Consider the following 113,662-nt stretch of genomic DNA (forward strand, 5'->3'; position numbering starts at 1 on the left):
GATGCCCGGCTGGATGCCGAGTACCGGCAGGCTGGTGCCGTCGCTGAGGTCGAGGAAGACCCAGGGGTCGCCGGCACGCAGATTCACCCGCAGGATCTCCGCCCACGCAAGTCGGCGCGTCCGGGTGAGGTTGACGACGGTGACACCGTCGTCGTCGGCGACCACCTTGGGCCGGCTCAGCAGAGCCGGCACGCCGAAGAAGAGCAGCGCCGTGAAGACGAAGCTGATCTTCTCGGGCGGGCTGAGCCGGTCCAGCAGCAGGGCGATGACGGTGACGACCGTGAACATGGCCACCCCCACGGTCAGCAGGACCAACCGGGTACGGGTCGGCCTGAACGTGACGGGGAGCGCGGGCGGCCGGTCCGCCGGAGCAGATGCGGGCATGGTGTGGCTTCGGGCCTTTCGTTCGATCAGGCCGGTTGCGGGAGCGGGGTCGTGCCGTGCACCCGGCATGATCCGAACGACGGCCCCACCCGGGTCCCTCAGAGGCGGCAGGCGTGGATGGCCGTGGTGAGGATGGCCCGCGCGCCGAGGGCGTACAGGTCGTCCATGATCCGCTGGGCCTCCTTGGCGGCGACCATGGAGCGGACGGCGACCCACCCCTCGTGGTGCAGCGGGGAGATCGTCGGGGACTCCAGGCCGGGGGTGAGGGCGACGGCCTGCTCCAGGTTCTCCACCCGGCAGTCGTAGTCCATCATCACGTAGCTGCGGGCGACGAGGACGCCCTGGAGGCGGCGCAGGAACTGCTGCACCTGGGCGTGCTCCGGATCGGCGCCGGTGCGCCGGATGACGACGGCCTCCGAGGTCATGATCGGCTCGCCGATGACCTCCAGGCCCGCGTTGCGCAGGCTGGTGCCGGTCTCGACGACGTCGGCGATGACCTGGGCGACACCCAGCTCGATCGCGGTCTCGACGGCGCCGTCGAGGTGGACCACGGAGGCGTCGATGCCGCTGTCGGCGAGGTGCTTGGCAACGATGCCCTCGTAGGAGGTCGCGACCGTCATGCCTCCGAAGTCCGCCACGCCGGTGGCGGTGCCGGGCTTGGTGGCGTAGCGGAAGGTGGAACGGGCGAAGCCGAGCTTGAGGATCTCCTCGGCGTTCGCCCCGGAGTCCAGCAGCAGGTCGCGGCCCGTGATGCCGATGTCGAGCTTGCCGGAGCTGACGTAGATCGCGATGTCGCGCGGACGCAGGTAGAAGAACTCGACCTCGTTCTCGGGGTCGACGAGGACGAGCTCCTTGGACTCCTTGCGCTGCTGGTACCCCGCCTCATGGAGCATCGCCGACGCAGGTCCGGACAGTGAACCCTTGTTGGGGACGGCGATGCGCAGCATGAGACGGGCTTCCTTTGTTCGTATGGCTGTTTGTGTGCAGAAACGGGATGGGCTCAGAGGTGGGCGTAGACGTCGTCGAGTGAGATCCCGCGGGCGACCATCATCACCTGGACGTGGTAAAGCAGCTGCGAGATCTCCTCGGCGGCGGCTTCCTTGCCCTCGTACTCGGCGGCCATCCACACCTCGGCGGCCTCCTCGACGACCTTCTTGCCGATGGCATGGACGCCCTTGCCGACCAGCTCGGCGGTGCGGGAGGTGGCGGGGTCGCCCTCGGCGGCCTTCTGCTGGAGCTCGGCGAAGAGCTCCTCGAACGTCTTATTCGGCATGGTGGTCCCAGACTACGCGGAAGCGGCCGCTGCTCAGCGCCAGGGTTCGGATACTGAACGCAGGATGGTCGCCGTGGCGACGGCGGCCGTGACCGCCTCATGGCCCTTGTCCTCGTTCGACCCCTCGAGCCCTGCCCGGTCGAGTGCCTGCTCCTCGGTGTCACAGGTCAGGACGCCGAAGCCGATGGGGACGCCGGTGTCGATGGACACCTGGGTGAGCCCCTGGGTGACGCCCTGGCACACGTACTCGAAGTGCGGAGTGCCGCCGCGGATGACGACGCCGAGGGCGACGATCGCGTCATAGCCGCGACCGGCGAGCACCTTGGCGACGACGGGCAGCTCGAAGCTGCCGGGGACGCGCAGCAGCGTCGGCTCGTCGATGCCGAGCTCGTGCAGTGCGCGCAGGGCGCCGTCGACGAGGCCGTCCATCACCTTCTCGTGCCACTGGGCCGCGATCACCGCCACCCGCAGGTCGCCGCAGTTGCGGACGGACAGTTCGGGCGCACCCTTGCCGCTCATGTTTCTCCCTAGCCGTTCTTCAGTGCTCTTTGCGCAGTACTACTGGTTGCCGCAGGTCGATGCGGGGACCGCGTCGAGCCAGGGCAGGTCGTGGCCCATCCGGTCGCGCTTGGTGCGCAGATAGGTCAGATTGTGCTCGCCGGCCTGGACGGCCATCGGTTCGCGTCCGAGGACGGAGATGCCGTACCTGACGAGGGCGGTGGACTTTTCCGGGTTGTTGGTCATCAGACGCACGCTGTGCACGCCGAGGTCGTCGAGGATCTGCGCGCCGGCGGCGTAGTCCCGCGCGTCGGCGGGCAGTCCGAGTTCGAGGTTGGCGTCGAGGGTGTCCCGGCCGCGTTCCTGCAGTTCGTACGCGCGCAGCTTGGACAGCAGTCCGATGCCGCGGCCCTCGTGCCCGCGCAGATAGACGACGACTCCCCGGCCGGCCTCGGTGATGCGCTCCATGGACGCCTGGAGCTGGGGGCCGCAGTCGCAGCGCAGCGAGTGGAAGATGTCGCCGGTGAGGCATTCGGAGTGGACACGCACCAGGACGTCCTCGCCGTCGCCGATGTCGCCGTGGACGAGGGCGACGTGCTCGACGCCGTCGACGGTCGAGCGGTAGCCGTACGCGGTGAACTCACCGGCGGCCGTGGGCAGATGGACCTCCGCCTCGCGCCTGACGGTCGGTTCCGCACTGCGGCGGTACGCGATCAGATCCTCGATGGAGATGATCGTCAGGCCGTGCTTGCGGGCGAACGGGATCAGCTCGGGCAGCCGCAGCATCACGCCGTCCTCGCCGGCGATCTCGACGATCGCGCCGGCGGGGCGCAGGCCCGCGAGGCGGGCGAGGTCGACGGCCGCCTCGGTGTGGCCGGGCCTCGTGAGGACACCGCCGGGCTTGGCGCGCAACGGGAAGATATGGCCGGGGCGCACGAAGTCGGCGGGGCCGGTCTTGCCCCCGGCCAGCAGCCGCAGGGTGGTGGCCCGGTCGGAAGCGGAGATGCCGGTGGTCACCCCGTAGGCGGGGCCGGCGTCCACGGAGACGGTGAAGGCGGTCTGCATCGACTCGGTGTTGCGCTGGACCATCTGGGGCAGTTCAAGCCGCTCCAGCTCGTCGCTCTCCATGGGGGCGCAGATCAGGCCGCGGCATTCGCTCATCATGAAGGCGACCACCTCCGGGGTGGCCTTCTCCGCGGCGATGACGAGGTCACCCTCGTTCTCGCGGTCCTCGTCGTCGACGACGACGACGGGGCGGCCGGCCGCGATGTCACGGATGGCCTGCTCGACGGGGTCGAGGGCGATGTTCTCGTCGTCCGGGTACCAGGCGGGCTGCGCGGTCATGCCGGAGCTCCTTCCAGAGAGGGCCGGCCGCTCCGGCGGGAGCGCAGCCACCAGTCGCGCATGCCCCACAGGACGAGCGCGCCGTAGATGACGTAGACGAAGCCGGAGAAGGCGAAGCCGTTGGCGAAGTTGAGCGGCACGCCGACGAGGTCGACGAGCAGCCAGGCGAACCAGAACTCGACCAAGCCGCGGGCCTGGGCGACCATCGCGACGAGGGTTCCGACGAAGATGTAGGCGTCGGGCCACGGGTCCCACGACAGCGACGGGTAGAGGGTGAAGAGCCCGCCGACGGCGAGGGTGCCGGCGACGGCGCCGCCGGCCAGGTAGCCGCGCTCGCGCCAGGTCGCGAACCTGACCGCGACGGAGCCGTCCTGCGCCTGCTGCCGGCCGCGGGTCCACTGCCAGTAGCCCCAGGCCGCCACGGCCATCACCACGACCTGCTTGCCGGCACTGCCGGTCAGATGGGACGTGGCGAAGGCGGCGAACAGGATGACGCCGGAGAGGAACTGGGCGGGCCACGTCCATATCGAGCGCCGCCAGCCGAAGGCGAGGGCGAGCAGACCGATGACGTTGCCGATCATGTCGGACCACTTGATGTGCTGCCCGAAGGCCGTGAAGGCCTCGCCGTTCAGCCAATCCAGGGCGCTCACTTGGCGCTCTCCTCTGCCTGCGCGCCGAGCAGCCGCTCGACGTACTTGGCGATGACGTCCACTTCGAGGTTGACCGGGTCGCCGGGCTGCTTGATGCCGAGCGTGGTCAGGGCCAGCGTGGTGGGGATGAGGCTGATCGTGAAGTGGTCCTTGCCCGCGTCGACCACCGTGAGGCTGACGCCGTCGACCGTGATCGAGCCCTTCTCGACGACGTAGCGGGCGAGATGGGCGGGCAGCGAGATCTTCACGATCTCCCAGTTCTCCGAGGGCGTGCGCTCGACGACGGTGCCCGTGCCGTCGACATGGCCCTGGACGATGTGGCCGCCGAGGCGTGCGCCGACCGCGGTGGGCCGCTCAAGGTTGACGCGGGAGCCCTTTTCGAGGGCGCCGAGGCCGGAGCGCTTCAGTGTCTCCGCCATGACGTCGGCGGTGAACTCGCCGTCACCGGTCTCGACGACGGTCAGGCAGACGCCGTTGACGGCGATGGAGTCGCCGTGCTTCGCGTCCTCGGTGACGATCGGGCCGCGCAGGCGGAAGCGGGACGCGTCGCCGAGGTTCTCGACGGCGGTGACCTCGCCCAGTTCTTCGACGATTCCGGTGAACACTTCAGGCTCCCTTGGGGACGGTCGCGGTGATGCGCAGGTCGGTGCCGATGCGCTCGGTCTCTGTGACGTCGAGCCGCAACGCTTCGGTGATGGTGGTGATTCCGGCGTCGGCGAGGGCGGCGGGGCCGGCGCCGAGGAGTACGGGGGCGAGGTAGCCGATGACGCGGTCGACGGCTTGGGCGGCGACGAAGGAGCCGGCGAGGGTCGGGCCGCCTTCGAGGAGTACGGAGCGGATGCCGGCCTGGTGGAGGGTGCTCAGCAGGTGTGGGATGTCGATGCCGCCGCCGGTCGCGCGCCGCAGGGTCCAGGTCTCCCCCGGCAGGAACTCCTCGACCGGGACGTCGTCGGCGACGACGACCACGGTGGGCGCCGCGTCGTCCAGGACCCTCGCGCCCGGGCGCACCGCGGCGGCGTTCGTGTCGATCACGACCCGCAGTGGCTGGGTCGCGCCCTCGAGGCCGCGTACGGCCAGGTGCGGGTCGTCGGCGCGCATGGTGCCGGAGCCGACCACGACCGCGTCGGACTCCGCGCGCAGCCGGTGGACGTCGGCGCGGGACTCCGGCGAGCTGATCCAGCGGCTGGTGCCGTCGGCTGCGGCGATGCGGCCGTCGAGGGTGGCGGCGTACTTCCAGGTCACGTACGGGCGCCCGAGGCGTACGGAGGTGAGCCAGGCGATGTTGCCCGCCTCGGCCTCCTCCTCCAGCAGTCCGTGCGCGACTTCGACGCCGGCGGCACGCAAGGTGTCGGCGCCTCCGGTGGCCTGCGGGTTCGGGTCGGCGACCGCATACACGACGCGGGCGATCCCGGCCTCGCTCAGGGCCTGGGCACAGGGGCCGGTTCGGCCGGTGTGGTTGCAGGGCTCGAGGGTGACGTACGCGGTGCCGCCGCGGGCGAGGACTCCGGCCGCGCGCAGGGCGTGGATCTCGGCGTGCGGTCCGCCGGCCCGCTGGTGGAAGCCCTCGCCGACCACGTGTCCCGAGGCGTCGGTGATGACGCACCCGACGACCGGGTTGGGGCTGGTGGAGCCGAGTCCGCGGGCGGCGAGCACGACGGCTCGGCGCATGGCGTCCATGTCGGCTGCGGTGGCCACCGGGTCCTCCTGCCTCTTCGGGCACGGACTCCGGGGCCTGTCGATGCGACAGAGAGCGGGAACGACACCAGGAGAACGCCGAGGCCGAGTCGCCGGTCGCCGGATCGTGAACGGCGATCGACAGACGGCCGACGCACCTGACGGTGACACCCGCCGCGCACTGCCTCCCATCCGGACTTTAACCGTCGGTCCAGGAATTTCACCTGGTCAACCGGCCGCTGGCTGCGGACGGGTCGCGGACTGTAACCGCCGGTTCGGAATTGCACCGACCCCGGAGTGCGCTGCTGCTGATACAGGGACAGTCTGCCACGCGCTGTACTGCGCCATGCGGGTGACGGCTGTGGACTGGCTCACACGCGCGCCCGTGAGGCGGTCGGCGCCATGCTCGATCAGCGTGGTCCAGACCTATTGACGCACTGGTCCGGTCCTCCTAGTGTCTGCGACACGTGCGCGGACCAGGCCCGCCGGTGCGCGCAGACCGGGCCGACCTCCTTTTTCCATCAGCCAGTTGCGCGCCGGCGAACACCCCTTTTCACGTCTGGCCGGTGAAACCGTGTGCCACAAATCGCGCCAATGGAAGTCCAAGTGGTGGACGAAGGGCGAGGGCCCGGGTACGACCGGTGAGTGGGGTGTCCGGCAGGGCCTCGGCGCCTGCTGACCCCCCGTCCCGTGACAGCCCGGCGGCGGTTCAACGGCCCTTGCCGTCGCCGGGCCCGGTCCTCCCGTCGCCCCTGCCCCCGTCCTCCCGGCGGACCGCCACTCCGGCAGGGTCGCCCGCCCCCTGTCCTGCGCCGTCATCCGCGGGTGGCACGGCTTTGCAGAAGGAGAAGGGCGATGTCGTCGGTGCGCGGTCGGCCGGTGGGCGCGTGGCGCACCAGGGAGTCGGCGAGCAGGTCGAGATCCTCGTCGTCGGACTGCTCGAGGTGCCGTGCGAGACGGTCGATGGACACGTCCAGGTCGACTCCGGGCTCCTCGACGAGGCCGTCGGTGTAGAACGCGAGCGTCAGGCCGTCCCTGAGAGGGATGTCGGTGACGGGATAGGTCGCGCCCGGCACGATGCCCAGCAGCGGCCCGGCAGGAACCGGAAGCGGCCGCGTGCGGCGACCCGGGTGGCGCAGCAGCGGCGGCGGGTGGCCGGCGTTGGCCAGTCGTACGCGAGCACGCCCCAGGTCGATGTGGGCGTAGAGGCAGCTGGTGAACAGCCCGGGGTCGAGGTCGGTGAGGAGCCGGTTGGTCCGGGACAGCACCTGGTCCGGGTGCGGACCGAGGCTGGCGTGTGCGTGGACGGCTGTACGGACCTGGCCCATGAGGGCGGCGGCCTCCACATTGTGGCCCTGGACGTCGCCGATGACGGCCGCGGCGGCCGTGTCACCGAGCGGGATCAGGTCGTAGAAGTCCCCGCCGATGTCCATGCCATGCGTGGCGGGCACATAGCGTGCTGCGACGTCCAGCCCGTCGATTCGGGGCATGCTGTGCGGCAGCAGGGCCTGTTGCAGACCGTGGGCGAGCTGTTGTTTGGCGTCGTACAGGCGGGCCCGGTCCAGAGCCTGCGCGATGAGCCCCGCGAGTGAGGTCATGACGGCGCGTTCCTCCGCGGAGAACGCATGGGGGCGGCCGTAGGTCAGCACACAGCAGCCGACGGGGCGGCCGGAAATGATCAACGGCAGGAAGGCCCAGGCCTGCTTTCCGCTGACGGGCGGGGCCTCGGGGTAGATCCGTGACATCTCGCTCGGCTCGGCGAAGAACGAGGGGATGCCGGTGGCGAGGGCCTGTCCGGCCGGGGTGAACGTGGTGTCGAGCGGCAGGCCGTCGAGCTGCTCGATGACCACGGCGGGGTAACCACGGTGGCCCATGATCTTCAGCCGGCCGGCCTCGGCGACGGACAGGACCAGGCTCTGGGCACCGAAGGCGGGCATGATCTGGTCGGCTATCAGGTCGACGACGTCCTGCACACCGACCGCTTCGGTCAGCGCGGCGGCGAGGTGCATCAGCTGATGGAGCTGCCCGGCCCGGGCCGGGGCGGCCGGTGCCGTCGGCCTACGGGGTGCCGGCGCGGGCGGCGGCTGCACCCCGGCGGGCACGATGCGCACACTGATGCCGCTCGCGTCCGGGTAGAGGTGGAACTCCATCCACCGGTTTGGCGGCCTGCAGGCCGTGAAGGAGACGGGCCGGCGGCTGATCACAGCGGCGCGGTAGCGGTCCTCGTACACAGGATCGTCGAGCCAGGGCAGCGACTGCCAGGGAAACGTGCCCAGCAGCCGGCCGGGGCTGCGGCCCAGCAGCTCGGCGCCGCCGGACGTGAGGAAGCTGAAGCGTCCCTCCAGGTCGAGGGCGCAGGAGCCGCCGGGCAGGCGCTCCGCGAAGTCCGCTGCGGCCAACGGCGGCCGGGTGTCCCGCTGCGCCGTCTCCAGCGCAAGCACGCGCGGCCGGTCCGCACACGCGCGTGGCGGGCCGGACTCCGCGGCGGCCAGGTCCAGCAGCCGGGCCAGGCGGCGGCAACTCATGGCGACATGGCCCTGCTCCCGCCGCGTCATGTGGGCCGGGTGGGTGGCCGGCCACATCAGCAGCAGCGCTCCCCAGCGCCGGTCACCGGTGACGGGGGCGGCGGCGAGCGCGAGCGGGTAGGGCAGTGCCATCGCGGTGCGCGGGTAGGCACGGGCCAGTTCCTCGTGGCTGGCCACCCACACCAGTCGCTCCTGGCGGACCGATTCGGCAATCGGGGCCGGGGCGGTGAGCGGGACCCTGCTCCACGGGGCGGCGATCCCGGCCGGAACACCGCACAGCACGTCCAGGCACAGCACCTGCTCGTCGGGCGCCAGCAGGTACAGGGCGCCGACTGCCGCGCCGGTCCGGCGCACCGTCTCCACCACCGCGGTGCCCACGGCGTCCGTGTCGGCGGGGTCACCCGGCCTCGTCACGCAACACCTCCGGCGTCAGAGGTTCTGGAAACCCTTCCGGGGCCGCTCTGCCGGGGCGATCGGAATCGCCCCGGGCCCGCTCCCCCGGGCCGCCCCTACAGGGACGTTACGCCCACCGGACGGCACCCGCCCGGCGCAGGCGGCGCCGGCCCGTGACCCTGAGTCCTGTGGCCGCCCGCGCCGGACGCCGCGGCCGCACCCGCCGGGCGGACGAAGCGGCCGGCGCGACACGCCCTCACGGGAAGATCTCCCGCTGGGCCCACTCGCGCGCCGTCAGCAGCGCCCCGCTCAGGACCGCAGCACCTCCCAGCTCCCCGGCCCTCACCTCCGTCCGCAGCGGGGAGAGTTCGGCGAGTCTCGCCTCCACCCGCGACGCCGGCGCGTCGCCGCCGGCATGCCCGACTTCGCCGCCGAGCACGACGCACCCGGGGTCCAGGACGGAGGCGACCGCCGCCGCGCCGAGGGCGAGGCGGCCGGCGAGGTCGTCCAGGAAGGCGCGTTCGTCCGCGGCCAGCGCGGCCGCGACGACCGCCGCGGCGGGCGGCGCGTGGCCCCCGGCCGCCGGGCCCCGCAGTCCGTACCGTTCGCCGAGCGCGCAGATCGCCGCGGACCCCGCGAGCGAGTGGAAGCCGCCCTCGCAGTCGACGGCGGAGGGCACTGCGGCCGTGCCCGGTACGGGCAGGAAGCCGATCTCGCCGGCGCCACCGGAGGCGCCGCGCCGCAGCCGGCCGTCGAGGACGATGCCGGCGCCGACACAGCGCGGCGACCAGCCTGCGGTGCCAGGCGGGCAGCCCAGTGGTCGCGCGCAGTTCGCCGCCGGCCGGATCGATGAGGCGGGCGCGCCGATGCAGACGCTGTGCAGGCGGGCGGCTCCGGCGTCTCGGGCCGTGCGCTCCACGAGGTTCGCGGCCCGCTCGACGGCGGGCCCAGTGCCTCCTTCACCGCCGGAGCGGATGAAGGAGGAGGAGCCGCTGCTGGACTCCGGCACCTCCTCGTACGACGTGGACGCGGACGCCGAGGCCCCGGGGACCGGCCGGAAACGCGCTGCGGAAACGTCCCTCTTTTCGGGGAAGCCGCGGCCCGTCACCGCGTCGGCGGCCCAGGGGCTGGGACCCTGCCCCCATGGCGCAGACGGAACACTTCGCGGTACGTGCGGTGCCCGGCCCGTACACGGTCGGCCCGTCCATGGACAAGCCGACCGCAGTCGGCGCGTCGACCCTCGGCTCGTCCACCGTCGGCTCTCCGGTCGACTCCGTGGTGGGGCGGATGCACGCCCTGCGCCATGCGCTGCCGGAGGCGGACGGGCTCGCGGTGTTCAACCGGATCTACCTCGCGGTCACGGAGGAGTTCGCCCGGCACCTCGACGGCGGTCACTTCCCCGACCGGCCGGCCGCCACGACGCTCGGCGTGCTCTTCGCCGACCGCTATCTGACGGCCGTGGACACCGCGGCAGCAGGCGGACGCCCACCCGCCTGCTGGCGTCCGCTGTTCCAGCACCGCCGCCATCCCGGCGTACGGCCCCTGCAATTCGCGCTCGCCGGGATCAACGCCCACATCGGGCACGACCTCGCGCTCGCGCTCGTGGACACCTGCCGTGCGCTCGGCTGCGAACCGGCCGACCTGGAGGGCGGGTTCGAACGCGTCGGCGACATCCTGGTGCTGCTGGAGGAACGCATCCGCGAGGATCTGATGCCCGGCCCCGACCTGCTCGAGATCGCCGACCCGCTGACCCATCTGGTGGGCTCCTGGAGCCTCGAGCGAGCCCGCGAAGGTGCCTGGTCGGCGGCGCGGCTGCTGTGGGGCCTGCGGGATCTGCCCGGCTTGGCACAGGAGTTCACCGAGCGTCTCGACGCGGGCGTCGGCCTGGTCGGGCGCTGTCTGCTCACGCCCTGCCGGTAAACCCCGGGCCCCGATCAGTCCTCGGGCAGCTCGACCGGCGCGATCTCGTCGTAGCGGTCGCCCGGCCCCGGGTTCGACGGGTCGGTCGCACCGCCGAAGTGGGTCATCACCCCCCACACGGCGTTGAGTGCGGTCTGCACCGCGCCCTCCGCCCAGCCGGCCGTCCAGGAGATGTCGTCGCCGGCGAGGAAGATGCCGCGCTTGTCCTCGGGCAGCCGGTCCTGCATGAAGTGGGTGAACAGCCGACGCTGGTAGCGGTAGTGGCCCGGCAGGTTGGCCTTGAACGCGCCCATGAAGTACGGCTCGTTCTCCCACGACACGGTGACCGGGTTGCCGATGATGTGGCTGCGGATGTCGACGTTCGGGTAGATCTCGCCGAGCGACTTCAGCATGACCTCCATCCGCTCGTTGGCGGACAGCGGCAGCCACTTCAGGCTGTCGTCGCACCAGGTGTACGACAGGCAGATCACGGCGGGCTTGTCCGGGCCGTTGTCCAGCAGATACGTGCCACGGGTCATCCGGTCGGTCAGCGTCATCGACATGACGTCCCGCCCGGTCGTCTCGTCCTTGTCCAGCCAGAAGGGCCGGTCCACCGGCACGAACAGCTTGGACGACTCCATGTAGTGGGTACGCTCCATCGCCGTCCAGTGGTCGATGGGGAACAGCGCGTCGTCGCAGGCGATCTTGGAGAGCAGCATCCACGACTGGGCCGTGAAGATCGCCGCCCGGTAGGTGCGGATGTCGCCGGACGCGTCGGTGACCGTGATCCGGTTGCCGGCCGTGCGGTCCAGGCGGGTCACCGCAGGGCGGGGGGTGCCGTCGTGCAGCGAGGACAGCGAGGTGCCGAGCGGCCAGTGGACGATCTTCTGCGGCTCCCGCTCCCACAGGCGCAGCGGCAGCTGCTGGCTGCCCTCGACGATGCCGCGGTGGTGGTCGTCGGCCTCCGAGTAGACGACCCGCAGGATCTCCAGGATGGAGTTGGGGAAGTCGGTGTCCCAGCCGCCGGTGCCGAAGCCGACCTGGCCGAAGATCTCCCGGTGCCGGAAGGACTTGAAGGCCTCGGAGTCGCAGAGGAAGCCGTAGAAGGTCTGATTGTCGAGCTTCTCCACCAGCCTGGCCCAGATCTCGCGGATACGGGGCACGTCCCGCTCGCGCATGGCCTGGTTCATGTCGGAGAAGTCGGCACCCTCCTCCAGGCAGGCGTTCCACGCGTCCATCACGTCGCGGTAGACCTGCGGCAGGTCGTCGATGGTCTCCGCGTAGTGCGACTCGCCCTTGAGGTCGACGACCGTCGACGGGGTGGAGGGGGCGAGCGGGTTGGGGAACGGCGCGGTGGTCAGGCCCACCAGATCGATGTAGTGCTGCAGCGCGGTCGACGAGGGCGGGAAGCGCATGGCGCCCATTTCCGCCGACAGCTCACCGTCACAGCCCTCGAAGCCGACCGTGCGCAGCCGGCCGCCGATCCGGTCGGCCTCGTAGACGACGGGCTTCAGACCCAGCTTCATCAGCTCGTACGCGGCGACGATGCCGGAGAGACCGCCGCCGATGACGGCGACCTCGGCACCGTGCTCGGTCGCCGGTATCTGGCCGAGGCCCGCAGGGTGGGCCAGGAAGTCGTCGTAGGCGTACGGGAAGTCCGGACCGAACATGGTGATCGGCGGCTGCGCGTCGCTGTGCTGGACGGCTGTGGTGGGCACCGTGGACGTCATGGGGTACGGACTCCTTGCACGGAACTGAGTGAAGCGGGAATGGCAGGGGCGGCGGCGTCAGCTCAGGGAGCCGTACAGCCCGGGGCGGCGGTCGCGCAGATACGGGTTGGTCTCACGGGAGGCAGCGAGCAGTACGGGGTCGACGTCACCGATCACCAGCTCCTCACCGCGCGCGGCACGGGTACGCACCGTGCCGTCGGGACTCGCGAGGCAGCTGAGGCCGGTGAACTCGAACTCGCCCTCGTGTCCGGTCCGGTTGGCGTATGCGATGTAGAGCTGGCTCTCGAACGCCCGGACCGGGACGAGGGACTCCGCCACGAAGGGGAAGGGGTGCATCAGCGCGGTGGGCACCAGCAGCAGGTCGGTGCCGGCCAGCGCGTGGGCCCGCACGTTCTCCGGGAATTCGACGTCGTAGCAGATCAGCATGCCGATGCGGATGCCGTCGAGCTCGGCCTGGACGACGGGCTCGTCGCCGGGGGTGAACCACTGCAGCTCGAAGCGGCCGAAGAGATGCGTCTTGCGGTAGTTGGCCAGGCGGGCGCCGGTGGGGTCGATCAACTGGGCGGAGTTGTGGATCGCCTCGCCTGCCCTCTCCGGGTAGCCGTAGTGCACGGCGATGCCGTGCCGTACGGCGATCTCGGCGACGGCGGCGGCGCCGGGGCCGTCCGCGGGCTCGGCAAGCGCCGGAACGTCGTCCCCGATCGCGTATCCGGTCAGGAACAGCTCGGGGCAGACCAGCAGCCGTGCTCCGGCCTCGGACGCCCGGCCCGCGGCGTCGTCCAGCACCTTCAGATTCTCGACGACCGAGCCCGGTCGGCCGGAACTCTGGAGCAGGGCGGTGCGCAGGGGCATGGGTGACCTCGGGCGGGGCGGTGGGGTCGATGGGAGACGTATATGACGGTACGGTCCGGGGATCGGCCGGGACAAGGCGCGAGTGTTGCGCGCGGATGGCGGATCCGTTGCGTCGTCGGGGTGAGGCCCGGCGATTCGTTGCGGGCCATTTTCCCCTCCGGCCCTTCTCCCACCCCGCCCCTCCCCGAACCGGGCTCCGCCGGGACCCGTTCACCGCACGCCAGACCTGTCCCGGGACTCCGCCCCCACTCGCTCCCGCCGGAAGGCCGGAAGGAGCGGGTTTCGCGAAGCGAAGGTTCTGCCGCACGGCGGCCCGGTTTGCGACTCGGCGGCGGATCACGCCCGCCCGGATGCCCTGTCGAGCGCGCAGAGCGCGGGCCGCGGCCGCCGCCGCCGTGGCAGCCCGCGTCCGCGCCACCGGGGTCCGGGGCGGAGCCCACGATGCCGCGCGAGACGCGGTACCCGGGGCCCGGGTTGATCCCGGAATCCCGATCGGGGCGCGGCACCAGGCCCGGGCGGAGTCCGGTACGGATCGGGCGGAGCAAGGCCGCGCACAGCGCGGACGGAGGAGAAAGGCCGGGCCGCGGGGAGCGCCGCGGCAGCAGGCCCGAGCAGAGCCCGTTACGGATCCGGCGGAGCAAGGCCGCGCACAGCGCACAACGCGCCCGGGGCGAAGCCCCTGGTGCCGCGCCCAGCGGCGCGGCACCAGGCCCGGGCGGAGCCCTGATTCGCACGCACCGCCCGGCGAGGCCCCTCGCGTTACGCCGGGGCCCCCGACGAGAACCGCCTCAGCAGCGGCGACAGCACGAGGACGGACTTCGTACGCTCCACGAACGGCTCCCCCGCGATCCGCTCGAGCACGCGCTCGAAGTGCCGCATGTCGGAGGCGAAGACCTGGACGATCGCGTCCGCCTCACCGGTGACCGTGGACGCTGACGCGATCTCCGGGTAGCGCTTGAGGCCTCGCTCGATCGCCTCCGGCGACGTGTTGCGGCTGCAGTAGATCTCGATGAAACCCTCGGTCGCCCAGCCGAGCGCCTTGGGATCGACACGTACGGTGAAACCGGTGATCGCGCCTTCCGCCCGCAGCCGGTCCACCCGCCGTTTCACCGCCGGGGCGGAGAGTCCCACGATCGCGCCGATGTCGGCGTAGGAGCGGCGGGCGTCCTCCGCCAGGGCGTGGACGATGCGCTCGTCGAGGTCGTTCAGCAACTTTCACACCATGCTCGGTCCGGGCCGGGGAGCAAGGGCTCCCCGGTCTGGACAGTATCCATCAGCGATACGGGGCACGTTGCCCTCACACGTCACCGCAGCGCGGACCTGCGCATGCCGTAGGCGAGGTAGACCGCGAGACCCACCGCCATCCACACCCCGAACACGATCCACGTGATGGTGTCGAGGCTGAACATCATCCACACGCAGAACCCGAAGCCGACCACCGGGAACAACGGCGACAGCGGCACCCGGAAGGTCCGCTTCATCTCCGGCCGTGTCCGGCGCAGCACGATGACGGCCACGTTGACCAGGGCGAACGCGAACAGCGTGCCGATGCTGGTGGCGTCGGCCAGCCGTCCGAGCGGAACGGCGGCGGCGAGTACACCGCAGAACAGCGAGACGATCACGGTGTTGGCCCGCGGCGCGCCCGTCTTCTTGTGCACTCGGGAGAAGACCTTGGGCACCAGGCCGTCGCGGGACATCGCGAACAGGATGCGGGTCTGCCCGTACAGCACGGTCAGCACGACACTGGCGATGGCGATGACGGCGCCCGCGGCGAGCAGCACGGCCCAGAAGCTCTGGCCGGTGACGTCCTCCATGATTCCGGCCAGCGCGGCCTCGGACTCGCCGAAGCCCTTCCAGGGGCGGGCCCCGACGGCGACGGCCGCGACCAGGACGTAGAGCGCGGTGACGATCAGCAGGGACAGCATGATGGCGCGCGGCAGGTCGCGCTGGGGGTTCTTCGCCTCCTCGCCGGCCGTGGAGGCGGCGTCGAAGCCGATGTACGAGAAGAACAGTGAGGCTCCGGCTGCGCTGACGCCGGCCATGCCGAGCGGCATGAAGTTCTCGTAGTTGCCGCTGCGGAAGCCCTGGACGCCGACGGCGCAGAAGAGGACCAGCGCGGCGATCTTGACCACGACCATCACGGTGTTCGCGCGGGCGCTCTCACGGGCCCCGCCGAGCAGGAAGACCATGGCGAGCAGCACCACGATCAGCGCGGGCAGATTGAAGAACCCGCCGTCGCCGGGCGGCGCGGACAGCGTGTCGGGGATGGTGACGCCGATGGTGCCGGCGAGCAGTTCGTTGAGGTACTCGCCCCAGCCCACCGCCACGGCGGCGACCGACACCCCGTACTCGAGGATCAGGCACCAGCCGCAGACCCAGGCGACGAGTTCGCCCATGGTGGCGTACGCGTACGAGTAGGAGGAGCCGGAGACCGGGATCGTGCCCGCCAGCTCCGCGTACGAGAGCGCCGAGAACAGCGCGGTCAGGCCCGCGATGACGAACGAGACGGTGACGGCGGGGCCCGCCTCGGGCACGGCTTCGCCGAGGACGACGAAGATGCCGGTGCCGAGTGTGGCGCCGATGCTGATCATCGTCAGTTGCCACATGGACAGCGAGCGGCGCAGCGCACCACCCTCGCCCTGTCCGCCCTCCGCGACGAGGCGTTCCACCGGCTTGCGCCGCATCAGGCGGGCAGCGGTTCCCTGGGGTTTCTCCGGCGACGGCTCGGTCGTGGGTGGCGCTGCGCCGTGGTCAAGCACGTCGGGGCTCCTTCATCGCTACGGGTCGACGGGGGGCGGCCCCGCGGCGGCCCGCGAGCAGGCAGAGGAAGCCCGCGCATGGGTGAGGGAACCGCCGAGCAGACGGTCACCGCCACTCCTGGTACGGGGGTCGAGCCTACGAGTCCGCTGCTCACAGCCGTAATGCATCGATGTTGCGCATCGGCGGACGATCGTTGCGCCCTGGCAGGAGCCACGGGGAAACATTGCGCCCCGGTGAACGGGAGCGGTCACAGCCGCTTCAGCCGGGCCGCGACCTCCCGCAGCAGTTCGGGATCCGCCGCGGCGCTCCGACGGGCCTGCGGGCGCACCTCGTAGGGCTGGTCAAGGTACGGGGTTTGGCATGTGCAGCGCAATGCTTCCACGGGTAAACAGATGCGGCCGGTTCGCGGGGTTGATACATCGGCGACTTCTGGGTAAGCGAGCCGTGATGAATGCACAGCCGCAGGTGGTGATCGAGGAATCGCCGCACGAGGAGAACAGGCACAGCGCGGGCGCCCGTACGGCCACCGCGGAGTTCCTGCTGCAGCACTGCCCCTGGGCCGACCCGGACGCGGTGCTACTCGTCGTCTCCGAACTCGTCACCAACGCCGTGCGCCACACTGCCGGCTGGTGGCGGCTGCGTCTGACGGCCGGACACGACACCCTGGTCGTACAGATGGACGACTCCAGCCCGCTGCCCCCGGTCGCCCGCGAGCCGGACTTCACGGGCGGCGGCGGATTCGGCTGGCACATGGTGCAGCGCCTCGCCGGCCGGGTCGAGGTCCGTCGGCTCCCCTACGGCAAGAGCATCCACGCCATCTGGGTGCGCCCGGTTCCGGCCCCCGCCGGCCGCTGAGAACGCACAACGGAGGGCTCCACGCGCTCCGGGGTCCGGCAGCCACAGGACCGCGGCTCCGCCGACGAAGCAGGTGACGCCCGCGCCCGGGACCGGGCCGGCCACCCGCCGAACCGCCCGGCGGACGCAGAAGCGGCGTCCTGACAAACGCAGGACGCCGCTTCTGCCCGTGGGGGCGTCGGTCCCTCGATGTGCTCGGGGCCTGGCGGGGCCGCCCCGTCACTCCACCGCGAGCAGCCCTTCACGCAGCCGCCCGGTGATCCGCGAGAGCAGCCGGGAGACATGCATCTGGGACACGCCGAGCTCCTCGCCGATCTCCGACTGCGTCATCTCCTCGCCGAACCGCATCTGCAGGATCCGCCGGTCGCGGTCGTCGAGCTCCTCAATCAGCGGCTTGAGTGCCTGCACGTTCTCGGCCGTCTCCAGTTCGGCATCCGGTGCGCCCAGGCGGTCGGACAGCGGTACTGCCGCATGGTCGGACGCGTCGTCCATGGGCATGTCGATGGAACCGGCCGTGTAGCCGTTGCTCGCGACCACGCCCTCGATGACCTCTTCCTCGTCCAAGCCGAGGTGCTCCGCGAGTTCCGCGGTGGTGGGTGTGTGGTCCAGCTTCTGGGACAGCTCGTCGACGGCCTTGGCGAGGTCGATCCGCAGCTCCTGGAGCCGACGCGGCACATGCACCGCCCAGCTGGTGTCACGGAAGAACCGCTTGATCTCACCGACGATGTACGGGACGGCGAACGTGGCGAACTCCACCTCGCGACTCAGCTCGAACCGGTCGATCGCCTTGATCAGGCCGATGGTGCCGACCTGGACGATGTCCTCCATCTGCTCCGCGCGGTTGCGGAAGCGGCCCGCGGCGTACTTCACCAGGGCCAGGTTGAGCTCGATCAGAGTGTTGCGCACGTACTGGTACTCGTGAGTGCCCTCCTCGAGGGAGGCCAGCCTCACGAAGAAGACCTTCGATATCTCACGTGCGTCCTTGGGTGCAACCTCCCCCGGGTTCTGCACGTCCGGAAGATCCAGCGCCACCACGTCCGGGCGCTGCACTCCGGGCTGCGTGAGTTCGGTCGGGACCGTGCTCGCCGTGGACACTTCGTCCTCCCCTTCTCCGATGTCAGTGCGAAGGGGCGCTTACCCCCGTTCCCCAGAGGCATGCGTACGAAGTGCAGTTGAACGAAAACGAGAAGGTCCGGCCCTCCACGTCCGTGGAGGGCCGGACGACATGACTGCGGGTCAGTTCCAGCTGGCGTGCAGCGGCTTGCCCTCCGCGTAACCGGCGGCGCTCTGGATGCCGACGATCGCGTTCTCGGCGAACTCCTCGAGCGAACCCGCTCCGGAGTACGTGCACGAGGAACGGACGCCCGCGATGATCGAGTCGATCAGGTCCTCCACGCCCGGCCGGGCCGGGTCGAGGAACATCCGCGAGTGCGAGATGCCTTCCTCGAACAGGCCCTTGCGGGCCCGGTCGTACGCGGACTCCTCGCTGGTGCGGTTGCGCACGGCTCGCGCGGAGGCCATGCCGAAGGACTCCTTGTACAGCCGGCCGTCGGCGGCCTGCTGGAGGTCGCCGGGGGACTCGTACGTCCCGGCGAACCACGATCCGATCATGACGTTGGACGCGCCGGCGGCCAACGCCATCGCCACGTCGCGCGGGTGGCGGACACCGCCGTCCGCCCAGACGTGTTTGCCGAACTTCCTGGCCTCCGCGGAGCATTCCAGGACGGCCGAGAACTGCGGGCGGCCGACGCCCGTCATCATGCGCGTGGTGCACATGGCGCCGGGACCGACCCCGACCTTCACGATGTCGGCGCCGGCCTCGATCAGGTCCCGCACACCCTCGGCGGCGACGATGTTCCCCGCGACGATCGGCACCTGGGGGTCGAGCGCCCGCACGGCCTTGACCGCGTTGATCATCGACTCCTGGTGGCCGTGGGCGGTGTCGACGACGAGCGTGTCGACACCGGCGTCGAGGAGCTGCTTGGCCTTGCCCGCCACATCGCCGTTGATGCCGACGGCGGCGGCGATGCGCAGCCTGCCCTTGGCGTCGACCGCGGGCGTGTAGAGGGTCGCGCGCAGCGCGCCCTTGCGGGTGAGCACACCGGCGAGCCTGCCCTCGCCGTCGACGGCGGGCGCATAGCGCCGGTTGGCACCGTCGAGGGTGTTGAACGCCTCGCGCGGGTCGATGTCCGCGTCGAGCAGCAGCAGGTCCTTCGACATGACCTCGGACAGCTGCGTGAAGCGGTCGACCCCGGCCAGGTCGTGGTCGGTGACGATGCCGACGGGACGCCGGTCCTCGTCCACGACCACACCGGCGCCGTGCGCCCGCTTGGGCAGCAGGGACAGCGCGTCGGCGACGGTCTGGTGGGGGACCAGGACGATCGGGGTGTCCAGCACGTGGTGGCGGGTCTTCACCCAGGAGATGACGTCGGTGACGACCTCGATCGGGATGTCCTGGGGAATGACGACGAGGCCGCCGCGCCGGGCGACGGTCTCGGCCATCCGGCGGCCGGCGATGGCCGTCATGTTGGCCACGACCAGCGGCACGGTGGTGCCGGTCCCGTCCGGGGAGGAGAGGTCCACGCCCTGCCGCGAGCCGACCGCCGAGCGGCTCGGCACCATGAACACATCGTCGTAGGTGAGGTCGTACGGCGGCTTGATGTCATTGAGGAAACGCACGTGCTTAACATCCCAGTCGATCGGAGTCGGCCCCCCGACGATGCGGCCGGAGGAAAACGCACGTACTTCATTCTCCCATGCCGACACCCCTGACCCGCGCGGGACAATCGTCCAGGTCAGAAGGGGTGGCTTGGTAGGATCACACGAGAGCGTCGGGCCAGGAGGGCCGGTCCGTCCCCTAACGGCCGGAGGCGATGCCCTGGTCGTCAGGGTCCGCCCGTTCCAGCGCCGGGCGCGGGTTGGGAGCCGCGTTGAGCAGCAGGTCGGCCGCCGCGGTGTCCGTCACCAGGCTGGTGACCAGGCCGGAGCGGAGCACCGCACCGATCGCCTCCGCCTTGCGGGGGCCGCCCGCGATGGCGACGACCTCGGGGATACGGCGCAGTCGGTCGGCCTCGACGGTGATGCACCGCTCGCCGAGGTCGCGGCCGACGCGGCGGCCCTGGGTGTCGAAGAGGTGCGCGGACATCTCGGCGGCCACGCCGAGCGAGGCGTAGTGGGCGCGTTCCTCGTCGGAGAGCATGTCGTGGACGGTGGAGATGCCGGGCTCCCACGAGCCGATCGACACACAGGCGACGGTGACCTTGTCGAAGTACTCGAAGGCCCGCGCGATGCCCGTCTGGTGGCGCAGCGCCGCAGCGGTCGCGGGGTCGGGCAGCAGCATCGGGGCGTAGATGGGGTGGGCCTCGCCGCCCGACACCTGGGCCGCTCTTCGTACCGCCTCGACCGAGCCGCGCTCGGCGGTGCCCGCGTCGTAGACGCCGGTGAGCTGGACGACGGTACATGGCGGCAGCCGGTCGAGGGCGGCGGCCATGTGGATGGTGGAGCGGCCCCAGGCCAGGCCCAGCACGTCGCCCTCGGCCACGAGCTCACCGAGCAGGTCCGCGGCGACCTCGCCCAGGTTCTCCGGGTCGGGCGACTCGTCCCCGCCCTCGGCAGGGGACTCGACGACGACAGCGTGCCGCAGGCCGTAGTGTGCGCGCAGCGCGTCGGAGCGCTCCGCGTCCAGTTCAGCGGGGACGCGGATCTCGATGCGGACGAGATCACGCTCGAGCGCGGTCTCCAGGACCCTCGCGACCTTGAAACGGCTGACGCCGAACTCCTCCGCGATCTGGATCTTGGACTTGCCCTCGAGGTAGAAGCGGCGGGCCATGGCCGCCGCCTGCACAAGCTCAGCGGGCCCCATCCGCAGGGCAGACCGTCCCGCCGACCTAGCAGACACCGCGATCTCCTCACTGCTGTTCATGCCGTACACACTTACCGCTGTACACACTCCGGATCCGCCATCCTGTCAGATCCGTCCCTTCTTGATCAGCCCCGCTGGGCCAACATCGGTTGAACAGGCACCGCCGTGCCTCAGTGGGCGCACGCCCAGGGCGCCGAGGCGGTCACCGCCGCCGCCCGGTCACGCAGCATCCGCACCGCCGCCGCCGGATCATCCGCGCCGTAGACCGCGGAACCCGCCACGAACACGTCGGCGCCCGCCTCCGCACACCGCTCGATGGTCGACGCCGACACCCCGCCGTCCACCTGCAGCCACAGCTGGAGGCCGTGCTTGGAGATGAGCTCACGGGTGCGGCGGATCTTCGGCAGCATGATGTCGAGGAACGCCTGGCCGCCGAAGCCCGGTTCCACGGTCATGACCAGAAGCATGTCGAGCTCGGGAAGCAGGTCCTCGTACGGCTCGATCGGGGTGGCCGGCTTGAGCGCCATGGAGGCCCGTGCGCCCTTCGCCCGGATCTCGCGCGCCAGGCGCACGGGCGCCGCGGCGGCCTCGACATGGAAGGTGACGGACCCCGCGCCCGCCTCGACGTACTGAGGGGCCCAGCGGTCGGGGTCCTCGATCATCAGATGGCAGTCCAGCGGGGTCTCCGTCGCCTTGGCGAGCGACTCCACGATCGGCACGCCCAGGGTGAGATTGGGCACGAAGTGGTTGTCCATGACGTCGACGTGGAGCCAGTCGGCGCCCTCGACGGCCTTGGCCTCTTCCGCCAGGCGGGAGAAGTCCGCGGAGAGAATGCTGGGATTGATCTGAACGGCCATGCGCCAAGACTGCCACGTCCTCGGCCACTTCCCCTCCCCGGGACGGCACTCGGTACGGACGAGGGAGCACCGGACCTACCCAGTCCGCCACAATCCCGGCGATTCGGTCCTCCCTGGGAGGCCGGCGCCTACGCGGTGCGGCGCAGCAGCGCCAGATACATCGCGTCCGTGCCGTGCAGATGCGGCCACAGCTGTACGTCGGGACCGTCTCCGAGCGCCGGAACGCCGGGCATCAGCGGACGCGCGTCCACCCACTCGGCCCGGGCGGCCGGGCCGCCGCGGCCACGGAGCACGTCGTCCACGACGATCCGAGTCTCGGCGAGGTGCGGCGAGCAGGTCGCGTAGCCGACCACGCCGCCGACCCGGACGGCCTTCAACGCCTCGCGCAGCAGCCCGCGTTGGAGTGGCGCGAAGCCCTCCAGGTCCTCGGGGCGGCGGCGCCAGCGGGCCTCGGGCCGGCGTCGGAGCGCGCCGAGGCCCGAGCACGGGACGTCGACGAGGACCCGGTCGAAGGCGCCCTCGCGCCATGGCGGGCGCGTGCCGTCGGCCGCGATCACCTGGTACGGGCCGGGGTTGCCGGCCAGCGCCCGCTCGACCAGCCGGGCGCGGTGCGGCTGCTTCTCCGAGGCCAGCAGGGAAGCGCCCCGCTCGGCCGCCAGGGCGCCGAGCAGTGCCGCCTTGCCGCCCGGTCCGGCGCAGCCGTCGAGCCACCGCTCGTCGCTGCCTGCCAGCGGCGCGTTCGCGAGGGCCACCGCCACGAGCTGGCTGCCCTCGTCCTGCACGCCGGCCCGCCCCTCCCGTACGGCCTCGATGGCCCCGGGCTCGCCGCCCTCGATGAGCCGGACCGCGTACGGGGACCAGCGGCCGGGCAGCGCGGAGTCCTCGCCGAGCACATCCAGCAGCTCGGCGGTGGTCGAACGTCCCGGCCGCGCGACGAGCGTCACCTCCGGGCGTTCGTTGTCGGCCTCCAGCAGGTCCTCCACGTCGGCGCGGCCTCCGCCGAGCGAGTCCCACAGCGCGGAGACGACCCACCGGGGATGCGAATGGACGACCGCGAGGTGGTCCTCCGCGTCCTCCTCGTAGGGCGGCGCGACCCGCTCCAGCCAGGCGTCCAGGTCGTGCTGCGAGATCTTGCGGAGCACGGCGTTCACGAATTTCGCGCGCCCGTCGCCGAGCACCACCCGCGCCAGCTCCACGCTCGCGGAGACCGCCGCGTGGGTCGGGATGCGCGTGCCCAGCAACTGGTGCGCACCGAGCGCGAGGACGTCCAGCACGGGCGGGTCGACCTCGCGCAGCGGGCGGTCGATGCAGGCCGCGATGATCGCGTCGTAGGTGCCCTGGCGGCGCAGCGTCCCGTACACCAGCTCCGTCGCCAGCGCCGCGTCCCGCCCGTCGAAGTCGTCCTTCTCGCGCGCCTTCTTCAGCAGCGGCGGCAGGACGAGGTTGGCGTACGCGTCCCTCTCGTCGACGGCCCGCAGCGCTTCGAAGGCGAGGATCCGCACGGGGTCCTTCTTGGGGCGGCGGTAAGGCTTGGCGGGACGGTGACGGGACTGCTCACTCAAAAGGTGCTCCGCGTTCTCAGAGTGCTGATCCCTCTCAGCCTACGGCCGGTGCGCCGACGTGCTCGCCATGGGCGATCCGCACGCCGCGCGCCCAGTCCGCCGCCCGCATCGGCTTCTTGCCCTGCGGCTGCACCCACAGCAGCTCGACGGCGTGGGAGCCGGTGCCGACGTGCACATAGTTCTTGCCCGAGTCGAGCTCACCGGCCTCCAGGTCCTTGCGGTCCGGCAGCAGCCCGACCTGGATGAGCTTGAGCCGCTCGCCACGGAAGGCCGTCCACGCGCCCGGAGCGGGCGTGCAGCCCCGGACGACCCGGTCGACCCGGAGCGCGGGCGCGGACCAGTCGACATGGGCGTCCTCGACGGTGATCTTCGGCGCGAGGGTGACGCCGTCCGCCGGCTGCGGCACGGCCTGCAGCGTGCCGTCCTCGATACCGTCCATCGTGGCCACCAGCAGCCCGGACCCGGCGAACGCCAGCCGGGTCAGCAGATCGCCGCTGGTGTCCGTCGGGCGAACAGGCTCGGTGATCACCCCGTACACCGGTCCGGAGTCGAGCCCCTCCTCGATCCGGAACGTCGACGCGCCGGTCATCTCGTCCCCGGCCAGGATCGAGTGCTGCACGGGAGCGGCGCCCCGCCAGGCCGGCAGCAGCGAGAAGTGCAGATTCACCCAGCCCCGCGCCGGCACGTCGAGAGCGACCTTGGGCAGCAGCGCCCCGTAGGCGACGACCGGGCAGCAGTCCGGCCCGATCTCGCGCAGCCGCGCCAGGAACTCCTCGTCCCGCGGCTTCGCCGGCTTCAGCACCTCGATCCCGGCGTCGGCGGCGCGCTGCGCGACGGGGCTGGCGACCAGCCTCCGGCCGCGGCCCGCGGGCGCGTCGGGCCGGGTGACGACAGCGGCGACCTCGTGCCGGTCGGAGGCGATCAGGGCGTCCAGGGCGGGGACGGCGACCTCGGGTGTACCTGCGAAGACGAGCTTCATCGGCGGCTGACTGCCTCTCAGACTGGTACGTGCGGTGACGAGCAGCACACCAGTCTATGAGCCCTGGCCACAGGGGGCGTACGGGAGGCCGTGCGCCCCGCGCATATACGCATACGCCCCGAAGCGTGACCAGACCGGCCGCCGACGCGTTGGTCAAGAGAGATTGACCCTTTTAATCGCCGGTTCGAGAGGCTTGTCCATGGCCGACAACGCAACCCACGACGCCCAAGCCCGGGCCAGTCTGCACCTGTTGGTGCGGGACATCGAGCGGGTCCGCCGGCAGGTGGACGCGTTGCGCACGCTCACCGCCCAGCTGGGGAACGTCTACCGCCCGCGCCGCTCCGGCCCCTCCACGGGCTTCGTCGTCTACGGCAGGGCGCCCGCCCCGACCGTCCGCCTCGCCCAGGAGCTGCGGGACAGCGTCGAGACACTCGTGACCGCGGCCGTGGACTTCGACCGCTCCCTGGGCTTCTCCTGGGACGCGGTCGGATCGGCGCTCGGGGTCACCAAGCAGGCGGTGCACCGCCGGTACGGGTCGCGTCGGCAGGCGTCCGCGGCTGCCACCCCGCCGGCCGAGGCCGAAGCCCCAGCGCCGACCCGCACACTCCCCGCGCCGGGTCTGGCCGCGGTCCCGATGGCCCGCTCGATGCCGCCCCAGTCGACGGACACGCGCCCCGGGGCGTTCCCTGGTCCGCGCAACGGCTGACGCGCCCTCGGGCGGGCGGCGGACCGGGTCACGTCTGCGGGCGTGGCCCGGCTTTCCCGGCCGTACCGACCATGGCTGACGCGCCGTCGCGGCTGGCGGACCGGGTCACGTCTGCGAGCGTGCCCCCGCTGCGGCGATGTGCGGCTCCGTCGCAGGGCAAGCCCCGGGACACGCCCGGGCCCTGGTGCCGGGCCGGGGTGTTTCGGGGGCTCCGCGCCGGACCCCGCGCCTGGAACCGTCGCCGCGCTGGGTGTGGGAGGCACCCCGACGGTGCTGGAGTCGGGGTGCGAAGGGGCTTGGGTCGTCCGCGCGGCGGCAGCTCAGCCTGTCCGCGGACGTACCGCCTCGGGGAGGTCGAGGCCCCCGCCCAAGGCGGTACCGGGACTGGGCGCAGCCCCGGTTCCGGTATGGGGGTACACCCACGCCGCCAGGCGCAGGGTTGGGGCGGCGTCGGGGAACAAGCCCGCGCAGCGGACCGGCACGGCGCGCACCGCCCTCCCGGAGCACCCCGGGACGCATCCGTCAGCCGATGTCAGGCGGGTCGACACGGAGGCGGATCTGCGCCGGGCCGCCCCGGGCCAGGCGGGTCGCCTGGATGGACTTCAGCGCGGCGGCCAGCGCCGCGCCTCTCCCCGGCGGCACCCGGACCAGTGCCCGCTCCCACTGCTCCCCCACCGGCGGCTCCCCCGGCCTGCGCGCCCGTCCGGGCCCCGCCGACGGCAGGGGCACCGGGCCCAGTACCTCCGCCTCTTCCGGAAGCTCGGCCCCCGCGAGGAACGCGGTCACGGTGGAGACGCGCCCCGCCACCTCCGCCATACGCGAGACCGGCGGGAACCCGAGCTCGGCCCTCTCCGCGAGTTCCCGCAGCGCGTGCCCGACCGGATCCCAGCGCACCAGTGCCTGGACGGGACGCAGCGTCGGTTCCGCGACGACGACCACCACGCCGCCTTCCGTCTGCGGCCGTACCAGCGCGCCCGCCGCTATCCAGCGGCGCAGCGCCTCCTCGCCGGCCCGCAGGTCGGGGCGGCCGAGCATGGCCCAGCCGTCGAGGAGGAGTGCGGCCGCGTATCCGCCGTCGGCGACGGGTTCGGCGCCGGGCGTGGAGACGACGAGCGCGGGCCGCGACGGCACCGAGTCGAGGATGTGGTCTCGCCCCGAGGTCCGTACCGGTACGGCCGGGAACGCACGGCCGAGTTCCTCGGCCGTGCGCCGGGCGCCCACGATCCGGGCCCTCAGCCGTACCGACCCGCAGGCGGCGCAGTGCCATGCGGCTTCGTCGCGTCCGCACCAGCCGCACCGCAGATCGCGTTCGTCGGGCGCTTCGAGGGGGCCGGCGCAGTGGCGGCAGCGGGCGGGCGTGCGGCAGCGCTCGCAGGCGAGCCTGGGTGCGTAGCCGCGCCGCGGCACCTGGACGAGCACCGGCCCGTGCGCCAGCCCCTCCCGGACGGCCTGCCAGGCGATGCTCGGCAGGCGGGCCGCTCTGGCGGCCTCGTCGCGGGCCAGGTCGTGGTCGCCGACGGTCCGCACCAGGGGTGCCAGGGCCCGGACCTGTGACCGGTCGGCGACGAGGGGCGCCGCCCAGCCGCTCTCCACGAGTTGGGCGGCCTCGACGGTGCAGCTCGTGCTGCCCAGCAGGAAGGCGCACGTGTCGTGGGTGGCCCGCAGCTCGAGGACTTCGCGGACGTGCGGGAAGGGGGCGTTGTCGTCGCTGTGGCTGGAGTCCCCGTCGTCCCAGACGGCAACGAGCCCAAGGTCCTGCACGGGCGCGAACATCGCCGCCCTGGTCCCCACGACCGCGCGGACGGACCCACGCCGCACGGCGAGCCACTGACGGTACCGCTTCTCCGGCCCGGACTCGGCGGTCAGCAGGGCGTGGTGTCCCTCGCCGAGCAGCGCGGTGAGCGCGGTGTCGACCCGGGCGGCGCGCCTCCCGTCGGGAACGACCACGAGCGCGCCCCGACCGGAGGCGAGGGTGGCTGCAACGGCGCGGGCCAGTTCGTCGGGCCAGTGCGGCCCGGGCAACGCGGTCCACACGGCACGTGGGGCACCGCCGGCCGCGAGGGACTCGATGAAGGCAGGGCCGCGTCCGTACCGCTCCCAGGTGCCGGCGGCGGGCGCGGGGGGCGGTGGCAGGGGCTCGGGCGAGGGTTTGGCCTCGGCGCGGCCGTTCCTGGGCGGTACGGCGAGCTGCAGCACGTCGGCGAGGCTTCCCGCGTAGCGGTCGGCGACCGCGCGGGCAAGGGCAAGGATCTCCGGGCTGAGCACCGGCTCGGGCGAGACGACGTAGGCGAGTGCGGCGAGCGCGCCCGAGTAGTCGGACTCGGCACGGCGCTCGACGAGGAAGCCGTCGATGAGTCCGCCGCCCTCGCGGCGCCCTTCGCGGACCCGGTGCGCTCCGGCGCCGAAGCGCACCCGCACCCGCACTCCCGGCCGGGCGTCGGCGTCGAGCTCCTCGGGGACGGCGTAGTCGAAGAACTGGTCGAGGTGGAGCACGCCCTTGTTGACCACGACCCGGGCGACGGGCAGCTCCTTTGCGAGAGCGGCCCCGCGCCAGGTGCGCGGCTTGGCCTTGGGCACCTTCGCCCTGCGGACGCTCTCCCGGATGAGCGCAAGCTGCTCGGGCCCGTCACCGGCGGGCTCCGAGGGCTGCTTGTCTTCGCTGCTCACAGAAAGATCCTGCCAGAGGCCACTGACAGCACGGCCTGCCGGACATCCGTACCGCCCGGCACACGCCGGGACCCCGGACCGATACCGGTCCGGGGCCCTGAGCGACGCGTGTGCGGTGAGTGGCTACAGGCCGGCCGCCGCGCGCAGTGCGTCCACGCGGTCCGTGCGCTCCCAGGTGAAGTCGGGCAGTTCGCGGCCGAAGTGTCCGTACGCCGCGGTCTGGCCGTAGATCGGGCGCAGCAGGTCGAGGTCGCGGATGATCGCGGCCGGGCGAAGGTCGAAGACCTGGGGGATGGCCTGCTCGATCTTCTCGACGTCGACGGTCGCGGTACCGAAGGTCTCGACGAACAGACCGACCGGCTCGGCCTTGCCGATGGCGTAGGCGACCTGGACCTCGCAGCGCGCGGCGAGGCCGGCGGCCACGACGTTCTTGGCGACCCAGCGCATGGCGTAGGCGGCGGAACGGTCGACCTTGGAGGGGTCCTTGCCGGAGAAGGCGCCGCCGCCGTGGCGGGCCATGCCGCCGTACGTGTCGATGATGATCTTGCGGCCGGTCAGGCCGGCGTCGCCCATCGGGCCGCCGATCTCGAAGCGGCCGGTCGGGTTGACCAGGAGGCGGTAGCCGTCGGTGTCCAGCTTGATGCCGTCCTCGACCAGCTGCTTCAGCACGTGCTCGACGACGAACTCACGGATGTCGGGCGCGAGCAGCGAGTCGAGGTCGATGTCAGAGGCGTGCTGCGAGGAGACCACCACGGTGTCGAGGCGGACGGCCTTGTCGCCGTCGTACTCGATGGTGACCTGCGTCTTGCCGTCGGGGCGCAGGTAGGGGATGGTCCCGTTCTTGCGGACCTCGGACAGGCGGCGCGAGAGCCGGTGCGCCAGGTTGATCGGCAGCGGCATCAGCTCGGGCGTCTCGTCGGACGCGTAGCCGAACATCAGGCCCTGGTCGCCGGCGCCCTGCTTGTCGAGCTCGTCCTCGTCACCCTCGACGCGCTTCTCGTAGGCGGTGTCGACGCCCTGCGCGATGTCCGGCGACTGGGCGCCGATGGAGACGGAGACGCCGCAGGAGGCGCCGTCGAAACCCTTCTTCGAGGAGTCGTAGCCGATCTCGAGGATCTTGTTCCGCACCAGCGTGGGGATGTCGGCGTACGCCTTGGTGGTCACTTCACCGGCGACGTGCACAAGGCCGGTGGTGATCAATGTCTCCACGGCTACCCGGGAAGTCGGGTCCTCCCGCAGGAGGGCGTCGAGAATGGTGTCGCTGATCTGATCGGCGATCTTGTCGGGGTGACCCTCGGTCACGGACTCCGAGGTGAAGAGACGGCGGGACACATCGCTCCCTGGGGTTGCAGCGGCTGCTGGCTGATCATTGGCGGATCGGCAGGGGACTGCGCCCCGCGACGTTCCGCGACCAGTTTATCGGTCGCGCTCCGGCACCGGACAACCCGTCTCGCAAGCTGGGAGTCCGCTGACCTGGAGCCACGGCCTGGTCGGTAAGACGATAGCGCCTAGGACTGAGCGATTTGCCACATTTCGCGGGTTTCCACGGTCGGCCCGTCGCCCGGCTGTCGCTTCCTGTTCACGGGAGCTTCTCAGAACAGCCGCGGCGTGACCAGGTCCCAGACCGTGTCGGCGAGGGCTTCCTTCGGGCCGTGCGGCACCGTGGTCTCGCCGCCGTCGGCGGACAGCACGACGGCTTCGTTCTCCTCGGAGCCGAAGGTCTTGCGCTCCCCCACCTCGTTGACGACCAGGAGGTCGCACCCCTTGCGGCGCAGCTTGTCGCGGCCGTTGGCGAGCACGTCGTCGGTCTCCGCGGCGAAGCCGACGATCACCTGGCCGGGGCGGGCCCGCTCCGCGGAGATCTCGGCGAGGATGTCGGGGTTGCGGACCAGGGTCAGCGCGGGGGCTTCCACACCGTCCTTCTTCTTGATCTTTCCCTCGGCGTACGTGGCGGGGCGGAAGTCGGCGACGGCGGCCGCCATGACCACGGCGTCGGCGTCCGCGGCTGCCTTCAGCACGGCTTCGCGCAGCTGCACCGCCGTACCGACGTGGACGACGTCGACGCCGGCGGGGTCCGGCAGGCCGGTGTTGGCCTCGAGGAGGGTGACCCGGGCGCCGCGGGCGGCCGCCGTGCGTGCCAGCGCGTAACCCTGCTTGCCGGAGGAGCGGTTGCCCAGGTAGCGGACCGGGTCGAGGGGTTCGCGCGTGCCGCCCGCACTGACGACCACATGGCGTCCGGCAAGGTCGGGGGCTCGGACCCCGCGGGCGAGGACCCTCCGGCAGATCTCGAAGATCTCGTCCGGGTCCGGCAGCCGGCCCTTGCCCGTGTCGACGCCGGTGAGCCGGCCGACGGCGGGCTCGATCACGACGGCCCCGCGGCGGCGCAGCGTGGCCACGTTCTCCTGTGTGGCGGGGTGCTCCCACATCTCGGTGTGCATCGCCGGAGCGAAGACGACCGGACAGCGGGCCGTGAGCAGTGTGTTGGTCAGCAGGTCGTCGGCGAGGCCGTGGGCGGCCTTGGCCAGCATGTCGGCGGTGGCCGGGGCGACCACGACGAGGTCGGCGTGCTGCCCGATCCGTACGTGCGGGACCTCGTGGACCTCGGACCAGACCTCCGCGGAGACGGGGTGGCCGGAGAGCGCCGACCAGGTCGCCGCACCGACGAAGTGGAGGGCCGACGCGGTCGGCACGACGCGGACGTCGTGGCCGGACTCGGTCAGCCTGCGCAGCAGTTCGCACGCCTTGTATGCGGCGATGCCACCGCTGACCCCGAGGACGACCTTCGGCCTGCCCGCTGCCCGGTCCACTGCCTGATCCACTGCGTCTCCCCGCACTCGGCTACCCCTCCATGACACACCACAGGCCCGGCAGCTGCTGCGCCGGGCCTGTGGTGAAGGATTCCTCGCGACTACTGGGCCGGGCCCTCGATGGCCTCGGACGTCAGCAGACCCGCGTTGATCTCGCGCAGGGCGATCGAGAGCGGCTTCTCGTGGACGTGGGTGTCCACCAGCGGCCCGACGTACTCGAGCAGGCCCTCACCGAGCTGCGAGTAGTACGCGTTGATCTGACGGGCGCGCTTGGCCGCGTAGATCACGAGGCTGTACTTCGAGTCGGTGGCCTCGAGCAGCTCGTCGATCGGAGGGTTGATGATGCCCTCGGGCGCGGTGATGGAAGAGGACACGCTATGCCTTCCGAAGAACTTGCAGAAAGATCGGACAAAAGATCAAACAACTGCCATCAAGGCTAGCAGCTCACGCGCCACGTCCTCGACGGAGGTGTTGACCAGGGTGGTGTCGAACTCCGGCTCGGCCGCCAGCTCCACCTTGGCGACCGCCAGACGGCGCTGGATGACCTCCGGGGACTCCGTGCCGCGGCCGGTGAGCCGGCGGACCAGTTCCTCCCAGCTCGGCGGCGCCAGGAAGACGAGCTGGGACTCCGGCATGGATTCCTTGACCTGCCGGGCGCCCTGGAGATCGATCTCGAGCAGCACGGGCTCGCCCGCCTCGATGCGGTCGAGGACCGCACGGCGGGGCGTGCCGTAGCGGTTGCCCGCGAACTCGGCCCACTCCAGCAGCTCGCCGTTGGCGACCAGCTTGTCGAACTCCTCGTCGGTGACGAAGAAGTACTGGACGCCGTGCTTCTCGCCGGGCCGCGGCTTCCTGGTGGTCGCCGACACCGAGAGCCAGACGTCGGGGTGGACCTTGCGCATATGGGCGACGACCGTGCTCTTGCCGACCCCGGAGGGGCCGGAGAGCACGGTCAGCCGCGGACGTACCTCTGCTGCCATGCAGCGATTATCCAGGTTCTCGGGAGTGCCCGGGAACGTCAGGCGGGGCCGCCGCCGAACTCGCGCTCCAGGGAGGCGATCTGGTTGGAGCCGAGACCACGCACCCGGCGGCTCTCGGAGATGCCGAGCCTCTCCATGATCTGCTTGGCGCGGACCTTGCCCACGCCCGGCAGGGACTCGAGGAGGGCGGAGACCTTCATCTTTCCGATGACGTCGTTCTCCTGACCCTGCTTGATGACCTCGTGGAGCGAGGCGCCGGAGTGCTTGAGTCGATTCTTGACCTCGGCCCGCTCCCGGCGAGCCGCGGCGGCCTTTTCGAGCGCGGCTGCGCGCTGTTCAGGGGTAAGGGGCGGAAGAGCCACGCCTACGTCACCTCGGATGTCGAACTGTCGGATACGGACCGGTGAGGAACCTAGTCGCCCCACACCAGGCGAGCAACGAGCAACGCAGTGCGTCTGCCCTGCACGTTCTCTCTTCGACGGAGACTAGCGGCCATGACCGCTCCAGTCAGCGAGAACAGACGAAAAGTCCTGGTCAGCATCGACCGAGCGGGACATTTCCGGCAAATCGACCTAGTTTTGCGTGAAGAAAATGTCAAGGCACCCTCCGCTCGGGCCCCTCCACCGGTCCGTCACCGGCCCCCGGCCGCTTCTACGCGTCCGCGACCGCCGCGCGCACCTCGTCGGCGAACCGCTCCGCCGCCGCCCGCAGCCCTGCCGCGTCCGGCCCCTCCTTGAGAACGCCACGGCTGACGCTCGGCACCACGTTGCGGACCGCTGCGCCGAAGACCCGCGGAAGGTCGGCCGGCGTCGCGCCCTGGGCGCCGATGCCGGGGGCGAGCAGGGGTCCGTTGATGTCGAGGTCCGCGCCGGCATCGCCCAGCGTCGCGCCCACGACCGCGCCGACCGACCCGAGGGGCTGGGCGCCGGCGTTCTCCGCGGCCATGTGGTCGAGCATCACCTGGGCCAGCGACCTGCCGCCGGCCGCGGTGGAGCGCTGGACCTCGGCGCCCTCCGGGTTGGAGGTGAGGGCCAGCACGAAGACACCGCAGCCGCTCAGCACGGCCTGGTCCAGCGCGGGCCGCAGCGAGCCGAAGCCCAGGTACGGGGAAACGGTGACCGCGTCGGAGAAGAGCGGGGAGTCCTTGCGCAGATACGTCTCCGCGTAGGCGCCCATGGTCGAGCCGATGTCACCCCGCTTGGCGTCCATCAGCACCAGGGCACCGGCCGCGCGCGCCTCCGCGACGGCCTTCTCCAGGACGGCGATGCCGCGCGAGCCGAAGCGCTCGAAGAACGCCGACTGCGGCTTGAGCACGGCGACCCGGTCGGCCAGCGCCTCGACGGTCGTGCGGGTGAACCGTTCCAGGCCGGCGACGTCGTCGTTCAGGCCCCAGGCGGTGAGCAGCGAGGCGTGCGGGTCGATGCCGACGCAGAGCGGGCCACGGGTGTCCATGGCGTGGCGCAGCCGTGCGCCGAAGGTCTCCTGAAGGGTCATGCGTGGGTGGCCTTTCGCGTCTCGGCGCCGACGGCCTCTGCGAGGGTGGCGTACGGGCTCCCGGCGAGGCGCGCGGCGAGGCCCTTGTGGATGGCGCGGGTGTAGAAGGGGCCCTCGTAGATGAAGGCGCTGTAGCCCTGGACGAGGGTGGCGCCGGCAAGGATGCGCTGCCAGGCGTCCTCGGCGTTCTCGATGCCTCCGACACCGATCAGGGTGATGCGGTCGCCGACGCGGGCGTACAGCCGGCGCAGCACCTCCAGCGAGCGCTCCTTGACCGGGGCGCCCGACAGTCCGCCCGTCTCGTTGACGAGCGAGGGCGCCGACCGCAGGCCGAGCCCCTCGCGGGCGATGGTGGTGTTGGTGGCGATGATGCCGTCAAGGCCCAGCTCGAGGGCCAGGTCGGCGACGGCGTCGACGTCCTCGTCCGCGAGGTCGGGCGCGATCTTGACGAGCAGCGGCACACGCCGGTCGGTGACCGTGCGGTCGGCGGCCTCGCGTACGGCGCTGAGCAGCGGGCGCAGCGACTCCGTGGCCTGGAGATTGCGCAGGCCGGGGGTGTTGGGCGAGGAGACGTTGACGACGAGGTAGTCGGCGTGGGCGGCGAGCCGCTCGGTGGACGTCACGTAGTCGGCGGCGGCCTCGGCCTCCGGAACGACCTTGGTCTTGCCGATGTTGACGCCGACGACCGTCCGGAAGATCTCCCGGCGGGCGGCGAGGCGGGCGGCGACGACGGCCGAGCCCTCGTTGTTGAAGCCCATGCGGTTGATCAGAGCGCGGTCCGGAACGAGCCGGAAGAGACGCTTCTTGGGGTTGCCCGGCTGCGGCTGGGCGGTGACCGTGCCGATCTCGACATGGTCGAAGCCCAGCATCGCCATGCCGTCGACGGCGACGGCGTTCTTGTCGAAGCCGGCCGCGAGCCCGAACGGGCCGTGCATGCGCAGCCCCAGTGCCTCGGTGCGCAGTTGCTTGTACCGGGGCGCGAGCGCGGCGGCGACGAAGGTGCGCAGCACGGGGACACGGACCGCAAGCCGGATCCAGCGGAAGGCGAGGTGATGCGCCTGCTCCGCGTCCATCCGCTTGAAGACCAGGTTGAAGAAGAGCTTGTACATGGGAAGTGGTGTCCTCATGAGGAGGGGGACACCGTTTCCGGTGTCCCCCTCATGGTTGCTAGTCGCGGGCCGCGGTCAGGTGTTCCGCGTGTTCCTGCAGTGAACGGACGCCGACGTCACCGCGGTTGAGCGCGTCGATGCCCTGGACGGCCGCGGCGAGCGCCTGGACCGTGGTCAGGCACGGGACGCCGCGGGCTACGGCCGCCGTGCGGATGTCGTAGCCGTCGAGGCGGCCGCCGGTGCCGTAGGGGGTGTTGACGATGAGGTCGACCTCACCGTCGTGGATCAGCTGCACCACGGTCTTCTCGCCGTTCGGGCCCTCGCCCTCGGACTGCTTGCGCACGACGGTCGCGTTGATGCCGTTGCGCTTGAGGACCTCGGCGGTGCCGGAGGTGGCCAGCAGCTCGAAGCCGTGGGCGACCAGCTCGCGGGCCGGGAAGATCATCGAGCGCTTGTCGCGGTTGGCGACGGAGACGAAGGCGCGGCCCTTCGTGGGCAGCGGGCCGTACGCGCCGGCCTGCGACTTGGCGTACGCCGTTCCGAAGACGGAGTCGATGCCCATGACCTCGCCGGTGGAGCGCATCTCCGGGCCGAGGATGGTGTCCACGCCGCGCCCGTGCACGTCGCGGAAGCGCGACCAGGGCATGACGGCCTCCTTGACGGAGATCGGCGCGTCCAGCGGCAGGGTGCCGCCGTCGCCGTTCCTGGGCAGCAGGCCCTCCTCGCGCAGGTCGGCGATGGTGGCGCCCAGCGAGATGCGGGCGGCGGCCTTCGCCAGCGGCACCGCGGTCGCCTTCGAGGTGAAGGGGACGGTGCGGGAGGCACGCGGGTTGGCCTCGAGGACGTAGAGGATGTCGCCGGCCATCGCGAACTGGATGTTGATCAGTCCGCGGACGCCGACACCCTTGGCGATGGCCTCGGTGGAGGCGCGCAGCCGCTTGATGTCGAAGCCGCCGAGCGTGATCGGGGGCAGGGCGCAGGCCGAGTCGCCGGAGTGGATGCCGGCCTCCTCGATGTGCTCCATGACGCCGCCGAGGTAGAGCTCGTGGCCGTCGTAGAGCGCGTCGACGTCGATCTCGATCGCGTCGTCGAGGAAGCGGTCGACGAGGACCGGGCGGGTCGGGGAGATCTCGGTGGACTCGGCGATGTACGCCTCCAGCCTCGCCTCGTCGTAGACGATCTCCATTCCCCGGCCGCCGAGCACGTACGACGGGCGGACCAGGACCGGGTAGCCGATCTCGTCGGCGATGGCCTTGGCGCCGGCGAAGGTGGTCGCGGTGCCGTGCTTGGGCGCGGGCAGCCCGGCCTCGGCGAGGACCTGACCGAAGGCGCCGCGGTCCTCGGCGGCGTGGATGGCCTCCGGGGGGGTGCCGACGACCGGGACGCCGTTGTCCTTGAGCGCCTGTGCGAGGCCGAGCGGGGTCTGGCCGCCGAGCTGGACGACGACACCGGCGATCGGTCCGGCCAGCGACTCGGCGTGCACGATCTCCAGAACGTCCTCGAGCGTCAGCGGCTCGAAGTACAGACGGTCGGAGGTGTCGTAGTCCGTGGAGACGGTCTCCGGGTTGCAGTTGACCATCACGGTCTCGTACCCGGCGTCGTGCAGCGCGAAGGAGGCGTGGACGCAGGAGTAGTCGAACTCGATGCCCTGGCCGATGCGGTTGGGGCCGGAGCCGAGGATGATCACGGCGGGCCGGGTGCGCGGCGCGACCTCGGACTCCTCGTCGTAGGACGAGTAGAAGTACGGGGTGCGGGCGGCGAACTCTGCGGCGCAGGTGTCGACCGTCTTGAAGACCGGGCGGATGCCGAGCGCGTGCCGGACCTCGCGGACGACGTCTTCGCGCAGGCCGCGGATCTCGGCGATCTGGACGTCGGAGAAGCCGTGGCGCTTGGCCGCGGCGAGCAGCTCGGGCTCCAGCTTCTCGGCGGCGGCCAGCTCGTCCGCGTACTCCTTGATCAGGAACAGCTGGTCGGTGAACCACGGGTCGATCTTGGTGGCCTCGAAGACCTCCTCGGGGCTCGCGCCCGCGCGGATGGCCTGCATGACCGTGTTGATCCGGCCGTCGGTGGGCCGCACGGCCTCCCGCAGCAGCTCCTCCTTGTCGCCCGGCTCGCCGGTGAAGGAGAACTGGCTGCCCTTCTTCTCCAGGGAGCGCAGGGCCTTCTGCAGCGCCTCGGTGAAGTTGCGGCCGATGGCCATGGCCTCGCCGACCGACTTCATGGTGGTGGTGAGGGTGGCGTCGGCGGACGGGAACTTCTCGAAGGCGAACCGGGGGGCCTTGACCACGACGTAGTCGAGGGTCGGCTCGAAGGAGGCCGGGGTCTTCTCGGTGATGTCGTTCGGGATCTCGTCCAGCGTGTAGCCGACGGCGAGCTTCGCGGCGATCTTGGCGATCGGGAAGCCGGTGGCCTTGGACGCGAGCGCGGAGGACCGGGAGACGCGCGGGTTCATCTCGATGACGATGATCCGGCCGTCGTCGGGGTTGACGGCGAACTGGATGTTGCAGCCGCCGGTGTCGACGCCGACCTCGCGGATGATCGCGATGCCGATGTCGCGCAGCCGCTGGTACTCGCGGTCGGTGAGCGTCATCGCCGGGGCGACGGTGATGGAGTCGCCGGTGTGGACGCCCATCGGGTCGAAGTTCTCGATGGAGCAGACGACCACGACGTTGTCGTGCTTGTCGCGCATCAGCTCCAGCTCGTACTCCTTCCAGCCGAGGATGGACTCCTCGAGCAGCACCTCGGTGGTCGGGGAGAGCGTGAGGCCCTGACCGGCGATGCGGCGCAGCTCGTCCTCGTCGTGGGCGAAGCCGGAGCCGGCGCCGCCCATGGTGAAGGACGGGCGGACGACGACGGGGTAGCCGCCGAGGGTCTCGACGCCCTTGATGACGTCGTCCATCGAGTGGCAGATGACCGAGCGGGCGGACTCGCCGTGGCCGATCTTGGCGCGGACGGCCTCCACGACGTCCTTGAACAGGTCGCGGTCCTCGCCCTTGTTGATCGCCTCGACGTTGGCGCCGATCAGCTCGACGCCGTACTTCTCCAGCACACCCTGCTCGTGCATGGAGATGGCGGTGTTGAGCGCGGTCTGGCCGCCGAGCGTCGGCAGCAGCGCGTCGGGGCGCTCCTTGGCGATGATCTTCTCGACGAATTCCGGGGTGATCGGCTCGACGTACGTGGCGTCGGCGATCTCCGGGTCGGTCATGATCGTGGCCGGGTTGGAGTTGACCAGGATGACACGCAGGCCCTCGGACTTGAGGACGCGGCAGGCCTGGGTGCCCGAGTAGTCGAACTCGGCGGCCTGGCCGATGACGATCGGGCCGGAGCCGATGACCAGGACGGACTGGATATCGGTGCGCTTAGGCACGATCGGCCTCCATCAGGGATACGAAGCGGTCGAACAGGTACGCGGCGTCGTGCGGGCCGGCGGCCGCCTCGGGGTGGTACTGGACGCTGAAGGCCGGCTGGTCGAGCAGCTGGAGGCCCTCCACCACGTTGTCGTTGAGGCAGACGTGGGAGACCTCTGCGCGGCCGTAGGGGGTGTCGGAGACCTTGTCGAGGGGCGCCTCGACGGCGAATCCGTGGTTGTGCGCGGTGACCTCGACCTTGCCGGTCGTACGGTCCTGCACGGGCTGGTTGATGCCGCGGTGGCCGTACTTCAGCTTGTACGTGCCGAAGCCGAGCGCGCGGCCGAGCAACTGGTTGCCGAAGCAGATGCCGAACAGCGGCGTCCTGCGCTCCAGCACCGCCTTGATGACGGTCAGATCGGCGGTGGCGGGGTCACCGGGGCCGTTGGAGAGGAACACACCGTCGGGGCTCACCGCGTAGACGTCGTCGGCAGTCGCGGTCGCGGGCAGGACGTGGACCTCTATGCCGCGCTCGGCCATCCGGTGCGGGGTCATGCCCTTGATGCCGAGGTCGAGCGCGGCGACGGTGAACTTCTTCTCACCGATCGCCGGGACGACGTACGCCTCGCCGGTCGCGACCTGGGCGGACAGGTCGGCGCCCTTCATCTCGGGGGCCTGCTGGACGCGGGCGAGCAGCGTGGCGTCGTCGGCGAGCGCGTCACCGGAGAAGATGCCGACGCGCATGGCGCCGCGCTCGCGCAGGTGGCGGGTGAGGGCGCGGGTGTCGATGCCGCTGATACCGACGACGCCCTGGGACTCCAGTTCGTCGTCGAGGGTGCGGCGGGAGCGCCAGTTCGAGGGGATACGGGCGGGGTCGCGGACGACGTAGCCGGCGACCCAGATCCTCTTCGACTCGTCGTCCTCGTCGTTGACGCCGGTGTTGCCGACGTGCGGCGCGGTCATCACGACCACCTGGCGGTGGTACGAGGGGTCGGTCAGGGTCTCCTGGTAGCCGGTCATGCCGGTGTTGAACACCGCCTCACCGAAGGTCTCCCCCACGGCCCCGTAGGCACGGCCGCGGAAGGTGCGGCCGTCCTCCAGGACGAGTACGGCGGGAGCTTGAGCCGCTCCCCGGGTGGAGATCGTCATCGTGCGGTGCCTTCCGTCGTCTTGATCATGTCGTTCAGGGTGTCGACCCAGGTGCTCTGCTCGGCGGCGTGGTCCGAGCGGAAGCCGGAGTCGATCAGCTTGTCGCCGTGCGCCCAAGTGACGATCAGCAGACCGCCCTCGGCGAGGACCTTGCCCGCGATGCCCTTGTCGAGCCGGGCCTCGCGCAGCGCCGCCATCGGTACGAAGAAGTCCTGCGCACCGGGCCGTACGACCGCGAGCCCCGCGTCGGTGAGAGTGAGTTCGACCCGGCTGCGGATGCCGAGCCCGTGGGCGACGATCCGGTCGAGCCACTGCCCGGCGGTGGTGGAGCCGTGGTACCGGCCGGTCGACGTCAGTTTCGCCTCGCCCAGCTCATCGGGCGCGGTGGGCAGCTCTTGCAGGTCGGACTGCAGGGAGCCCCGCCACTTCCAGCCCTGGCGCATCAGCCAGTAGACGAGGGCGATGAAGAGCAGCAGACCGACGACCCATCCGAGGCGGGCGGCCCAGTCGGTCACCTCCGCCGACTTCTGTTCCGCGGCCCCGGCTGCCACAGCGGCCTCGACGGCCGGATTCATCACTGCAGGTGTCACGCCAGCTTCCCGTCCACGAGCGTCGCCCGGCCCCGCAGGAACGTATGGGTGACGCGTCCCGGCAGCTCACGGCCCTCGTAGGGGGTGTTGCGGCTGCGGGAGGCGAAGCCCGCGGGGTCCACCTCACCACGGTATGCCGGATCGACGAGAGTGAGGTTCGCGGGCTCACCAGCCGAGACGGGGCGGCCGTGGCCCTTGGCCTGTCCGATCTGCGCGGGCTTGAACGACATCCGGTCGGCGACGCCCGCCCAGTCGAGCAGTCCCGTCTCGACCATCGTCTGCTGGACGACGGAGAGCGCGGTCTCCAGGCCCACCATTCCCATGGCGGCCGCGGCCCACTCGCAGTCCTTGTCCTCGTGGGGGTGCGGGGCGTGGTCGGTGGCGACGATGTCGATCGTGCCGTCGGCGAGCGCCTCGCGCAGGGCCATGACGTCGCGCTCGGTGCGCAGCGGCGGGTTGACCTTGTAGACCGGGTTGTAGGAGCGGACCAGCTCGTCGGTGAGCAGCAGGTGGTGCGGGGTGACCTCGGCGGTGACGTCGATACCGCGGGACTTAGCCCAGCGGACGATCTCGACGGAGCCGGCGGTGGAGAGGTGGCAGATGTGGACGCGGGAGCCGACGTGCTCGGCGAGGAGCACGTCGCGGGCGATGATCGACTCCTCGGCAACGGCCGGCCAGCCGCCGAGACCGAGTTCCGCGGAGACGACGCCCTCGTTCATCTGGGCGCCCTCGGTGAGGCGCGGCTCCTGGGCGTGCTGGGCCACGACGCCGCCGAAGGCCTTCACGTACTCCAGCGCCCGGCGCATCATCACCGCGTCGTCGACGCACTTGCCGTCGTCGGAGAAGACGGTCACGCCGGCCGCGGACTCGTGCATGGCGCCGAGCTCGGCGAGCTTCTTGCCCTCGAGGCCGACGGTGACGGCGCCGATGGGCTGCACGTCGCAGTAGCCGGACTCCTTGCCGAGCCGGTAGACCTGCTCGACGACGCCGGCGGTGTCGGCGACGGGGAAGGTGTTGGCCATGGCGAACACGGCCGTGTAGCCGCCGCTCGCGGCGGCCCGGGTGCCGGTGAGGACGGTCTCCGAGTCCTCGCGGCCGGGCTCGCGCAGGTGGGTGTGCAGATCGACGAGGCCCGGCAGCAGGATCTGCCCCTCGGCCTCGATCACCTGGGCGCCCTCGTCGGACAGCCCGGTGCCCGTCTGCGCGATGGTGTCGCCGTCGATCAGTACGTCCTGGGCCTCGCCGCCGAGTACCTTCGCACCGCGGATCAGGGTCTTGCTCATGGTCTTACTTCTCCTCGGTACGGGTGGTGGGGGCGTCGGACTCGTTGCCGCCGAGCAGCAGGTAGAGGACGGCCATGCGGATGGAGACGCCGTTGGCGACCTGCTCGATCACCGTGCAGCGGTCGGAGTCGGCGACCTCGGCGGTGATCTCCATGCCGCGGACCATCGGGCCGGGGTGCATGACGATCGCGTGCTCCGGCATCTTGGCCATCCGCTCGCCGTCCAGGCCGTAGCGCCGCGAGTACTCGCGCTCGGTCGGGAAGAACGCGGCGTTCATCCGCTCGCGCTGGACGCGCAGCATCATCACTGCGTCGGACTTGGTCAGGGTGGAGTCGAGGTCGTACGAGACCTCGCACGGCCAGGTCTCCACGCCGACCGGCACCAGGGTCGGCGGGGCGACGAGGGTGACCTCGGCGCCGAGGGTGTGCAGCAGGTCGACGTTGGAGCGCGCGACCCGGCTGTGCAGCACGTCTCCGACGATCGTGATGCGTCGGCCGGCCAGGTCCTGGCCGATCCCGGCGTCCCTGCCGACGAGGCGGCGGCGCATGGTGAAGGCGTCGAGAAGGGCCTGGGTGGGGTGCTGGTGGGTGCCGTCGCCGGCGTTGATGACGGGAGCGTCGATCCAGCCGGAGTTGGCGAGACGGTAGGGGGCGCCGGACGCACCGTGCCGGATGACGACGGCGTCGACACCCATCGCCTCGAGGGTCTGCGCGGTGTCCTTCAGCGACTCGCCCTTCGAGACGCTCGAGCCCTTGGCCGCGAAGTTGATGACGTCCGCGGAAAGCCGCTTCTCCGCGGCTTCGAAGGAGATGCGGGTACGGGTGGAGTCCTCGAAGAAGAGGTTGCAGACCGTGCGGCCGCGCAGGGCCGGAAGCTTCTTGATCGGCCGGTCGGCGACCCGGGCCATCTCCTCCGCGGTGTCGAGGATGAGGACGGCTTCGTCGCGGGTGAGGTCTGCGGCCGAGATGAGGTGGCGCATCATCGGGGGGTTTTTCTCCAGGTCTGTGGAGGTTTTCGAGGCATGCGGGCGCGCGGTCGGGCACGCCGTACGAAGGGGCGGGCCGTACGGGGGTGCTACCGCTCGCCGGCCGGAGCGGTCTCTCTCACGCCGAGCAGCACGGTGTCGCGACCGTCCTCCTCGTCGAGCAGGACCTTGACCGTCTCGCGAAGCGACGTGGGGAGGTTCTTGCCGACGTAGTCGGCGCGGATGGGCAGCTCGCGGTGGCCGCGGTCGACCAGGACGGCGAGCTGCACGGCCCGTGGGCGGCCGAGGTCGCCGAGGGCGTCGAGGGCGGCGCGGATGGTGCGGCCGGAGAAGAGCACGTCGTCGACGAGGACGACGAGACGGCCGTCGATGCCGTCGCCGGGGATGTCGGTGCGGGCCAGCGCCCGGGCGGGCTTGAGCCGCAGGTCGTCCCGGTACATCGTGATGTCGAGGGAGCCGACCGGGATCTTCCGGCCGGTGATGCCCTGGAGTTTTTCGGCCAGCCGGCGGGCGAGGCAGACACCGCGGGTCGGGATGCCGAGGAGAACCACGTCGTCGGCGCCCTTGGCGCGCTCGACGATCTCGTGGGCGATGCGGGTCAGTACCCGCGCGATGTCGGGGCCTTCGAGAACGGGCCTGGCGGCATCGGAACTGCTGGAAGCGTCCATACGAAACGGACCTCCTTCTCCGCCTCACGGGACGGACCTTAAAGGACGTCGGAATTGCGCCGTCCACGTTACCAGGGCTTGATGGATGTACTGATCCGCGTCCACCGGCCGATGGCCGAAACCGGTCCGGATCATTCGGCTTGACTCATCCAAGTCACGCTGCGTAACCTCACAGTGAGTTACCAGTCGCGCGGCGGAGCCGCACGTTGTCACAGCGTCCGGGGAGCTATATGTCCAGCGAATACGCAAAGCAGCTCGGGGCCAAGCTCCGCGCCATCCGCACCCAGCAGGGGCTGTCCCTCCATGGCGTGGAAGAGAAGTCCCAGGGCCGCTGGAAGGCCGTCGTCGTCGGCTCGTACGAGCGCGGCGACCGTGCCGTCACCGTGCAGCGCCTCGCAGAGCTTGCGGACTTCTACGGCGTCCCGGTTCAGGAGCTGCTCCCGGGCACGACGCCGGGCGGGGCCGCCGAGCCGCCGCCGAAGCTCGTCCTCGACCTGGAGCGCCTGGCCCACGTCCCGCAGGAGAAGGCCGGCCCGCTCCAGCGGTACGCGGCGACGATCCAGTCGCAGCGCGGTGACTACAACGGCAAGGTGCTGTCGATCCGCCAGGACGACCTGCGCACGCTGGCCGTCATTTACGACCAGTCGCCTTCGGTCCTGACAGAGCAGCTGATCAGCTGGGGCGTGCTGGACGCGGACGCCCGTCGTGCGGTGGCCCACGAGGACAGCTGACCCCTGTCCCGCAGCTGAAAAAACGTCACGTCGCGGAGGGCGGGACCGGTCCGGACCGGTCCCGCCCTCCGCCGTCACCGTTGCCGTCGCCGTCGCAGCGCCGTCGAACCCGCTGACGGGCAGGACAGACATCAGGCCCGGGGCGCAAGACTCATGTCTTGCGCCCCGGGCCTGATGCAACCGGTACCCACTCGCGTCAGTCGCGGCGCAGGCTCGGCTTGAGGTCCTTGAAACGGCCCAGCAGGCCGTTCACGAACGCCGGCGATTCCTCGGTGGAGAACTCCTTGGCGAGCTGCACCGCCTCGTCGATCACCACCGCGTCCGGGGTCTCGTCCTTCCAGACCAGCTCGTAGGTGCCGAGCCGGAGGATGTTGCGGTCGACGACCGGCATCCGGTCGATCGTCCAGCCCACGGCGTACGTGGCGATGAGCTCGTCGATCCGGTCCGCGTGCTCCGCGTACCCTTCGACGAGGTCCATCGTGTACTCGGCGACCGGCGGCTGCCGCTCGTCGGTACGGGCGTGCCGGACCCAGTCCGCGAGGACGCTCTGCACGGACGCCCCGCGCTGGTCGGCCTCGAAGAGGATCTGGAAGGCTCGCTTGCGGGCCTTGTTACGGGCAGCCACGGTTAGCTGTTCACCCGGCCGAGGTAGTCGCCGGAACGCGTGTCGACCTTGATCTTCTCGCCCGTGGTGATGAAGAGCGGGACCTGGATCTCGTAACCGGTCTCCAGGGTGGCGGGCTTGGAGCCACCGGTGGAACGGTCGCCCTGCACGCCCGGCTCGGTGTGCTGGATGGTCAGCTCGACGGTGGCCGGCAGCTCGACATAGAGCACCTCGCCCTCGTGCTGCGCCACGCTGGCCTCGAAGCCCTCGATGAGGAAGTTGGCGGCGTCTCCGACCGTCTTGCGGTCGATCATCAGCTGGTCGTACGTCTGCATGTCCATGAAGACGAAGTACTCGCCGTCCATGTACGAGAACTGCATGTCGCGCCGGTCGACGGTGGCCGTTTCGACCTTCACGCCTGCGTTGAAGGTCTTGTCGACGACCTTGCCGGAGAGCACGTTCTTGAGCTTGGTGCGCACGAAGGCCGGGCCCTTGCCGGGCTTGACGTGCTGGAACTCGACGACGGACCAGAGCTGGCCTCCGTCGAGCTTGAGCACCATGCCGTTCTTGAGGTCGTTCGTGGAAGCCACGGTTGCGGAATCTCCTGGACTGACGCTGGGTGGACGACCAAGGCTTTCGCACCGCACCGCAGCTCGGCTACAGCGCGAGCAGCTCCTTGGTCGTGATGGTGAGTAGCTCGGGTCCGCCGTCCGCCTCCTGGCGCACGACGAGCGTGTCATCGATCCGGACCCCGCCCCGGCCCGGGAGGTGGACCCCCGGTTCGACGGTGACCGGCACACAAGCGTCCAGTTTACCCATGGCCGCAGGGGCGAGCTGCGGGTCCTCGTCGATTTCGAGTCCGACGCCGTGCCCCGTCCGGGGCGCGAGCTCCTCCGTGTGGCCCGCCACGTCCAGGATGTGGCGGGCCGCGTGATCGACCTCGCGGTACGCGGTCCCGGGCACCAGGGCCTCGCGGCCGGCCCGCTGAGCGGCGAAGACGAGCTCGTACAGCTCGATCTGCCAGTCGGCCGGGGACGTACCGATCACAAAGGTGCGGCCGATCTCGCAGCGGTAGCCGCGGTAGTTCGCGCCGAGGCAGACGGAAAGGAAATCCCCCTCCTCGACCCGGCGGTCACCCGGGCGGTGACCGGCGCGGCCCGAATTGGGGCCGGTGGCCACAGAGGTCGGGAACGCCGGGCCGTCGGCGCCGTGGTCGACGAGCCGGCGCTCCAGCTCGAGGGCGAGGTGCCGCTCGGTGCGGCCCACCAGGATGGACTCGAGCAGCTCGCCGAGGGCCTGGTCGGTGATCTCGGCCGCGATACGCAGACAGGCGATCTCGTCCTCGTCCTTGACGATCCGCTGCTGCTCGACGGCGAGCCCGAGATCCGCGAGGCGCAGCCGGGGGGCGACGGAGCCGAGCGCGCGGTGCCTGGTGACCGTCAGATGGTGTTCCTCGACCGCGAGCGATTCGACGCCGTCCGTACGGGCCAGCTCGGCGGCCGCGACCGCCGCGTCGCCGGCGGACGTCGGCAGCACGACCAGCCGCAGCCCGTCGTCCGGGCGTCCGTCGGCGGGGTCGCCGGCGGCCGGCGTGCGCGGACAGAGAAGCACGTCGTCCGTGGGACCGAGGAGCAGTACGGCGCCGGGCGGGGCACCTCCCGCGAGATAGCGGACGTTGGCAGGCCGGGAGATCAGGGCCGCCGCGCTGCCGGTCGCGGCGCACCGGTCCCGGAGTCGGCCGCGGCGGACGCCATACACCTCAGACATTCTCCGAGCCTACGAGGGCCAGGGGCCGGGGGCCCGGTGACGCGGCCGAGCGGGGTGGGCCGGTGGCGCATGCGGGTGCGGGTGGCGCCTGCGGCGGGCCCTGCCCCCCGTCTCCGGCCCTTCCCGGAACCGGACTCCGGGCTCCTCCCCCTACGCCCGGCGGCGTGGGAACACCAGGACCCGTATCCGCGCGGTGTCCTCGGTCTGCCGAACGGGCTCCTCCGAACCCCGCAGGCCATCGAGGCATGGGTCCGGTCTGCCGGTTCGGGATCTGGCAGGGGGAAATGACCCCGCGCAGCGGAGCGGGGCTACCAGCTCGGGGGGCTCGCGATGGCGCGCGCGAGCACGTCGTCCAGCACCCGCGCCGTCGTCTCCACGTCGTACTTCGAGTTGTCGATGATCGGCAGGCCCGACCCGTACCACCCGGCCATCCGCCCGTGGATCCCGGCGACCTCCTCGTCCGACAGGCGCCGGTTCCCGCTGCGCTCCGCGTTGCGCTCGAGGACGATCTCGAGGCCCGGCAGGAGCACCACGGGCAGCAGGCCGGGGCCGACGTGGCGCTTCCAGCCGCCGAGGCCGACGACGGGGCGGTCGGGGAAGACGGCGTCGTCGAGGATGCAGGAGATCCCGTTCGCCAGGAAGTTGCGGGCGGCGAAGCCGCAGGTGCGCCGCGCGAGGCGGTACTGGGCCTCGGAGTTGTCGTTCCAGCCCGACTGGGGGTCGGCGAAACCGGAGCACACCCATTCGCGGACGTCGTCGAGGCTGATGTGTGCCGTGGGCACCCGGCGGTTGTTGGCCCAGTGGCGTGCCACCGTGGTCTTGCCGGCGCCGGCGGGACCTATGAGCAGCACGGCCAGCATGGCCGCGCCGGTGCCGCTGTCCGCCGGGGGCGGCGCCGGTATGGGAACGGGCCCGCCGGGCGGGAGCTGGATGTGACCCGTCGTCTCACGCGCGGGCTGCGACGGCGCCGGACCTGCCCAGCCGTGCGGCGGCGGTGGGGGCCCCGCGGGCAGCCCCGGGCCGGGGCCCGGGTGCTGTGCGCTGTTTGTCCATCCGGCCGGTCCCTGCCCCGGTCCGTGGGGCGGCGGCAGCGGAGCCCCCACTGCGTGCTGCATCCGGTGCCACTCCGTCTCGTGCGACTGACGCTTGGTGGGACGGCCGGTGGCCGTCGTGCTACCGAACGGTACCTTCCTGGCACGGCTCGGATGTGCCGCCCGGCCCGGCCGCCTTGGCGTCAACGGCCGGGAACGGCTCGAAGTGCCCGTCTCGAAGTGCCCGGCACGGCTGCTCAGCCACCGAGTTCCTCCGCCAGCGCACGCAGCGCGAGCCGGTAGGAGCCGATGCCGAAGCCGGCGATCGTACCGCTGGCCACGGCCGCGACGACCGACGTGTGGCGGAATGCCTCGCGGGTGTACGGGTTGGAGATGTGCACCTCGATGAGCGGTGCCGTGCGCTGGGCGGCGGCGTCGCGCATCCCGTACGAATAGTGCGTGAAGGCACCGGGGTTGAGAACGACCGGGATCGAACCGTCAGCGGCCTCGTGCAGCCAGCGGATCATCTCCCCCTCGTCGTTCGTCTCCCGTACGTCCACGTCGAGGCCGAGCTCCTTGCCCAGGGCCTGGCAGGTGTCCACCAGACCCGCGTAGGAGGTCGCGCCGTAGACGTCGGGCTCGCGGGAGCCGAGGCGGCCGAGGTTCGGCCCGTTGAGCACCAGCACCCGGCGGCTCACGCGGAGACCTCGCCGTATGCCGCGAGCAGCACCGCGGGGTCGGGGCCCTCCAGAACGGTCGGCTTGCCGAGGCCGTCGAGAACGATGAAGCGCAGCAGGTTGCCGCGGGACTTCTTGTCGACCTTCATGGTTTCCAGCAGCTTGGGCCACTGGTCCCCGCGGTAGGTCAGCGGCAGTCCGACGGATTCCAGGACGGTGCGGTGGCGGTCGGCGGTGGCGTCGTCCAACCGCCCGGCCAGGCGGCCGAGCTCGGCGGCGAAGACCATGCCGACGGAGACGGCCGCGCCGTGCCGCCACTTGTAGCGCTCGTTCTTCTCGATGGCGTGCGCGAGGGTGTGCCCGTAGTTGAGGATCTCGCGGAGGCCGGCCTCCTTGAGGTCGCTGGAGACGACGTCGGCCTTGACCTGGATGGAACGCACGATCAGCTCGGCGGTGTGCGGTCCGGCGGGCGTGCGGGCACCCTGCGGGTCGGCCTCGACGAGGTCGAGGATGACCGGGTCGGCGATGAAGCCGGCCTTGATGATCTCCGCCATGCCGCTGACGTAGTCGTTGACGGGCAGCGAGTCCAGCGCGGCCAGGTCGCAGAGCACACCGGCCGGCGGGTGGAACGCGCCGACGAGGTTCTTGCCCTCCGCGGTGTTGATGCCGGTCTTGCCGCCGACGGCCGCGTCGACCATGGCGAGCACTGTGGTGGGCACGGCGATCCACCGCACGCCGCGCAGCCAGCTCGCCGCGACGAACCCGGCGAGGTCGGTCGTGGCGCCGCCGCCGACGCCGACGATGACGTCGGTGCGGGTGAAGCCGGTCTGGCCGAGCGCCTTCCAGCAGTAGGCCGCGACCTCGGCGGTCTTGGCCTCCTCCGCGTTCGGCACCTGGATGGCGACGGCCTCGTATCCCTGCCCCGCGAGGTCGGCGCGCAGCGCCTCACCGGTCTCGGCGAGCGCCTCGGGGTGGACGACGGCCACTCGCTGGGCCTTCTCCCCGATCAGTCCCGGCAGCTCGCCGAGGAGTTGCCGGCCGACCAGCACCTCGTACGGGTCGGAGCCGGCCGTGCCGCCGACCTGGATACGGGTCACTGCCTGGTCAGTCATACGTCTTTCAGCTCCAGTGCGTCGAGGACCGCCTGCGCGACCTCTTCGGGCGTGCGGTCGTCGGTGGCCACGACGACGCGGGCCACTTCCGTGTAGAGATGGCGGCGGGCCTCCATCAGCTCGCGCCACTGACGGCGCGGGTTGACGGCGAGCAGCGGCCTGGCCGTGTTGAGGCCGACGCGCTTCACCGCCTCCTCCACGTCCATCGAGAGGTAGGCGACGGGCAGGCCCGCGAGCAGCTCGCGGGTCCCGTCGTCGAGAATGGCGCCGCCGCCGAGGGCGAGCACGCCCGTGTGCTCGGCGACGGCCGTCCGCACCGCCGCGCGCTCGAGGGCGCGGAAGTGCTCCTCGCCGTCCTCGACGAAGATGTCGGAGATCTCGCGGCCCTCCGTGGCGACGATGTCGGCGTCGGTGTCCCGGAAGGCCACGCCCAGCTGCGCGGCGAGCAGCTCGCCCACCGTGGACTTGCCCGAGCCCATCGGCCCGACCAGGACGATCTGCGGCGCGCTCACCGGATGTGGAGGTTGTCGAGGTACGCACGGACGTTGCGGCGGGTCTCTGTGACGCTGTCGCCGCCGAACTTCTCCGCGACGGCGTCCGCGACGACCAGCGCCACCATCGCCTCCGCCACGATCCCGGCGGCGGGCACGGCGCACACGTCGGAACGCTGGTGGTGGGCGGCCGCGGGCTCACCGGTCTCGACGTCGATGGTCCTCAGGGCCCGCGGCACGGTCGCGATCGGCTTCATCGCGGCGCGCACGCGCAGCAGCTCACCGGTGGAAATGCCGCCCTCCGTGCCACCGGAGCGGCCCGACGTGCGGCGGATGCCGTCGTCCGTGGCCACGATCTCGTCGTGTGCCTTGGAGCCGGGCACGCGGGCCAGCTCGAAGCCGTCACCGACCTCGACGCCCTTGATGGCCTGGATGCCCATCAGAGCGGCCGCGAGCCGCGCGTCGAGCCGGCGGTCCCAGTGGACGTGCGACCCGAGGCCGACCGGCACGTTGTACGCCAGGACCTCGACCACGCCGCCGAGGGTGTCGCCGTCCTTGTGGGCCTGGTCGATCTCCGCCACCATCGCCTTGCTCGCGTCGGCGTCGAGGCAGCGCACCGGGTCGGCGTCGAGGCGTTCCTCGTCGGCGGGGACCGGGACCACTCCGTACGGGGCCTTGGCCGAGGCCAGCTCCACCACGTGGGAGACGATCTCGATACCCGTCGTCTCCTTCAGGTACGACCGGGCCACCGCGCCGAGCGCGACCCGGGCCGCGGTCTCCCGGGCGCTCGCGCGCTCCAGGATGGGGCGCGCCTCGTCGAGCGCGTACTTCTGCATGCCGGCGAGATCCGCGTGGCCGGGCCGGGGCCGGGTCAGCGGCGCGTTACGGGCCAGCTGGGCGAGCTCGTCGGGGTCCACGGGATCGGCCGCCATGACCTTCTCCCACTTCGGCCACTCGGTGTTGCCGACCATCACGGCGACCGGCGAACCCATGGTCAGACCGTGCCGTACGCCGCCGATGAACGTGACCTCGTCGCGCTCGAACTTCATCCGGGCCCCGCGGCCGTAACCGAGGCGCCGCCGGGCGAGGTGGTCCGCCACCATGTCGGTGGTGATGGGCACACCGGCGGGAAGACCCTCCAGCGTCGCCACCAGTGCCGGTCCGTGCGACTCGCCCGCGGTCAGCCAACGCAACCTGCTCAACGGTGCTCCTCATACTCGCGCCTCGAACTGCGACGGCGCGACCGGGTGCGCGGCCCTGGCCCGCCTACCCCGATCCTCCCACGTCCGGATCCCCCGACCGTCGCCGGTCCAGCAGGCGGACGGTCCGCGGACGATCCTCAGTCGCCGTCCCGGCGCTGCTGCGGGGCGTACGCGCCGAGGAAGTCCGCACCGCTCGGCGTGTGCGGCGCGGGCCGGTGGGCGGCGGGGGCGTACTGCCCGAGGTGGTCGGCGCCCCGGCCCTGGCTGCCCGCAGGCGGGAGCATGGGCTGCGGGGCCCTGGCGGCACGCCGCCGGGTGATCTTCCCCCTGATCGACTGCACCCACCCGAACAGGATGAACGCGATCAGCAGGCACAGGAGCGGAATCTCCAGCCAGTCCGGCAGGAACTGGATCAGTCCCTCGAAGACGCTCTTCAGGATCGATGCCTGCGGCTGACCGGTGTCCATGACTGCTCTCCCCGCTGCTCTGTCGGAACGGGGAGATCTTAGCGAGAACCGAGCGCGCGTTCGCCTGCTTCACGCATGTCCTGGAGCGGCGCGGGCGAGCGCCCCGTCATCTGCTCGACCTGGAACACCGCCTGGTGGACGAGTAGGTCCAGTCCGCCCACCACCGCGCCGCCGTTCCTCGACCAGGCCTCGGCCACAGCCGTCGGCCACGGCTCGTACAGCACGTCGAAGAGGGTGCCGGGAGTGGCCGGCACCTCGGCGGCGAGGGCGTCCGTCGTGCCGGCCGGTGTGGTGGCGATCACCAGGGGGGCACTCAGCGCCCCGGCCGCGTCCGACCAGTCGGCGGCGCGTACGTCCACTCCGAGGCGCTCGCCCCAGCCGCGCATCTCGACGGCCCGGGCCTCGCTGCGTACGTACGCGGTGACGGGACCGGTGCAGACGCGGGCGAGGGCTGCCAGCGCGGAGGAGGCGGTGGCGCCGGCGCCGAGGACGGCGGCGGAGTCCACCTTGTCGACGCCCCGTTCCCGCAGCGCGGCGATCATGCCGGGGATGTCGGTGTTGTCGCCGAGGCGGCGGCCGTCCTCGGTGAACACCACCGTGTTGACGGCCTCGACGGAGGCCGCGGTGTCGCTGACCCCGTCGAGCAGCGGGATGATCGCCCGCTTCAGCGGCATGGTCAGCGACAGCCCTGCCCAGGAGGCGTCGAGCCCCGCGACGAACCCGGGCAGCGCCGCCTCGTCGACCTCGAACCGGTCGTAGGACCAGTCGGTCAGGCCGAGCGCGGCATAGGCGGCGCGGTGCAGCACCGGGGAGAGTGAGTGCGCGATGGGCGAGCCGAGCACCGCGGCGCGGTTACGGGCCGGGGACGGCGACGGGGACATCAGTTGCCCCTCGAGTCGTTGAACTTGTCCACCAACCTCTGGTGCTCGGCGAACGTCTTGGCGAACTCGGTCTTCTTCATGCCGTCGGTTGCCACGAAGTACAGCCAGCCGTCGTCCGTCGGGTTGAGGGCGGCGGCCAGAGCCTCGTTGCCCGGGTTGCTGATCGGCCCCGGCGTCAGCCCCTTCTGGGTGTACGTGTTGTACGGGTCCTGGTTGCTGTTGATCTCGTCCTCGGAGATGTCGATCTTGCTCTGGCCCTTGAGGTAGTTGAACGCCGAGTCGAACTGGAGCAACTGGTTCGTCTCCGTGTTGGTGGGCTCGAGACGGTTGTAGACGACCTCGGACATCTTGCGGAAGTCGTCGTGCGTCTTGCCCTCGACCTGTACCAGGCTGGCGAGCGTGAGCAGTTCCCAGGGGCCTTCAAGACCGAGAGCCTCCGCCTTCGACTCCAGGCCGGCCTTCTCGTACTCCGCGTTGGCTCGGGCGACCATCTTCTTGAGTATCGCCTCGGGCTTGTCGCCCTTGGAGACCGGATAGGCGGCCGGGAAGAGGAAGCCCTCCAACGGGTCCTTGACGTCCTCGTGGTTCTTCGCCCAGCCGGGCAGACCGAGACTGTCCGCCTTCTGCTCCGCCACCTTCTCGGTGGTGCCGGCCTTCAGGTCGAGCCGCTTGTCGATCTGCTCGTACACGAGGACGTTTCGCCTGCCCTCGGCGATGACCAGGTTGTTGTGGCTCGCCGGGTCGAGCATCGACTCGACGGCGCTCTCGGCCGACTGCTCCTTCTTCAGGATGTAGACGCCGTCCTGGATCAAGCCCCCCTCGGGGTTCTTGCTCTGGGCGGCGATGAACGCGTCGACGCTCTTGACGACGCCGTTGCTCTTGAGGATGTTGCCGATCTCGCTGCCGGTGGCATTCTTCGGGATCGTCACCTCGACGGTCGTGGCGATGCCGGTGCCCTCGAAGTCCTCGGGCTCGCCGAACTGGTCCTGCCAGAACTGGTACCCGAAGTATCCGACGGCGCCGAGGCCGCCCGTGAGAACCGCGGCGACCAGCAGGCAGGCCAGGCCGTTGCGGCCGCCCTTCTTCTTCGTCTTCCCCTTGCCACGGCGGTCCCGGCCGTCGCCGCCCCGGCGCGGGTCGCGCGGATCGTCGTCACGACCGTCGTCATCGTCGTCGCGGCCCGTGAAGAAGGGGTGGGTCTCCTCCTGCTGGGCCTCGGCATCCCAGTCGGTGGCCGATTCCCGCTCCGCGGCCTGGCGCCGATCCGGGGGCTGCGGCGGCGGGTAGGAGGCCTCGGCCGTGCCGTAGTAGTCCCCCTGCTGATCGGCGGTACCGCCCGGGCGACCGCCGTAGGTGGCCGACGGGTCGGCGCCGTGCGGCACCGCGGCCTGCCGGCCCGTCTCCCAGCCACCGTCGTGGTGCTGCTGCTGGTACGGGTCCTGGTACTGCTGCCCGCCCTGCTGCTGGTACGGGTCCTGGTACGCGCCCTGCTGGGCGCCGTACCGCTGGTCCCCGTACTGCTGGTCTCCGTACTGCTGACTGCCGTACTGCTGACTGCCGTACTGCTGACTGCCGTACTGCTCCTGGGCGTAAGGCTCCTGCTGCGGGTACTGCTGCTGCGCCTGGTTCCCGTACTGAGCGTGACCGGCCGCGGCCTGCTCCCCTCCCCACCGCTGGTCCTCGTGCAGGGGGTCCTCGGGATGCCACGGTTCGGAGCCGGGGCCCCGGCCATACTCAGTCATCGATCCCCTAGGGCCGCGAGACGGCGCGGAACGATCCGCCTCTTTTCTGTGCGGCGGCTGTTCGAACACCGCCGCATCGCGCGGAACGTTACCGTATCGCGATCAGACAATCAGTTCGATGCCCTCCCCTGGAGCAACGCCTGACGCCCGTTCGGACTCCAGAGCGTTCTGAAGGATCACCACAGCGGCAGCCTGGTCGATGACGGACCTGCCCTTTTTGGACTTCACGCCCGAAGCCCGCAGCCCCTGAGTGGCTGTCACTGTGGTCATCCTCTCGTCGACGAGGCGGACCGGCACCGGTTTGACGCCCTGGGCAAGCGTCCGGGCGAAGCCACGGATCTTCTTCGCCGCCGGGCCTTCCCGCCCGCTGAGCGAACGGGGCAGGCCGACCACGATCTCGATCGGCTCGTACTCGTCGACAAGTTGACGCAGCCGCCGGTGGGCGGCCGGGACGTCGCGTCCCGGTACGGTCTCCACCGGCGTGGCGAGGAGCCCGTCGGGGTCGCACGAGGCGACCCCGATCCGGGCGTCCCCGACGTCGATCGCCAGCCGACGTCCTCTGCGCATGGCCATCACGCGGTCTCGGCGACGAGACGCTCGACGGCGGCGACGGCGTCGCCGATGGCGTCCGGGTTCTGGCCGCCGCCCTGGGCGACGTCCGGCTTGCCGCCTCCGCCGCCGCCGAGCGTCTTGGCCGCGGTACGGACCAGGTCACCGGCCTTGAGGCCGCGCTCGCGGGCGGCCTCGTTGGTGGCGATGACGGTGAGCGGACGCCCGCCCGCGGTGGTGAACACGGCGACGACGGCCGGGCGGTCACCGGGGATGCGGCCGCGGACGTCGAGGACCAGCTTGCGCAGGTCGTCGGCGGACGTGCCGTCCGGAACCGTGCCGGTCACCAGGGCGACGCCACGGACGTCCTTGGCGCCCTCGGCGAGCCCGGCGGCGGCGCCCAGCACCTTCTCCGCCCGGAACTTCTCGATCTCCTTCTCGGCGTCCTTCAGCTTGCCGAGCATGGCGGCGATCTTCTCCGGCAGCTCCTCGGAGCGGCCCTTGAGAAGTTCCTGGAGCTGGGCGACGACCGTGTGCTCCTTGGCGAGGAAGTTGTACGCGTCCACGCCGACGAGGGCCTCGACACGGCGGACACCCGAGCCGATGGAGGACTCGCCGAGCAGTTTCACCAGACCGAGCTGGGCGGTGTTGTGGACGTGCGTGCCGCCACACAGCTCCTTGGAGAAGTCGCCGATGGTCACGACGCGCACCCGCTCGCCGTACTTCTCGCCGAACTCGGCGATGGCGCCCTGCTTCTTGGCGTCGTCGATGCTCATGACCTCGGCGTGCACATCCAGTTCACGGGCGAGGACCTCGTTGATCTTCTGCTCGACGTCGGTGAGGACCGTGCCGGGTACGGCGTTCGGCGAGCCGAAGTCGAAGCGGAAGCGGCCCGGCGAGTTCTCCGAGCCGGCCTGGGCGGCCGTCGGGCCGAGGGCGTCGCGCAGGGCCTGGTGGGTCAGGTGGGTGGCGCTGTGGGCGCGGGCGATGGCGCGGCGGCGGCGTACGTCGATGGCGGCGTAGGCCGAGGCGCCGACGGTGACCTCGCCGACCTGGACGACACCCTTGTGAACGCTGATGCCCGGCACGGGCTGCTGGACGTCGCGGACCTGGATCACGGCGCCCGAGTGCAGCTTGATCCGGCCCTGGTCGGCGAGCTGGCCACCGCCCTCGGCGTAGAAGGGCGTCCGGTCGAGGACGACCTCGACCTCGTCCCCCTCGGAGGCGGCCGGGGAGGAGACACCGTCGACCAGCAGGCCGACGACGGTCGACTCGCCCTCGGTGGAGCCGTAGCCGGTGAACTCGGTGCTGCCCGAGGTGTCGGCGACCTCGCGATAGACGGAGAGGTTGGCGTGACCGGTCTTCTTGGCCTTGGCATCGGCCTTGGCCTTGTCCCGCTGCTGCTTCATCAGGCGGCGGAAGCCGTCCTCGTCCACGCTCAGGCCCTGTTCGGCGGCCATCTCGAGGGTGAGGTCGATCGGGAAGCCCCACGTGTCGTGGAGCAGGAAGGCCTTGTCACCCGGGAGGACGGTGCCGCCGGCGGCCTTGGTCTCCGTGACGGCGGTGTCGAGGATGTTGGTGCCGCTCTTGAGGGCCTTGAGGAAGGCGGCCTCCTCGGCGACGGCGACGGACTCGATGCGCTTGCGGTCGGTGATCAGCTCCGGGTACTGCTGCCCCATGGTGTCGATCACGACGTCGACCAGGTCCTTGACGACCGGACCGGTGGCGCCCATCAGCCGCATGTTGCGGATGGCGCGGCGCATGATGCGGCGCAGCACATAACCGCGGCCCTCGTTGCCGGGGGTGACGCCGTCGCCGATGAGCATCGTGGAGGTGCGGATGTGATCCGCGACGACGCGCAGGGAGACGTCGGAGCCGTGGTCGGCGCCGTAGCGCACGCCGGTCAGCTCGGTGGCCCTGTCCATGACGACGCGCAGGGTGTCGGTCTCGTACATGTTCTGCACGCCCTGAAGGATCATCGCGAGGCGTTCGAGTCCGAGACCGGTGTCGATGTTCTTGCTCGGCAGGTCACCGAGGATCGGGAAGTCCTCCTTGCCCTCGCCGGCGCCGCGCTCGTACTGCATGAAGACCAGGTTCCAGATCTCCACGTAGCGCTCGTCGTTGACGGCCGGGCCGCCCTCCTCCCCGAACTCCGGACCGCGGTCGTAGTTGATCTCGGAGCACGGTCCGCAGGGGCCGGGGACGCCCATGGACCAGAAGTTGTCCTTCTTGCCAAGGCGCTGGATGCGTTCGGCCGGCACACCGACGACGTCGCGCCAGATCTGCTCGGCCTCGTCGTCGTCGAGGTAGACGGTGATCCACAGGCGCTCGGGGTCGAGGCCGTAACCGCCCTTGTCCTGGGGGCTGGTGAGCAGCTCCCAGGCGAGCTTGATGGCGCCTTCCTTGAAGTAGTCGCCGAAGGAGAAGTTGCCGCACATCTGGAAGAAGGTGCCGTGCCGGGTGGTCTTGCCGACCTCTTCGATGTCCGGCGTACGCACACACTTCTGCACGCTGGTCACACGTGGGGCGGGCGGCTTGACCTCACCCAGGAAGTAGGGCTTGAAGGGGACCATTCCGGCGGGGACCAGGAGCAGAGTCGGGTCGTCCGCGATGAGCGACGCCGAAGGGACGACGGTGTGCCCGCGCTCCTCGAAGAAGCTCAGCCAGCGGCGGCGGATTTCAGCCGACTCCATCAGTGGTCCTCATTCCGGTTGGACGAGTGCTCGCCGTACGGCTCTTCGCCGTGCGAGGGCTCGGTGTTCGAACGCCTGTCGTGCTTCGCAGGCTTGTGGTGTGACGTCTTGCCGTGCAGGTAGGTGATCTGCGCGGGCTCACCCCTCACGACCGCCGCCCTCCCCCGCTGCGCGGGGAGTTCGGGGTCCGCCGAGGCTCGCAGCCCCAGCACCTCGGCGAGTTCGCCTTCGCGCTGGACCATTCCCGACCTGACGTCGAGCGCGAAATCCTTGAGCCGGTGGCCGGCGTCGACCGCCTTGTTCGCCGCCTGCGCGGCAAGGCTCTCAGGAGTGAGCTGCTTGAGCTTGCGGTTGACCTTGGTGGTGGCCCACACGCCGGCTGCTGCGCCGGCGGTGAACCAGAACGTGCGGCGGAACATGCTGCCTCAGCCCTTCCGGTCCTTGCGCCGGGCACCCGGCACGGTGCGGCCCACGACGACGGCGCGACGCGACGGTGCGGCCGGCTTGTCGTCGCCCTTGCGGCTCATGGCACGGCGGACGCCGTAGCCGAACGCCGCGACCTTGACGAGCGGGCCGCCGAAGGTGGAGGCGACCGTCGTGGAGAGCGCGGAGGCGTTGGAGGTGACCTCCTGGACGTCCGTCGCGATGGCGTCGACCCGGTCGAGCTGGGTCTGTGCGGAGCGCACCGTCGCGGAGGCGTCGGCCAGCAGGGGCACCGCCTGTTCGGTCACGTCCGCCACGAGTTTGGTGGTCGCCCTGAGCGTCTGGGCCAGCCTCACCAGTACCACGGCGAGGAAGGAGACCAAGATCGCCCAGAAGACGGCCACCAGAATCCCGGCAACCTCTCCACCGGTCACTGCGCACCGCTCTCTGCTCGTCTTCGGGTACTCGAGAAATGGTCCTCCGAGCCTATCGCGCCCCAGACGGCGGGCCGTACCGCATTACCCGCGCGCAGCGGGCCGTTGCCGCGGGCCGATTGTACGCGGTGCTCATGCATGATTCCGCTGTGTGTTCCCATGCGAAAGGCCTGGTCGCCCGGTCCGGGGTCCGTCGCGAGGAGTCCGGGCCGGCCGAGCCGCCGGGCTGCGGACGCGGTCCGCGCCTACGGGGCCGAGTGGCTCGAGGCGATCGGCGGCGCCGAGCGGCTGCGCAGACTCCCCGCGACGGGCACCTGGAACTCGCCACCTGGTGCCAGCTCGAAGGTTCGGCCCGCGCCAGGCCGAGGAGGCAGCACGCTCACCGGTCTGCGGGCGCCGCTGGAGCTGTGCCAGTGCGACCTTCGGCAAGCGCACCTGGGACGGCATCCGGCGGGTGCCCTGTCGCTCCACCGGGTCGCCTGTGCGGCCGACTTGGCGGAAGGCCGGCCAGCCGGCTGGAACGGTGCCCGACCGGGCCGCACGGGCCGGTCACGAGAACTCGACCGGTGGGGCCGCGGCGTGTGCGACCCACAAAAGCGGCAGCCCGCCGGCTCCCCCACCGGGAATGGCGGGCAAGCGGCGGGCTGAAGCGCTCTGAGCGGCTATTCCCCCGGCGCTATCGCCGGGAGGTGCCCCAGATCAGCGGGCGTAGTACTCGACGACCAGCTGCTCGTCGCAGATGACCGGAACTTCCTTGCGCTGCGGGTCGCGGTCCAGGCGGAACGCCAGGGCCTTGAGGTTGACCTGCAGGTAGCGCGGCGTCTCACCGTCGGCGGCGAAGCCACCCTCACGAGCGACGTGGAACAGGGCCTTCTCGCGGGAGCGCTCGCGGACCATCACGACGTCGTCGGGACGGACGCGGAACGACGGCTTGTCGACCTTGCCACCGTTGACCTCGATGTGGCCGTGGACGACCATCTGACGGGCCTGGTAGATGGTGCGGGCGATACCCGAACGCAGGACCAGGGCGTCGAGACGACGCTCGAGCTCGATGACCAGGGCCTCGCCCGTCTTGCCCTCGGCCTTGCGGGCGCGGTCGTAGGCGCGGGCCATCTGCTTCTCGCTGATGTCGTACTGCGCGCGCAGACGCTGCTTCTCGAGCAGACGGACCTTGTAGTCCGAGTTCTGCTTGCGGCCACGGCCGTGCTCGCCCGGCGGGTAGGGGCGGGCTTCGAAGTACTTGACAGCCTTCGGCGTCAGGGCGATACCGAGGGCACGCGACTTCTTGACCTTGGGACGCGACTGGTTAGGCACGTTCTCCAGACCTCCGTTGTAGGTTAGGTTAGGCTCACCTTACTCAAGGAGATCGCATGTCTCGCCCTGGGAACACCAAGCGCATCACGGACAGCACAAAGAACGCCGATGCTTCTGCGAGCATCGAGGTGACGGAGGTCCGATCAGCTCATGGTCAGCCGCGTCCCAGCGGGCTTGAAATCACTCGGATGCCGTCAGCAGCCGAGCGCACACGAACTCTCGTACAGAGTACATGCTCAGCCATGGTGCTCGTGCCCGGGCTGGAAGGCGCCCGCCCGGAGCAGCTGAGCCCGCAGGCCAGGGCCGTCGGGGCCGACGGCGAGGTCTTCCTGCTGTTCCCGGCCGACTCGCCCGCCGTCCGGGCCGCAACCCACGCGCAGGACGACGAACTGTCCGCCGTGCTCGAGCTCACCGACGTCGCGCCGGTCGCCGTCCCGAACCGTATCCGGGGGCGCGCCTGGATCTCCGGCTGGCTGACCCGCATGCCCGGCCTGGCGGCCGAGCCCGGGTACATGATGCTGCGCCTGGAGGTCGGCGAGGCGAGCGTGGACGACCTGTGGGGCGCCTCGCACGTGGAGCCGGAGGCGTTCGCGAGCGCGTCCGCCGATCCCATCGTGGCCCACGAGACCGAACTCCTGCAGCATCTGGCCTCGGCGCACAGCGATCAGGTGCAGGCGCTCGGCTCGCTGCTCGGCGACAGGGCAGGCAGCCGGTCCACGACCGGCCGGCGTGCGGTACCGCTCGCGCTGGACCGGTTCGGGCTGCGAGTGCGGTTCACCGGCGAGCGCTGCTTCGACGCGCGCTTCGACTTCCCCGTCCCGGTGGCTGACGTCCCGGAACTGCGTCGCGCCATGCGCACCCTCTTCGAGGCGGCGTCCGGCTGACCCCCGGTCAGCCCTCCTCGCCGCGCAGGCGCTCGCGCACCCTCTCCACCACGTCCGCGTACCGAGCCTCCGCGCCGTAGCGCGTCGGCTCGTAGTACCGCCGGCCGTGGACCGCGTCCGGAGCGTACTGCTGGGCGGCGATGGCGCCCGGGACGTCGTGCGGATACACATAGCCCTGGGCGTGGCCGAGCTTGGCCGCGCCCTTGTAGTGGCCGTCGCGCAGATGCGGCGGGACCGGACCGGCCAGGCCGTTGCGCACGTCCTGCTGGGCGGCCGAGATCGCCGTCGTCGCCGCGTTCGACTTGGGGGCGAGCGCGAGGGCGATGGTGGCATGGCTGAGGGTCAGCGCGGCCTCGGGGAAGCCGATCATGGCGACCGCCTGGGCTGCCGCCACGGCGGTCGGAAGGGCGGTCGGGTCGGCCAGCCCGATGTCCTCGCTCGCCGAGATCATCAGCCGCCGGGCGATGAACCGCGGGTCCTCCCCCGCCTCGATCATCCGCGCAAGATAGTGCAGCGCCGCGTCCACGTCGGAGCCGCGGATCGACTTGATGAGCGCGCTGGCGACGTCGTAGTGCTGATCGCCGTCCCGGTCGTACTTCACGGCCGCCCGGTCGACGGTCTCCTCCACGGTCAGCAGACTTATGGCGTCCTCGCCCTTGTCGAGGGCCGCACCGGCCGCGGCCTCCAGCGCGGTCAGCGCCCGGCGGGCGTCACCGCCCGCGATGCGCAGCAGATGCGCCTCCGCGTCCTCGGGCAGCGACACGGCGCCGCCGAGCCCCCGGTCCTCGGCGAGCGCACGGCGCAGCAGACCGCGGACGTCGTCGTCGGTCAGGGACTCCAGCGTCAGCAGCAGCGAACGGGAGAGCAGCGGCGAGATCACCGAGAAGTAGGGGTTCTCCGTGGTGGCGGCGATCAGGGTGACCCAGCGGTTCTCCACGGCGGGCAGCAGCGAGTCCTGCTGCGCCTTGGAGAAGCGGTGGATCTCGTCCAGGAAGAGGACCGTCTCCTTGCCGAAGCCGCCGGCGGCGCGCTTCGCGCCCTCGATGACCGCCCGGACCTCCTTGACGCCCGCCGTGATCGCGGAGAGCTCGACGAAGCGCTTGTTGGTCGCCCTGGAGACGACATGGGCGAGCGTGGTCTTGCCGGTGCCGGGCGGGCCCCAAAGGATCACCGACGAGACCCCGGCCGGCCCTCCACCGCCCTCGCCGACCAGACGGCGCAGCGGTGATCCGGGCTTGAGCAGATGCTGCTGGCCGACGACCTCGTCCAGGGTGCGCGGACGCATCCGGACCGCCAGCGGGCTGCTGGTCGGATCCTTCTCCTGGCGTTCTTCGGCTGCGGCGGTAAAGAGGTCGGGCTCCACGCTGTGAAGCCTATGTCAGCCCACTGACAGCGCCGGCTCCCGTCGGCCGGACCCGGTCAGCCGGTCCAGAAGTCCCACCAGCGGGTCAGGATCAGCATCCCGATCACACCGATGTGCAGGACCGGGAGAACCCAGGTGAACTCGTCGAGGAAGCCCCGCACCCAGGTGGGGGCGGGCAGCAGCCCTTGGCGGACGTTGTGCGAGGTCACGTACCAGAACATGAAGATCGTGGCGACCCAGGCCAGGCAGCACCACAGGCACAGCGCGTTGATCTCGTACAGCGACTGCTGCGTCAGCCAGGCGCAGAAGCCGACACCGAAGAGCGTGCCCGCGTTGAAGGTCAGCCAGTACCAGCGGGAGAACCGGGCACCGGCCAGCAGGCTCACACCGACGCAGACCACGATGCCGTAGGTGACGAGCCCGAGCATCGGGTTGGGGAAACCGAAGACCGCGGCCTGGTCGCTCTCCATGACGCTCCCGCAGGAGACCACCGGGTTGAGGCTGCAGCCGGGCGTGAAGGTGGTCCCGGCGATCTTCGCCTCGAGGATCTTGAACTTGTCGATGGTGATGACCCACGCGGCCAGTACACCGGCCGCGCCCGTGACGACCAGCAGCCAGGCGAGGGCACGACTGCCGCCGACGTGACGGGCACCGGACACGCCGTGGTCGGAAGACACCCCGTCAACTGCTGCAGTCGTCATATCGCCGTTCCGTCGCTCGCTGGTCTGCCGGGCAGGGTCATTGTGCCGTACCGGACCGGGTTCGCTCCGTTCGATCCGGATAAGGAACACCCGAAGGAGGCCGCCGCTCTCAGGCACAACGCGCCGAGAGCCCGGGGCAGTTGTCCGCCCCGGGCCCCCGCACCGCACTTCGTCAGCCGAGCCTGGCCCGCACCTGTGCGACCAGATCGGCGAGCGCCACCGGCTCCTGCTCGCCGGACTCCATGTCCTTGAGCTGGACCACGCCCTCGGCGAGATCGCGCTCACCGCCGATGATCGCGTACCGGGCGCCGCTGCGGTTGGCGTTCTTCATCGCGCTCTTGAGGCCCCTCCCGCCGTACGAGAAGTCGGCGGCGACGCCCGCCTTGCGCAGCTCGGTCACGACGCCGAACAGGAGGCGCCGCGCCTCCTCGCCGAGCGGGACCGCATACACGCTGGTGGCGGCCGGGATCTCCAGCTCGACACCCTCCGCCTCCAGCGCCAGCACGGTGCGGTCCACGCCCAGCGCCCAGCCGACGGACGGCAGCGCGGGGCCGCCGATCATCTCGGACAGACCGTCGTAGCGGCCGCCGCCGCCCACCGCGGACTGCGAGCCGAGACCGTCGTGGACGAACTCGAACGTGGTGCGCGTGTAGTAGTCGAGGCCGCGCACCAGCTTCTCGTCGTCCTCGAAGGAGACGCCGGCCGCCTGCAGCAGCGCCCGCACCTCCTCGTGGTACGCCTTGCACGCGTCACACAGGTAGTCGCGCAGCATCGGCGCGCCCACCAGCTGCTTCTGCACGGCGTCCCGCTTGTCGTCGAGGACCCGCAGCGGGTTGATCTCGATACGGCGGCGGGTGTCCTCGTCGAGGTCGAGGTCGCGCAGGAAGGTCTGCAGCGCCTCGCGGTAGACGGGGCGGCACTCCTTGTCGCCGAGCGAGTTGAGCAGGATGCGGAAGTTGCGCAGCCCCAGCGATCGGTACGCCTGGTCGGCCAGGATGATCAGCTCTGCGTCCAGCGCCGGGTCCTCCGCGCCGATCGCCTCGGCGCCGACCTGGGAGAAGTGCCTGTACCGGCCCTTCTGCGGGCGCTCGTAGCGGTAGTACGAGCCCGAGTACCAGAGCTTCACCGGAAGATTCCCGGCCTTGTGCAGGTTGCCCTCCAGCGCCGCGCGCAGCACGGACGCCGTGCCCTCCGGGCGCAGCGCGAGCTCGGTGCCGCCCCTGGTGGTGAGCGTGTACATCTCCTTGGTGACGATGTCGGTGGACTCGCCGACGCCGCGCGAGAAGAGGGAGACGTCCTCGAAGCCGGGCGTCTCGATGTATCCGTAACCGGAGGTCTTCAGCGGCGCGGCGATGGCCTCGCGCACCGCCAGATACGTCGCGGACGACGGCGGAAGCAGGTCGAAGGTGCCCTTGGGGGCCTTGAAGGTGCTCACGGAATCTCTCGTCACATTCCTCGTCGGGGAGCTTCCAGGCTCCCGTGGCCGGCGGCCACCTCACGCAGGTACGGATTGGTGGCGCGCTCACGGCCGATGGTCGTCTGGGGGCCGTGGCCGGACAGCACCACGGTCGAGTCGTCGAGCGGCAGGCACACCCGGGCCAGCGACTCGAGCATCTCGTCCATGTCGCCGCCGGGCAGGTCCGTGCGTCCGATGGAGCCGGCGAACAGCAGGTCGCCCGAGAAGAACACGGACGGAACGTCCGCGGACTCGGGCATCCGGAAGGTCACCGACCCCTTGGTATGACCGGGCGCATGGGCGACGGAGAAATCGAGGCCGGCGAGGCTGAGCGCGGCACCGTGCGTGAGCTCCTTGACGTCGTCGGGCTCGCCCACGGTGAGCTCGCCCATCAGTGGCATCCCGATGGAGCGCCCCAGAGCCTTCTCCGGGTCACTCATCATGTAGCGGTCCTCGGGGTGGATCCAGGCCGGTACGTCGTGGGCACCGCACACCGGGACGACGGAGGCGACGTGGTCGATGTGACCGTGGGTGAGGACGACGGCGACGGGCTTGAGCCGATGCTTCTTCAGCGCTTCCTCGACACCCTCGGTGGCCTGGTGGCCCGGGTCGATGATCACGCACTCCTCGCCTGCGGCGGGGGCGACCAGGTAGCAGTTGGTCCCCCAGGCCCCGGCGGGGAACCCGGCAATAAGCACGATCGTCCTCAGTTCGGTTGTCGTCGGACAGCTGATGCGATGGATTGCAGCAGATCAGAGCCTACCGGCGCTGCTCATCCCACAGCCAACCCGTATACGGTACGGGGCAGGCTCGGCGGTTATCACTACGCGACGTACCAGACCTACAAGGAGAAGACCCGGTGGTCAGCAGCGATCAGCGGCGGCGGCAGCTCGCCAGGGAGAAGTTCGAGCGCCAGCAGCAGCGTCGGGAGCAGGCGCGGAGGAAGGCCAAGATGCGCAACTCGGCCATCGCGGCGGCGGTCGCCGTTGTGCTCTGCGCGGGCGGTGCCGTCTACGCCATGGGCCTCACCGGCGACAAGAAGGACGACGCCGCGCCGCTCGACCTTCCGCCGAGTTCCTCACCCTCGAAGAGCAGCAATCCCGAGCCGGCGATGGCGATCGACAAGAAGGCCAAGTACTCGTTCGCGATCAAGACGAACCAGGGCGACATCGCGATCGCCATGGACGCCGCGAAGACGCCGCACACGGTGAACTCGTTCAAGTCGCTGGCGGACAAGGGCTACTTCGACGGTACGAAGTGTCACCGTCTGACCACGCAGAACATCTTCGTCCTGCAGTGCGGAGACCCGAAGGGCGACGGCACCGGCGGTCCCGGCTACACGATCCCCGACGAGAACCTGGGGGGCCTCGGCAAGCCGGCGGCCGACGGCACGGTGACGTTCCCGGCGGGGACGGTCGCGATGGCGAACACCAGCCAGCCGAACTCGGGCGGCAGCCAGTTCTTCCTCGTCTACAAGGACACCAAACTGCCCCCCGCCTACACCCCGTTCGGGACGATCGACGACAAGGGTCTGAAAGTCGTGAACGACGTGGCGAAGGCCGGAGTCGAGGGCGGCGGCACGGACGGCCCCCCGAAGAAGGCGGTCGCCGTCGAGAAGGCCACGGTCACGAAGGTGTGAGCGGCACAATTTCGGTCGCGCTGAGTGCGGACAGCCGGGCGGCCGGTCGCCTAGATTGGGCGTTGTGCAGCGTGTGCTGACGCGCGCTGTGGAGGGCGGGCGAGGCCCGTCCGGGAAACTGTGGACGATGCCCGGGGGGACGACCCCTCGTCGGCATCAGGTTGAGGAGGCGCTGTGAGCAGCGACCCGTGGGGCCGCGTCGACGAGACGGGCACCGTGTACGTGCGTACTGCCGAGGGCGAGCAGGTCGTCGGATCGTGGCAGGCCGGGACTCCAGAGGAGGCTCTGGCCTACTTCGAGCGCAAGTACGAGGGCCTGGTGGTCGAGATCGGCCTCCTCGAACGGCGGGTGAAGACGACCGACCTGTCGGCCAAGGACGCGCAGACCGCCATCGACCATCTGCGTCAGCAGGTGGACGAGCACCACGCGGTGGGCGACCTCCAGGCACTTCGGGTGCGCCTCGACGCGCTGGTGGAGACGGTCGACAAGCGCCGCGAGGAGCGCAAGGCCCAGAGGGCGAAGCAGACCGACGAGGCGCGCCGGGCCAAGGAGGCACTGGTCACCGAGGCCGAGGAGCTGGCGCAGAGCGAGCAGTGGCGGTCGGCCGGTGAGCGGCTGCGTGCGCTGGTGGACACCTGGAAGGGCCTGCCCAGGCTCGACCGGAAGTCCGACGACGAGCTGTGGCACCGCTTCTCGCACGCCCGTTCCGCGTTCTCCAAGCGCCGCAAGGCGCACTTCGCGTCACTGGACGCGCAGCGCGAGGAGGCGCGCCGGACCAAGGAGCGGCTGGTCGCGGAGGCCGAGGCGCTCTCCGGTTCCACCGACTGGGGCGTCACCGCGGCCCGTTACCGGGACCTGATGGCGCAGTGGAAAGCCGCGGGCCGTGCACAGCGCGAGGCGGAGGATGACCTGTGGAACCGTTTCCGCGGTGCCCAGGACGTCTTCTTCGCGGCGCGCAGCGGTGTTTTCGCAGAGCGTGACGCGGAGCAGGCGGAGAACCTCAAGCTGAAGGAGGAGCTCGCTGCCGAGGCGGAGAAGCTGGTGCCGGTGACCGATCTGAAGGCCGCCCGTGCCGCCTTCCGTTCGATCAACGAGCGCTGGGAGGCCATCGGCCATGTGCCGCGTGACGCCCGTCCCAAGGTCGAGGGCCGGATGCACGCGGTGGAGCGGGCCCTGCAGGAGTCCGAGGAGAACGAGTGGCGCCGGACGAACCCGGAGGCGCGTGCGCGTGCCGAGGGTCTGACCGGCCAGCTGCAGGCGGCCGTCGACAAGCTGCGTGGACAGATCGACGCGGCCCGCGCCTCCGGCAACAACGCCAGGGCGGACAAGCTCGCCAAGGAACTCGAGGGCCGGCAGGCGCTGCTGGACCAGGCGCTGAAGGGCCTGCAGGAGTTCGGGGGCTGAGCAAGCACGTGGAAGGGGCCCGTACGGATGCGTACCGGGCCCCTTCCCGCGTGCCGCTAGGGCCGCCGGGCCGACGTCACGCGGTAGACGTCGTACACGCCCTCCACGCCCCTGACGGCCTTGAGGACGTGGCCGAGGTGCTTGGGGTCGCCCATCTCGAAGGTGAAGCGTGAGGTGGCCACCCGGTCGCGGGAGGTCTGCACGGCCGCCGAGAGGATGTTGACGTGCTGATCGGACAGGACCCGGGTCACGTCGGACAGCAGCCGGGAGCGGTCCAGCGCCTCGACCTGGATGGCGACGAGGAAGACCGACGACTGCGTCGGGGCCCATTCGACGTCGAGGATCCGTTCGGGCTGTTGCGAGAGCGAGTCGACGTTGACGCAGTCCGCGCGGTGCACTGAGACGCCGCTGCCACGCGTGACGAAGCCGATGATCGGGTCGCCCGGTACCGGCGTACAGCAGCGGGCGAGCTTGACCCACACGTCCTCGACACCCTTGACCACGACACCGGGGTCGGCGCTCTTGCGGCGCTTGCCGCGGCCGTGGGACGGCGGAGTGGACTCGGCGATGTCCTCGTTGGCGGCCTCTTCACCGCCGAGGGCCTGCACCAGTTTCTGCACGACGCCCTGGGCGGCCACGTGGCCTTCGCCGATGGCCGCGTACAGCGAGGAGATGTCCGGGTAGCGCATCTCGTGCGCGAGGGTGACCAGGGAGTCGCCGGTGAGGATCCGCTGGATCGGCAGGTTCTGCTTGCGCATGGCCCGCGCGATGGCGTCCTTGCCCTGCTCGATGGCCTCGTCCCGGCGCTCCTTGGAGAACCAGGCGCGGATCTTGTTGCGGGCGCGTGGCGACTTGACGAAGCCGAGCCAGTCGCGGGAGGGTCCGGCGCCCTCGGCCTTGGAGGTGAAGACCTCCACCAGGTCGCCGTTGTCGAGGGTCGACTCGAGCGGTACGAGCCGCCCGTTGACGCGGGCGCCTATGGTCCGGTGGCCCACTTCTGTGTGCACTGCGTAGGCGAAGTCGACGGGGGTGGCGCCCGCGGGGAGCGCTATGACGTCGCCCTTGGGCGTGAAGACGAAGACCTCGTTGCGGGAGAGGTCGAAGCGCAGCGACTCCAGGAACTCGCCGGGGTCCTCGGTCTCCTTCTGCCAGTCCAGCAGCTGCCGCAGCCAGGCCATGTCGTTGACGGTGTCCTGGCCGGCGGTTCCCTTGCCGGCCTTGGGGACGTCGGTGCGGATCTTGGATGCGCCGGCGACGGTCTCCTGCTTGTACTTCCAGTGCGCGGCGATGCCGTACTCGGCGCGGCGGTGCATGTCGAAGGTGCGGATCTGCAGCTCGACGGGCTTGCCGTTGGGGCCGATGACCGTGGTGTGCAGCGACTGATACATGTTGAACTTGGGCATCGCGATGTAGTCCTTGAACCGGCCGGGGACCGGGTTCCATCGCGCGTGCACGGTGCCGAGGGCCGCGTAGCAGTCGCGGACCGTGTCGACGAGGACACGGATGCCCACCAGGTCGTAGATCTCCGCGAAGTCACGGCCGCGGACGATCATCTTCTGGTAGACGCTGTAGTAGTGCTTGGGCCTGCCGGTGACGGTCGCCTTGATGCGAGCGGCGCGCAGGTCCGACTGGACCTCGTCGGTCACTATGGCGAGGTACTCGTCGCGCTTGGGCGCGCGCTCGGCGACGAGGCGCACGATCTCGTCGTACATCTTGGGGTAGAGGATCGCGAAGGCGAGGTCCTCGAGCTCCCACTTGATGGTGTTCATGCCCAGCCGGTGGGCCAGGGGCGCGTAGATCTCAAGGGTCTCGCGGGCCTTCTTCTCCTGCTTCTCCCGCTTGAGATAGCGCATGGTGCGCATGTTGTGGAGCCGGTCGGCGAGCTTGATGACCAGGACGCGCGGGTCCTTGGCCATGGCGACGACCATCTTGCGCACGGTCTCGGCCTGGGCGGCCTCACCGAACTTCACCTTGTCGAGCTTGGTGACACCGTCGACGAGGAGCGCGACCGAGTCGCCGAAGTCACGGCGCAGCTGGTCGAGCCCGTACTCGGTGTCCTCGACCGTGTCGTGCAGCAGCCCGGCCATCAGGGTCGCCGGATCCATGCCGAGCTCGGCGAGGATGGTGGTCACGGCGAGCGGATGAGTGATGTACGGGTCGCCGCTCTTGCGCTTCTGGCCGCGGTGCCAGCGCTCCGCGACCTGGTACGCCTTCTCCACCTGGCGCAGGGTGGACGTCTCGATCTTGGGGTCGTTGCTGCGCACGATCCGCAGCAGCGGCTCGAGAACCGGGTTGTACGGCGAGGAGCGCTGCACGCCCAGGCGTGCGAGACGGGCGCGCACGCGGTTCGAGGAACCGCCGGTGCGGGCGGGGCCGGCCGGGAGCGGCTTCGGGGCGGTGACGGGGACCTGGCTCACTCGCTCGGGCGCGGCCGGGCCCGGCCTCTCCGTCCGCTTCGGCTCGGGCGTGACAGGGGATGCCGCGGCCTTGTCGGCCTTCTGGTCGGGCTGCGCGGCGGCGGGCTGGGCCTCGTCTGGCAAGAGCGCTCCTCGTGCGGTTCCGGGTCCCCCGGACAGGCCCGGAAAGCCCATGGTATCGACCTCGGCGGTCCCGATCGCGCGGGGACAGGAGCCTCTCACAACGCGAGACGGGCACCCGGGTGTTTCCCAGGTGCCCGTCTCGGCGGATCGATGTGCGAGCCCAACGGTGAATCCGCAGCTCACACGCGCGTCACAAGGTGATCAGGGCCTCCAGCGGCGCACCGGCCAGCGATGGCTCGAGCCGGGGCCGGCCGCCCAGGAATCCCAGTTCCATCAGTACGACGACGCCGGCGACGTCCGCTCCCGCGCGGCGGACCAGTTCCAGGGACGCCTCCGCGGTGCCGCCGGTGGCGAGGACGTCGTCGATGACCACGACGCGGTCGCCCGCTCTGAGGTCCTCGGCGTGCACCTCGATCTCGGCGGTGCCGTACTCCAGCTCGTACGCCTGGGAGAGCGTCGCCCCGGGGAGCTTGCCCGCCTTGCGCACCGGGATGAACCCGAGGCCGGCACGGACGGCGACCGGGGCGGCGAGGATGAAGCCGCGGGCCTCGAGGCCCACGATCTTCGTCGCCCCGTTGCGCACGCAGAACTCGCTCAGTGCGTCGGTCAGCGCCGTGAACGCGGCCGGGTCGGCGAGCAGCGGCGTGATGTCCTTGAACATCACGCCCGGCTTCGGATAGTCCGCGACGTCCCGGATGCGGCTGAGCAGCAGCTCCTGGGTGTTCACCGTCATCGACGCCTGCCCGAGGGGCGGTTGCGGCCGCGGCCGCGCGGTCCGACGACCGCTCCGGCGGTCGCGGCCTCGCCGGGTGCGTCGTCCACCGGCACGGCCTGCTCGTCCGCCCGGTCCCCGGACTCGCCCTTCGACTCGGCGGCCGCCCGCTTGGCGAGCACCCGCTTTCTCAGGGCCTTCATCTGCGGGTCGCGTTCCTTGAGGTCGGCGACGAGCGGGGTGGCAATGAAGATCGAGGAGTAGGCACCGGCCGCGAGACCGACGAACAGCGACAGCGAGATGTCGTTGAGCATGCCCGCGCCGAGGACGCCGCCACCGATGAAGAGGAGGCCGGCGACCGGCAGCAGCGCGACGACCGTGGTGTTGATGGAGCGCACCAGGGTGCCGTTGATGCTGCGGTTGGCGATCTCGCTGTAGGTGAAGCGGGTCTGCTTGGTGATGTCCTTCGAGCTCTCCTTGAGGCTGTCGAAGACGACCACCGTGTCGTACAGCGAGTAACCGAGGATCGTCAGCAGACCGATGACCGTACCGACGGTGACCTCGAACCCGACGAGGGCGTAGATGCCGACCGTGATGGTGATGTCGTGGATCAGTGCGACCAGGGCCGCGACGGCCATGCGCCACTCGAAGGCAATGGCCAGGTAGACCACGACGAGGAGCATGAAGACGCCGAGGCCGGTCCAGGCCTTGTTGGCGATCTGCTCGCCCCAGCTGGGGCCGACGAGGTCGGCATTGATCTTGTCCGCCGGGATGCCCAGCTCCTGGCCGAGCGCCTTCTGGACACGGTCGGCCTCGGCCGTGTCCACACCGCTGATCTGGATGCGCAGACCGCCGGTGCCGAGCTCCTGGACGATCGGGATGTGGTCGGAGATCTCCTCCGCCGCCTCCGTGGCCTGGGTGACGCTGACGTCCGCCTTCGGCGTGGTGAAGACGGCGCCGCCCTTGAACTCGATGCCCATGTTCAGGCCCTGCACGGCCAGCGCGACGATCGCGGTGATCGTGATCAGGATGGAGACGCCGTACCAGACCTTGCGCTTGCCGACGAAGTCGTAGCCGACCTCGCCCTGGTAGAGCCTGGCGCCGAGATTGCCGAGTCGGGACATCTCACGCCTCCTTCGGTTCGGTCGACGGGGCGGTGGTACGGCGCGAACGGCGCAGCGGCGGCTTTGCGCCGAGCCGCTTCGGGTCGAGTCCGGACCACGGGTGGCCGCTGGCGAAGAACTTCCGGCGGGCCATGAGCGTCATCACCGGCTTGGTGAAGAAGAACACCACGACCACGTCGAGCAGCGTGGTCAGGCCCAGCGTGAACGCGAAGCCCTGGACCTTTCCGACGGTGACCACGAACAGCACCGCGGCGGCGAGGAACGACACGAAGTCGGAGACCAGGACGGTGCGGCGGGCACGCGGCCAGGCGCGCTCGACCGCGGGGCGCAGGGTGCGGCCTTCGCGGATCTCGTCGCGGATGCGTTCGAAGTAGACGATGAACGAGTCGGCGGTGATACCGATGGCGACGATGGCGCCGCACACGGCCGGCAGGTTGAGCGCGAAGCCGATGGCCGGGCCGAGCAGGGTCATGAGCGTGTACGTCAGGATCGCGGAGACGCCGAGGCTCAGCAGGGCGATCAGCGACAGACCCCGGTAGTACAGGACCAGGTAGATGACGACGAGGGCGAGACCGATCGCACCGGCGACCAGACCTGCCTGGAGCTGTTCGCCACCGAGGGCGGCCGTGACGGTCGTGACGCTGTCCTCCTCGAACGACAGCGGCAGCGCGCCGTAGGAGAGGATGTTGCCCAGGTTCTGTGCGGAATCCTGGTCGAAGTCACCGGTGATCTCGGCGCTGGCGCTCAGGGTCTGGTTCACCTGCGGGGCCGAGACCACTTCACCGTCGAGGACGATGGCGAACTGGTTCATCGGGGGCTGCTGCTGGGACAGCCGGCTGGTGATCTTCTGGAACTTCTTGGCACCGGCTTCGGTGAAGTCCATGGTGACGATCCACATACCGCGCTGCTGGTCGAGCTGGCCCTTGGCGTCGTCGACGTCCCTGCCGTCCACCTCGGCGGGACCGAGGATGTACTTCTCCCACTGGTCGGCGCCGTTCTTGCCGCAGGCGAGGGCCGTGTCCGACGGCTTGACGTTGTCGCCGAGCTTGCCGCGGGCCTTGGGGTCGGTGCAGTCCAGAGCGGTGAACTGCTTCTCGAGCGCACCGGCGGCGGGATCGGCGGACGGCGTCGGCGCGGGGCTCTCGCCGGGCTTCGGGCTCTCGGAGGCCTTCGGCTCGTCGGAGCCGGAGGGGCTCGGGCTCGCCGCGGGCGCCTTGAGGCCGTCGGTGACCGCGCGGCCCTGGGTGGTCGCACCGGCCGAGGGGGTGGAGGACGGGGAGCCCGACGGCGGGGTGGCCGTCTCCTTCTCCTTGTCCTCCTTCGCCTTGTCGCCGGACGAGGCGCTCGGCTTGACCTCGGGGGCCGCGGGGCCGCCCGGGGCGACCGTCAGAACGGGCCGGAAGAACAGCTGGGCGGTGGTGCCGACCTGCTCACGCGCCTGCTCGGAGTTGGTGCCCCTGGGGATGTTCACAATGATGTGACTCTCGCCCTGGGTCTGAACCTCGGCTTCGGAGACACCGAGACCGTTGACACGGCGCTCGATGATGCCGACCGCCGTGTTCATGTTGGTCTCGTTGACCGCGTTCTTCTGGCCGGGCAGGCTCTTGGCCTGGAGCGTGATGGACGTACCGCCCGCCAGGTCGATGCCCAGACGGGGCGTGAACTGCCCCGCCACGAACATCCCGCCCGTGAGCGCGACCATGGCGATCAGGATCAGAGCCAGGGCGCGCCCCGGCTTGCCCTGAGCCCCCGCGGGCCTTCGGCCCCTGTTCGGTGCTGCCACCTTCTCGTTTCTCCCTGTCCAACCGCCCACGGCGCCGCGTGTGCGCCCGTGGCGGCCACGAAGTGTTGTGGGGACCTGCCCCCGCGATCAGTCGGCACGCCCCGGGGACCGCCCGGGGCGCCTGCCCGGCGCCACCGCGGTCCCCGATCGTGGCTACTTCGCGTCGGCCTCGCCGTCGGCCTTGCCGTCCTTGGGCTCGGCACCGTCCTCGGCCGCGTCCGCCTTCTCGACCGTGTCGCTCTCGTCGGCCTTCTCGGTCTTCTTGCCGAGGTCGAGCTTGGCGTCGGCGTCGTCGGCGTCATCGGCGCCGGTCAACGAGGAGGCGTCGTCCGGGACGACGTGGGTGTCCGATGCGTCGTCGCCGTGAACGATGCGGTTGTACTCGTCGTCGGTCAGCACGGCACCGATGGCGTTCTTCGCGAACACCAGGTGGACGCCGGGAGCGGCCTCGAGGAGGACCGTGTCGTCGTTGACCTCCTTGACAGTGGCGTACAGGCCACCGATGGTCCGCACGCCGGTGCCGGGCTGCATCTGGTCGCGCATCTGCGCGGCCGCCTGCTGCTTCTTCTTGGCGGAGCGGGTCATCAGGAACATGGCCCCGATGAGCACGATGAAGGGGAGGAGGGTCAAGATATCCACGGGGGAATTCCTTCGCATGACCGCGCTGAGCGAGCGGCCGATCTACGGGGATGGGCACGCCGACCTGTAAGGGCGGCATCGGCGGAGTCTAAGCGAGTCCGCATCGATGGAACAACGCTCAGCATCCCACCGTGGTTCCTGGTCGGGCGAGTCTCCTCGCCGTCACGTCCCGAACAGACCCTGTTGTCCGCTTGCGCCCTGCGCCTGCTGGGGCGGCGTGAGGCCCAGGTGCGCCCAGGCGGCGGGGGTGGCGACCCGGCCGCGAGGCGTACGGGCGAGCAGGCCCTCCCGTACCAGGAACGGCTCCGCGACCTCCTCGACGGTCTCCCGCTCCTCCCCCACGGCGACGGCCAGCGTCGACAGGCCGACGGGCCCGCCGCCGAACAGTTTGAGCAGCGCCCGGAGCACGGCACGGTCGAGCCGGTCAAGGCCGCGCGTGTCGACCTCGTACACCTGCAACGCCGCGGCGGCCACCTCGCGGTCGATCCGCCCGTCGGCCTCCACCTGCGCGTAGTCGCGGACCCGGCGCAGCAGACGGTTGGCGATACGGGGCGTGCCGCGGGAGCGGCCGGCGATCTCGGCGGCACCGTCGGCGTCGATCACAACGTCGAGCAGCTGGGCGGAACGGTGCACGACGCGCTCGAGCTCGGCCGGCTCGTAGAACTCCATGTGCGCGGTGAAGCCGAAGCGGTCGCGCAGCGGTGGCGGCAGCAGGCCTGCCCTGGTGGTGGCGCCGACCAGGGTGAAGGGCGGCAGCTCCAACGGAATGGCGGTGGCGCCGGGCCCCTTGCCGACGATGACATCGACGCGGAAGTCCTCCATCGCCATGTACAACATCTCCTCGGCGGGCCGGGACATCCGGTGGATCTCGTCGAGGAAGAGGACCTCTCCCTCCTGGAGCGAGGAGAGGATCGCCGCGAGATCGCCGGCGTGCTGGATGGCCGGGCCGGAGGTGATCCGGATCGGCGCGTTCATCTCCGAGGCGATGATCATGGACAGGGTCGTCTTGCCGAGACCCGGTGCCCCTGACAGCAGGACGTGATCGGCCGTGGCGCCGCGCTGACGGGCCGCCCTGAGGACGAGGTCGAGCTGCTGGCGGACCCTTTCCTGACCGACGAACTCGTCGAGACTCTTGGGGCGCAGGGCCGCCTCGACAGCGCTGTCCTCACCGTCGGCGGCGGGCGCGACCAGGCGCGCGTCAGCGGCGGTGGAGGTCGTCGTCTCGTCGTCCCAGTTCACGTGGTGTCTGCCTTTGTGGTGGTGGTCTGTGCGGTTGTCCTGCGGGCGGGACGGGGGCCTACGGCCTGGCGGCCGTGGGCGATTCGCCCGGACGGGCCGCCTTCGCGGCCGCCGTGAAGCGGGGTCCGGGGCGGAGCTCCGGTTTCGGGGAGTGGCGGGGGGCAAGCGACCTCCCCAGCGGGAACGTCACCGGGCGCGGTTCAGCGACTGGAGCGCCGCCCGTAGCAGCGGGCCCACCTCCGGGGTCGCCCCCATCATCTCCGCCTGTGGAGCCACCGCCGTGACCGCCTCCTCGGCCTCCCGCGTCGCATAGCCGAGGCCGATCAGCGCCGCATGGAGCTGGTCGCGCCACGACTGGCTGACCGGGAAGCCGACGGCGGGGGCGGAGCGCAGCGGTTCCCCGAGCCGGTCCTTCAACTCGAGCAGCAGCTTCTGCGCGCCCTTCTTCCCGATGCCGGGCACCGCGGTCAGCGCCTTCTCGTCGCCGCCGGCGACGGCGACCCGCAGCGCGTCGGGGCTGTGCACGGCGAGCATCGCCTGCGCGAGCCTCGGTCCGACGCCGCTCGCCGTCTGGAGCAGCTCGAACACCTGACGCTCGTCGTCGTCGGCGAAGCCGTACAGAGTGAGCGAGTCCTCGCGGACGACGAGCGACGTCGCGAGCTTCGCGGTCTGGCCGATCCGCAGCGTGGACAGCGTGTCGGGGGTGCACTGGACGGCCATGCCGATGCCGCCGACCTCGATCACGGCGGTGGTCGGTGCGAGCGCGGCGACAGGGCCGTTCACGAAGGCGATCATGCGGTACGGCCTTTCGATGCGTACGCCGTGCGGTGTGCGGCGACGGCTTGCTGGAGGCGGTTCTGGGCGGGCGCGCGCCAGATGTGGCAGATGGCGAGGGCGAGTGCGTCCGCGGCGTCGGCCGGCTTCGGCGGTGCGTCGAGCCGCAGCAGCCTCGTCACCATCGCACCGATCTGCGCCTTGTCGGCGCGCCCGCTGCCGGTGACGGCTGCTTTGACCTCGCTGGGGGTGTGCAGGGCAACGGGGATGCCGCGCCTGGCCGCGCAGAGCATGGCGACGGCGCTGGCCTGGGCGGTGCCCATCACCGTCCGCACATTGTGCTGGCTGAAGACCCGCTCCACGGCGACGAATTCGGGCCGGTGCTCGTCGAGCCACTGCTCGATGCCCTGCTCGATGGCGACCAGCCGGCTGCCCAAGTCGGCATCGGCCGGCGTCCGGACGACTCCGACGCCGCGCATCGTCAGCGGACGGCCGGCGACACCCTCCACGACGCCGACACCGCACCGGGTGAGCCCCGGGTCCACCCCCAGCACGCGCACGCCCCCACCTCCTTCGCTCAACTGTTTGTGCAGGCTATCGGTCGGCACCGACAAAGCACGGACGGGCCGACGGGAGCGTGTCCCGTCGGCCCGTCCGCGTACGCGGCCATGAGGGTGCGTCAGGCGTCGACCTTCTCCATGACATCGTCGGACACGTCGAAGTTGGCGAAGACGTTCTGCACGTCGTCGCTGTCCTCGAGCGCGTCGATGAGCTTGAAGATCTTGCGCGCGCCCTCCTCGTCCAGTTCGACCTGCATGGTCGGGACGAAGTTGGCCTCGGCCGAGTCGTAGTCGATGCCGCTGTCCTGCAGTGCCGTGCGGACCGCGACGAGGTCGGTGGCCTCGCTCAGCACCTCGAAGGACTCACCGAGGTCGTTGACCTCCTCGGCACCCGCGTCGAGCACCGCACCCAGGACGTCGTCCTCGGTCAACTCGCCCTTGGGGACGATCACGACGCCCTTGCGGTTGAAGAGGTACGACACGGAGCCCGGGTCGGCCATGGAACCGCCGTTGCGGGTCATGGCGACGCGGACGTCGGAGGCGGCGCGGTTGCGGTTGTCGGTCAGGCACTCGATGAGCACCGCGACACCGTTCGGGCCGTAGCCCTCGTACATGATCGTCTCGTAATCGACGCCGCCGGCCTCGAGGCCACCGCCGCGCTTGATCGCCGAGTCGATGTTCTTGTTCGGGACCGAGCTCTTCTTGGCCTTCTGCACGGCGTCGAAGAGGGTGGGGTTACCGTCCAGGTCGGCGCCGCCGGTACGGGCTGCGACCTCGATGTTCTTGATCAGCTTCGCGAAGAGCTTGCCGCGCTTGGCGTCGATCACGGCCTTCTTGTGCTTCGTCGTAGCCCATTTAGAGTGGCCGGACATCTGCCTGTCTCCTTCGCGTAACCCTTTACTGAACGAACCCGAGAGATCCTACCGGGATCGCGTCACATGCCCGCGCGCACCATGTCCACGAACAGGCCGTGAACCCGGTGGTCGCCCGTCAGTTCCGGGTGGAACGAGGTGGCCAGGGCGTTGCCCTGACGGACGGCGACGATGTGGCCGTCGTGCTCCGCGAGCACCTCCACCTCCGCGCCGACGGACTCCACCCACGGCGCACGGATGAAGACGCCCTCGACCGGATCGCCGTCGACGCCCTTGATGTCGACCGCCGCCTCGAACGACTCGTTCTGCCGCCCGAAGGCGTTACGACGGACGATCATGTCGATGCCGCCGAACGTCTCCTGTCCCGACCTCGGGTCGAGGATCTTGTCGGCGAGCATGATCAGACCGGCGCAGGTGCCGTAGACCGGCATGCCTGCGCGCAGCCGCTCGCGCAGGGGTTCCATCAGGCCGAACAGGACGGCCAGCTTGGAGATGGTCGTGGACTCGCCGCCCGGGATCACCAGGGCGTCGACCTCCGCCAGTTCCTCGGGGCGCCGGACCGGCCTGGCCACGGCATCGGCCGCGGCCAGGGCGATCAGGTGCTCCCGTACGTCGCCCTGCAGCGCCAGAACCCCGATGACAGGGACGTCGGGAGTGGTCATTACCAGCCTCGGTTCGCGTAGCGCTCGGCCTCGGGCAGGGTGTCGCAGTTGATGCCGACCATGGCCTCGCCCAGGTTGCGGGACGCGTCCGCGATGATCTTCGGGTCGTCGTAGAAGGTGGTGGCCTTCACGATGGCCGCGGCACGCTTGGCGGGGTCGCCCGACTTGAAGATGCCCGAGCCGACGAACACGCCCTCGGCACCGAGCTGGCGCATCAGCGCGGCGTCGGCGGGAGTGGCCACACCACCGGCGGAGAACAGCACGACCGGCAGCTTGCCGAGCTCGGAGACCTCCTTGACCAGGTCGTACGGGGCGCGGAGCTCCTTGGCGGCGGCGTACAGCTCGTTGTTGTCGAAGCCGCGCAGCTTGGCGATCTCGTTCTTGATCTGGCGCAGGTGACGGACGGCCTCGACGACGTTGCCGGTGCCGGCCTCGCCCTTCGAGCGGATCATGGCCGCGCCCTCGGCGATACGGCGCAGCGCCTCGCCCAGGTTGGTGGCGCCACAGACGAAGGGGGTCGTGAAGGCCCACTTGTCGGAGTGGTTGACCTCGTCGGCCGGGGTGAGGACCTCGGACTCGTCGATGTAGTCGACGCCGAGGGACTGCAGCACCTGGGCCTCGACGAAGTGGCCGATGCGCGACTTGGCCATCACCGGGATGGAGACCGCGTCGATGATCTCCTCGATCATGTTCGGGTCGGACATCCGGGCCACGCCGCCGTCCTTGCGGATGTCGGCGGGCACGCGCTCCAGCGCCATGACGGCGACTGCGCCGGCGTCCTCCGCGATCTTTGCCTGCTCGGCGTTGACCACGTCCATGATCACGCCGCCCTTGAGCTGCTCGGCCATGCCGCGCTTCACGCGGGCGGTGCCGGTCTCGGGGGTCTGCGGGATGGGGGTGATGGACACGGGTACCTCACTCGATGACGACGTTGTGATGCGTCACCGATGGAACATGCGCCGTCCAGTCCACTGCAAGTGCCAATGAACAGCCGGTGGATCGTTTTCGGCGGTCAGGCGACGATCATGTGGGCCTGTCCGCGAGTGCAGCGGGCGGCTCGTCGTCCATTTCGAAGGCCAACGGGAACGGGGCGTGGCCCGCGAGCCGGAACCAGCGGACCTTGCGGTGCCGCCGCAGCGCGCGTGCCGCGCGCACGGCGTCGTTGTGGAACCGGCGCGCCATGGGCACCCTGCGCACCGCCTGCGCGAGCTCGCCCGCCGTGTCATCGCCGCCCGGCACCTCACGCACCGCCTCGACCTGCTCGGCCGCCCCGAACACGGCCCGCAGCGCCGCGCTCAGCTCGCTCTCCGCGACCTCGCGGTGCTCCTCCTCCGCCTGACGGGCCGCATGCGCGGCCTCGTAGAGAACGATCGACGCGGCGGGATCGAGCACGCCGGAGGTCGCCAGCTCCTGCGCGACGGAGGCGCGCCGCAGCAACTGCGCGTCGAGCGCGGCACGGGCCGCGTCGATCCGGGCGTGCAGCCGGTCGAGACGTCCGGCGGTCCAGCTGAGGTACATGCCGATGGCGACGAGCGCGACGACGATCCAGATCAGGGTGCTCACGGGCGGCAAGGCTACCGGTGAGCACTACGCGCTCGTCTCGTCCGGGGGTCCGTAGGGCCCCGCTGCGCGAGGCTCGCAGCCCGTCGCAGGCGCGACCGACGTGGGGCCCTCAGTCCCGCCCGGCCAACCCGAACCGCGCCCGCAACCCCACACGCTCGTCCGCCGCCACCGACGCCGCCCCGTCCGTCACGGTCTCGTAGACGGCCAGGATGTCCGCCCCCACCGTGGACCAGTCGAAGCGCCGCACATGCGCGCTGCCCCGCGCCCGCAGTTCGGTCCGCCGCTCCGGGTCCCGCAGCAGCCGTACCGCCGCAGTCGCCAGCGCGTCCGCGTCCTCGACCGCGAACAGTTCGCCCGCCGCCCCCTGGTCCAGGACCTGGGCGAACGCGTCCAGGTCGGAGGCGAGCACCGGCGCCCCCGCCGACATCGCCTCGACGAGGATGATGCCGAAGCTCTCGCCGCCCGTGTTGGGCGCCACATACACGTCGACGCTGCGCAGCAGCCGCGCCTTGTCCTCGTCGCTGATCATGCCGAGGAATTCGACCTGCGAACGCATCTCCCGAGGCAGGGAGGCGACGGCCTCCTCCTCGTCGCCGCGGCCGGCGATGAGCAGCCGGGTGGCGGGGCACGCGGCGAGGATCGCCGGGAGTGCCTTCATCAGGACGGGCAGTCCCTTGCGGGGTTCGTCGATCCGGCCGATGAAGCCGATCGTGTTCCCCTGCCATTCCTTCTTCGGCTCGGCCTTCTCGAAGAAGCCGACGTCGACGCCGTTGGGGATGACGACGGCGTCACCGCCGAGGTGCTCCACAAGCGTCCGCCGCGCGTACTCGCTCACCGCGATCCGCGCGCTGATCTTCTCCAGCGCCGGCTGCAGGATCGGGTACGCGGCGATCATCGCCCGCGAGCGCGGGTTCGACGTGTGGAAGGTGGCCACGATCGGCCCCTGCGCCGCCCAGCACGACAGGAGCCCGAGGGACGGCGAGGCCGGCTCATGGATGTGGATCACGTCGAAGGTGCCCTCGTGCAGCCACCGCCGCACCCGGGCCGCCGACAGGAAGCCGAAGTTGAGCCGGGCGACCGAGCCGTTGTACGGCACGGGCACGGCCCGTCCGGCGGAGACGACGTACGGCGGCAGCGGGGTCTCGTCGTCCGCCGGGGCGAGCACCGAGACGTGGTGACCGAGACGGATCAGATGGTCGGCGAGGTCCCGGATGTGGAACTGCACACCGCCGGGCACGTCCCACGAGTACGGGCACACGATGCCGATCTTCACGTCCGGCGCTCCTCGAGGTCCGCGAGCCACAGCCGCTGCAACATGTGCCAGTCCTCCGGGTGTTCGGCGATCCCTGTGGCGAAGGCATCGGCCAGCGCCTGTGTCATGGAGGACGTCTTCTCGGCCCGTGTACCTGTCTCCGGCACCTCGACGGGCGGATGGACGCGCCCCTTCATCACGGACGTCTCGTCGTACCAGAGGGTCACCGGCAGCAGCAGAGCACCCGTCTGCTGGGCAAGGAGCGCGGGCCCGGCGGGCATCCGTGCCGTGTCTCCGAAGAACGCGACCTCCACACCGGCCTCCGACAGATCACGGTCCGCCACCAGGCAGACCAGCCCGCCGTCACGCAGCCGCCTGGCCAGCGTGGCGAAGGCCGCACCGCCGGTGTGCGGAAGGACCTCCATACCGAGGCTCTCCCGGTAGGCGACGAACCGGTCGTACAAGGACTCCGGCTTGAGCCGCTCGGCGACCGTGGTGAACGGCACGCCCAGCGCCCGCGTCACCCACACCCCCGCCACGTCCCAGTTGGCGAGGTGCGGCAGCGCCAGCACGACGCCCCGGCCGGAGGCGAGCGCGTCCGTCAGGAGGTGGATGTCCTTGGCTTCGAAGCTGCGCCTGGCCCGGTCCTGGCTCCACGTGGGCAGCCGGAACGACTCCATCCAGTAGCGCATGTACGAGCGCATGCCGGCCTTGGACAGCTCCGCGAGCCGCTCTGCACTCGCGTCGGGCACCACCCGGGCGAGGTTCGCCTCGAGCCGCAGCACACCCTTGCCGCGCCGCTTCCACGCCGTGTCCGCGATCGTGCGGCCCAGCCGTGCCGCCGCCGGCTCCGGCAACTTCTTGACGACGCCCCAGCCCAGTCCGTACAGCGCGTCGGTCAGCCTGTCCCGCATCACGACGCCTCCGCCCCGCGCTCGTCTGCCGCGGCCGCATCGGCCTCCGCCGACTCGCGCCGCACAGTCACCACTCGCTGCCCCAGCGTCACCGTGCTGCCCACGGCGACGATCCACAGCGCGATCGGCAGCAGGACGTCGACGCCCGGGACACCGAACCGGTGCAGTCCTGCCAAGCCCGCGGCCACCAGCGAGATCACCAGGCGTTCCGCGCGCTCCACGAGGCCGTTGACCGCCACCGGCAGGCCGATCGATTCGCCGCGCGCCTTGGTGTACGACACCACCTGCCCGCTGGCCAGGCAGAAGATGGCCACCGCGCACAGCACGTTGTCGTCCCCCCTGCCCGCGTACCACAGCGCGAAGCCGCCGAAGATCGCCCCGTCGGCGACCCGGTCCAGCGTCGAGTCCAGGAAGGCGCCCCATCGGCTCGAAATACCCGCCTGGCGCGCCATGTTGCCGTCCACCAGGTCGGAGAAGACGAACAGGGTGATGACGATCGTGCCCCAGAAGAACTCCCCGCGCGGGAAGAAGACCAGCGCCCCCGCCATCACCCCGACCGTGCCGATGAGAGTGACCGCGTCGGGGCTCACCCCGCGGCGGAGCAAGAACGCGGCGAACGGTGTGAGGACACGCGTGAAAAATGCACGCGCGTACTTGTTCAGCATGGCCTTCCCGAGGGTCCGGTGGGCCGTGTGGCCCCTACGGCCACCGGCTGGCCCATCGTAGCCAGGACCGCCCTGCGCCATTGCCGCGCACCCGTCCCCGGAGGCGGCGTCCGACGTATGGACGCACAGTGACGGGAGTGGAAAGCTCGAAAGACAACCGCGGGCCTCGCCGGAGCTGCTCCGGACGCCCTTCGGGACGCCTCATCGGCTCCCCCGCCGCCCGCGGCCTCCTTCCTCGCCGTGCAATCGAGCCGTGAATCGATCGGGAGGCAAGATCATGGGCGACAAGGCGCACGCGCAGCACCCCGGAGCCGCCGGCAGAGCAGTAACGGCCGACCACCCCGCATCCGTACGGAATGTGGTGCTGGTCGGCCACAGCGGATCCGGCAAGACGACCCTGGCCGAGGCACTCGCACTGACCGCCGGTGCGGTCAACCGGGCAGGCCGGGTCGAGGACGGCGCGACGATCTCCGACTACGACGAGATCGAGCACCGTCAGCAACGTTCCGTACAGCTCTCGCTCGTCCCCCTCGAATGGGGCGGCTGCAAGATCAACCTGCTGGACACCCCCGGATACGCCGACTTCGTCGGCGAACTGCGGGCCGGCCTGCGCGCCGCGGACGCGGCCCTCTTCGTCGTCTCGGCCGCGCAGGAGGCGGACGCCGTCGACGGCGCGACCCGGATGGTCTGGGAGGAGTGCGCGGCTGTCGGCATGCCCCGCGCGATCGTGGTGACCCACCTGGAGACCGCGCGCACCGGCTTCGACGAGCTCACCGGAGTCTGCGCCCGCATCTTCGGCGGCGACGACCCCGACGCCGTACTGCCGCTGTACCTGCCGCAGTACGGGCCCCAGCAGGCCGACGGACACGCACCCGTCACAGGGCTCGTCGGCCTGCTCACCCAGAAGATCTTCGACTACTCCTCCGGGGAACGGAAGGAGACACCGCCGGACGACACCCAGACACCGATGCTCGAAGAGGCCCGCAGCCGCCTCATCGAAGGGATCATCGCGGAGAGCGAGGACGAGACCCTCATGGACCGCTACCTCGGCGGTGAGGAGATCGACCTCAAGACAGTGATCGACGACCTCGAGAAGGCGGTCGCCCGCGGCACCTTCCACCCCGTGCTCGCCGCCGCGCCGGCCACCAACGGCGCCAAGGCGGGCCTCGGCACCGTCGAACTCCTCGAGCTCATCACCGGCGGCTTCCCCACCCCCCTCGAAGGCGACCCACCCACCGTCACCACCCCCGACGGCCGGCCCGGCCCGCAGATCGGCTGCGATCCGGACGGCCCGCTCGTCGCTGAAGTCGTCAAGACGGCCTCCGACCCCTACGTCGGCCGGATCTCGCTCGTCCGCGTCTTCTCGGGGACCCTCCGGCCCGACGACACCGTCCACGTGTCCGGGCACGGGCTCGCCGACCGCGGACACGAGGACCACGACGTCGACGAACGCGTCGGCGCCCTGTCCGCACCCTTCGGCAAGCAGCAGCGCCCCCTTCCCCACGCCATCGCCGGCGACCTGGCCTGCGTTGCGAAACTCTCCCGCGCGGAGACCGGGGACACCCTCTCCGCCAAGGACGAACCGCTCCTCATGGAGCCCTGGGCCATGCCCGACCCGCTGCTGCCGCTCGCCATCCATGCCCACAGCAAGGCCGACGAGGACAAACTCTCCCAGGGCCTCGCCCGCCTCGTCGCCGAGGACCCGACCATGCGCCTCGAGCAGAACCAGGACACCCACCAGGTCGTGCTGTGGTGCCTGGGCGAGGCACACGCGGATGTCGCCCTCGAACGGCTCCGCAAGCGCTACGGCGTCCAGGTCGACGTCGTCCCGCACAAGGTGTCGCTCCGCGAGACGTTCGGCGGCAGCTCCGCCGGCCGCGGCCGCCACGTCAAACAGTCGGGGGGACACGGCCAGTACGCGATCTGCGAGATCGACGTCGATCCGCTGCCGCCCGGCTCCGGCATCGAGTTCGTCGACAAGGTCGTCGGCGGCGCGGTACCACGCCAGTTCATCCCGTCCGTGGAGAAGGGCGTACGCGCCCAGGCCGCCCGCGGCGTCGCCGCCGGCTACCCCCTCGTCGACGTACGCATCACACTCCGCGACGGCAAGGCCCACTCCGTGGACTCCTCCGACGCCGCCTTCCAGACGGCCGGCGCCCTCGCCCTGCGCGAAGCCGCCGCCGACACCCGCATCAACCTGCTCGAACCCGTCGCGGAAGTGCAGGTCCTCGTCTCCGACGAATACGTCGGCCCGGTGATGAGCGACCTGTCGGGACGCCGCGGCAGAGTCGTCGGCACCGAACAGACCGCCGGATCACGCACCCTGGTACGGGCCGAGGTGCCCGAACTGGAAATCGGCAGATACGCCGTGGACCTGCGCTCCATCTCCCACGGCACCGGCCGGTTCAGCCGCTCCTACGCACGCCACGAGGCGATGCCGCAGCAGGTCGCCGACAGAATGCGCGAACAGGGCGCCGACAACGCCTGACCGCCGACCCGCCCAGGCCGTCCGCCCACCGCCCGCCCGGCGCGGGCGTGGGCGGGCGGCCGACCTGAACGCCCCCTGACGCCACGGCCGCACCCTCGATAGGCTGGGAACACCGAATGGGCTGCCCAGCTCAGAAGGTGTGCGGGGCCCGGCAGTTGGGAACAGGCCGCAGTGCGGAAACACGCGGCGATGGGGGCGGCAGTGGCGAACGACGTATTCGATTTCACGCCCGGGGCACAGGTCCCACTCATGGGCGCGGCCGGCCAGACCGCGGCGACACACGCCCTCGCATCGGCCGCCTACCGGGACACCGAACTCAAGGAGATCCTCAAAGCCAACAGCGAGTGGCACAAGTCGGAGGTCAAGCCGGGAAAGATCTCCCTCTTCGAACCCAACCTCGGAGAGGCCTTCGCCCGGGCCGTACAGGTCCGCATGCTCGGCGGCGCCCGCGCACCACTCATCCAGTCCTTCGGCACCGAACCACAGTCCGTCGTCGAGCACTGCCTCGCCGCCACTCGCCTGCGCCGCGAACGCGACGGCAGGCTCACCGCCGTGATGGCCGTGTGCGGGCTGCTCTTCCTGCCCGGACTCCTCCTGTGGCTCGGTGTCTTCCAACTGCGCCGCACCCTCGCCGGCTCACAGAAGAAGAGCGCCGGAGCCCTCGGCGGCCTCCTGCTGGTGGCCATCGGCATTCTCGCCGTGATCTTCCTTGTCCGGCTCCCCTTCGGCGGCCTCTGGGCGTATTACATCCGCGCCATGCTCGTCGCCCCGGTCATCGGCTGGTTCCTCGCCAAACGCATCTGCGAATCCTCCGCCAAGGACATGCGCGCCCGCTGGGACGCACTGCTCTCCGGCGGCGGCCTCGGCGCGAAGGTGCCCGAAGCCGTACCGGGCAACCCGGGCGACGCCGCCCGCGAACAGCTCCGCCAAGGTCTTGAGAAACTCACCGCCGAACAGCAGTCCAACGTCGTCTTCTACGCCGGTCCCAAAGGCATACTCGGCATGGGAACCCGCTGGGGCAGCTGGCAGATGGCCGAAGAGCTCGTCTCCAAGGACGCCGGCAAGGAGATCAACCAGTTCCGCAGCTGGGACGTCATAAGGGCCGTCCACGACAAGCTCAAGCTCCTGGAGCGCGGCCCCCTCAACTCCGGCGGCTTCCCCGCCCCCTCGGTCAAGCACTGGATCGTGTCCCCCATCGGGGAGAACGCCGCTGCCGTCGCCCGGCCCGAAGGCCAGGAGGTCGACACCTTCCAGATCAAGGGCCACGAAATACAGCGCATCTGCAACCACCAGCAGTTCGGCAGCGGCAACCGCCACTACCTGGGCGTGCAGTTCACGCTCTGGGACGGCCAGTTGGTCATCACCATGATGATCACCGTCACCGTGCTCCACGAGACCCTGCGCGTCGAGGTCACCGGCCACGCCCTCGGCCCGGTCCACTCCCTGTTCACGACGAAGCCTGAGCCCAAGATCCAAACCGTCAGCAAGACGATCCGCTTCTGGGAAACCGTCGACCGGGTACTGCCGCTGGTCGACGCCAAGGAAGTGGTGCGCCTCGCCGTGCGGGCACCCTTCACCTGGCACCCGCCGCTGCTCGACTTCCTCGGCGGCAAACTGGTGCTCCCCGAGCCCTTCGGCCTCCGCCACGCCTGGGCGGAGAAGCCGTGGCGCCACCGGTTCATGGCCGACGACGCCATGCGCGCCGCCACACCCGTGCTGCGCGTGGCACACGCCGCCGCGCTCAAGGTCCTTCAGGACAACGGCGTCGACACCGAGCACTTCGGCAACCGCGCGTCGGTCGTCAGCGGCTTCGTCCAGGACCCGACGCCCGGCAAGGCGGACGTCTACGAGGCGTGAGCGTCAGCCCTTCGGCCAGTGCTCGGCGAGCATCCTGCGGGTGTCGCCGAGCAGCTGGGGCAGCACCTTGGTGTTGCCGATCACCGGCATGAAGTTGGTGTCGCCGCCCCACCGGGGCACTATGTGCTGATGCAGGTGGGCGGCGATGCCCGCGCCGGCGGCCGATCCCTGGTTCAGTCCGATGTTGAATCCGTGCGCACCCGATGCGCCGCGCAGCGCGGTCATGGCGCGCTTGGTGAAGTCGGCGAGCTCCACCGTCTCGGCGTCGGTGAGGTCCGTGTAATCGGCGACGTGCCGGAACGGGACGATCATGCAGTGCCCGCCGTTGTACGGGTAGAGGTTGAGGACCGCGTAGACGCGCTCGCCGCGGGCGATGATCAGACCGTCCTCGTCCGACTTGGCCGGGATCGAGCAGAACGGGCAGCCGTCCCCGGAGCCTGGACCGGTCGGCTTGTTCTCGCCCTGGATGTACGCCATCCGATGGGGCGTCCACAGGCGCTGGAACGCGTCAGGCGTCCCGACCCCGATCTGCTGCTCAGGCTCAGTCGTCATGCGAGCCAGCATATTCGCCGCTGGTCGCGGCATGCGGCGAGGGGCGGCCCTGGGAAGGGGCCGCCCCTCGTGGGCAGTCTCAGACCTGGACGCGGCGTTCCACGACGTCGGCGAGCTTCGCCAGCGCTTCCTCGCGCGGGATGCCGTTCTCCTGGGAGCCGTCGCGGTAGCGGAAGGAGACCGTGCCGGCGTTCATGTCCTCGTCGCCGACGATGATCATGAACGGCACCTTCAGCTTCTGGTGGTTGCGGATCTTCTTCTGCATCCGGTCCGAGGAGGCGTCCACCTCGACCCGCAGGCCCTTCTTCTTCGCGTCCGCCGCGAAGGCCTGCAGATATTCGACGTGCGCGTCACCGATCGGGATGCCGGCCGCCTGCACCGGCGCCAGCCACGGCGGCATCGCACCCGCGTAGTGCTCCAGCAGCACCGCGAAGAACCGCTCGATGCTGCCGAACAGCGCGCGGTGGATCATGACCGGTCGCTGCTTGGTGCCGTCGGGACCGGTGTACTCCAGGTCGAAGCGCTCGGGCAGGTTGAAGTCGAGCTGCACGGTCGACATCTGCCAGGTCCGGCCGATGGCGTCCTTCGCCTGCACGGAGATCTTCGGCCCGTAGAACGCGGCGCCGCCCGGGTCCGGGACCAGCGGGAGGCCCTGCTTCTCTGCCACCTGCCGCAGCGTCTCGGTGGCTTCCTCCCAGACCTCGTCCGAACCGACGAACTTCTCCGGGTCCTTGGTGGACAGCTCCAGGTAGAAGTCGGTCAGCCCGTAGTCACGCAGCAGGTTCAGCACGAAGGTCAGCGTCGAGTCGAGCTCGTCCGCCATCTGCTCCTTGGTGCAGTAGATGTGCGCGTCGTCCTGGGTGAAGCCGCGGGCACGGGTCAGGCCGTGCACGACGCCCGACTTCTCGTACCGGTACACGGTCCCGAACTCGAAAAGCCGCAGGGGCAGTTCACGGTAGGAACGCCCGCGCGCGTCGAAGATCAGGTTGTGCATCGGGCAGTTCATGGGCTTGAGGTAATAGTCCACGCCCTCGTCGAGTTGCATGGGCGGGTACATGCCCTCGGCGTACCAGTCCAGGTGACCCGAGACCTCGAACAGCTTGCCCTTGGTCGCATGGGGGCTGTAGACGAACTCGTAGCCCTCCTCCTCGTGCCGCTTGCGGCTGTAGTCCTCCATGACCCGGCGGATGATGCCGCCCTTGGGGTGGAAGACCGCGAGGCCGGAGCCGATCTGCTCCGGGATGGAGAACAGGTCGAGCTCGTTGCCCAGCTTGCGGTGGTCGCGCTTCTCGGCCTCCGCGAGGAAGTCGAGGTGGGCCTTCAGCTCCTCCTTCGAGGGCCAGGCGGTGCCGTAGATGCGCTGGAGCATCGGGTTCTTCTCGCTGCCACGCCAGTACGCGGCGGCGTTGCGCATCAGCTTGAACGCCGGGATGTTCCGGGTGGTCGGCAGGTGCGGACCGCGGCAGAGGTCCTTCCAGCACAGCTCGCCCGTCTTGGCGTCCAGGTTGTCGTAGATGGTCAGCTCGCCGGAGCCGACCTCCACGTCCGCCCCGTCCTCGGAGGACGCGGAGCCCTTGAGACCGATGAGCTCCAGCTTGTACGGCTCGTCGGCGAGCTCCTCACGCGCGGCCTCGTCGGTGACGACACGGCGTGAGAAGCGCTGGCCGCGCTTCTGGATCTCCTGCATCTTCTTCTCGATGGCCTTGAGGTCATCGGGGTGGAAGGGCTTCTCGACGTCGAAGTCGTAGTAGAAGCCGTCCTTGACCGGCGGGCCGATGCCGAGCTTGGCCTCGGGGAAGAGCTCCTGCACGGCCTGGGCCATGACGTGCGCGGTGGAGTGGCGCAGGATGTTGAGACCGTCCTCAGAGGAGATCTCGACGGGCTCGACCTCCTCGCCGTCCCCCAGCTCGTACGCGAGGTCCTTCAGCTCGCCGCCCACGCGGGCCGCGACGACGGTGCGCTCGGGGAAGAGGTCGGCGGCCGTAGTGCCCGTCGTCACCACGCGCTCTTCCCGCTCGGAATCGCGTTGGATGATCACACGGACGTCTGACACCGGTCTCTCCTGACTGAAGACGGATGCATACGCGATTCGTCATGCGTACGCACTCGGAATCGTACCGAGCCGGAGGGACCGCTCGCGAAACGGTCAACAGGGGTGCTGTTCGTCAGGCTCCTGCTCGCCCGCTTCCTCGAAGAAGTCCAGGTTCTCCTGGAGCGACTTCATCAGCCGGTCCCTTTCCGCCTCGTCCACCGGTACCGGTACGAGTCCGGAGGCGTCCGTGAGCCGGCGGAAGCCGCCCCTGCTCTCCAGCCGTCCCGCCACCCGGATCGGAAGTCCCACCAGGTGGGCGTGGCCGGCGGTGCGGTACGCGTGCTCGTCGAGCGCCACGCGTACATGGGGGACGTCGGCGCCTGCCAGGACCCGCAGCCGTACGGTGCCGGCGCCGCGCGGGCCGGAGCGCCGCATGCGCACGACGGTGCCCGTGATCCGTACGGGCACGGACGGCTCGTCCTGGAGGTAGCGGGCGCCCGCGGCCCGTAGCGCCGGAAGGTCGCCGGGTGAGAACTCGACCGGTTCCATGCGGGCGGCGCAGCCCTGCGGTACGTCGGCGGCCGGTGACCATTCGAGCGCGATGCGGGCTCCTTCCGAGCCACGTACGAGCGCGATGACGGCCTCGGTCAGTTCACGGCTGACGCCGGCCCGGACCGCCGCGTCGAAGGCTTCCGTGCCACCGGTCGCCCGCTGGTAGTCGATGGCCTCCCTGGTGGCCTGCAGGGCGTGACTCAGCCGTACCGCGAGCGCGCGGCCGGTCTCCACGGCCACGAACGCGGTGAGGGAGCGGCCGCCCGGCGCGGGTCCGACGAGGACGCCTTCGAGGAGGGCCTGTGCCGCTCTCCGGTGGCGCGCGCCGTAGTAGCCGGCGCGTTCGCGTGCGGCAAGCGCTCCGGCGAGCAGCATCTGGCGGGCGGCCGAGCGGAGCTGTTCCTGGACAGTCCAGGAGGCGGTGCCCGAGGGCCCGCCCAGGGGGATGTCGCGCCACCAGCGGATCTCGTCGCTGGGGACGGTGAGTCCGACGAGCACGTCCTTGGCGGAGGGCGCGGCGCTGCGGACGAGGGCGGTGATGGCCTCGCCGAGGAGGTCCTCGCAGTCGGGGAAGGCCCGGCTTTCCGGCACGAGCAGACTGGTGCCGCCGGTGGCGGGTCCGGGCGGGGTCCAGCGGGTGTAGCGGCCGGCGGCGCCACCGCGGCGGCGCCAGCCGTGCCGGTCGAGAAGTGCACCGAGGACGACGGGGTCGACGTCGGCGGGGTCCGGTTCGGTGGCGCCGAGCCAGGGGCCGGAGGGTCGGGAGGGTTCGGAGGCGCTCGGATGGGGGCGCACATGGTCGTCGAAGGGCCGGTGCATCAGGGTCTCCCTCCCGCCCCGACGCGCGTCATGATCTCGCAGAGTGCCCGGTCGTCGAAGATCCGCGAGGTCGGGATGCGCACGGTGGTCCTGCGCCTGCCGGTCACGCCTTGGCCGGCCAGGTTGGTCCAGTAGCAGCAGTGCCGCAGGTCGAGCCGGTCGTGGCCGGCCCGCAGCCATTCGTCCTGGGTCCTGGGGACGAGCATCACGACCAGGATCTTGTGCACGCAGACGGGGGTGCGGGCGAGCTTCACCAGGTGCTCGTTGTCGAGGATGAAGGAGAACCAGGGCCCCGGCGGGTGCGGTGGGATCTGGTACGTGCACTTGAGCTGCACCTTGATGGTCACTTCGTCGTCGACCGTGTGTCCGGCCGAGCTGTGGCTGACGTGCCAGTCGATGCCGTTGTCGGGGAACGGCTGGGAGAGCGAGCAGCCGGCGGCGGCGGCGACGGCATGCAGATAACCCACCTGCAGCGTCTCCATGCAGGCGGTGGTGGCGAGTGCTCCGCGCAGCGGGGGCGTCCGCTGGGGCAGCAGCCCTCCCTGCTCGGGCTGGGCAAGCGCCATGGCAATTCCCTTCCCCGTCACTTGTGTTGTCACCGGCCTGCGTACGGTGCAAACAGCCCGGGTATCACCGTTTCGGGCAGGGGATCACGCCATCTGCCGGTGACGTGCGAGGAGTTCGGGGATGACGGACTGGTTCGACGGCCCCCTGGCCGCATTTGACACAGAGACAACCGGAGTGGACGTCGAGGAGGACCGGATCGTATCGGCGGCCGTCGTGGTCCAGGACTCGCCCGGTGGGCGGCCGAGGATCAGGCGCTGGCTGGTGAATCCGGGGGTGCCGGTGCCGCCGGGCGCAGTCGAGGTGCACGGCCTGACGGAGGATCACCTCCAGCGCAACGGCCGTTGGCCGGCCCCGGTGATGGAGGAGATAGCGAGGGCGCTGGCGGAGCAGTGCGCGGCCGCCCGGCCGCTGGTGGTGATGAACGCGCCGTTCGATCTGACGCTGTTGGACCGTGAGCTCCGGCGCCATCGGGCGTCGTCGCTGAGCCGCTACCTGGACCGGTCGCCGCTGTGCGTGCTCGATCCGCGGGTGCTGGACAAGCATCTGGACCGCTATCGCAAGGGCCGGCGGACGCTGACGGATCTGTGCGCGCAGTACGAGGTGGTGCTGGACGGTGCCCATGACGCGGCGGCGGACGCGCTGGCGGCGCTGGAGGTCGTACGGGCGGTGGGGCGGCGTTTCAACGCCCGGCTGGAGCGGTTGTCGCCGGCGGAGCTGCACACGTTGCAGGCGGTGTGGCATGCGGCGCAGGCTCGGGGGTTGCAGGCGTGGTTCGCGCGCAGTGGTGCGCCGGAGGTGGTCGATCCTGCGTGGCCGCTGCGGCCAGAGCTGCCTGCCGCGGCCTGATCGGTGGGCGGCAATGAGCAAAGCCGGTCCGTCTTCGACGGACCGGCCTCTCCCGGTGGGCGATACTGGGTTCGAACCAGTGACCTCTTCGGTGTGAACGAAGCGCTCTCCCACTGAGCTAATCGCCCGGGAACGGACTGAACCATACAGGGCTACGCGGGCTTGGTTCAAACTCCTGCCAGGTACGTCTCCAGCCCTCGCCGACCGCCGCGCATCATCAACGCGTGGTTGGCGCGGAAGAGGGGACGGCAGGGGATCGCGAGTCGTCTCATCAGGGGGCTGCGCACCACGACCTCCTGTTCGTACAGCACCCGGGTGCCTCTGCCGCCGGGCCGAAGGGTCCATCGCGACCAGCCTTCGAGGTCCCCTGTCATCCGTATCTCCAGCACACCGTCCGCCGGGTCGCGGCGCTGTGCGCTGACGGTGACGCGCAGGTCGTACGGGAGGAGCGAACGGAAGCGGGCGGTGCCGGACGCGTCGTCGACGGATGTCACCTCGCGTACCTGCGGCCACCAGTGGGGGTAGTCCTCGGCCCGGGACAGCACGTCGTAGACCTTGTCCGGCACGGCGGGCAGGTCCCAGGTGCTGCGGAAGCGGTAGCGGCACCAGTCCATGCGCCCAGTCTGCCCTCTGCCGGACCGGTACTCAGCGGGAATTGAGTACCCGCACCCATGCCGGCGGCTGTGGCGGGGGCCACACTGCGGCCATGGGAAACGTGCCGTCACCGGCCGAGGAGCTGGCGATACTCGACCGTGAGCTGAGCCAACTGGACGCGCGACGCGCGCAGTTGCTGGTCCGTAGGACCTGGCTGCTCGCCGCGCTGCGGCCTGTCGCGCCGGGCGTGCCCGTCGCGCCGCCGGCCGGCCGGCCTTTCGCGGCGCCTGCCGCGGCCGAGGCTTCGCCGCCCGGTGTCCAGAATCTGTTGCTGACGCTGGGTGGCCTGCTGTTGGCGATCGCGGCGATCGCGTTCACGCTCGTCAGCTGGGGCGAGATGGGCATCGGCGGGCGCGCCGCGGTTCTGGGGGTGGTGACGGTCGCGGCTCTCGGCACGCCGGTCGTCCTGCTGCGCCGCGGTCTGCTCGCCACGGCGGAGTCCGTGGCCGTGCTGGGTCTGGTGCTGACGGTGCTCGACGCGTACGCCCTGCACCGGACGGTGCTGGCGGGCACGGACGGGCTCGGCTACTCGGCCTTCGCGTCGGCGGCGCTCGCGGCGCTGTGGTCGGCGTACGGCCACCTGCTGCCGCGGCTGCGTTCGCCGTTGCCGGTCGCCGTGGCGGCCGCGCAGCTTCCGCTGCCGCTGTGGGCGCTGACCGCCGGCGCCGCCGCGCCGCCGATGGAGTGGGCGCTGCTGCTGGCCGCTGCGCTGGATGTCGCCGTCGTGCTGTGGACGCGACCGGTGGGTGTTCGTGCGGTCGCCTGGACGGCGGCTGCGGCGACGGGTGGCGGGGCGCTGCTGATCGGGACGGTCCGGTCGCTGGCGGCGGACGGCGCGGCGGCGGCCGCCGGACCGGCGGCGCTGTTGGTGGCCGCGGCGGCCGTCTCGCTCTTCACCGCGTGGCGGGCCCCTGCGGCGGGCCGGGTATCGGCGGTGTCGGGCCTTGCGGTGGTGGCGGGCCTCGGCGGCGTGGTCCGCGCGGTGGTGCCGGACGCCTGGGCGGTTCCGGGTTATCTGCTGTGCGCGGTGGCCGTGCTGGGCGTCGCGCGTGCGGTGGTGCCGATGCGGCTGCTGCCGGGTCTGGCAGGGGCGGCCGGGGCGGTGCACGTGGCGGCGGTCGCAACGACGCTGCCGGTCACGGTGGCGGCTCTTACGGGCCCGGCGACGACGCTGACGGACATCTGGTCCGGCCCGTCCTCCCTGCCGGACGTGGACGCCACGACGACGGCCCTGCTCCCGACCCCCCTGGTACTCCTGATCACGGCGACGGTCCTGGCCTCGGCGGCCCGCCACCGAGCCACGGCTGCCACCCCTGCGTCAGCGCCGGGCACCCCGGTGTCTTCCCGGGCCCCGCACGCAGCCGGCGGGACAGATCCGGCCGCGGGCCGGGCTGCGGCGGGCAGCCAGGACGCGGCGACGACGCCGGCGGCGGACGCCGGCACGCCCCCGGGAGCCCCCGGCCCCGGCGCCGCGTCGAGCGGCGGTGTCGGGCCGGACGCGCGGGCGTGGACCTGGCCGCCCTCCGTGCCCGGGGTGCGGTCGTCCGGGACGCCCGGCGCACGGCAGAAGCGAGCGGCCGGGCTGCGGGACGCTGCCCGTTGCGGCGCGCTCGTGGCGGCGTGGGCGGCGCTCGTGGTCGTGCCGACCGTCTTCGGTTTCGCCCATTCCGCCGCCGTGGCGTGGCAGCTGGCGCTGACCGTGGCCGTGCTCGCCCTCGGGGTGCGCCGGTCCGGCGGCACGGCGACGACCGCGCTGGTCTGCGCTCTGGGCGGGTCGGTGAGCCTCTCGCTGCTGTCGCTCGCGACGCGGCCGGCGACCTTCACCGCCCTCGGCTCTCTGGTCGCGGCGCTCGCGCTCGCCGCCCTGCGGACCCGCGGCCCCGTGCAGGCGCTCATCGCCTGCACGGCGACGCTCTACGCGGCAGCCTTCACCGGAGCCACGGCCGCGGCCTGGGACCTCCCGCCCCACCGCGCCGCGTTGCTGCTTCTTGTCGTTCCGGCGACGACCGGGCTGCTCGGTGCCGTACTGCGGCGCCGTCCGGCCGCCCTGCCCATGGAGGTCACCGGTGCTGCCGCGGGCCTCGTCTCGGTGCCGCTCGCGGCGGGCCACGCGCCGACGTCGGCTCTGGTCCTCGCCCTCGGGGGCGTGATCGCCGCGGGCACGGCCGCCCGCCCGGAACGACGCCCTCTCGCCGGACATCTGGCGGCGGTCCTCTTCGTCGCGGCGACGTGGGTGCGGCTGGCGGCCTCGGACGTCGCGTCCCCCGAGGCGTACACACTGCCCGTCACCGCCGCCGCGCTGGCGGTCGGTGTGCTGCGGCGCCGTCGCGATCCGCAGGCCTCGTCGTGGACGGCGTACGGGCCGGGACTGGCCGCGACTCTCCTGCCGAGCCTTGTCACCGCCTGGGGCGACGAGCACTGGCTGCGGCCGCTGCTGCTGGGGCTCGCGGCGCTGGCGGTCACCCTCGCCGGTGCCCGGCTGCGGCTCCAGGCGCTGCTGGTGCTGGGCGGCGCGGTGCTGGCGCTGGACGCGCTGCACGAGCTGGCACCGTACGTGGTGCAGGTCGTCGGTGCGCTGCCCCGCTGGCTGCCGCCGGCGTTCGCCGGTCTGCTGCTGCTCGGCGTGGGGGCGACGTACGAGCAGCGTCTGCGGGACGCCCGCAGCCTGCGGGACCGCCTGAGCCGGATGCTGTGACGGGACGGAATGTCGAATGCCCCGGAGACTCGGTGGTCTCCGGGGCATTCGGTCGGGTGGGCGATACTGGGTTCGAACCAGTGACCTCTTCGGTGTGAACGAAGCGCTCTCCCACTGAGCTAATCGCCCGGCGCACCGCAAACATTACCGCATGTCAGCGGGTGCCCAGGACCACTTTTCGGTCACTGGTCGATCTTCCACGGCATGACGAGGCCGAACTTCCAGAGGTAGACGCCGCAAAGCACCGCGATGATGACGAGACCGATCGTGGTGAGGATGATGTTGCGCCGTCGGACCTTGGGGTCGAGCGCCCGCTGAGCCGCCTCGGTGACCTTGCGCTTGGTCCAGCGCAGCACCAGCTGGGCCCAGACGAACTCGGTCGCCCAGATCGCCATGCCGCCGAAGATGACGACCCAGCCGGGCCCGGGCAGCACCAGCATGGAGACGCCGGCGGCGACGACGGCGAGGCCGACGACGAAGACGCCGACCTGCCAGCTCACATGCAGTGGTCTGGATCGTTTGATGAAGTGCGGCGCCCTGGAGCCGAGCGCCGGTTCCTCCTTCGCGGCCTCCAGGACCGGCTGCGCCGCTCCCTCCGTCACGTCCCCCGTAGTGGGGCGGGCCGCCGTCGCCGCGGCGACCTCGTCCCGCTCGTCACTCTGCGCGTTCATGACTCCAAACCTACCGGACGGGACTCCGTCACCGGAATGGCCGAATAACGCAAAGTAATGCACCGCCGTACGAGCGACCTGAAGGATCCCAAAACGGTCAGAGGGGTTTACAACGGCACCCCAGGTGGCATGTCGATTTCGCCGACGTGCGAATCCCCGAGCGCACACTGAGCGAAAGGCCCTGGCGCTTATGAACACCACGGTCAGCTGCGAGCTGCACCTGCGCCTCGTTGTATCGAGCGAGTCATCACTGCCTGTACCCGCGGGCCTGCGGTATGACACGGCCGATCCTTATGCCGTGCACGCCACCTTCCACACCGGAGCCGAAGAGACGGTCGAATGGGTATTCGCCCGCGACCTTCTCGCCGAGGGCCTGCACAGGCCCACCGGAACGGGCGACGTACGCGTCTGGCCGTCACGCAGCCATGGCCAGGGCGTCGTCTGCATCGCACTGAGCTCCCCGGAAGGCGAAGCCCTGCTCGAGGCCCCGGCGCGGGCCCTGGAATCGTTCCTCAAGCGGACGGACGCCGCGGTGCCGCCGGGCACCGAGCATCGGCACTTCGATCTCGACACGGAGCTGTCGCACATTCTGGCCGAGAACTGAGCCCAGTCCGGCCGGCGAAAAGCCGCACGGCGCCGTCCATCTCGGGGAGACGGCGCCGCGCGGACAACCACATACGGCGAACAACGGCGCCGTCGTCGCGGAATCCACCGCGGCGACGGCGCCGGTGCGCCTCGGCACGAACCGCTAGAGTCAGCGCAATTCGGCGGGCACCGGCCCGCATCCGGCCAGGGAGCGAATTTCGTGCTGATCCCCCACGACACCCGTAGCGCCCTCGACACCGTCGTCGACCTGATGAACACCGCACCGGAGAGCGGCCAGGACGACAAACTGACGGACGTCGAAGCGCTCTACGACTTCGTACGGATGCACATGGTCAGTGGCGTGGGGGAACTGACTCAGCGGGATCTCAAGGCGGTGCACGGCATCCGCACGCTGTTCGCGGAGGTGTTCGCGGCGTCCGACAGCAGGACCGCCGCGGAGACGATCAACCGACTGGTGGCGGCGGCAGGCACGACCCCGCAGCTCACCGACCACGACGGGCACGACTGGCATGTGCACTACTTCGCACCGGGCGCCTCGGTGGCGGACCATCTCGCGGCGGACTGCGGAATGGCGCTGGCGTTCATCGTCGTCGCGGGCGAGCAGGAGCGGCTGCGGCGCTGTGAGGCGCCGGACTGCGGGCGCGCGTTCGTGGACCTGTCGCGCAACCGGTCACGCCGCTACTGCGACAGCCGCACATGCGGCAATCGTCTCCATGTGGCCGCGTACCGGGCCCGCCGCAGGGAGGCCGCGGGCTGAGGGCCGCTCCGGCTCGGCCGAGGCCGCGGGCTCGGAGCGGGCAGCGCGCCATCGCGGTCCTCACAGCCAGAAGAGGTCGTGCACGGCCGCCATGAGTAACAGGACGCCGATCACCCCGAGGAAGATCATCAGGGGCGGCTGGGAGAGCGCGAAGAGGCATCCGCGCGGCTCCTGGGTCGGTGCGGGGGGACGTCCCCGCGAGGTATCGAGCATCTCGGGGTGATGATGACGCAGGCCGGCCGTTGATGATCGACCAACACGCCTCGTGGGCTGGGTTGTTCATCACATCCCGTGGCGCGGCCCGCTCGGGGCAGGAGCGGGGGGGCGTCAGATGCCGTGCTTCTTGAGGATCGCCTCGATGTCGCTGAAGTCGTCGGCCGGGGACGCCTTCGGCCGGGCGGCCTCGGGTGCTTCGGACGCCGGGGCGGAACGGCCCAGCGAGGGCCGGGACGCGGCAGGTTCGACGGTGTCGCGGCCGGCGGCCGCAGCGGCGGCCTTGCGTTCTTTGCGGGTGCCGCCCGCTCGGCGGCGTTCGACGGCCCTGGTCGTCATGAACAGCAGCCATGCGCCGCCGAGGAGGCCGAAGCCGACCCAGGCGGTCGGGCTGAAGGCCGTGCCGACGGCCCACTCGACGGCTCCGGTCATCACCAGGCCGACGGGTACCAGTGAGTAGGCAGCGATGCGCGCCGCGGCGAGGAAGCGCCGGCGGTACGCCGTGATCGCGGCGATGCCCAGGCCCGCCGCGGACACCGCGGAACAAATGGTCTCGGCAAGCATCCGGTCCTCCAGGCGTAGGGCGGCTCGAGCGGTTGCGTCCCTTCCATCCTGCACCGCCGAGTGTGTCCTGGGCCACGGTCGGAGGCGGGCGTGGTCACATCTGGGTGAGATCTCCGGGGTGGCCTCCTACCCAGGTCCCGGTTGGGGCGGCGGGCACCGGACTGGGAGACTGGCGCCATGAGCGACTCCTCGACCGGCTCCCCCGTCGTCCTCGACGTCTGGTGCGAGCTCCAGTGCACCGACTGCCGCAGCGCCCTGGAGGACCTGCGGGCCCTTCGTGCCCACTACGGCGACCGGCTGGAACTGCGGCTGCGGCACTTCCCCCTCGACAAGCACAAGCATGCGTTCGCCGCCGCGCAGGCTGCGGAGGAGGCCGCGGCGCAGGGCCAGGCATGGCCGTATGCGGAGGCGGTGCTGGCGCGCACCGAGGAACTGGCCGCGCGGGGCGAGCCCTTCCTGCTGGAGGTCGCGCGCGAACTGGGCCTGGACGCCGAGGAGTTCGACACCGCTCTGATCGACGGCCGGCACATCCTGATCGTCGATGCCGACCAGGCCGAGGGGAAGGCGATCGGCGTGACCGGCACGCCGACGTATGTCATCGGCGGGGAGCGTCTCGACGGCGGCAGGAGCCAGGAAGGCCTGCGGGCGCGCATCGAGGAGATCGCCGACCGGCTGCTGGGCGGGGAGTGACCCGGGTAGGGCAGGTCACAGGAGCCGCTTGACGAAGTTGCGGTGGGTGGTGCGGTAGCCGAGGGACTCGTAGAGGGTGCGGGCCGGGTCGTTGCCCTCGAAGACGTGCAGCGCGATCAGCCCTTGACCGGCCTCTGCCGCGATCCGCTCGGCGAGCACCATCAGAGCCCGTCCGTGGCCCCGGCGCCGGTGGGCCTCGGCAACTTCGACGTCCAACACGTACGCCCCCTCCTCGCCGGGGCGCACCTCACGCTCGGAGACCCAGACGTGGCCGACCGCGGTGCCGCCGGCGAGCAAGCTGTGGATGTGGGCGCCCCGGGTCGCGCGGCCGTCCGGGAGGAGGCGGGCATGGACGGCCCCCGAGCGGGCGAGGGCTTCGTCCTCGGGCATTTGGCGGGAGATCCAGTCGCCTGCGAAGTGCCGCACCGCGTGGGAACGCCAGCGGTCGAACTCCGCCTCGGTCATGGGGCGGCCCTCGACCCCCGCGGGCAGTGAAGGCGGCGGCATGGCCACCTCCTTGATCATGTTGCGGCCTCGTTCGGTGTAGCCGAGGGCGGTCGCCATGCGCAGCGCGGGCCCGTCGTCGGCGGGGACGGCCGCGCGCACCTCGGTGCAGTTCCAGCCCCGCAGCACTTCCTCGGCCGCGAGGGCGGCGACGGTGCCGCGGCCCCGTCGGCGGTCGGCTTCGTCGATGCGCAGCGACCGTATGTAGCCGACGGGCAGGCCGGCGCCGGGGTCGGTGGCGAGCTCGACGGCGCCGACGGGTCGTCCGTTCACGCAGACGTCGTAGGTTCGGGAGGTGGCGCCCGACTCGTCGCGCTGGATCGGCCCGGTGGGCCGCAGAGTTGTGGTCATCGAGGTGTTCCTACCTGGCCCGCGGCCGTCCGACACCCGGTTTTCCTCCCGATCCCCGGTGTGTCAGAGGGACTTCGGGTCCGGGTCGGCCGCAGCGCGCTCCTCGAAGGCGCGCATCGACTTCGTGGTCACCGGACCCGGCGCCTCGCCGATGCCGCGGCCGTCGATGCGTACGACGGCCTGGACGTCGCGGAGCGTGGAGGTCAGGAAGATCTCCTCGGCGCGGTCGAGGACGTCGAAGGGCAGGTCCGTCTCCTTGGCGCCCGTCCATTCGACGGTCAGTGCGCGGGTGACGCCCGCGAGGCAGCCGGAGGCCAGGGGCGGGGTGTGCAGTTCGCCGTCGAGGACGACGAAGACGTTCGAGCCGGTGCCTTCGCAGAGCTGTCCGACGGTGTTGGCGAACAGGGCCTCGGAGGCGCCCTCCCGGTGTGCCCTGGCGAGCGCGACGACGTTCTCCGCGTAGGAGGTGGTCTTCAGGCCGGTCAGCGCGCCGCGTTCGTTGCGGGTCCAGGGAACCGTGACGACCGACGTGCTGTCGGGGCGGCGGACGGTCTCCCCGACGGCGACGACCAGGGTCGGACCGTCGGTTCCCCGGTCGGAGCCGAGGGGCGAGAGCCCTCCGGTGTAGGTGATGCGCAGCCGGCCGAGCGGCATCGGGTTCGCGGCCAGCACGGCGGCGCAGGCGTGGCGGACTTCGTCGAGGTCGGGTTCGGGCAGCCCGAGACCGTCGGCGGAACGGACGAGGCGTTCCAGATGGCGGGTGAGGGCGAAGGGCCGGCCGTGGACCGCCTTCACGGTCTCGAAGATGCCGTCGCCCACGGTCATGCCGTGGTCGAACACGGACACCCGGGCGTCCTCGACCTCCGAGAGCGCGCCGTTTACCCAAACCTTCATCGAGCTGTCCTTCCGATTGCCGCGTACGCGCCCGACGCTACCGCCAGCAGCCGGGATGCCTTCAGTTCTGTCTCGGCCCATTCGCGCTCCGGATCGGAGCCCCAGGTGATGCCCGCACCGGTGCCGAATCGCAGCACGTTCTCCGAGCGGTCGATCCAGAAGGTACGTATGCCGACGGCGAGCTCGGCCGTGCCCCGGTCGGCGTCCACCCAGCCGATGCCGCCGCAGTACGGTCCACGCGGTGTGGTCTCCAGCGCCGCGATGATCTTCAGCGCGCTGGACTTGGGGGCGCCGGTGACCGAACCGGGCGGGAAGGTGGCCGTGAGCAGTTCGCCCCAGCCCGCTTCCGGCGCCAGCTCGCCACGGACCGTCGAGACCAGGTGCACGAGTCCTGGGTGGGGCTCGACCGCGCAGAGGGCGGGCACGGTGACGCTGCCGGTGGCGCAGACCCGCCCCAGGTCGTTGCGGACCAGGTCCACGATCATGACGTTCTCCGCGTGGTCCTTCTCCAGGAGATCGTCGGCGGTGCGGCCCGTCCCCTTGATGGGGCCGGACTCGACGGTGCGTCCGGCGCGCCGCAGATACAGCTCGGGCGAGGCGGTCGCGATCTCCACACCGTGCGCGGGCAGCCGGACCGTTCCCGCGTACGGAGCCGGGTTGCCGAGCGCCAGCCGAGCGGTCAGCTCGTCGACGTCCGCCGAGTCGGGTTCGGGCAACGGGGCGGACAGCACCCGGCACAGGTTGGCCTGATAGACGTCGCCGGCGGCAATGTGTTCCCGGACACGCCGCACTCCGGCGGTGTAGGCGGCACGGTCCAGTGACGAGGTCCACTCCTCGGCCGCGGGTCCCCGCCAACGTCCCGGGACGGGCTCGGGAACCGGCTCGCTGCGGACGTCGCCGAAGCGGCCGCAGGTCAGACGGCCTTCGAAGTCGGCCACCACGGCCCAGAAGCCGGTGGAGTCGAGGGCCGCGGGGTCGCTGGTGACGTCCCTGAGGTCGGTGGCGACGAGGGAGCCGAAGCGGGCCAGAGGAGCGAGGTCGTGCACGTCTGCGAGTGTATGACCGGCACGGATGCGGTGCGGAAGGGTGGCCGGTGAGGCGCCGGTGAGCTGCCGCGACGTGAACACACGGCGGCAAGCTGCACAAACGCGTTTTTGTACTGGCCCAGGAATCCGCTAGAGTTCAACACGTCGCCGGGCCGCGCAAGCGGAACGGAAACGACAAGCGGACGTGGCTCAGTTGGTAGAGCATCACCTTGCCAAGGTGAGGGTCGCGAGTTCGAATCTCGTCGTCCGCTCGAGAAAGTGGGGGATCTTCCCGACCCCCGCACTCCGGGTGGAGTGGCCGAGAGGCGAGGCAACGGCCTGCAAAGCCGTCTACACGGGTTCAAATCCCGTCTCCACCTCCAAGGACGATTAGCTCAGCGGGAGAGCGCTTCCCTGACACGGAAGAGGTCACTGGTTCAATCCCAGTATCGTCCACTGGGTCCGCGAGGATCCGAGCGCGATTAGCTCAGCGGGAGAGCGCTTCCCTGACACGGAAGAGGTCACTGGTTCAATCCCAGTATCGCGCACGCAGTACGCAGTAACAGGCAGTAACGCAGGTCGCTCGTCGTCCTGCCGGCTCTGCGCGATTAGCTCAGCGGGAGAGCGCTTCCCTGACACGGAAGAGGTCACTGGTTCAATCCCAGTATCGCGCACCAGCCGAAGCCCCCGGCCGTCGAGACGGCCGGGGGCTTCGTCATGCTCCCCTGCTCAGGAGGAGAAGAGCATCCGGCCGAAGCTGCGCTGACGGTGGTGCCCGTGGTGGCCGCCGTGGTGCGGCGCGCCCCAGGCCGGCGCCGCCGGAGCGGGAGCAGCGGGGTAGGCCTGCGGCGCGGGCGGAGCCTGCTGGGCCCACTGCGACTCCAGGCGGGTCAGCGCCTCCAGCTCGCCGTAGTCGAGGAATATGCCCCGGCAGCCGCTGCACTGCTCGATCTGGACGCTGTTGCGGTTGTACGTGTGCATCGCCGCATGGCACTTGGGACACTGCATCGTCTACTCAGCTCCTCGCCGTTCGCTCGACGTCGCCCGGATGCATGCCCGGCGACGGGACCTTCACCCTATGACGGAGTCTCGAACTCCAACTCGGGTGGCTGTGTCCCGATTCGGGTACAGGCTTCGAGCACCGCCCGTTCGACCTCGTCCGGTTGACGCCCCTCCGCGGCCGACTTCGCCAGGGCGAGCGCCGCCGTCTGGACGGTCAGCGCCTTGGCGGGCACGTCGAGTTGGGGCCAGGGGTCGTCGGCGCGGGTCACCGCGGGGCCGTTGGCGGCCGTGTACGCGCCGAGGAACCGCTGCCAGATCTCCGGCGGCAGCAGGCCCGCCGCGAACCAGGCCGCGGGGCGGGCGAGATCCCATGCCGGATCGCCCAGACCGAGGTCGTCGACGTCTATCAGCAGCCAGGGGCCGTCGGGCGTGGGATGGCGCACGAGCTGGCCGAGATGGAGATCGCCGTGGCAGAGGGCGCTTCGGCGCACACGGCCATGGGCCGGGGGTGGTGACTGGCCGCGGGCCCAGGCGGGCAGACGTGCCCAGGCGCGACGGACGTCGGGGGCGGCCGGATGGTCCGCGGCGGCCGCCTCCAGGCGGGCCATGGCGGCAGCGGCCTTCGCCGGGCCGCGCATCGGCGGGAGCGGGCCGGGAAGGCCGGTGAGCCCTGCGGGCGCAATGCGATGCAGGCGGGCCAGGAGCACGGCCGCGTCCTCCCAGGGCGCTGCGTCCGGGTCTCCGGGGTCGACGGGGGCGCCGTAGGGCCAGGCGGAGACCGGGCGGGCCTGCGCGGGGCCGTCCGGCGGGTGCGGGAGCGGCGGCAGGAGGACGCCCGCCAGCGCCGGGTGCGCGGCCACGGCGAGACGGGTTCGGTGGGCGACCGGGTCGGTCCCGGGGGCGTGAGCCTTGGCGACGGCGGAGCCGTGGCGTACCACGGTGCCGTCCGGGCGGTTTGCGAGCGTCTCCCCGTCCCGGGCACTGAGGGCGCCGCAGGCCTGGCAGGGGCCGCCGCCGGGGGTGGACAGGTGGGCGGCGTCGCGGGCGACGGCGGCGAGTGCGCGGACGACTGAGGCGGTCACGTCGTGGAGCGTATCCGGGGGCGTGGCGCGGCTTGCGGCAAGGGCGTGAACCCGGTCCGCCGCCCGTCCGAGGGCAAACGCGCGATGGCCGGTCAGCTCCCCAGCTGACCGGCCAAACGCTGCCGTCCGCCGCACCCCCGTCCCCACGGGGCTGTTGGCCGGATGTCCCCGACCCGGACCGCTCTTCCGGGCCCGGGGCGCCGTTCAGCGCCCCAGCATCACGCCCACGGACGACGCCTGTGTGACCACTGCCTCCCAGCCGCCGAAGACGACCACGAGCAGTGCCGCGAGGGGAAGGACCATGGCCGTCGCCACCAGCGGGTGGCGCGTGCCGGACCGGCGGCCGCCGAACGCGGCGGATGCCTTGCGCCCCTGCGTGCGGATCATCGTCCGCGATGCCGTGTCCGCCATGGTCCTTCTCCTGTCATAGTTGGCAGCGGCGGGTGTCTGACCTCGGGGGACGAGTGCTGCACCCGCCGCTTGACATCAACACTAGGGAAACGGCGGGGCCCCGACGTCATGCCCTCGTACCGATTGCCTGGCCTCCCGGAGGATGAGCCGTCACCCCCCGACGTACTCCCCTGGGTGGAGACGCCGCTCCGGTTCCCGGGGTCTTCCCGGAGGGGGCCCGTTCAGTCGGTGGTGTCGTCGCGCGGGACGGGCTGCTCGACCAGGGCCAACACCCGGGTCGCCATGAAACGGGCCGTGCGGACGACAGAGCCGGAGCGAGTGACTTCGCTCACTTCGACCACTCCTCTGCGCACCGCGGTCTCGACCCTGCGGCCCGCCCGGCTTGCCACCACCTCGTATGTGCGAGTCGTGTCTCCCGCGTCAACGACTATTTCCACGCGGTCACCCTTCATCGATCCAATCCCCCTTCTGCGACTGACCGTTGAGATCTCGCACGGGTCAAAGGAGAGGGATCCGCCCTCCGCTGACCACTCCTCAAGTGTCCCAGCAGGCACTGACAATCGATCCGGCCGGGAGGGCGCGGCCTATGAGCACACCGGCGCGGGGGTACGTAAGCTGTGCCACGTCACAAGCGACGACCGGGCAGCGGGGTGGGGCCTCCCCACCGTAGGTAGGGGACGGACATGGCGATGATGCGGCTCCGGCGCGAGGACCCGCGTGTCGTCGGCTCGTTCAGGCTTCACCGGCGGCTCGGCGCGGGCGGCATGGGTGTCGTGTATCTGGGGTCCGACCGGCGGGGGCAGCGGGTCGCGCTGAAGGTGATCCGGCCGGATCTGGCGGAGGACCAGGAGTTCCGGTCCAGGTTCGCCCGCGAGGTGTCTGCGGCGCGGCGTATCCGTGGCGGCTGCACTGCCCGGCTGGTGGCCGCGGACCTGGAGGCGGACCGCCCGTGGTTCGCGACCCAGTACGTACCGGGGCCGTCGCTGCACGACAAGGTGGTGGAGGACGGTCCGCTGCGGGCCGCCGACGTGGCCGCGGTCGGTGCCGCGCTGTCGGAGGGGCTGGTGGCCGTTCACGAGGCGGGCGTTGTGCACCGTGATCTGAAGCCGTCGAACATCCTGCTGTCCCCCAAGGGCCCGCGGATCATCGACTTCGGCATCGCCTGGGCGACCGGCGCGAGCACGCTCACGCATGTGGGCACGGCCGTGGGTTCGCCCGGTTTCCTCGCGCCGGAGCAGGTGCGTGGCGCGGTGGTGACGCCCGCGACCGATGTGTTCTCGCTGGGCGCGACGCTGGCGTACGCGGCGATGGGCGACTCGCCGTTCGGGCACGGCAGTTCCGAGGTGATGCTGTACCGGGTGGTGCACGAGGAGCCGCAGCTGCACGGCGTGCACGACGCGCTGGCGCCACTGGTGTCGGCGTGCCTGGCCAAGGACCCGGAGGAGCGGCCCAGCACGCTGCAACTGTCCATGCGGCTCAAGGAGATCGCGGCAAGGGAGGCGCAGGGCGTCCATGACGCCCGGCCGCCGGCGCAGCGGGAACACGAGCGCGAGCGGGTCGAGCTGAACCGGCCGACCGCGCGCTACCCGGAGCGTACGGCCCGGACGGACCGCACCGAGCGCATGGAGCGGCGTACGGGCGGCTCGTCACGGCCGCAGGCGCCCGCGCGTACCGGGGGTGGGTCCCGGCCGTCACAGCCGCGCCGTACGAACGGGCGGCAGGGCGGCACCCGGCCCGGTGTGCGAACGACGTCGACCGGTCGGCGGCCGGCCAATCCGCGGCTGCTGCGTCAGCGGATCACCGTGTTCTTCGTGGTGACGCTGATCGTGGCACTGGGAATCGCGGCGGCGCAGAAGCTGTAGCGGCTATTCGGGCCGGCCGGTGGCGACCGCGTAGAAGGCGACGGCGGCCGCGGCACCCACATTGAGCGAGTCGACGCCGTGCGCCATCGGGATGCGCACCCATTCGTCGGCGGCCATGAGCGCCTTGGTGGACAGCCCGTCGCCCTCCGCCCCGAGCATGAGTGCCACGCGGTCCAGGCGGTGCGGGGCGGCCTCGTCGATCGAGGAGGCCTTCTCGTCGGGAGTGAGGGCGAGGAGCCTGAAGCCGGCTTCGCGGACCGTTTCCAGGCCCTTCGGCCAGGTGTCGAGGCGTGCGTAAGGGACGGAGAACACCGCCCCCATGGAGACCTTGACGGAGCGGCGGTAGAGAGGGTCGGCGCAGTCCGGGGAGAGCAGGACGGCGTCCATGCCGAGGGCCGCGGCGCTGCGGAAGATGGCGCCGATGTTGGTGTGATCGTTGACCGACTCCATGACGACGACCCGGCGTGCCGTGCCGAGCAGGTCGCCGGCGTCCGGCAGTGGCTCGCGCTGCATGGAGGCGAGGGCCCCGCGGTGGACGTGGTAGCCGGTGACGCGTTCGGCGAGGGCCGGGTCGACCGCGTACACGGGCGCCGGGACCTCGTCGATGACGTCGCGCATGACGTCGACCCACTTGGCGGAGAGCAGCATGGAGCGCATCTCGTAACCGGCCTGCCGGGCACGGCGGATGACTTTCTCGCCCTCGGCGATGAACAGGCCCTCCGCCGGTTCGCGGCGGCGGCGCAGTTCCACGTCGGTCAGGCCCGTGTAGTCGTGCAGACGCGGGTCGTCGGGGTCCTCGATGGTGATGAGATCGGCCACAGGGGTGATACTGCCTTCTTGGATGTGCCGTGCCAACGGTTCCCGCAAGACGGGGTTACCGGTGGTTACTTGTGCGGGCCGACGGTGACGACGTCGCCGATGACGATGACGGCCGGCGGGCGTACGTCCTGTGCTTTCACGGTCTCCGCGACGGTCGCAAGGGTGGCGTCCACCCTGCGCTGCGCAGCGGTCGTTCCCTCCTGGACGAGGGCGAGCGGGGTGTCGGGCGCCTTGCCGTGCGCGACGAGGGCCTGTGCGATGGCGCCGATCTTGTCGACGCCCATCAGGATCACCAGCGTGCCGCGCAGACGGGCGAGGGACTTCCAGTCCACCAGCGAACGCGGGTCGTCGGGGGCCACATGGCCGCTGACCACGGTGAACTCGTGCGCGACACCACGGTGGGTGACCGGGATGCCGGCCGCGGACGGGACCGAGATGGAGCTGGAGATGCCGGGCACGACGGTGCACGGGATGCCTGCCTCGGCGAGCGCCTGGGCCTCCTCCATGCCACGGCCGAAGACGTACGGGTCGCCGCCCTTCAGCCGGACGACGGCCTTGCCGGCCTTGGCGTGCTCGATGAGCGCGTTGTTGATGGCCTCCTGCGCCATGAACCGCCCGTAGGGGATCTTCGCGGCGTCGATGACCTCGACGTGCGGCGGGAGTTCGTCCAGGAGGTCGCGCGGGCCGAGCCGGTCGGCGATGACGACGTCCGCCTCCGCGAGCAGTCGGCGGCCGCGGACGGTGATCAGGTCGGGGTCGCCGGGGCCGCCGCCGACGAGGGCGACGAACGGTGCGCGGCTGCGGTGGTGGGGCGCGGCGAGGGTGCCGTCGCGCAGGCCCTCGACGATCGCGTCGCGCACGGCCGCGGAGCGGCGGGGGTCGCGCCCGGTCAGGACGGCGACGGTCACCCCGTCGCTGCGGCCGGTGGCCGGGGTCCAGGCGGTGGCGGCGTCGGCGTCGTCGCTGCGTACGCACCAGGTCTTGGTGCGCTCGGCCTCCTCGGAGGCGCGGTTGTTGGCGTCGGGGTCACTGGTGGCGACGAGGGCGTACCAGGCGTCGGCGATGTCGCCGTCCTGGTAGCGGCGGCGGGTCCAGGTGATCTCGCCGGACTCGGCCATGGCCTCGACGGAGGGCGTTGCGGACGGGGAGATCAGAGTGACGTCGGCACCGGCCGCGACGAGGGCGGGCAGCCGGCGCTGGGCGACCTGCCCGCCGCCGATGACGACGACGCGGCGCCCGGCGAGTCGGAGGCCGACGGGGTAGGCGGGGTGCTCGGCGGGCGGGACGTGCTCGGCCATGGCAGTGCGGCTCCTCGGGCGGGTGGTGCGGGAGGCGGGGCCGCTGCGGCGGTGAAGCGGCTGGTGGGGACGGGTGAGGGGGTCCTGGCGACCACGATACGGCCCCGCCGTGGGAACCGTCGGTGGCCGTTGCGGAACGGTTGCTTCCGGGGCCTGTGCCCCGCGCCCCCGGTACGGAGCCGACCGGGGGCGCGGGGCGGGCTACTTCTCGGTGACGCCGGCCGAGTCGAACGTCGCCACCTCGTGCATGGCCCGGGCCGCGCTCTGGACCAGCGGGAGCGCCAGCAGGGCGCCTGTGCCTTCGCCGAGGCGGAGGTCCAGGTCGACCAGGGGGCGCAGGCCCAGCTTGTTCAGCGCCGCGACATGGCCGGGTTCGGCACTGCGGTGACCCGCGATGCAGGCGGCCAGCGCCTCGGGGGCGATGGCGCGGGCGACCAGGGCCGCGGCACCTGTGCTGACACCGTCGAGGATGACCGGTGTCCGCAGGGAAGCGCCGCCGAGGATCAGGCCGACCAGCGCACAGTGCTCCAGGCCGCCGACGGCCGACAGCGCGCCGATCGGGTCCGCCGGGTCGGGCTGGTGGAGCTCGAGGGCCCGGCGGACGACGTCGACCTTCCGGGCGTGCATCTCATCGTTGATGCCGGTGCCGCGGCCGGTGATCTCCGACGGGTCGGCACCGGTGTAGACGGCGATAAGGGCGGCGGAGGTGGTGGTGTTGGCGATGCCCATCTCACCGGTCAGAAGCGCCTTGTTGCCTGCGGCCACCAGGTCGCGGGCGGTCTCGATGCCGACCTCGATCGCCGAGAGGACCTCCTCGCGGGTCAGGGCCGGCCCCGTGGTGAAGTCGGCCGTACCCGGGCGGACCTTGCGCGGCAGCAGACCCGGGGTGGCGGGCAGGTCGGAGGCCACACCGACGTCGATGACGCACACCTCGGCGCCGACCTGGTTGGCGAAGGCGTTGCAGACCGCTCCCCCGCCGAGGAAGTTGGCGACCATCTGGCCGGTGACCTCCTGGGGCCAGGCCGTGACGCCCTGGGCGTGCACTCCGTGGTCGCCCGCGAAGATCGCGACGGCCGCGGGCTCCGGGATCGGCGGCGGGCACATCCGCGACAGCCCGCTCAGCTGCGCGGAGATGATCTCCAGCATGCCGAGCGCGCCGGAGGGCTTGGTCATCCGCTTCTGGCGTTCCCACGCCTCGCCGAGCGCCTTCGCGTCGAGCGGACGGATGTTGGTGACGGTCTCCTGCAGCAGGTCGTGCGGCTGCTCGCCGGGCAGGGCCCTGCGGCCGTAGGTCTCCTCATGGACCACCCAGGACAGTGGGCGGCGCTTGGACCAGCCCGCCTGCATCAGCTCGGGCTCCTCCGGGAACTCGTCGACGTACCCGACGCAGAGGTACGCGACGACCTCGAGGTGCTCCGGCAGGCCGAGCGTACGGACCATCTCGCGCTCGTCGAAGAAGGAGACCCAGCCGACGCCGAGGCCTTCGGCGCGGGCGGCGAGCCACAGGTTCTCGACGGCCAGGGCCGAGGAGTAGGGCGCCATCTGCGGCTGGGTGTGCCGGCCGAGGGTGTGGCGGCCGCCGCGGGTGGGATCGGCGGTGACGACGATGTTCACCGGGGTGTCGAGGATGGCCTCGATCTTCAGTTCCTTGAACTGCTTGGCCCGGGCCTTGGGGAGCGACTTGGCGTACGCCTCGCGCTGGCGCTGGGCCAGTTCGTGCATCGTGCGCCGGGTCTCCGCTGAGCGGATGACGACGAAGTCCCACGGCTGGGAGTGGCCGACGCTGGGCGCGTGGTGCGCCGCTTCGAGGACACGGAGCAGGACCTCGTGCGGGATGGGGTCGCTGCGGAAGCCGTTGCGGATGTCGCGTCGTTCGCGCATGACCCGCAGGACGGCCTCACGCTCGGCGTCGCCGTAGCCGGGCGCGGGGGCCGCCGGGGCGGCGGCGGGGTGGGTCTCGGGCGACTCGGCCTCGCCGGGGCCGCCCGTGGCGGGGGCCGTCTGCGCGTCGGCGGCGCCGGGCCGGGAGGCGTCCGTGGGGCCGCCGGGCTCTGCGGCACCGGCCTCCTCATCGCCGGGAGCAGTGCCGAGCTGCGTCACTTCGGCCCCCCGGACATCCAGGGGCTGCGCGTCGGCCGGCGCGGGGTCGGCCGTTCCGGCGGCCTCCGGTTCTGGCGCCGGGGCCGAGGAAGCCCGGCCCTCGGGCGACTGCACGTCGACGGGGGCGGTGGAGACCGGCCCGTCCGCCGACGCACCGGGATCTGTGGCCTCGGCCGACTCGCCGGCGGAGGGCTGCACCTCGGGCGAGCCCGAATCTGCCTCGCCGGCAGCGGCCGGCTCAGCCGTCGGCCGGGCCTCGGGTGACTGCTCGTCCACCGGAGCAGCGGTGGGCGCCTGTTCGTCCACCGGACCGGCCGTGGACGCGATGACGGGCTCGGCGGCCTCCGCCGCCGGAACGGCCGCAGGCTGCGCCTCGGGCGAAGCCACGTCCACCGCGCCGGCGGCGCCGGGCTCTGCCGTCGGCCGGGCTTCGGGCGACGGCACCTCGACAGGCCCGGCGGCGGACTGCACGTCGACCGAAACCACGTCTCCCGGGCCCGCGGCGACGGGCTCTGCCGTCGGCCGGGCTTCGGGCGACTGCGCGTCGACAGAACCCGCGGCGGGCCCGGCCTGAACGACCGGGGACGCAGGTGCCTCGGCTGCCGCGGGCACGACGGCCGGCTCCGCGGCGTGCGCCTCGGGGGCTGCCGGCGTCAACGCCGGGCCCTCCGCCTGGTGGTTCGCGGTGTCGCCCTCCAGGGCGGTGGCGCCTTCGGTGGGCGCACCGGGGACGACCTGAGCGGCCGCCACCTCCGTGGCGCCCCCGTCCGGCGCCTGGCCCGTCTCGGGCGCCACGGCCGCCGGAGCGGGTGCGGTCCCGGGGGCGGTCGCCTCCGGCTCTCCAGCGGCAGCCGGAGCGGGCGGATGCTGCTCCGTGCCGCCGTCCCGTGGTGCGGGCACGGTGGCCTCGGTGTTCGCCGGGACGGTCGGGACGACCGTTTCTGCCGGGGCCGCGGGCTGCTCCTGGGGCGGCTGGGGGTCCCAGGGTGCGCCGGCCTGCGGCGGGATCTCGCCCAGCTGCGGCCCCGGCAGTTCGGGGGCCGGCTCCTCACGGGGCACGTCGAGGTACTCGACGCCGGTCGTGGTGGCCGGCTGCGCCGGAGTCGTACGGACGACCATCGGGTGCGGCGGCGTACCGGCCGGCCCGCGGTCGGCGAGTGAGCGGACCACGCCGCTCGAGGTGTCGGGCACGGGCGGACCCATGTGGAGCGGGCGGCGCGAGGGCGGCGGCGTCGGCATGGCGGACGTCGCGGCGGCCGATGTGCGTACGGCTCCGAGGTCGACGGCCCCTGAGTCGCGGCCGCCCGCCTCGTGGGCTCCGGGCTCATGGACCCCGGGCTCGGCGACGGCGGCCTGCGCGCCTTCCGGCGCCACGCCCGGAACGACCGACATGGTCCCCTGCACCTGCGCCAACGGCTCCTGAGCCGCCACCTCCTGTGCCTGGACCTCGTGGAACTGCGGCTCCGGGACGGCCACCGGGGTGACCTCGACGAACTCGGGCGCAGCCGGCGCGACGAACCCGGCCGGCGGCTGCTCGGCACCGTGGACGACCGGGGCGGCCTGGTAGTCCTGCGCCGGGTAGCCGGCCGTGCCGTAGTCCGGCTGGTACTCGCCGCTCTGGTGCTGCGGCGCCTGAACGGACGCAGGCGCGGCCGCGTACTGCTCAGTCACGGGCGCCGCCTGCTGGGGCTCGCTCCACGCCCCCTGGGCGCCCGGCATCAGCAGGAGGTCGTCCTCTTCGGAGCTGTTCTCGGAGGTGTCGAGGTAGGTGTACGCGCCAGGAGCGGGGACGCCCGGCTGCTCCACCATGCCTGCGTTCTCCGGCAGCCCCTCGCCCGGGATCTGGCCGGTGTCAGTCATGCGCGTACCCCTCGCCCATCGGTTGCTCCTTCGCCCTTCGCCCGGGACGTCCGACAGCGGCACACCTGACGCCCGTGAACAAGAACGAGCGTGTGCGCCGCGCGGCACGATTGACCCACGGACCAAAGCATTGTCGCGGTCGTTCGCCACCACGGCAGCAAGATCCGCCGTGGTCCGCTGTGGGCTGCGCCACGTCGCGCGACCCCCCGGGTACCGACGTACCACATACGGGAACCAAAGCGGCTCCCTTTTCCGGACATTGACGAACGAAGCGACGAACGCCCGACTGCGGTACGACGATCGGCCAGCCTACCCCGGACCGTCCGTCGCGGGTGGCCGGGGGCGCGGGTCGGGCTGCCGACCGCAGAGCAGGAAGACCACTGAGCGCTCCCGCTCCGACCAGTCGGAGGTGTCCAATTCGACGGACTGGAGGAGGGCGCATTCGACGGTGTACCCGCCGGCCGCGAGGGCCGCGCCGATGGCCTCCGCCTCGTCGCGTGTGGAGGCATGGGTGACGATGCGCTGGGGCCGGCGGTCGGCGACGGCCGTGACGACTTGCACTCCCCCGCCGCCGATGCGTACGACGTCGGGTTCGGGCAGCCGTTCGAGGACGTGCGGCGCGCGCCCGTGCACCACTTGGAGCTGGACGCCGAGGCGCCGCGCCGCCGCCTCGCTGCGGCGGCAGGCGTCGGGGTCGTTGTCCACGGCGATGACGGCGGCGCCGAAGCTTCCCGCCTCCGCGGCCAGTGCGCCGCTGCCGCAGCCGATGTCCCAGACGAGGTCGCCGGTGCGGGGACCGAGCCGGGCCAGTTGGGCGGCCCGCAGCCCGGCGAACTCCCCCTCACCGCGTGCCGGTGCGTCGGCGGGCGGCAGCGCCCAGCCGCGCTCGGCCGGGGGGTAGCCCGGATCCCGGCCGGCGATCCAGCCGCCGGTCCCGGTGAGGGAGGCCGTGCCGCCGGTGCCGCCGATGACGATGACGACATTGGGGTCGCGCCACATGTGGTCGGCGACCTTGTCGGAGGTGAGGACGGTGACCTGCTCGCGGGCGGTGCCCAACTCCTCGCAGATGACGAAGGTGCGATGGATGCCGTCGAGCAGCAGCGCCAGTTCGGCAGGGCCGGCGCCCGGCGAGGTGAGAACCGCGACCTTGGTATGGGCCCGGCACACATTGACGGCGCGGCGCAGGGTACGGCGGTGTGCGACGACGATCTGGGCGTCGTCCCAGGGCATGCCCGCCCTGGCGAAGGCGGTGGCCACGGAGGAGACGGCGGGCACGACCTCCACCTCGAGGCCGTACTCGGGCGCCCGCAGGGTGCGCACGACGCCGAAGAGGCCCGGGTCGCCGTCGGCGAGGACGACGGCGCTGCCGCGGTGCTGGGCGATCCGCCTGGCGGCGAGGCCGACGCTGCCGAGCCGGATGCGTTCGGCGCGCGGCGGGACCTCGGGCAGTGCCAGGTGGTGGGCGGCGCCGGCCACCAGAGTGGCGGCGGAGAGGGCGGACCTGGCCGCGTGCGTGAGCGGCGAACCGTCCCAGCCGATCACCGTCACCCGGTCGGCCATCGTCGTCAGTCTCCGTCGGTTGTCGCAGGTCGGGGCAGTTCCGCGGGTACGCGTCGCACCGTGAGCGTACCTGGCCGCCGGGCCCGTCGGCGGAGGGGAGGGGCGCCGCGCCGCTGAAAGGGATCAGTTCCAGTCGGTGAAGGAGCGGTAGCCGGCTTCCGCCATGCGGTCCATCTCCATGTCCTCGGGCAGCAGGCTCCAGACAATGAGGTCGGTGCGGATGTCCGTCCAGCCGCCGTCCTGTGTCTGGGTGCGTGCTATCCAGGCGTTTCGCAGGACGCCTTCACTGATGCAGCCGATCTTCTGCGCCACCTGTTGGGACGCCGTGTTGTCGGCGGCGGTGCGCATTTCCAACCGTTCGAACTTCTGATTGCGGAAGAGCCACTGGGCGACGGCGAGGACGGACTCGGTCGCGTATCCCTCGCCGCGCGCCCAGGGGGCCGTGACGTAGGAGACCTCGGTGGACAACGTCCGCCAGTTGGTGTTCTGCAGGTGGACGATGCCGACAAGCCGCTGGGTGAGGAACTCGGTGACGGCGAGGACGATGCCGCGGCCCTCCGTCCGTTCAGCAGGAGCGATCCTGCGCACCCACTCCTCGGAGTCCGCCGCCGTGTAGGGGTGAGGTACGGAGGTCCAGGCAGTGACCATTTCGTCGTTCATCATCTCGGTGTGGGCCGCGATGTCGGCGTCCTCGTAGGGGCGCAGCACCAACCGCTCCGTGCTGATGGACACGTCCGGGAAGGTGGTAGTCATGCGCAGCTCCATGCCGAAGACTGTCGATAAATGGTCAAAGCCGTTGGGTTGTCGTAGCCGTGAAGGCACAGCATGCAACATCGGGTGCGGGCTGCACATGGCAGGGTGCGGTACGACACGGCCCCGCGCACCTTCGTAGGTGCGCGGGGCCTGCGTCAAGTGAGGCCGCCCGGGCCCTACTTGGCAGCGCCGAAGGCGGGGACGACGGAACCTGTGTACTTGTCCTCGATGAACTTCTTCACCTCGGGCGATCCCAGAAGCTTCGCCAGCTTCTGCACGCGGGCGTCGTCCTCGTTGCCCTCCTTGACGGCGAGGAAGTTGGCGTACGGGTTGCCTTCTGCCTTCTCCAGGACCAGGGAGTCCGCGGCGGGCTTGAGGTCGGCCTCGATGGCGTAGTTGCCGTTGATGACGGCGGCGTCGACGTCGTTCAGGGCGCGGGGCAGCGTCGCGGCCTCGAGCTCCTTGAACTTCAGGCCCTTGGCGTCGGCGATGTCGGAGAGCTTGGCGTCGGCGCCGACACCGTCCTTGAGGGTGATCAGGCCGTTGTCGGCGAGCAGTTGGAGCGCGCGGCCTTCGTTGGTGGTGTCGTTGGGGACGGCGACGGTCTGGCCGGCCTTGATGTCCTTGATCTCCTTGGCCTTCTTGGAGTAGAGGCCGAGGGGCTCGAGGTGCACATTGACGACCGGGACGATGGTCGTCCCGTTCTTCTTGTTGAAGTCGTCGAGGTACGGCTTGTGCTGGAAGAAGTTGGCGTCGACCTGGCCCTGCTGGGTGGCGGTGTTCGGCAGGACGTAGTCGGTGAACTCCTTGACCTCCAGCTCGAGGCCGGCGT

General features: G+C 71.1%; 104 protein-coding genes, 7 tRNA genes, 1 pseudogene and 1 riboswitch (2 of these 113 running past the window's edge). Of the genes and pseudogenes, 20 read left to right on the forward strand and 92 right to left on the reverse strand.

Translation table 11 applies throughout. The annotated features are described in order from the left end of the window. From IE198_RS08800 to IE198_RS08845, 10 genes and pseudogenes are all read right to left on the reverse strand, one after another. Positions 1–384 carry the 5' portion of a PH domain-containing protein gene (locus tag IE198_RS08800; protein WP_189884502.1) on the reverse strand. Its footprint begins 105 nt before the window's first position, so 384 of the gene's 489 nt are visible here — the first part of the coding sequence; its start codon is at positions 382–384; its stop codon lies off the left edge, out of view. 98 nt (positions 385–482) lie between these two features. After that, on the reverse strand, positions 483–1,331 hold the full coding sequence (hisG, locus tag IE198_RS08805) for an ATP phosphoribosyltransferase (RefSeq protein ID WP_100106167.1): 849 nt from the start codon (positions 1,329–1,331) through the stop codon (positions 483–485). A 53-nt stretch (positions 1,332–1,384) separates the two neighbouring features. After that, positions 1,385–1,657, reverse strand: coding sequence for a phosphoribosyl-ATP diphosphatase (locus IE198_RS08810; RefSeq protein WP_100106168.1), 273 nt, complete (start codon positions 1,655–1,657; stop codon positions 1,385–1,387). 33 nt (positions 1,658–1,690) lie between these two features. Beyond that, entirely contained in the window at positions 1,691–2,176 is a 486-nt protein-coding gene (ribH, locus tag IE198_RS08815) for a 6,7-dimethyl-8-ribityllumazine synthase (protein WP_189884504.1), read from the reverse strand. Positions 2,177–2,215: 39 nt separating this feature from the next. Continuing rightward, positions 2,216–3,499, reverse strand: a complete 1,284-nt coding sequence (locus tag IE198_RS08820; RefSeq protein WP_189884506.1) for a bifunctional 3,4-dihydroxy-2-butanone-4-phosphate synthase/GTP cyclohydrolase II — start codon at positions 3,497–3,499, stop codon at positions 2,216–2,218. Further along, a complete protein-coding gene (locus tag IE198_RS08825; protein WP_189885080.1) occupies positions 3,496–4,140 on the reverse strand; it encodes a nicotinamide mononucleotide transporter family protein in 645 nt (214 codons plus the stop codon). The genes IE198_RS08820 and IE198_RS08825 overlap by 4 nt, the downstream gene beginning before the upstream one ends. A 5-nt stretch (positions 4,141–4,145) precedes the next feature. Continuing rightward, the gene (locus tag IE198_RS08830) at positions 4,146–4,754 is read right to left on the reverse strand and encodes a riboflavin synthase (RefSeq protein ID WP_189884508.1); all 609 of its coding nucleotides are present in this window, start codon (positions 4,752–4,754) and stop codon (positions 4,146–4,148) included. Between the two features lies 1 nt (position 4,755). Next, positions 4,756–5,844 (reverse strand): bifunctional diaminohydroxyphosphoribosylaminopyrimidine deaminase/5-amino-6-(5-phosphoribosylamino)uracil reductase RibD, encoded by a 1,089-nt coding sequence (gene ribD, locus IE198_RS08835; RefSeq protein ID WP_189884510.1) that lies wholly within the window; start codon positions 5,842–5,844, stop codon positions 4,756–4,758. Between the two features lie 153 nt (positions 5,845–5,997). Continuing rightward, a riboswitch (FMN riboswitch) is annotated at positions 5,998–6,128 on the reverse strand. 510 nt (positions 6,129–6,638) lie between these two features. Further along, on the reverse strand, positions 6,639–8,762 hold the full coding sequence (locus tag IE198_RS08840; protein WP_189884512.1) for a SpoIIE family protein phosphatase: 2,124 nt from the start codon (positions 8,760–8,762) through the stop codon (positions 6,639–6,641). Positions 8,763–8,997: 235 nt separating this feature from the next. Then, a pseudogene (locus tag IE198_RS08845) lies at positions 8,998–9,708 on the reverse strand (ROK family protein); the annotation flags it as partial. A gap of 239 nt (positions 9,709–9,947) precedes the next feature. Here IE198_RS08845 and IE198_RS08850 point away from each other — a divergent pair. Beyond that, the gene (locus IE198_RS08850) at positions 9,948–10,661 is read left to right on the forward strand and encodes a DUF5995 family protein (protein WP_189885082.1); all 714 of its coding nucleotides are present in this window, start codon (positions 9,948–9,950) and stop codon (positions 10,659–10,661) included. Positions 10,662–10,675: 14 nt separating this feature from the next. On the opposite strand, the gene IE198_RS08855 is transcribed toward IE198_RS08850, so the two are convergent. The 4 genes from IE198_RS08855 to IE198_RS08870 all read right to left on the reverse strand — a co-directional run bounded on the left by IE198_RS08855 (position 10,676) and on the right by IE198_RS08870 (position 15,981). Then, positions 10,676–12,370, reverse strand: coding sequence for a flavin monoamine oxidase family protein (locus IE198_RS08855; protein ID WP_189884514.1), 1,695 nt, complete (start codon positions 12,368–12,370; stop codon positions 10,676–10,678). Between the two features lie 57 nt (positions 12,371–12,427). Then, positions 12,428–13,222 carry a carbon-nitrogen hydrolase family protein gene (locus IE198_RS08860; protein WP_189884516.1) on the reverse strand — a complete coding sequence of 265 codons (795 nt, stop codon included), beginning with the start codon at positions 13,220–13,222 and terminating at the stop codon, positions 12,428–12,430. Between the two features lie 759 nt (positions 13,223–13,981). After that, a complete protein-coding gene (locus IE198_RS08865; protein WP_100106174.1) occupies positions 13,982–14,434 on the reverse strand; it encodes an Lrp/AsnC family transcriptional regulator in 453 nt (150 codons plus the stop codon). Positions 14,435–14,526: 92 nt separating this feature from the next. Further along, complete coding sequence (locus IE198_RS08870) at positions 14,527–15,981, reverse strand: amino acid permease (protein ID WP_189884518.1); 1,455 nt, start codon at positions 15,979–15,981, stop codon at positions 14,527–14,529. A 448-nt stretch (positions 15,982–16,429) separates the two neighbouring features. Between IE198_RS08870 and IE198_RS08875 the strand changes: the two genes are divergently transcribed. After that, entirely contained in the window at positions 16,430–16,837 is a 408-nt protein-coding gene (locus IE198_RS08875) for an ATP-binding protein (RefSeq protein WP_189884520.1), read from the forward strand. 219 nt (positions 16,838–17,056) lie between these two features. Here IE198_RS08875 and IE198_RS08880 read toward each other — a convergent pair whose 3' ends face one another. From IE198_RS08880 to fmt, 6 genes are all read right to left on the reverse strand, one after another. After that, positions 17,057–17,932, reverse strand: coding sequence for an RNA polymerase sigma factor SigF (locus IE198_RS08880; protein ID WP_100106178.1), 876 nt, complete (start codon positions 17,930–17,932; stop codon positions 17,057–17,059). A 141-nt stretch (positions 17,933–18,073) separates the two neighbouring features. Then, positions 18,074–19,516: a GuaB1 family IMP dehydrogenase-related protein gene (locus IE198_RS08885; RefSeq protein WP_189884522.1), complete on the reverse strand. Its 1,443-nt coding sequence runs from the start codon at positions 19,514–19,516 to the stop codon at positions 18,074–18,076. A 178-nt stretch (positions 19,517–19,694) separates the two neighbouring features. Next, on the reverse strand, positions 19,695–20,759 hold the full coding sequence (locus IE198_RS08890) for a sugar-binding transcriptional regulator (RefSeq protein ID WP_189884524.1): 1,065 nt from the start codon (positions 20,757–20,759) through the stop codon (positions 19,695–19,697). Positions 20,760–20,869: 110 nt separating this feature from the next. Then, complete coding sequence (rpe, locus tag IE198_RS08895) at positions 20,870–21,556, reverse strand: ribulose-phosphate 3-epimerase (RefSeq protein ID WP_189884526.1); 687 nt, start codon at positions 21,554–21,556, stop codon at positions 20,870–20,872. Between the two features lie 128 nt (positions 21,557–21,684). Next, positions 21,685–23,118, reverse strand: a complete 1,434-nt coding sequence (locus tag IE198_RS08900; RefSeq protein ID WP_189884528.1) for an RsmB/NOP family class I SAM-dependent RNA methyltransferase — start codon at positions 23,116–23,118, stop codon at positions 21,685–21,687. Between the two features lie 34 nt (positions 23,119–23,152). Next, the gene (fmt, locus tag IE198_RS08905) at positions 23,153–24,097 is read right to left on the reverse strand and encodes a methionyl-tRNA formyltransferase (protein ID WP_189884530.1); all 945 of its coding nucleotides are present in this window, start codon (positions 24,095–24,097) and stop codon (positions 23,153–23,155) included. A 199-nt stretch (positions 24,098–24,296) separates the two neighbouring features. Here fmt and IE198_RS08910 point away from each other — a divergent pair, with 199 nt between their 5' ends. Continuing rightward, on the forward strand, positions 24,297–24,803 hold the full coding sequence (locus tag IE198_RS08910; RefSeq protein ID WP_189884532.1) for a hypothetical protein: 507 nt from the start codon (positions 24,297–24,299) through the stop codon (positions 24,801–24,803). 522 nt (positions 24,804–25,325) lie between these two features. Here the strand turns inward: IE198_RS08910 and IE198_RS08915 are convergent. The 14 genes from IE198_RS08915 to pyrR form a co-directional block, all read right to left on the reverse strand. Next, positions 25,326–27,470 (reverse strand): primosomal protein N', encoded by a 2,145-nt coding sequence (locus IE198_RS08915; RefSeq protein ID WP_189884534.1) that lies wholly within the window; start codon positions 27,468–27,470, stop codon positions 25,326–25,328. 123 nt (positions 27,471–27,593) lie between these two features. After that, entirely contained in the window at positions 27,594–28,802 is a 1,209-nt protein-coding gene (gene metK, locus IE198_RS08920; protein ID WP_100106195.1) for a methionine adenosyltransferase, read from the reverse strand. Between the two features lie 260 nt (positions 28,803–29,062). After that, on the reverse strand, positions 29,063–30,304 hold the full coding sequence (gene coaBC / locus IE198_RS08925) for a bifunctional phosphopantothenoylcysteine decarboxylase/phosphopantothenate--cysteine ligase CoaBC (RefSeq protein WP_229833802.1): 1,242 nt from the start codon (positions 30,302–30,304) through the stop codon (positions 29,063–29,065). Positions 30,305–30,378: 74 nt separating this feature from the next. Then, complete coding sequence (gene rpoZ, locus IE198_RS08930; protein ID WP_005319902.1) at positions 30,379–30,651, reverse strand: DNA-directed RNA polymerase subunit omega; 273 nt, start codon at positions 30,649–30,651, stop codon at positions 30,379–30,381. 42 nt (positions 30,652–30,693) lie between these two features. Beyond that, the gene (gene gmk, locus IE198_RS08935) at positions 30,694–31,257 is read right to left on the reverse strand and encodes a guanylate kinase (RefSeq protein WP_189884538.1); all 564 of its coding nucleotides are present in this window, start codon (positions 31,255–31,257) and stop codon (positions 30,694–30,696) included. A gap of 38 nt (positions 31,258–31,295) precedes the next feature. Next, positions 31,296–31,619: an integration host factor gene (locus IE198_RS08940; protein ID WP_003956414.1), complete on the reverse strand. Its 324-nt coding sequence runs from the start codon at positions 31,617–31,619 to the stop codon at positions 31,296–31,298. 289 nt (positions 31,620–31,908) lie between these two features. Further along, complete coding sequence (gene pyrF / locus IE198_RS08945) at positions 31,909–32,751, reverse strand: orotidine-5'-phosphate decarboxylase (RefSeq protein ID WP_189884540.1); 843 nt, start codon at positions 32,749–32,751, stop codon at positions 31,909–31,911. Beyond that, positions 32,748–33,860, reverse strand: coding sequence for a quinone-dependent dihydroorotate dehydrogenase (locus tag IE198_RS08950; protein WP_189884542.1), 1,113 nt, complete (start codon positions 33,858–33,860; stop codon positions 32,748–32,750). The genes pyrF and IE198_RS08950 overlap by 4 nt, the downstream gene beginning before the upstream one ends. Positions 33,861–33,918: 58 nt before the next feature. Continuing rightward, positions 33,919–37,227: a carbamoyl-phosphate synthase large subunit gene (carB, locus tag IE198_RS08955; protein ID WP_189884544.1), complete on the reverse strand. Its 3,309-nt coding sequence runs from the start codon at positions 37,225–37,227 to the stop codon at positions 33,919–33,921. Then, positions 37,220–38,356, reverse strand: coding sequence for a glutamine-hydrolyzing carbamoyl-phosphate synthase small subunit (gene carA / locus IE198_RS08960; RefSeq protein WP_189884546.1), 1,137 nt, complete (start codon positions 38,354–38,356; stop codon positions 37,220–37,222). Before carA ends, carB begins: the two co-directional genes overlap by 8 nt. Then, positions 38,353–38,931, reverse strand: coding sequence for a PH-like domain-containing protein (locus tag IE198_RS08965; protein WP_189885084.1), 579 nt, complete (start codon positions 38,929–38,931; stop codon positions 38,353–38,355). The genes carA and IE198_RS08965 overlap by 4 nt, the downstream gene beginning before the upstream one ends. A gap of 11 nt (positions 38,932–38,942) precedes the next feature. Continuing rightward, entirely contained in the window at positions 38,943–40,229 is a 1,287-nt protein-coding gene (locus IE198_RS08970; protein ID WP_189884548.1) for a dihydroorotase, read from the reverse strand. A 4-nt stretch (positions 40,230–40,233) separates the two neighbouring features. Continuing rightward, positions 40,234–41,211, reverse strand: coding sequence for an aspartate carbamoyltransferase catalytic subunit (locus tag IE198_RS08975; protein ID WP_189884550.1), 978 nt, complete (start codon positions 41,209–41,211; stop codon positions 40,234–40,236). 92 nt (positions 41,212–41,303) lie between these two features. Further along, positions 41,304–41,882: a bifunctional pyr operon transcriptional regulator/uracil phosphoribosyltransferase PyrR gene (pyrR, locus tag IE198_RS08980; RefSeq protein WP_189884552.1), complete on the reverse strand. Its 579-nt coding sequence runs from the start codon at positions 41,880–41,882 to the stop codon at positions 41,304–41,306. Positions 41,883–42,112: 230 nt separating this feature from the next. Here pyrR and bldD point away from each other — a divergent pair, with 230 nt between their 5' ends. Continuing rightward, complete coding sequence (bldD, locus tag IE198_RS08985) at positions 42,113–42,613, forward strand: transcriptional regulator BldD (RefSeq protein ID WP_030214967.1); 501 nt, start codon at positions 42,113–42,115, stop codon at positions 42,611–42,613. Between the two features lie 196 nt (positions 42,614–42,809). Here bldD and nusB read toward each other — a convergent pair whose 3' ends face one another. The 16 genes from nusB to rpsD form a co-directional block, all read right to left on the reverse strand. Beyond that, positions 42,810–43,238, reverse strand: a complete 429-nt coding sequence (gene nusB, locus IE198_RS08990; protein WP_189884554.1) for a transcription antitermination factor NusB — start codon at positions 43,236–43,238, stop codon at positions 42,810–42,812. A gap of 2 nt (positions 43,239–43,240) precedes the next feature. Beyond that, entirely contained in the window at positions 43,241–43,807 is a 567-nt protein-coding gene (efp, locus tag IE198_RS08995; RefSeq protein ID WP_189884556.1) for an elongation factor P, read from the reverse strand. 67 nt (positions 43,808–43,874) lie between these two features. Then, positions 43,875–44,984, reverse strand: coding sequence for an aminopeptidase P family protein (locus IE198_RS09000; protein WP_189884558.1), 1,110 nt, complete (start codon positions 44,982–44,984; stop codon positions 43,875–43,877). A gap of 308 nt (positions 44,985–45,292) precedes the next feature. Further along, positions 45,293–46,099 carry a Pro-rich N-terminal domain-containing protein gene (locus tag IE198_RS09005; protein ID WP_189884560.1) on the reverse strand — a complete coding sequence of 269 codons (807 nt, stop codon included), beginning with the start codon at positions 46,097–46,099 and terminating at the stop codon, positions 45,293–45,295. A gap of 173 nt (positions 46,100–46,272) precedes the next feature. Next, positions 46,273–46,713, reverse strand: coding sequence for a type II 3-dehydroquinate dehydratase (gene aroQ / locus IE198_RS09010; protein ID WP_189884561.1), 441 nt, complete (start codon positions 46,711–46,713; stop codon positions 46,273–46,275). Next, entirely contained in the window at positions 46,710–47,804 is a 1,095-nt protein-coding gene (aroB, locus tag IE198_RS09015) for a 3-dehydroquinate synthase (RefSeq protein ID WP_189884563.1), read from the reverse strand. The genes aroQ and aroB overlap by 4 nt, the downstream gene beginning before the upstream one ends. Then, complete coding sequence (locus IE198_RS09020; RefSeq protein WP_189885086.1) at positions 47,801–48,283, reverse strand: shikimate kinase; 483 nt, start codon at positions 48,281–48,283, stop codon at positions 47,801–47,803. Before IE198_RS09020 ends, aroB begins: the two co-directional genes overlap by 4 nt. Before the next feature lie 29 nt (positions 48,284–48,312). Further along, on the reverse strand, positions 48,313–49,497 hold the full coding sequence (gene aroC / locus IE198_RS09025; protein ID WP_189884565.1) for a chorismate synthase: 1,185 nt from the start codon (positions 49,495–49,497) through the stop codon (positions 48,313–48,315). Positions 49,498–49,634: 137 nt separating this feature from the next. Next, the gene (locus IE198_RS09030) at positions 49,635–49,964 is read right to left on the reverse strand and encodes a hypothetical protein (RefSeq protein ID WP_189884566.1); all 330 of its coding nucleotides are present in this window, start codon (positions 49,962–49,964) and stop codon (positions 49,635–49,637) included. Positions 49,965–50,002: 38 nt separating this feature from the next. Further along, the gene (locus tag IE198_RS09035; protein WP_189884568.1) at positions 50,003–50,845 is read right to left on the reverse strand and encodes a shikimate dehydrogenase; all 843 of its coding nucleotides are present in this window, start codon (positions 50,843–50,845) and stop codon (positions 50,003–50,005) included. Continuing rightward, positions 50,845–52,587, reverse strand: a complete 1,743-nt coding sequence (gene mltG / locus IE198_RS09040) for an endolytic transglycosylase MltG (RefSeq protein WP_189884570.1) — start codon at positions 52,585–52,587, stop codon at positions 50,845–50,847. Before mltG ends, IE198_RS09035 begins: the two co-directional genes overlap by 1 nt. A gap of 102 nt (positions 52,588–52,689) precedes the next feature. After that, complete coding sequence (ruvX, locus tag IE198_RS09045) at positions 52,690–53,160, reverse strand: Holliday junction resolvase RuvX (protein ID WP_189884573.1); 471 nt, start codon at positions 53,158–53,160, stop codon at positions 52,690–52,692. Further along, positions 53,160–55,829, reverse strand: coding sequence for an alanine--tRNA ligase (gene alaS / locus IE198_RS09050; protein ID WP_189884574.1), 2,670 nt, complete (start codon positions 55,827–55,829; stop codon positions 53,160–53,162). Before alaS ends, ruvX begins: the two co-directional genes overlap by 1 nt. Next, positions 55,829–56,248, reverse strand: coding sequence for a DUF6167 family protein (locus IE198_RS09055; protein WP_189884576.1), 420 nt, complete (start codon positions 56,246–56,248; stop codon positions 55,829–55,831). The genes alaS and IE198_RS09055 overlap by 1 nt, the downstream gene beginning before the upstream one ends. Before the next feature lie 6 nt (positions 56,249–56,254). Then, entirely contained in the window at positions 56,255–56,686 is a 432-nt protein-coding gene (locus tag IE198_RS09060) for a DUF948 domain-containing protein (protein ID WP_100106214.1), read from the reverse strand. Positions 56,687–57,385: 699 nt separating this feature from the next. Next, complete coding sequence (gene rpsD / locus IE198_RS09065) at positions 57,386–58,000, reverse strand: 30S ribosomal protein S4 (RefSeq protein ID WP_189884578.1); 615 nt, start codon at positions 57,998–58,000, stop codon at positions 57,386–57,388. A 188-nt stretch (positions 58,001–58,188) separates the two neighbouring features. Here rpsD and IE198_RS09070 point away from each other — a divergent pair, with 188 nt between their 5' ends. Continuing rightward, entirely contained in the window at positions 58,189–58,884 is a 696-nt protein-coding gene (locus IE198_RS09070; protein WP_189884581.1) for a DUF2470 domain-containing protein, read from the forward strand. A gap of 7 nt (positions 58,885–58,891) precedes the next feature. On the opposite strand, the gene IE198_RS09075 is transcribed toward IE198_RS09070, so the two are convergent. From IE198_RS09075 to IE198_RS09090, 4 genes are all read right to left on the reverse strand, one after another. Continuing rightward, positions 58,892–60,247, reverse strand: coding sequence for a replication-associated recombination protein A (locus IE198_RS09075; protein ID WP_189884583.1), 1,356 nt, complete (start codon positions 60,245–60,247; stop codon positions 58,892–58,894). A 56-nt stretch (positions 60,248–60,303) separates the two neighbouring features. Continuing rightward, a complete protein-coding gene (locus tag IE198_RS09080) occupies positions 60,304–60,948 on the reverse strand; it encodes a vitamin K epoxide reductase family protein (protein ID WP_189884585.1) in 645 nt (214 codons plus the stop codon). 172 nt (positions 60,949–61,120) lie between these two features. Beyond that, a complete protein-coding gene (hisS, locus tag IE198_RS09085) occupies positions 61,121–62,383 on the reverse strand; it encodes a histidine--tRNA ligase (protein ID WP_189884587.1) in 1,263 nt (420 codons plus the stop codon). Positions 62,384–62,394: 11 nt separating this feature from the next. Continuing rightward, positions 62,395–63,102, reverse strand: a complete 708-nt coding sequence (locus IE198_RS09090) for an MBL fold metallo-hydrolase (protein WP_189884588.1) — start codon at positions 63,100–63,102, stop codon at positions 62,395–62,397. A 161-nt stretch (positions 63,103–63,263) separates the two neighbouring features. On the opposite strand from IE198_RS09090, the gene IE198_RS09095 reads away from it, so the two are divergent. After that, complete coding sequence (locus IE198_RS09095; protein WP_189884590.1) at positions 63,264–64,043, forward strand: peptidylprolyl isomerase; 780 nt, start codon at positions 63,264–63,266, stop codon at positions 64,041–64,043. Positions 64,044–64,217: 174 nt separating this feature from the next. Further along, positions 64,218–65,447: a DUF349 domain-containing protein gene (locus IE198_RS09100; RefSeq protein ID WP_189884592.1), complete on the forward strand. Its 1,230-nt coding sequence runs from the start codon at positions 64,218–64,220 to the stop codon at positions 65,445–65,447. A 56-nt stretch (positions 65,448–65,503) separates the two neighbouring features. Here the strand turns inward: IE198_RS09100 and IE198_RS09105 are convergent, their stop codons facing one another. The 15 genes from IE198_RS09105 to pgsA form a co-directional block, all read right to left on the reverse strand. Further along, positions 65,504–67,987, reverse strand: a complete 2,484-nt coding sequence (locus tag IE198_RS09105) for a RelA/SpoT family protein (RefSeq protein ID WP_189884594.1) — start codon at positions 67,985–67,987, stop codon at positions 65,504–65,506. Between the two features lie 190 nt (positions 67,988–68,177). Beyond that, the gene (locus IE198_RS09110; protein WP_189884596.1) at positions 68,178–68,720 is read right to left on the reverse strand and encodes an adenine phosphoribosyltransferase; all 543 of its coding nucleotides are present in this window, start codon (positions 68,718–68,720) and stop codon (positions 68,178–68,180) included. After that, positions 68,717–69,823, reverse strand: coding sequence for a protein translocase subunit SecF (gene secF, locus IE198_RS09115; protein ID WP_189884598.1), 1,107 nt, complete (start codon positions 69,821–69,823; stop codon positions 68,717–68,719). The genes IE198_RS09110 and secF overlap by 4 nt, the downstream gene beginning before the upstream one ends. Before the next feature lies 1 nt (position 69,824). Further along, the gene (secD, locus tag IE198_RS09120; protein ID WP_189884600.1) at positions 69,825–71,606 is read right to left on the reverse strand and encodes a protein translocase subunit SecD; all 1,782 of its coding nucleotides are present in this window, start codon (positions 71,604–71,606) and stop codon (positions 69,825–69,827) included. A gap of 153 nt (positions 71,607–71,759) precedes the next feature. Beyond that, positions 71,760–72,245, reverse strand: coding sequence for a preprotein translocase subunit YajC (gene yajC, locus IE198_RS09125; RefSeq protein ID WP_189884602.1), 486 nt, complete (start codon positions 72,243–72,245; stop codon positions 71,760–71,762). 162 nt (positions 72,246–72,407) lie between these two features. Then, on the reverse strand, positions 72,408–73,484 hold the full coding sequence (gene ruvB, locus IE198_RS09130; RefSeq protein ID WP_189884604.1) for a Holliday junction branch migration DNA helicase RuvB: 1,077 nt from the start codon (positions 73,482–73,484) through the stop codon (positions 72,408–72,410). A 186-nt stretch (positions 73,485–73,670) separates the two neighbouring features. Continuing rightward, positions 73,671–74,279: a Holliday junction branch migration protein RuvA gene (ruvA, locus tag IE198_RS09135; RefSeq protein WP_189884606.1), complete on the reverse strand. Its 609-nt coding sequence runs from the start codon at positions 74,277–74,279 to the stop codon at positions 73,671–73,673. Then, entirely contained in the window at positions 74,276–74,818 is a 543-nt protein-coding gene (ruvC, locus tag IE198_RS09140; RefSeq protein WP_189884608.1) for a crossover junction endodeoxyribonuclease RuvC, read from the reverse strand. Before ruvC ends, ruvA begins: the two co-directional genes overlap by 4 nt. Positions 74,819–74,937: 119 nt before the next feature. Further along, positions 74,938–75,690, reverse strand: coding sequence for a YebC/PmpR family DNA-binding transcriptional regulator (locus IE198_RS09145; protein ID WP_189884610.1), 753 nt, complete (start codon positions 75,688–75,690; stop codon positions 74,938–74,940). A gap of 62 nt (positions 75,691–75,752) precedes the next feature. Beyond that, positions 75,753–76,352: a pyridoxal 5'-phosphate synthase glutaminase subunit PdxT gene (gene pdxT / locus IE198_RS09150; RefSeq protein ID WP_189884612.1), complete on the reverse strand. Its 600-nt coding sequence runs from the start codon at positions 76,350–76,352 to the stop codon at positions 75,753–75,755. Further along, positions 76,352–77,260 (reverse strand): pyridoxal 5'-phosphate synthase lyase subunit PdxS, encoded by a 909-nt coding sequence (gene pdxS, locus IE198_RS09155; RefSeq protein ID WP_189884614.1) that lies wholly within the window; start codon positions 77,258–77,260, stop codon positions 76,352–76,354. Before pdxS ends, pdxT begins: the two co-directional genes overlap by 1 nt. 115 nt (positions 77,261–77,375) lie before the next feature. Then, complete coding sequence (locus IE198_RS09160) at positions 77,376–77,870, reverse strand: hypothetical protein (RefSeq protein ID WP_189885088.1); 495 nt, start codon at positions 77,868–77,870, stop codon at positions 77,376–77,378. A 154-nt stretch (positions 77,871–78,024) separates the two neighbouring features. Further along, positions 78,025–79,188: a glycosyltransferase family 4 protein gene (locus IE198_RS09165; protein WP_189884616.1), complete on the reverse strand. Its 1,164-nt coding sequence runs from the start codon at positions 79,186–79,188 to the stop codon at positions 78,025–78,027. Next, positions 79,185–80,081: a phosphatidylinositol mannoside acyltransferase gene (locus IE198_RS09170; RefSeq protein ID WP_189884618.1), complete on the reverse strand. Its 897-nt coding sequence runs from the start codon at positions 80,079–80,081 to the stop codon at positions 79,185–79,187. Before IE198_RS09170 ends, IE198_RS09165 begins: the two co-directional genes overlap by 4 nt. Then, positions 80,081–80,746, reverse strand: a complete 666-nt coding sequence (pgsA, locus tag IE198_RS09175) for a phosphatidylinositol phosphate synthase (protein ID WP_189884620.1) — start codon at positions 80,744–80,746, stop codon at positions 80,081–80,083. The genes IE198_RS09170 and pgsA overlap by 1 nt, the downstream gene beginning before the upstream one ends. A gap of 277 nt (positions 80,747–81,023) precedes the next feature. Between pgsA and IE198_RS09180 the strand changes: the two genes are divergently transcribed. Both IE198_RS09180 and IE198_RS09185 read left to right on the forward strand, forming a co-directional pair. Then, complete coding sequence (locus IE198_RS09180; protein ID WP_189885090.1) at positions 81,024–83,234, forward strand: elongation factor G-like protein EF-G2; 2,211 nt, start codon at positions 81,024–81,026, stop codon at positions 83,232–83,234. Positions 83,235–83,435: 201 nt separating this feature from the next. Beyond that, a complete protein-coding gene (locus IE198_RS09185) occupies positions 83,436–85,091 on the forward strand; it encodes an AbeC-like domain-containing protein (RefSeq protein ID WP_189884622.1) in 1,656 nt (551 codons plus the stop codon). A gap of 3 nt (positions 85,092–85,094) precedes the next feature. On the opposite strand, the gene IE198_RS09190 is transcribed toward IE198_RS09185, so the two are convergent. The 4 genes from IE198_RS09190 to IE198_RS09205 form a co-directional block, all read right to left on the reverse strand. Then, positions 85,095–85,655, reverse strand: a complete 561-nt coding sequence (locus IE198_RS09190; protein WP_189884624.1) for an HIT family protein — start codon at positions 85,653–85,655, stop codon at positions 85,095–85,097. A 67-nt stretch (positions 85,656–85,722) separates the two neighbouring features. Then, the gene (gene thrS / locus IE198_RS09195; protein WP_189884644.1) at positions 85,723–87,696 is read right to left on the reverse strand and encodes a threonine--tRNA ligase; all 1,974 of its coding nucleotides are present in this window, start codon (positions 87,694–87,696) and stop codon (positions 85,723–85,725) included. Positions 87,697–87,789: 93 nt separating this feature from the next. Continuing rightward, positions 87,790–89,046 (reverse strand): hypothetical protein, encoded by a 1,257-nt coding sequence (locus IE198_RS09200; RefSeq protein WP_189884646.1) that lies wholly within the window; start codon positions 89,044–89,046, stop codon positions 87,790–87,792. Continuing rightward, a complete protein-coding gene (locus tag IE198_RS09205; RefSeq protein WP_189884648.1) occupies positions 89,046–89,612 on the reverse strand; it encodes a DUF4365 domain-containing protein in 567 nt (188 codons plus the stop codon). Before IE198_RS09205 ends, IE198_RS09200 begins: the two co-directional genes overlap by 1 nt. Before the next feature lie 121 nt (positions 89,613–89,733). Between IE198_RS09205 and IE198_RS09210 the strand changes: the two genes are divergently transcribed. Beyond that, positions 89,734–90,459 (forward strand): 3'-5' exonuclease, encoded by a 726-nt coding sequence (locus IE198_RS09210; protein WP_189884650.1) that lies wholly within the window; start codon positions 89,734–89,736, stop codon positions 90,457–90,459. Between the two features lie 56 nt (positions 90,460–90,515). On the opposite strand, the gene IE198_RS09215 is transcribed toward IE198_RS09210, so the two are convergent. Both IE198_RS09215 and IE198_RS09220 read right to left on the reverse strand, forming a co-directional pair. Next, positions 90,516–90,587, reverse strand: a tRNA-Val gene (locus tag IE198_RS09215). 39 nt (positions 90,588–90,626) lie between these two features. Continuing rightward, on the reverse strand, positions 90,627–91,073 hold the full coding sequence (locus IE198_RS09220) for an SRPBCC family protein (protein ID WP_189884652.1): 447 nt from the start codon (positions 91,071–91,073) through the stop codon (positions 90,627–90,629). A gap of 92 nt (positions 91,074–91,165) precedes the next feature. On the opposite strand from IE198_RS09220, the gene IE198_RS09225 reads away from it, so the two are divergent. Further along, positions 91,166–93,808 (forward strand): SCO7613 C-terminal domain-containing membrane protein, encoded by a 2,643-nt coding sequence (locus tag IE198_RS09225; RefSeq protein ID WP_189884654.1) that lies wholly within the window; start codon positions 91,166–91,168, stop codon positions 93,806–93,808. Positions 93,809–93,865: 57 nt separating this feature from the next. On the opposite strand, the gene IE198_RS09230 is transcribed toward IE198_RS09225, so the two are convergent. Beyond that, positions 93,866–93,937: transfer RNA gene (locus IE198_RS09230), tRNA-Val, on the reverse strand. A gap of 53 nt (positions 93,938–93,990) precedes the next feature. Then, positions 93,991–94,479: a TIGR02611 family protein gene (locus IE198_RS09235; protein ID WP_189884656.1), complete on the reverse strand. Its 489-nt coding sequence runs from the start codon at positions 94,477–94,479 to the stop codon at positions 93,991–93,993. A gap of 190 nt (positions 94,480–94,669) precedes the next feature. Between IE198_RS09235 and IE198_RS09240 the strand changes: the two genes are divergently transcribed. After that, the gene (locus tag IE198_RS09240) at positions 94,670–95,083 is read left to right on the forward strand and encodes an SsgA family sporulation/cell division regulator (protein WP_003987206.1); all 414 of its coding nucleotides are present in this window, start codon (positions 94,670–94,672) and stop codon (positions 95,081–95,083) included. A gap of 201 nt (positions 95,084–95,284) precedes the next feature. Further along, positions 95,285–95,842 carry a CGNR zinc finger domain-containing protein gene (locus IE198_RS09245; RefSeq protein ID WP_189884658.1) on the forward strand — a complete coding sequence of 186 codons (558 nt, stop codon included), beginning with the start codon at positions 95,285–95,287 and terminating at the stop codon, positions 95,840–95,842. A gap of 60 nt (positions 95,843–95,902) precedes the next feature. On the opposite strand, the gene IE198_RS09250 is transcribed toward IE198_RS09245, so the two are convergent. Then, positions 95,903–96,055 carry a hypothetical protein gene (locus IE198_RS09250; protein ID WP_189884660.1) on the reverse strand — a complete coding sequence of 51 codons (153 nt, stop codon included), beginning with the start codon at positions 96,053–96,055 and terminating at the stop codon, positions 95,903–95,905. Between the two features lie 114 nt (positions 96,056–96,169). Then, positions 96,170–96,619: a hypothetical protein gene (locus tag IE198_RS09255; RefSeq protein WP_189884662.1), complete on the reverse strand. Its 450-nt coding sequence runs from the start codon at positions 96,617–96,619 to the stop codon at positions 96,170–96,172. Between the two features lie 177 nt (positions 96,620–96,796). On the opposite strand from IE198_RS09255, the gene IE198_RS09260 reads away from it, so the two are divergent. Beyond that, complete coding sequence (locus IE198_RS09260) at positions 96,797–97,309, forward strand: DsbA family protein (protein ID WP_189884664.1); 513 nt, start codon at positions 96,797–96,799, stop codon at positions 97,307–97,309. A gap of 15 nt (positions 97,310–97,324) precedes the next feature. On the opposite strand, the gene IE198_RS09265 is transcribed toward IE198_RS09260, so the two are convergent. The 3 genes from IE198_RS09265 to IE198_RS09275 all read right to left on the reverse strand — a co-directional run bounded on the left by IE198_RS09265 (position 97,325) and on the right by IE198_RS09275 (position 100,104). Then, entirely contained in the window at positions 97,325–98,164 is an 840-nt protein-coding gene (locus tag IE198_RS09265) for a GNAT family N-acetyltransferase (RefSeq protein WP_189884666.1), read from the reverse strand. Between the two features lie 63 nt (positions 98,165–98,227). After that, positions 98,228–99,058: an aminotransferase class IV gene (locus tag IE198_RS09270; RefSeq protein ID WP_189884668.1), complete on the reverse strand. Its 831-nt coding sequence runs from the start codon at positions 99,056–99,058 to the stop codon at positions 98,228–98,230. Further along, positions 99,055–100,104 carry a chorismate-binding protein gene (locus IE198_RS09275; RefSeq protein ID WP_189884670.1) on the reverse strand — a complete coding sequence of 350 codons (1,050 nt, stop codon included), beginning with the start codon at positions 100,102–100,104 and terminating at the stop codon, positions 99,055–99,057. The genes IE198_RS09270 and IE198_RS09275 overlap by 4 nt, the downstream gene beginning before the upstream one ends. 178 nt (positions 100,105–100,282) lie before the next feature. Between IE198_RS09275 and IE198_RS09280 the strand changes: the two genes are divergently transcribed. The 5 genes from IE198_RS09280 (at position 100,283) to IE198_RS09300 (ending at position 100,760) form a co-directional block, all read left to right on the forward strand. Further along, a tRNA-Gly gene (locus IE198_RS09280) sits at positions 100,283–100,355 on the forward strand. Between the two features lie 37 nt (positions 100,356–100,392). Further along, a tRNA-Cys gene (locus tag IE198_RS09285) sits at positions 100,393–100,466 on the forward strand. 1 nt (position 100,467) lies between these two features. Then, a tRNA-Val gene (locus IE198_RS09290) sits at positions 100,468–100,539 on the forward strand. Between the two features lie 20 nt (positions 100,540–100,559). Further along, a tRNA-Val gene (locus tag IE198_RS09295) sits at positions 100,560–100,631 on the forward strand. 54 nt (positions 100,632–100,685) lie between these two features. Continuing rightward, positions 100,686–100,760, forward strand: a tRNA-Val gene (locus tag IE198_RS09300). Between the two features lie 52 nt (positions 100,761–100,812). On the opposite strand, the gene IE198_RS09305 is transcribed toward IE198_RS09300, so the two are convergent. The 4 genes from IE198_RS09305 to IE198_RS09320 form a co-directional block, all read right to left on the reverse strand. Beyond that, entirely contained in the window at positions 100,813–101,091 is a 279-nt protein-coding gene (locus tag IE198_RS09305; protein ID WP_100106251.1) for a TFIIB-type zinc ribbon-containing protein, read from the reverse strand. A gap of 68 nt (positions 101,092–101,159) precedes the next feature. Beyond that, positions 101,160–102,167, reverse strand: coding sequence for an aminoglycoside phosphotransferase family protein (locus IE198_RS09310; protein ID WP_189884672.1), 1,008 nt, complete (start codon positions 102,165–102,167; stop codon positions 101,160–101,162). Between the two features lie 204 nt (positions 102,168–102,371). Further along, positions 102,372–102,578, reverse strand: a complete 207-nt coding sequence (locus IE198_RS09315; protein ID WP_189884674.1) for a hypothetical protein — start codon at positions 102,576–102,578, stop codon at positions 102,372–102,374. Positions 102,579–102,799: 221 nt separating this feature from the next. Continuing rightward, complete coding sequence (locus IE198_RS09320; protein WP_100106253.1) at positions 102,800–103,030, reverse strand: DUF8836 family protein; 231 nt, start codon at positions 103,028–103,030, stop codon at positions 102,800–102,802. Positions 103,031–103,261: 231 nt separating this feature from the next. Between IE198_RS09320 and IE198_RS09325 the strand changes: the two genes are divergently transcribed. After that, positions 103,262–104,440, forward strand: coding sequence for a serine/threonine-protein kinase (locus tag IE198_RS09325; protein WP_189884676.1), 1,179 nt, complete (start codon positions 103,262–103,264; stop codon positions 104,438–104,440). Between the two features lie 3 nt (positions 104,441–104,443). Here the strand turns inward: IE198_RS09325 and IE198_RS09330 are convergent, their stop codons facing one another. The 6 genes from IE198_RS09330 to IE198_RS09355 all read right to left on the reverse strand — a co-directional run. Further along, positions 104,444–105,259 carry a TrmH family RNA methyltransferase gene (locus IE198_RS09330; RefSeq protein WP_189884678.1) on the reverse strand — a complete coding sequence of 272 codons (816 nt, stop codon included), beginning with the start codon at positions 105,257–105,259 and terminating at the stop codon, positions 104,444–104,446. A 65-nt stretch (positions 105,260–105,324) separates the two neighbouring features. Continuing rightward, the gene (cobA, locus tag IE198_RS09335; RefSeq protein WP_189884680.1) at positions 105,325–106,557 is read right to left on the reverse strand and encodes a uroporphyrinogen-III C-methyltransferase; all 1,233 of its coding nucleotides are present in this window, start codon (positions 106,555–106,557) and stop codon (positions 105,325–105,327) included. Between the two features lie 201 nt (positions 106,558–106,758). After that, entirely contained in the window at positions 106,759–110,517 is a 3,759-nt protein-coding gene (gene cobT, locus IE198_RS09340; protein ID WP_189884681.1) for a nicotinate-nucleotide--dimethylbenzimidazole phosphoribosyltransferase, read from the reverse strand. 309 nt (positions 110,518–110,826) lie between these two features. Beyond that, a complete protein-coding gene (cbiE, locus tag IE198_RS09345; protein WP_189884684.1) occupies positions 110,827–112,077 on the reverse strand; it encodes a precorrin-6y C5,15-methyltransferase (decarboxylating) subunit CbiE in 1,251 nt (416 codons plus the stop codon). A gap of 123 nt (positions 112,078–112,200) precedes the next feature. Then, on the reverse strand, positions 112,201–112,842 hold the full coding sequence (locus IE198_RS09350) for a GNAT family N-acetyltransferase (RefSeq protein ID WP_189884686.1): 642 nt from the start codon (positions 112,840–112,842) through the stop codon (positions 112,201–112,203). A 164-nt stretch (positions 112,843–113,006) separates the two neighbouring features. Beyond that, positions 113,007–113,662 carry the 3' portion of a MetQ/NlpA family ABC transporter substrate-binding protein gene (locus IE198_RS09355; RefSeq protein WP_189884688.1) on the reverse strand. Its footprint extends 205 nt past the window's final position, so only the last 656 of its 861 coding nucleotides appear in the window; its start codon lies beyond the right edge, outside the window; it ends in the stop codon at positions 113,007–113,009.

It is taken from the genome of Streptomyces xantholiticus (assembly GCF_014651015.1).
Lineage (GTDB): Bacteria > Actinomycetota > Actinomycetes > Streptomycetales > Streptomycetaceae > Streptomyces > Streptomyces xantholiticus.

What these genes read in the sequence shown, in the direction of transcription:
- hisG (WP_100106167.1), bottom strand. Translation starts at nt 1,331, where the DNA reads ATGCTGCGCATCGCCGTCCCCAACAAGGGTTCACTGTCCGGACCTGCG.
- IE198_RS08810 (WP_100106168.1), bottom strand. Translation starts at nt 1,657, where the DNA reads ATGCCGAATAAGACGTTCGAGGAGCTCTTCGCCGAGCTCCAGCAGAAG.
- ribH (WP_189884504.1), bottom strand. Translation starts at nt 2,176, where the DNA reads ATGAGCGGCAAGGGTGCGCCCGAACTGTCCGTCCGCAACTGCGGCGAC.
- IE198_RS08820 (WP_189884506.1), bottom strand. Translation starts at nt 3,499, where the DNA reads ATGACCGCGCAGCCCGCCTGGTACCCGGACGACGAGAACATCGCCCTC.
- IE198_RS08850 (WP_189885082.1), top strand. Translation starts at nt 9,948, where the DNA reads ATGGACAAGCCGACCGCAGTCGGCGCGTCGACCCTCGGCTCGTCCACC.
- IE198_RS08855 (WP_189884514.1), bottom strand. Translation starts at nt 12,370, where the DNA reads ATGACGTCCACGGTGCCCACCACAGCCGTCCAGCACAGCGACGCGCAG.
- IE198_RS08860 (WP_189884516.1), bottom strand. Translation starts at nt 13,222, where the DNA reads ATGCCCCTGCGCACCGCCCTGCTCCAGAGTTCCGGCCGACCGGGCTCG.
- IE198_RS08875 (WP_189884520.1), top strand. Translation starts at nt 16,430, where the DNA reads ATGAATGCACAGCCGCAGGTGGTGATCGAGGAATCGCCGCACGAGGAG.
- IE198_RS08890 (WP_189884524.1), bottom strand. Translation starts at nt 20,759, where the DNA reads ATGAACAGCAGTGAGGAGATCGCGGTGTCTGCTAGGTCGGCGGGACGG.
- rpe (WP_189884526.1), bottom strand. Translation starts at nt 21,556, where the DNA reads ATGGCCGTTCAGATCAATCCCAGCATTCTCTCCGCGGACTTCTCCCGC.
- fmt (WP_189884530.1), bottom strand. Translation starts at nt 24,097, where the DNA reads ATGAAGCTCGTCTTCGCAGGTACACCCGAGGTCGCCGTCCCCGCCCTG.
- IE198_RS08910 (WP_189884532.1), top strand. Translation starts at nt 24,297, where the DNA reads ATGGCCGACAACGCAACCCACGACGCCCAAGCCCGGGCCAGTCTGCAC.
- gmk (WP_189884538.1), bottom strand. Translation starts at nt 31,257, where the DNA reads ATGGCAGCAGAGGTACGTCCGCGGCTGACCGTGCTCTCCGGCCCCTCC.
- pyrF (WP_189884540.1), bottom strand. Translation starts at nt 32,751, where the DNA reads ATGACCCTTCAGGAGACCTTCGGCGCACGGCTGCGCCACGCCATGGAC.
- IE198_RS08950 (WP_189884542.1), bottom strand. Translation starts at nt 33,860, where the DNA reads ATGTACAAGCTCTTCTTCAACCTGGTCTTCAAGCGGATGGACGCGGAG.
- carA (WP_189884546.1), bottom strand. Translation starts at nt 38,356, where the DNA reads ATGACGATCTCCACCCGGGGAGCGGCTCAAGCTCCCGCCGTACTCGTC.
- IE198_RS08965 (WP_189885084.1), bottom strand. Translation starts at nt 38,931, where the DNA reads ATGAATCCGGCCGTCGAGGCCGCTGTGGCAGCCGGGGCCGCGGAACAG.
- IE198_RS08970 (WP_189884548.1), bottom strand. Translation starts at nt 40,229, where the DNA reads ATGAGCAAGACCCTGATCCGCGGTGCGAAGGTACTCGGCGGCGAGGCC.
- IE198_RS08975 (WP_189884550.1), bottom strand. Translation starts at nt 41,211, where the DNA reads ATGATGCGCCACCTCATCTCGGCCGCAGACCTCACCCGCGACGAAGCC.
- pyrR (WP_189884552.1), bottom strand. Translation starts at nt 41,882, where the DNA reads ATGGACGCTTCCAGCAGTTCCGATGCCGCCAGGCCCGTTCTCGAAGGC.
- bldD (WP_030214967.1), top strand. Translation starts at nt 42,113, where the DNA reads ATGTCCAGCGAATACGCAAAGCAGCTCGGGGCCAAGCTCCGCGCCATC.
- IE198_RS09000 (WP_189884558.1), bottom strand. Translation starts at nt 44,984, where the DNA reads ATGTCTGAGGTGTATGGCGTCCGCCGCGGCCGACTCCGGGACCGGTGC.
- IE198_RS09005 (WP_189884560.1), bottom strand. Translation starts at nt 46,099, where the DNA reads ATGCAGCACGCAGTGGGGGCTCCGCTGCCGCCGCCCCACGGACCGGGG.
- aroB (WP_189884563.1), bottom strand. Translation starts at nt 47,804, where the DNA reads ATGACTGACCAGGCAGTGACCCGTATCCAGGTCGGCGGCACGGCCGGC.
- IE198_RS09020 (WP_189885086.1), bottom strand. Translation starts at nt 48,283, where the DNA reads ATGGGCTCGGGCAAGTCCACGGTGGGCGAGCTGCTCGCCGCGCAGCTG.
- IE198_RS09030 (WP_189884566.1), bottom strand. Translation starts at nt 49,964, where the DNA reads ATGGACACCGGTCAGCCGCAGGCATCGATCCTGAAGAGCGTCTTCGAG.
- IE198_RS09035 (WP_189884568.1), bottom strand. Translation starts at nt 50,845, where the DNA reads ATGTCCCCGTCGCCGTCCCCGGCCCGTAACCGCGCCGCGGTGCTCGGC.
- mltG (WP_189884570.1), bottom strand. Translation starts at nt 52,587, where the DNA reads ATGACTGAGTATGGCCGGGGCCCCGGCTCCGAACCGTGGCATCCCGAG.
- ruvX (WP_189884573.1), bottom strand. Translation starts at nt 53,160, where the DNA reads ATGGCCATGCGCAGAGGACGTCGGCTGGCGATCGACGTCGGGGACGCC.
- alaS (WP_189884574.1), bottom strand. Translation starts at nt 55,829, where the DNA reads ATGGAGTCGGCTGAAATCCGCCGCCGCTGGCTGAGCTTCTTCGAGGAG.
- IE198_RS09055 (WP_189884576.1), bottom strand. Translation starts at nt 56,248, where the DNA reads ATGTTCCGCCGCACGTTCTGGTTCACCGCCGGCGCAGCAGCCGGCGTG.
- IE198_RS09070 (WP_189884581.1), top strand. Translation starts at nt 58,189, where the DNA reads ATGCCGTCAGCAGCCGAGCGCACACGAACTCTCGTACAGAGTACATGC.
- IE198_RS09080 (WP_189884585.1), bottom strand. Translation starts at nt 60,948, where the DNA reads ATGACGACTGCAGCAGTTGACGGGGTGTCTTCCGACCACGGCGTGTCC.
- IE198_RS09110 (WP_189884596.1), bottom strand. Translation starts at nt 68,720, where the DNA reads ATGACGGTGAACACCCAGGAGCTGCTGCTCAGCCGCATCCGGGACGTC.
- secF (WP_189884598.1), bottom strand. Translation starts at nt 69,823, where the DNA reads ATGTCCCGACTCGGCAATCTCGGCGCCAGGCTCTACCAGGGCGAGGTC.
- ruvA (WP_189884606.1), bottom strand. Translation starts at nt 74,279, where the DNA reads ATGATCGCCTTCGTGAACGGCCCTGTCGCCGCGCTCGCACCGACCACC.
- IE198_RS09145 (WP_189884610.1), bottom strand. Translation starts at nt 75,690, where the DNA reads ATGTCCGGCCACTCTAAATGGGCTACGACGAAGCACAAGAAGGCCGTG.
- pdxT (WP_189884612.1), bottom strand. Translation starts at nt 76,352, where the DNA reads ATGACCACTCCCGACGTCCCTGTCATCGGGGTTCTGGCGCTGCAGGGC.
- IE198_RS09160 (WP_189885088.1), bottom strand. Translation starts at nt 77,870, where the DNA reads ATGTACCTCAGCTGGACCGCCGGACGTCTCGACCGGCTGCACGCCCGG.
- IE198_RS09170 (WP_189884618.1), bottom strand. Translation starts at nt 80,081, where the DNA reads ATGCGGGACAGGCTGACCGACGCGCTGTACGGACTGGGCTGGGGCGTC.
- pgsA (WP_189884620.1), bottom strand. Translation starts at nt 80,746, where the DNA reads ATGCTGAACAAGTACGCGCGTGCATTTTTCACGCGTGTCCTCACACCG.
- IE198_RS09180 (WP_189885090.1), top strand. Translation starts at nt 81,024, where the DNA reads ATGGGCGACAAGGCGCACGCGCAGCACCCCGGAGCCGCCGGCAGAGCA.
- IE198_RS09190 (WP_189884624.1), bottom strand. Translation starts at nt 85,655, where the DNA reads ATGCTGGCTCGCATGACGACTGAGCCTGAGCAGCAGATCGGGGTCGGG.
- IE198_RS09200 (WP_189884646.1), bottom strand. Translation starts at nt 89,046, where the DNA reads ATGCACCGGCCCTTCGACGACCATGTGCGCCCCCATCCGAGCGCCTCC.
- IE198_RS09205 (WP_189884648.1), bottom strand. Translation starts at nt 89,612, where the DNA reads ATGGCGCTTGCCCAGCCCGAGCAGGGAGGGCTGCTGCCCCAGCGGACG.
- IE198_RS09210 (WP_189884650.1), top strand. Translation starts at nt 89,734, where the DNA reads ATGACGGACTGGTTCGACGGCCCCCTGGCCGCATTTGACACAGAGACA.
- IE198_RS09220 (WP_189884652.1), bottom strand. Translation starts at nt 91,073, where the DNA reads ATGGACTGGTGCCGCTACCGCTTCCGCAGCACCTGGGACCTGCCCGCC.
- IE198_RS09225 (WP_189884654.1), top strand. Translation starts at nt 91,166, where the DNA reads ATGGGAAACGTGCCGTCACCGGCCGAGGAGCTGGCGATACTCGACCGT.
- IE198_RS09235 (WP_189884656.1), bottom strand. Translation starts at nt 94,479, where the DNA reads ATGAACGCGCAGAGTGACGAGCGGGACGAGGTCGCCGCGGCGACGGCG.
- IE198_RS09240 (WP_003987206.1), top strand. Translation starts at nt 94,670, where the DNA reads ATGAACACCACGGTCAGCTGCGAGCTGCACCTGCGCCTCGTTGTATCG.
- IE198_RS09250 (WP_189884660.1), bottom strand. Translation starts at nt 96,055, where the DNA reads ATGCTCGATACCTCGCGGGGACGTCCCCCCGCACCGACCCAGGAGCCG.
- IE198_RS09255 (WP_189884662.1), bottom strand. Translation starts at nt 96,619, where the DNA reads ATGCTTGCCGAGACCATTTGTTCCGCGGTGTCCGCGGCGGGCCTGGGC.
- IE198_RS09260 (WP_189884664.1), top strand. Translation starts at nt 96,797, where the DNA reads ATGAGCGACTCCTCGACCGGCTCCCCCGTCGTCCTCGACGTCTGGTGC.
- IE198_RS09265 (WP_189884666.1), bottom strand. Translation starts at nt 98,164, where the DNA reads ATGACCACAACTCTGCGGCCCACCGGGCCGATCCAGCGCGACGAGTCG.
- IE198_RS09270 (WP_189884668.1), bottom strand. Translation starts at nt 99,058, where the DNA reads ATGAAGGTTTGGGTAAACGGCGCGCTCTCGGAGGTCGAGGACGCCCGG.
- IE198_RS09305 (WP_100106251.1), bottom strand. Translation starts at nt 101,091, where the DNA reads ATGCAGTGTCCCAAGTGCCATGCGGCGATGCACACGTACAACCGCAAC.
- IE198_RS09315 (WP_189884674.1), bottom strand. Translation starts at nt 102,578, where the DNA reads ATGGCGGACACGGCATCGCGGACGATGATCCGCACGCAGGGGCGCAAG.
- IE198_RS09320 (WP_100106253.1), bottom strand. Translation starts at nt 103,030, where the DNA reads ATGAAGGGTGACCGCGTGGAAATAGTCGTTGACGCGGGAGACACGACT.
- IE198_RS09325 (WP_189884676.1), top strand. Translation starts at nt 103,262, where the DNA reads ATGGCGATGATGCGGCTCCGGCGCGAGGACCCGCGTGTCGTCGGCTCG.
- cobA (WP_189884680.1), bottom strand. Translation starts at nt 106,557, where the DNA reads ATGGCCGAGCACGTCCCGCCCGCCGAGCACCCCGCCTACCCCGTCGGC.
- cobT (WP_189884681.1), bottom strand. Translation starts at nt 110,517, where the DNA reads ATGACTGACACCGGCCAGATCCCGGGCGAGGGGCTGCCGGAGAACGCA.
- cbiE (WP_189884684.1), bottom strand. Translation starts at nt 112,077, where the DNA reads ATGGCCGACCGGGTGACGGTGATCGGCTGGGACGGTTCGCCGCTCACG.
- IE198_RS09350 (WP_189884686.1), bottom strand. Translation starts at nt 112,842, where the DNA reads ATGGAGCTGCGCATGACTACCACCTTCCCGGACGTGTCCATCAGCACG.